Here is a 110,712-nt window from a genome sequence, read left to right as displayed (position 1 = left end):
CGTGATGCGCGGAGGCGGGCCACAGCCGTCAGGGTTAGTGCGCCCTTAATGCACGCTCTCGCGCGTCGACTGCCCGTCCCCGGTCGTCTCCGCCTGCGCGTCCTGCGAGTCCTGCGCGTCCGGCGCCTCACGCAGCCCGAACTTCTTGTGGAAGCGCGCCAGCGGCGCCGGCGCCCACCAGTTGGCGCGCCCCGCCAGCCGCATGAACGCGGGCACCAGCGCGCCCCGTACCAGCGTCGCGTCCATCAGGACCGCGACGGCCAGCCCCAGACCGATGGCCTTGAGGTACGAGATCCCGGACAGGACGAAGCCCAGCCACACGATGGCGATCAGTCCCGCCGCGGCGGTGACCATCGCGCCGGTGCGCTCCAGGCCGCGTGCCACGGCCAGTTGGTTGTCCCCCGACCGGTCCCACTCCTCCTTGATCCGGGAGAGCAGGAACACCTCGTAGTCCATCGACATGCCGAACGCGATGCAGAACAGCAGCACGGGCACGGTCCAGGTGATCGTGTCCGTGACCACGAAGTCGCCGACGACGCCCTCCAGATGACCGTCCTGGAAGCCCCACACCAGCACACCGAACGTGGCGCTGAGACTGAGGCAGTTGAGGACCAGCGCCTTCAGCGGCAGCACCAGCGACCCGGTGAACAGGAACAGCAGGACGAACGTCGTGACACCGATGATCGCGAGCGCCGTCGGCAGCCGGTCGTACATGGAGTCCAGCGAGTCCACCAGCTCCGCCGCCGGACCGCCGACCTGCGCGTCGTACGGCGCCTCGGTCGCCCGGATGTCCTTGACCAGCTTCTCGCCCTCCTCGCTCAGCGACTCGCTCTTGGGGATCACCGAGAGATACGTGCTGTTGTCCGCGCTGAACCGGTCGGAGCCCGGTCCGGGCGGCGCCACCTGCTCACCGGCCGCGAAGGAACCGGCCTCGCTGTCGACCCGCGCCACGTTGCCGAGCGTGGAGAGCTTCGCCACGTACTCCTCGACCGAACGCTCCCCGGTCGGCGGGGTGTCGCTCAGCACCACGTTCAGCGCCTGCGACTCCTGGGCGTCGAAGTCCTCCCGGATGATGTCGCTGATCTGCCGCGACTGGGTGTCGGCGGGCAGGACGCGGTCGTCGGCGAGGCTCATGTGCAGGGACAGGAACGGCGAGCCGAGGAAGAGCAGCAGCCCGATCACGGCGACCGCGACCGGCACCGGGAAGCGCATCACGTTCGTCGCGAGGCGGTACCAGAAACGCTCCGCCTCCGGCTTCGGCGGCTGCTCCGCCTTCCCACGGCCCAGGACGCGGATACGGCCCTTGTCGATCCGTGGGCCCAGCGCCTTCAGCAGCGCGGGCAGGAAGGTGACGGAGACGAGCGCCGCGAGCAGGGCGGTCGGGATGCCCGCGTACGCGAAGGAGCGCAGGAAGTAGAACGGGAAGACCAGCAGGCCCGCGAGCGCCAGCGCGACGGTCACCGCGGAGAACAGGACGGTGCGGCCGGCGGTGCGCAGCGCGGTCGCGATGGCCTCGTCCGTACCGGCGCCGCCGTGCAGCTCCTCCCGGTACCGCTTGAGGAGGATGAGGCCGTAGTCGATCGCCAGGCCGAGTCCGAGTCCGGTCGCGACGTTCGTCGCCAGCACCGAGACATCGGTGAAGAGGGTGAGGATACGGAGCGTCAGCAGGACGGACACGATGGTCAGTCCGGCGACCAGCAGCGGCACCAGCGCGGCCACCACACCGCGGAAGACGAACAGCATCACGACCAGCAGCACCGGGAAGGTGACCATCTCGATCAGGAGGAGGTCGTCCTGGGTGGTGTCCGTGATCTCCTTGTTGGCGACCGCGATGCCGCCCACGCGCGTCTTCAGGCCCTCGATCGTGCCGTCGTACTCCGGCTGGATCCTCTCCAGCGTCTTCTGCACCTGGTCCTCGTCGCCGGTGATCCGCACCAGGACCATGGCGCTGCCGCCGCCCTCGCCGCGCAGGGCCGGGGCCTTGCCCAACGTCCAGTACGACAGGGCCTGTTCGACCCCGTCCTCGGCGCCGATGCGCTCGGTGAGCCGTTCACCGGCCGCGCCGACCGCCGGATCGTCGACACCCCGCTTGTCCGAGACCAGCAGGGTCAGGTTGGGGGCACCGGATTCGAATCGCCCGTCAAGGACCTCGGCCGTCCGCGCGGATTCGGTGGAACTGTCGGTGAATCCACCGGCGGAGAGAGTCGATATCACGCCACCGCCCAGCGCTCCCGCGAGCACCAGGAGCACACCGGAAAGATAGAGGACCAGCTTGCTGCGGTGTGTGGTGAATCTGGCCAGTGAGGCGAACATTCGGCAACCTTTCGAGGGGGAACGCCGATTCTGGGGGCGGCGTGTCGATCCCGTTCACACGATCAAGGTAGGGAGCGCGCGAGCCCACTGGCAATGACAACCCGGTGCGGGGCAGCGGAAGTTGAGCTTCCGGTCGGGCACGGTCGAGCCACCGTACGGGTGCACGGTCGGGCCACCTCAGGGCAGTTGGGCAGCATGCTCCCCGACTACGGTCCCCCGGCGCGTGAATGCGCACAATGACAGGTGTATGCGGGTCATTTCCTGGATGACTGCTATATCTAACGGCCGCTTCCCCCTCCTAAATTGCGGCGACAACAGGCGACAACAGTCGAGGGCAATCCGAGACATTCCCTGGAGGGGAAAGCGAATGAGCCAGCGTGAGAGGACCGCAGTCATCGGCGGAGGGATGGCCGGCTGCGCCGCCGCCAAGGAGTTGGTCAAGGCGGGCCGTGAGGTGGTCATCTTCGAGGCGGCCGCCGGACTCGGTGGCCGGGCCCGTTCGTGGCACCGTCCGGAGATCGAGCCCTCCGTCGGCATCAACCTCTGGTTCACCAGCTTCTACAAGCTGATGTTCGAGCGAATTCGCGAGTACGGGCTTGAGGACCAGCTCGTGGAGATGTCCAACAACGTCATCGTCGTGGACAAGGGCGAGCCCGCCGAGCTGCTCTCCGACTCGCTGCGCAGCCTGCTCACGTACAAGCACGTCGGGCTCCGGGACCGGATCGGGTTTCTCACCGGGACGCTGAAGGAGACGCTCAAGCGCAAGCAGCTCGACATCTTCGACCCGGTCAAGCTCGCGCCGTTCGACGACGGCACGACGGCGGCGGAGTACGCGCTCAAGAGCCTGTCGCAGCGCGGCTTCGACAATCTGCTGCGGCCCGAGATCGAGTCGTTCTGGCTGTGGCGCTGCGAGGACGTGTCCGCCGCGCACGTACGGGCGATGCAGGCGCAGGTCGCCGGCGCGAAGTTTTATGTGTTCCGCAACGGTATGGAGGTCATCGCCGAGCGCAACGCCGAGGGCGCGGACATCCGGCTCGAACACGAGGTCACCGACCTCCAGGTGACGGACGGCCGGGTGCACATCACCGCGCGGTCGGCGGACGGCGAGAGCCACTCCGAGGTCTTCGACGACGTCGTGGTCGCCACGACCGCGCCGGTCGCCGCGAAGCTGACGGCCGCGCTGCCGAACGACATCGTGGGCCGTGACACGCGCGAGTTCCTGGAGACCCAGGTGTACGAGCCCGCGCTGTCGGTCTCGTACCTGGTCGACTTCAGCAGCATGCCGTCCGAGGCGCACATCGTGGCGGCGGGCGCGGAGGACCCGCCGGTGAAGACGATCATCACCTTCCCGCGCAAGGTCAAGGACGCGCAGGGGCGTTCCGTCGACAAGCACCTGGCGTTCGTCTACCCGGGCCGCGCCGAGACGCGCCGGCTGCTCGCGCTGTCGCCGGAGGAGCAGTACGCGGAGACGACCCGGCTGGTCACCAAGTTGTGGCCGGACTTCCCGGCGGACGCGGAACCGTTCGAGATCGCCGTCCGCCCCCACGCGATGCCCCTCCCGGCGCCGGGCCGCTACCGCATGTCGGCACGGGTCATCGGACTCCAGCACGCGCCGGTGGTCTTCGCGGGCGACTACTTCACGGCGCCGATCTCGGAGGCGGCGATGCTCTCGGGTATCCGGGCCGCGGAGAAGCTGACGACGGCCGGCTGAGCGGGGACGAGGGCGGAAGGGAGAGGGGAAGCCATGGATACGGGTTCGCCGTCCGGCGCGGGTTCGCCGTCCCGCGCGGTGGGTGCCGCGACGGCCGGTGCCGCCCCGGCGGGCGCCGGAGGCGCCGCTGCGCGCGGCGCGCGTTCCGGCGTGGCCGCCGCTCCGACGGCGGGGGTGGGCGCCGGTCCGGCGTCCGCCGATGCCGTACGCGACGAGGCCGCGCGTTCCGGCGTCGGCACCGCCTCGCCGTCCGGCGCGGTGGGTGCCGCGACGGCCGGTGCTGCCCCGGCGGGCACGTCCGGTGCGGAAACCGACGGCCGTCGGCGTATCGCGGCCGGTGGCACGCGGGTCGGTACCGCGTCCGTGACGCGTACGTCGGGCGCGGGCGCCGATGCCGTCCGTGACGACGTTGCGCGCGGCGCGCGCTCCGACGCGCCGGCGGGCGCGTCTCGTACCGGCGGTGCGTCCGCCTCCGGCACGGGCGCCCCTGGCGCCGCCCCCGCCGCCGCGGCGCGCGTGACCGGTGCGAGCACCGACGGCACCACGGCCGGGGCCGGCAGCAGCGCCAGGTCCAGCTCCGCCGCCGACGGCGGTACGCGCTCCGGTGCCGGCCCCGCCCCCGGGGCCCGAAGCCGCTTCGTCGCGTACGCGCGGCTCGCCAAGTTCGAGTTCGTCCTCGACTACTACCTCAGCATGCTCGTGCTGTGGACCGCGCTCGCGAGTGGTGTGCGGTTCGCGCCCGACACCCTCACCACACTCGGTCTCTTCCTCCTGGGCGAGATCGGCGTCATCTCCGCCGTCATGGCCCTCGACGACGTCAACGGCATCCGGGACGGCAGCGACCGCGCCAACTACCTGGGCACCGGCGGGACCCCGCTGCGGCCCCTGGAGCGCAAGCCCCTGCTCACCGGGGCGCTGACCGTTCCGCAGGCCACCCGGTTCGGGTATCTGAGTCTGCTCTGGGGCGTGGTCTTCTGGACGGCGTCGGCCGTCGTCGCACCCGAGCGGCCGGGGTGGGCGCTGGTGGTGACCGGGCTGGTGCTGTTCGCCGGCTTCCAGTACTCCTGGGGGCTCAAGCTCAGTTACCGGGGACTCGGTGAAGTCCTCATCATGGGCTGCCCGTTGGTCATCGTCGTCGCGCCGTACGGCTTCGTCACCGGCCACCTGCCCGCCACCGTACTCGTGCAGGCCGTGCTCTTCGGTCTCTGGCAGATCCTCGTCTCCTGCTACTCCAACACCAAGGACATCAGCGGAGACGCGGCCGTCGGCCGCAGCACGGTCGCGGTGCACGCCTCGGCCCGCGGCAATCTGATCTTCATCGGCGCGCTCTCCGCCGCCGACCTGCTGCTGACAGCCGGAGCGTCGGCCGTCGGCTGGGCGCCGTGGTGGTTCTTCGCCGCCCTGCTGCCCGAAATGGCGCTGCGGCTGCGCCAGTTCACCTCCTTCAGCCGTAACGGCGACGCACTGCTGGCACGCAGGCGAGGAGTGGTGGCGTTCCGGACGGGCGTCGCCGGCATCGTCCTGGCCAACCTCATCCACTTCGCGAGCTGAGGGGCGACGGCCGCGGCCCCGTACGCAAACGGAGCCGGCGGCCCGAACTCCGGACAGGACACACCGACATGGGCACCAAGACCAAACCGACCGGACTCGGCCTGCTCTTCGACGAACACGCGCAGGCGGGCCGGGCCACCCGCTTCCAGCTCAGCCGCCCCTTCGACATCGCCCCGGGCGCGGGCACCGACTTCACCGTCGCCGGACTCGCCGAACTGGTCCAGGAGACCGCCGGCCTGCTGTACGAGGCGGGGGCACGCCCCGGCGACCGGGTCGCCATCGCCAAGGACAACCACTGGGACTATCTGATCCTCGCCTGCGCCACCGCCCGCTTCGGCGGCCTCCCCGTGCTGATCGCGGGCAGCCTCCCGGCCCAGACCCTCGGCACCGTACTGAAGCGCGCCGAGGCGCAGTTGCTCGTCACCACCGCCGACATCCTCCGCTCCGCCGACGAACAGGGCGTGGACCTGAAGTCCTTCGTCCCGCGCACGCTGACCGTCGGCGCCGCGCTCCCCGGCACCGTCGCGCTGGACGACCTGCGCGGGGCACGTACCCCGAAGGTGTTCCGCACAGCCGCCTACGAGCCCATGGTCGCCACCCACACCTCCGGCACCACCGGGGTCCCCAAGCTGGTGGTGCACTCCGTCGACACCGTCCTCGGCCACCTCGGCCGTACGGAGTCGCTGCGCTTCCCGATCGTCGCCATGAAGCGCTCCGACACCGTGGCCACCGCCACCCCCTTCAACCACATGCGGATGATCACCTGGAGCACCGGCACGCTGAAGCTGGAGCCGAAGGACGCGCTGCTGCTCGCCGACGCGCAACCGGCCACGGCGGAGCGGATGTTCGCGCGGCGGCGGCCGACCTATCTGGAGGCGCTGCCCGCCACGTACATCGGCTGGCAGGAACTGGCCGAGAAACGACCGGAGTTGTACGCGGACGTACGGCTCTACGTGAGCACCTTCGACGCCATCCACCCGCCCACGGTCCGCCGCTTCCTGCACGCCAGCAAGCGGCGCTTCCCGGCCTGGCTCCAGGGCTGGGGCCAGTCGGAGACCGGCCCCATGACCTTCCGGCTGCTCACCCGCCGGGCGCTGGCGGCCAAGGGCGACCGGCACCCCACGACGCGCGACGTCGGCCGGCCGATCCCCGGCTTCACCGGGATGAAGGTGGTGGACCCGGCGACGATGAAGCCGGTGCCCAACGGCAAGCCCGGTGTGCTGCTCACCCGTACCGACGGGCGCTGCATCGGCTACCTCGGCGAGCAGCGGCGCTGGCACGACAAGGCGCGCGGCAAGTGGTGGAACACCGGCGACTACGGCCTGCGCACCGCCGCGGGGGCCTTCCGGCTGCTGGACCGCGAGGTGGACGTGATCCCCGGAATGAGCTGCATCGAGCTGGAGGACGTACTGGCCGACCGGCTGCCGCAGCTGCTGGAGGCCGCCGTGATCGGTATCCCTGGCCAGCTCCCGCTGCCCGTCGTGTGCACCCGGGACGGCTCGCTGGACGAGGCGGAGTGGCGGCGCGCGACCGCGGACCTGCCGGCGCTGGGCGCGCCGCGGGTGCTGCCGCTGGAGGAGATCCCGCGTACGAGCACGGGCAAGGTGCGCAGGGTCGAGCTGCGCGAGCGGCTGCTGGGCGAGGAGACGTACGGGACGGGGCGCTGGACGTAAGTCCTGTCAGCAGCCCTGTCAGCCCTTGGAGATACGTGGAGAAGGGAGCGCACCAGCCATGGCAGAGACGAACACACAGTCGGGCACACAGTCGGACACACAGCCGGGCACGCACGTCGATGTGGCCGTCGTCGGGGGCGGGATCGCCGGTCTCACCGCCGCGTACCGGCTGAAGGAGGCCGGCCGGGCGCCGGAGGTCTTCGAGGCCGACAGCGACATCGGCGGGCGGATGCGGGCGCGGAAGGAGGACGGCTGGCTGGTGGAGACGGGCACCGAGACCCTGGCCTCGCACGGTTACCCGGCCACCTGGCGGCTGATCAAGGACGTCGGCCTCGACCGGGACGGCGGGGTGCTCAAGGTCGGCAGCCTGGCCGGCGTCTGGCGGGACGGCAAGGCGCACGCGGGCAGCGGGCACTGGGTGGGCACCCTCACCGGCGCCGGGCTGTCGCCCGGCGGCCGGATGGCCATGACCGGGATGCTGGGCGGACTGCTGCCGGCGCTGGGCAAGGTCAGCACGCGGCGGCCGGGGGAGAGCCCGCTCGGTCTGCGTACGGTCGCCGAGTTCGTCGACGGCAGACACCCCGACCTGCACGACTATCTACTTCAGCCGGCGGCGGCCACCGGCTGGGCCTGGGACACCCGGCGCTCCTGCGTCGCGCCGCTGGTCGCGACGATGGTCGCCACCCGGGGGCTGCACGGCTGGCGCACCTACCGGGACGGGATGGACTCCCTCGCGCGGAAGGTCGCGGACCGGCTGACCGTGCACACCGGGAGAGCCGTCCAGGAGGTCACGGGGAGCCCCGAGGGGGGCGTGCGGCTGGTCTTCACCGACGGCAGCGTGGTGACGGCCCGCGAGGCCGTACTCGCGGTGCCGGCGCCGGTCGCCAGAAAGCTGTATCCGTCGGCGCCCGCCGACGAACTCCCCTTCCTGGACGCCACGTCGTACTCCCGGATGATCCGCGTGACCTGTCTGGTCGACCGCCCCCTGACGGTCCGTCAGTCACGCGGCACGAAGAAGGTCTACGCGCTGCTCATCCCGGAGAAGGAGGACGGCTATCTGGCCGGCCTGACCTTCGAGCACTTCAAGGCCGCCAACCGGGCGCCGCGCGGTCAGGGACTGGTCAGCATGCTGACGGCGGCCCGCGCCACCGACGAGCTGATGGACCGGCCCGGCGAGGAGGTCGTCGAGGCGCTGCTCGGGCGCGCCACCAGGTACGTGCCCGAGCTGCGTACGGCGCTGCGCAGGTCGTACGTGCACCGCTTCCCGTACGCGGCCCCCGAGGCCACCCCGGACGCGCTGCGGCTGCAGGGTGCCTTCCTGGACCGGCCCACGCGGGCGGTCGAGTTCGCCGGGGACTGGGTCTTCCAGCGCCCGACGAGCGAAGCCGCCGTGCAGGCGGGGGAGTTGGCGGCGGAGCGGATCCTGTCGCGGCGGAGCCCCGCTGTCGCGGAGGGACCGGTGCGGACCGCCTAGGACTTGTCCGGCCGATCATGTGACTACTCCGTGCCCGAGTCGTTCCTGTGGGCATGGGGCGGGGTGATCTGACGGATGCCGAGTGGGAACAGCTTCGGCCGTTCCTGCCGGTCAGCAATGGGCGTTGTGGCAGGTGGCGGGATCACCGGCAGGTGATCGATGGGATTTTGCACTGGGCGCGGACCGGGGTGCAGTGGCGTGATTTGCCCGAACGTTTCGGGCCGTGGAAGACCGTCTACGAACGCCATCGCCTGTGGTCGGCCGACGGCACCTGGGAGCGTCTGCTTGAGCAGGTCCAGGCTGCGGCCGATGCAGCAGGCGAGATCGACTGGGACATCTCGGTCGACTCCACCATCGTCCGCGCGCATTAGCATGCGGCCGGCGCCCGCACTGACCCGTCTCCGGCCCCGGGGGCAAAAGGGGCCGAAGGGATGGAACACCAGGACGAGACGCCGTGGCGGAGTCTCGTCGCCCGCTTGGTGGAGGTGGTGCGGGAGGTGAGGGCCTGGGCCGCTCGCGGGGCGGGTTCACCAGCAAGCTCCACCTGAGCGCGGACGGCCGCTGCCGCCCGCTGTCCCTGATCGTCACTCCAGGTCAGCGGGCGGACTGCACCCAGTTCAAGCGGGTCCTGGAGAAGATCCGGGTGCCCAGACATGGCCCGGGACGGCCACGCAAGAAACCCGACAGCCTCGCGGCCGACAAGGCTTACAGCAATGGCCCCATCCGCGAGTATCTGCGACGGCGAGGAATCCGCCACACCATCCCGGAGAAATCCGACAGTCAGGGGGCTCGCCTGCGCAAGGGCGCACGCGGTGGACGACCGCCCGGCTTCGATGAGGACCGCCACAAGAAGCGCAACACCATCGAACGGGCGATCAACCGCTTGAAGCAGTTCCGGGCGGTCGCGACTCGCTACGACAAGCGCGGTTACGTCTTCCTCGGCACCGCCACAGCGGCGTCCGTCGCCATCTGGCTCCGAACATGAACTCCTACGCGACCCAGCAGTAGACGCTCTGGTTCTGGCGCCGGGCGCTGCTGACGAGAGCAGCCTGATCACTCACGATCGCGTCGGCGATCTCCGTGTCGATGACCTCACCGTCCTCCGCACGCAGCCGAGGCCACGAGGCAGAGACGTCATGCAACCAGGAGTGCCCGGCGTCCCCGAGTGCAGTGGACAGGCGAGGCGAGATCGCGAAGACGACGCACCCGTCATTGCCCTGGCCGGCGACGATGCGAGGCTCACCGGCCTCGACGAGTTCCTCGAAACTGCCGCCGACCAGAAGGCATTCCCACTCGACCACGGCCTCTTCGGGATCGAAGTTAACGAAGGAGAGCGACTCGAATGCCCCTCCCGGCCCGGTCCGGAGGGCCAGACCCGCTGAACGCGTCGTCCGGCGCCACGAAGAACTTCACGATGATGCTCACCTACGCGTCATGCCGACCACTGCAGCTAATGGCACCGGCCGAGTGAGGTCAGGGCGCGAAGTACCAGCAGTACAGGCTCATGCCTTTTTCCGCACGACTCCTGGCTAGGGCTGACAACCCCTCAAGGAGGTGCACCGCGCTGTCCAGCGAGATCTCGTCGTCCGGCTCGGAGACGAACTCAGCCCACGCAACGGCTGCGGCTCGGAGTTGATCTGTGCGTGCACTGACCAAAGCTGTGACCAGCGGCTCCGGGACAGCGAAAACGGTGAAACCGTCGTTGGCCATGGGCACCACGTCTCGGACTGGGCTCTCCGCGCCCGTCAGCAGGGTCTCCCACCTCGGAATCGCGTCATCTGGATAGATACCGTCGCATGGCACGGCAGCAAAATCGTGACTCTTACACGGGCCCACCCGCACCGCGGACTCATCGTCTCCGGCAAGGAAGAACTCACCCACACGCACCATTCACCGATCTTTGCACGCCCCGGTACACGGGAGTCCGTTCAAGTAACTGCTCCGCTCCCGGGGCGTCAGTGCGGGCATGGGGCTGGGCGACCTGACAGATGCCGACTGGAACCGCCTGCGGCCGATCCTGTGCCACTCGCCACGACAGACGCGGCTACGTCTTCGTCGGCACCGCCACAGCAGCAAGCCTTGCCATCTGGCCGCGAACTTGATCGGCCGGACAAGTCCTCGATGCGTACGAAACTGTTCAACTGGGATCCCCATCTTGTGGCATACGGGCGCAGCTATCGGAACAACCGTGCAATGACACTTGAGGCACGGGAGGAACGGTCTGACAGAATGCCGATCTCGAAGACTGGCACGATCATCGAGAGAAGCGCTCGCTCGGCTTGCCGACTAGGTCGGACGAGCTTGTCGCCGAGGCTTTTCGCTCGCAACTGTCGCCTCAACGGCGACGGAGTGCACCACGCCATGCTGAGCGTCGCACAGATACACAAACTTGGTCCCCGCCGGATAAATCAGTGGGCGCCACGGTGGCCGACCACGCCCGAGACGACCTAAAGATCATTCACGGGACAGCCCTGAGGGGAGAGATATTTCCTGTACAGACATACCAAGTTCAGCTTCGATACACCTTCAGTCGCCATCGCTCATTTGGCCGAAAATCTTCCCTCTTGGCCTCTGCGCTCCGGCGGACAATCGCATTCATGGTGCTGCTACGACCCAACGATTCGCCACGGTCGCGCCCACTTCATCCCACCTGAGCTGCAAAAAGAACCTTCACCGCTTCGGGTCCGCACACTTCGCAGACGTTGGGGAGATATGGGCTATATGCCTGCAAAATTCCTCTATCATCTGCGTCATTTATCAGCCGTGGGATTCGCAAGTGAGGGGGCGTACCACAGGGCAAAGAATGGCAAAACGGATCATTGATTGCATGACGCCTAATGGTGAAGCTCTTGCGGTGACTTTATGATCACCGAGCGTTTCACAATGGATCGTGAAACACCCAAGACGACTGGATCTGAAAGGGAGAGCCATGCAAAAAATGCGCAAGGTTTCCATGGCAGTTGCTTGTTCCGTTGTGCTGCTCGGAATGAGCGCCCTTCCCGCCCACGCGGAGGGTTCCAGGAATAGCTACATATCGAGTTGGGGGGTCGGGAGCGAGTCGAATAGATGGACCGACAACCAGAACGACGGGGTCGTGACATCCGTCGGGCTTTCAGGCTGTCATACGGACGCCATTTTCAACGTGGCATCCATCAACCTGCACCGTGTGATCTCCCTCCAGCCCGACGCTAAATACGGAGTCAAGCGCAATGAGTGCTGGACCTCAACGTGGGGCAATGCGACCGCGTCCGGTAGCTACTACTTCAGATTGGACGCCGTCTCCGGCGGTGCTGTTCTTAGCGTAGACAGCGTAGTCATCAAATGGTAAAGGCTCGCTGATGCGGGGCCCGGAGCCGTAAAGGCTCCGGGCCCCGTCTCCGCCTACGGACACCAAATTACCCGCTGGCGGTGATCCGCCGAGAGATTGCGTCTTACGAATGGTACTGAAACTTTCCGGAATCAATTTCGGCTACAATCGCAAAAGATGGGTGTTTTCTGATTTCTCTTTGACCATCACTGAGCGGGCGACCGTGCTGCTCGGGCCCAATGGAGCAGGCAAGTCAACCTTGATGGCGCTCGCCGCCACCCACCATCGACCCCGGCAGGGGCGGATCACATGGCGTGACATCGCGTCGGACCGACGTAGTGGCCGGGCCCGATACGTACGGGCGGTGGCCTGGCTGCCTCAGAACATCGTCGCGATACCGGGGCTGACCGTGCGCGAGCAGGTGGCGTACTCGGGTTGGCTCAAGGGCATGTCCCGCCGGGCCGCATGGGATGCTTCGTCGGACGCACTGGCCCGCACGCAGCTCGCCGCATTGGGGGATCGCAAGAGCCACCAACTGTCCGGCGGCCAGATGCGGCGTATGGGGATTGCCGGAGCCCTCACGCACCACAGCGAACTGATCCTTCTGGACGAGCCGACGGCCGGCCTCGACCCGGCTCAGCGCGGTGTCTTCCGCGACCTGCTGGAAAGACTCAGCGCGGACGTCCACGTCCTGGTGTCCACGCATCAGACCGAGGACCTCTCCGATTCCTACACGCAGGTCGTCGTGCTTGACCACGGCGCGGTGCGCTTTCAGGGCGCCCCTGAAGCGTTCTACGCGCTGGCAGGTAATCACGGCGCCCTGCCAAGGGAACGTGCTGAAGCCGCCTACGCCCAAGTTGTGCGACAGGATGTCTAGAAGATGCTACTGCGTACCCTCGTGCGATCATCCCTCGCTACTTACGTCGTGCCCCTCCTGATCGTCTTCGTTGTGGTGGCTGTCAACCAGGACCTGACGGAGTGGACCACATCCCACTACTGGCCCTCGGTGATGGGGAGTTCCATGTCCCCGCTCCCATTTATTGCTACCATCTGCGCCGGTTTGGGGGCATGGGAGGGGGCGCGCCTCACGCGTGGTGCGGTCTTCCAACAGCCAAGCGTTCGAGGACCTTTGCATATCACCGGAGCCGTGCTGGTTCCGGTGATATTGGGAGGGTTGCTCACCTGCCTGGCAGGCGTCGCCGTTTCCGCCACCGCAGCCGGTGTCTCCTGGGGATTTCCTGACTGGCGGATTCTTACCGTGGAGTTCCTCCTTATCCTCGCAAGCACCCTGGCCGGATACTGCGTTGGTCGGCAGTTCAACCCCGCCATCTCGGTGCCCGTGAGCCTGATCGGCGCTTTCGTGGCAAACTCCTACCCTCGGTCCTGGGACACTCTGTGGGTCCGCCACCTTGTGGGTTCAGCCTTCGTGGACTGTTGCACCCCCAGCGAGATATTCAACGTCCGAGCGATCTGGAGCGCCGTGGCCTTCACGGCAGGCATCATCCTTGCCTGCGCGGTCATCATCGACCGTCGTGCAACACGTGCCGCTATCGCGGCAGGTCTGGCGCTCCTGGTTCTCGGAACAGCCACCGGCGTATCGCTGGCACGTCCGCTGTCCTCCTCTGCCGTTACGGCTCGCCCCGACAATCAACTCCGCTGCACCCAGAAGCAGGACGTGACGGTGTGCCTATGGCCTGAAGTCGTTCACCCTGGTGCGGTCCGTGCGCAAGCAGCAAGCATCGTGAAGAGCCTGCGGTCCGCCGGTGTACCGGTCCCGCCTGAATTGACCATGTCGGCCCGCCCTGCACACGGGGCCACCCGCCTCGGTAACTTCACCGAAGCCAACGCCGATCAGGTCCGCTCCGCAGTCATCTCCGGGCTGATGCCCGCCACTCCGCGCTGTGCTTTGCACGGCCCCTACCCTGCCCAGGTCGCAGCTGCTCCGGTGGCTGCCTGGATGTTCCTGAGCGCCGGCGCCACACAGGCCCAGACGGCCGCCCACACCGATAACAACACCACGGCTCTCGCACAGAAGGTCAGGACGCTGTCGCCGGCCCGGCAGAAGGCCTGGTACGACCGCAACACCGCTGCGATGCGTACCTGCACGGGCAAGCCTCAGTTGTCCCCCGAGGCGGGCACCGCATGATCTGGTGGCTCAAGATCCGCGCAGCATGGGTCCTGGTGGGAACGGTTCTGGCCACGGTCGGATTGGGTCTGCTGATGGGCACTGCGAAACTGCCCCTGCCCGTGCTCACCGGAGGCTCGGGCAGCTTCCTGATCGGGCAACTCATCCCCGTGCTACCGGCAGCCATTTTCCTCTACGGAACGGGACGTACGGACGGACGCCTCGAATCCATCGCCGCGCACCCGATGCGCGCCCTGGACGCGGGATGGGGCCTGTGCATCGCCATCTTCATTGCGGGCACAGCTGGATGCGCCTATCTCCTGGCGCGCCAGGAAATCGCCATCGTCATCGGCCGCGACGGGCTTGGCTACATCGGTATGGCCCTATTCTTTGCCGCACTCTTCGGACCGCGGGCCGCGGCTGGCTTGACCACGCTGGTCCCAATCGTGCTGGCGGCGATCGGATGGCAAGCCGACGGCCGACCGCACCCCTGGGCGTGGCCACTTCTGCCGGGCACCTCGGTGCTCGGGTTGCTAGCAGCAATGTCTGTATTGACGTTGGGTATGTGCTTCACGCTGGTGTGGCGCGCCCCGATCCAATTCCGGCGATAGTTCCTTCTGGCATCCCTCCTGGACTTGTCCGGCCGACCATGTTGCTGGTGAGGGTGCGAGCGTGTCCAGGACGAGCCTGAGCAACGAGACCAGCAGCATGGTCTGCCTGTGGGGCGAGCCGTGGGGAACTGATCACTGCATGCGCCCGGGTGAGGGTTTCACGGTGATGACCGAGGCGGAGCCGGAGGAGTCGCCGTTCAACGTGGTCGTGCATGACCCAGGGGTCACGGTGTGGGGGAACGCGGGTCATGACGCCGAGGTCTCCGTACCCGGTGCAGGATCCCGTTGACCACCTGCCGGCGATCCCGCCAGCGGTCACCACGACCGTTGCTGACCGGCAGGAACGGCCGCAGCCGTTCCCACTCGGCATCACTCAGATCACCCCGCCCCATACTCACATCAATGACTCGGGCTCGAGGCAGTCACATGATCGGCCGGACAAGTCCTGACCCACGAGATACGCGGCATGTCGCCGCCCGCCCGCCGGACTCCCGGTGGGCGGGCGGCTTTCGTGTGTTTGTGAGCGTTCACTGACCGAGCCTTGACCGATCGTTGGACGGGGCCTGTGAGGTTCCCGGGGAGAGAGAAACAAAGAGTGAGTCGTGCGACCTATGTGAGCCACGGGGGCCGAGATGCGCGCACAGAGCAACGAAGGAACAAAAGGACCGATACGGATCGTCGAAACGGTGCGGCAGACGGGCGGCGACCCGGTGCGGGACGCCACGAGTCCCGCGACCGCGACCGCGACCGTGTCCACATCCCCATCCACGTCCACGTCCGCGAGCCCGCCCACCACGCACCAGCGGGCGCGCTACGCGCTCACCTCCCGGGTCGGCAGGGACGCGGAACTGGCCGACCTCAAGGCCCGCGCCGCCGCCCCGAACGGACAGATCCTCACGCTCACCGGCCCGGTGGGCGTGGGCAAGAGCCGGCTGGCCAGCGCGCTCTTCGAGCAGATCTCCGGCGACTTCGCCGACGGCGGGCGCTATGTGGAGCTGGACACGCTCCGGCTCGCGGACACGGACCCCGACGGCGGGCTCGCCCGCGCGGTCGCGGAGGCGCTGGAGCTGGCGCCGGCGCCGGATCGCGCGGACGGCGCTCCGCTCGATCTACTGCGGGAGTACCTCGGCGGGCGGGACTTCCTGCTCGTACTCGACTGCGGCAACCGGCCCCCGCGCGGCGTCGCCGAGCTGTGGGAGGCGGTCGCGGCGGCGGCCCGGCGGCTGTGTCTGCTGACCGTCGGGACCCAGGTGCTCGGGATGTACGGCGAACACCGCGTCCCGCTCTTCCCGCTGGCGGTGCCCACACCGCACGACACGGCCGACCTGGGTCGGCTGGGGCAGGTCGACTCCGTACGGCTGCTGGTCGACCGTACGAAGGCGGTACGGCCCGGATTCCGGCTCACGCACGAGAACCGCGAGACCGTTGCCAAGCTCTGCCAGGTGCTCGACGGGCTGCCGCTCTCGATCGAACTGGCCGCGTCACGGCTGAAGGTCAGCTCGCCGCGCGCGCTGCTGGACGAGCTGAGCGCGGACACGGGAACGGGTGCGGGAACGGCTACGAGAACGGATCCGGGCGCCGGGGTGGACACGCTGGGACTTCCGCCGGAGGCGGTCGAACTCCTCGTACGGCTCGGGGTGTTCACCGAGAGCTTCGGTGTCGCCGAGGCCGCCGGGGTCTTCGAACTCCCGCTGGACGTCACCCGGCAGGCGCTGGAGGAGATGGTCGACCACAGCGCGCTGCTCACCGAGGAGCAGCGGGACGGCAGCATTCGGTTCTGGATGCTGCGCAGTTCCCGGGCGCAGGCCCTGGCACACCTCGGGCGGCAGGACGCCCTGGGGCCCGTCCGGGCCGACCACGCCGTCTTCTTCGTCCGCCAACTGCACGGCATCCGCAAGCAGTTGGAGGGGCCGGGGCAGGCGGCGGCGCTGGAGCAGTTCGGTCACTGGCACCAGGACGTGCTCGCCGCGCTGGAGTTCCTGGTCGAGACGGGCAACGGCGAGGCGGTGGCGACGCTGGCGACGGCGGCCCAGCCGTACTGGCTGCTGCGCGGCGAGGTGGAGAGCGCCACGCACTGGCTGTCCGCCGCGGTGCGCCTCGGTACGGAACGGCTCCGGGTACGGCTCGCCACGCTGGAGGCGCTCGGTGAGGCGCTGCTCCTGACGGACGACCCGGCGGGCGCCAAGCCCTGGCTGGACGAGGCGCTGGCGGCGTACACCGAGCTGGCCGACGGCCCGGGGATCGCGACCGTACGCCGGCACCTGGCCAGGCTCGCCCAGATCCAGCGGAACCTCCCCGCCGCCGAGAACCTGCTGACCCTGGTGCTGGCGGACCTGGACCCGCGGGGCGGTGATCAGTGCTGCCGGGGGGCAGTACTGGCCCGCCTCGCGGAGGTCCGCCGGGACCGGGGTGACGCGGCGTCGGCGGTGCGGCACGCGACAGAGGCGGTACGGCTCTTCGAGCGGGCGGAGGACGCCCGCTCGGCGGCCCGCGTCAAGCTCACGCTCGCGGGACTGACGGGGGCTCAGGGCGACTACGACCGGGCCGAGCAACTGGCCTGCCGGGCGCTGCTGTCGCTGCACGACCGGGGCGATCTGCCGGAAGTGGCACGGGGCTTGGCGGTCCTGGCCGAACTCCTCACCCACAAGTACGGCCGCACGGCGGCCGTGTGGGAGCGTGCGGCACGACTGCTCGGCGCGGCGGACGCGCTCCGCCGCCGGGTCGGCGACACCCTGGCGGGCCAGCCGGGGGCCGTCGGCCGGACCCTGCTCGGCCAGGTCGGCGAACGGATGGGCCGCAGCGCCTTCGACACGGCCTGGCAGGAGGGCGGCCGGTGCACCCCGGGGGAGGCGGTCGCCCTGGCCCTCGCCCTGATCGAACCGCCCGAACACCGGCCACGCCACACCGACCTCGTCGGCTCGCTGACCCGGCGCGAACACGAGGTGGCGATGCTGGTCACGGAGGGCCTGACCAACCGGGAGGTGGCGCGCAGGCTGGGGATCGCGGAGTGGACGGCGGTGAACCACATGCGCAAGGTGATGCAGAAACTGGGCTGCACGTCCCGGGTCCAGGTGGCGGGCCGCATGCTGCGCCCCCTCGACCAGGGCACGGCCGCTCCGGCGGCGGCGGGGGGCCGGGGCTAGGGCCGGGGCTAGGGCTAGGGGGTGTCCTGTCGGGGGGACGGGATCCGGCCCCGCTGCGGCATCCCCTTGACCCACGTACGTACCCCACGTGCCAGCCGGCGCGTCAGGGAGCGGCGTTGGCGGGTGAGGCGGGGCGGCTCGATGGACTTGCCGCCCGGCTTGCCCACCCAGTCGGGGGTCGTCACCTCGTACGCCGCGTCGGAGATACCGGCGCGGCGGTCGCCGAAGTGGGGGTAGGCGAGGTGCAGGGTGCGGCCCCGGCCGCGCATGATCACTTCCGGCTCCGTGCCGGCCTTGATGTAGGCCAGGATGTCGTCGAGCAGGTCGAGCCGGCCGAGCGCGACGCACTCCAGCCGCAGCCGTTCGGCGACCTTGATCCGCCGTGCGACCTGCGGTGACCAGTACTTCTCCATCAGCGGCTGCGCCAGCTCCAGCTTGTGCCGGCGGACCTCCGGGGACTCCTTCACGATCCCCGGGCCGAACTGCTGGATGAGCCCGATCGTGAAGGGCCTGACCAGCAGGCGGTCGCGCTTCGGACCGGCCGGGACCAGGTCGTGGATGAGCGCCATCATCGCGCGCGCGGAGTCGAAGCGGTGCGTGTAGACGCCGCTCTTGGTGACGTGCTTGCCGTCGTCGCGGCCGACCAGGTAGTAGCAGGTCCGGTCGGCGAACACGGAGACCCCGTTGCCCCGGAGGTACGCCTCCATGGTGAAGAGGGCGTCCTCGCCGGTCCGCAGTCCTTCGTCGAACCGCAGCCCCAGCCGCTCGATCAGCTCGCGCCGGAACAGCTTCTGCGCGCTCAGCGTGAAGATGATCTGCGAGTCGTAGACGTCCATGCGGTCGGCGGTCCGCTTCCACATGGACTTGGGGGCGCCTCTGTTGACCCCCTCCACCTTGCCGAGCACGACATCCGTGCCGGCCCGGTCGGCCATGGCCATCATGTTCTCGAGCGCGTCGTCGGCGAAGTAGTCGTCCGCGTCGAGGAAGAAGACATACCGGCCCCTGGCCATGCCCAGGCCCACATTGCGCGGGCCGCTGGGCCCGCCCGAATTGGCCTGACGCACCACACGGGTCGGGACGGAGCTGCGGGCCGCGAACTCCTCCAGGTATTCCCCTGTGCCGTCGGTGGACCCGTCGTCGACGGCTATCAGTTCGATGCGCTGGGCGCCCAGCGTCTGAGCCTCAACCGATTCCAGGCAGCGGATCAGGTAGGGCATCGCTTCATAGGCCCCGACGATCACGCTGACGTCAGGAGCAGGCATGTTGTTCATCGGAATTCAAGACAAGAGTCGGAGAACGTTGGTTGTCTTGTTGCTCCGATCATCGCGTGTGATAGTCCTCACAGTCCGATGTTGTCGCCTATATGGGGACTCTTTGGCTCCGCTTACCGCGGGGCGAGGCGTGCCCGATGATCAACGCCCCGCCCGGCCTTCGTCGGACGTCACACCCCCGCCACCACCGAGGGCTCACCTGACGGGACCCCGTCGCGTTCCATCTGTTCGGCGATCTTCATGGCTTCTTCGATGAGGGTCTCGACGATCTTCGATTCGGGGACCGTCTTGATGACCTCGCCCTTCACGAAGATCTGACCCTTGCCGTTGCCCGACGCCACACCCAGATCCGCCTCACGGGCCTCACCCGGACCGTTCACCACACAGCCCATCACCGCCACCCGCAACGGCACCTCCAGACCGTCCAGCCCCGCACTCACCTGGTCCGCCAGCTTGTACACATCCACCTGCGCCCGCCCGCACGACGGACACGACACGATCTCCAGCCGCCGCTGCTTCAGATTCAACGACTCCAGAATCTGGATACCGACCTTGACCTCCTCCGCCGGAGGGGCGGAGAGTGACACCCGGATCGTGTCCCCGATGCCCTCACTCAGCAGCGCACCGAACGCGACGGCGGACTTGATCGTGCCCTGGAACGCCGGACCCGCCTCCGTCACACCCAGATGCAGCGGATAGTCGCTCTGCGCGGCGAGCTGCCGGTAGGCGTTGACCATCACCACCGGATCGTTGTGCTTCACCGAGATCTTGATGTCCCGGAACCCGTGCTCCTCGAACAGCGACGCCTCCCACAACGCCGACTCCACCAACGCCTCCGGAGTCGCCCTGCCGTACTTCTTCAGCAGCCGCGCATCGAGCGAACCCGCGTTCACCCCGATACGGATCGGCGTCCCCGACGCCGAGGCCGCCCTCGCGATCTCCTTCACCTTGTCGTCGAACTGCTTGATGTTCCCCGGATTCACCCGCACCGCCGCACACCCCGCGTCGATCGCCGCGAACACATACTTCGGCTGGAAATGAATATCCGCGATCACCGGGATCTGCGACTTCCGCGCGATCGTCGCCAGCGCGTCCGCGTCGTCCTGCGTCGGACACGCCACCCGCACGATCTGGCACCCCGACGCCGTCAGCTCAGCGATCTGCTGCAACGTCGCCCCGATGTCCGACGTACGCGTCGTCGTCATCGACTGCACCGACACCGGCGCATCCCCACCGACAGCCACCGAACCGACCTGGATCTTACGACTGACCCTCCGGTCGGCGAGCTTCGTCGGGATGTCGGGCATGCCCAAAGCGATGGTGGTCATGGAGTGAGTGTCCTTTCCGGGGTCAGCCGGGCCAGCACCTCGGTGGTGACGGCGTCGGCGGTCAGGCCGCAGTGGGCGAGGACCTGGGCCCGCGACCCGTGGTCGAGGAATTCGCGCGGCAGGCCGAAGTTCTGTACGGGGGTGTCGATCCCGGCGTCCCCCAGGGCCTGCGCGAACGCGCTGCCCACGCCGCCGACGCGTCCGCTGTCCTCGACGGTGATCACCTGCTTGAAGTACGCGGCGGCTTCCACCAGCGTGGGGTTGACCGGCGCGACCCAGCGCGGGTCGACCACCGTCGCCCCGACGCCCGCGTCCGCGAGCCGCCCGGCGACGTCCAGCGCGAGCCGGGCCATCGGGCCCACGGCGACGATCAGCAGGTCGCGGCCGGGCGCGTTGTGGAGCACGTCGAAGCCGTCCGTCGTGCTGAGGGCGGGGATGTCCGCGCCGGGCGTGCCCTTGGGGAAGCGCAGCACCGTCGGCCCCCGGTCCCAGGCGACCGCCTCGCGGAGCAGTTCACGCAGCCGCGTACCGTCGCGTGGCGCGGCGATACGGATGCCGGGTACGGCCTGGAAGAGCGTCAGGTCCCACATGCCGTTGTGGCTGGCGCCGTCGTCGCCGGTCACGCCCGCGCGGTCCAGGACCAGCGTGACCGGGGCGGAGTGCAGGGCGATGTCGGTGACCATCTGGTCGATCATGCGGTTGCCGAACGTCGCGTAGATGGCCAGCACCGGGTGCAGCCCGCCGAGCGCCAGGCCGGCGGCCGCGGCCGCCGCGTGCTGTTCGGCGATCCCCACGTCGATCGTGCGCGCGGGGAACTCCCGCTGGAACTCCAGCAGTCCGACCGGCTCCGCCATCGCCGCCGTGATCGCCACGACGTCGGAGCGGGCCTCACCGATTCGTACCATCTCGTCCGAGAACACCGACGTCCAGGCCGGGGTGGCCGACGGCGCCGAAGCGGAGGACGGGGTCGCTCGGACCACATGGCAGCGGTCCAGCTCGTTCGTCTCGGCCGTCTCCCAGCCCCGCCCCTTCTCCGTCACCACATGCACGACGACCGGACCGCCCAGGGCCCGCGCCCGGCCCAGCGCCTCCTCCACGGCGGCGATGTCATGCCCGTCGACCGGGCCGAGATAGCCGAACCCGAACTCCTCGAAGACGTTCCCGGGCCCCGTTCCCGCGCGCAGCCGCGCCAGGTGCGCCGCCAGGCCGCCCACCGTGGGCGCGTACGAGCGCTCGTTGTCGTTCAGGACCACGATCACCGGCCGCTGCCGCGCACCGCCCAGATTGTTCAGCGCCTCCCAGGCCAGGCCGCCGGTGAGCGCCCCGTCCCCGATGACGGCCACCACCGCGCGGTCCGTGTCGCCGCTCAACTCGCGGGCGCGCGCCAGCCCGTCCGCGTAACTGAGGGCCGTCGACGCGTGGGAGTTCTCGATCACGTCGTGCTCGGACTCGGCGCGCGAGGCGTACCCGGACAGCCCGCCGCGCGTACGCAGCCCGCCGAACGCGGCGTGCCGGCCGGTCAACAGCTTCTGCACGTACGTCTGGTGGCCGATGTCCCAGAGCAGCGTGTCCCTGGGCGAGTCGAAGACCCGGTGCAGCGCGATCGTCAGCTCCACCACGCCCAGGTTGGGCCCGAGGTGTCCGCCGGAGCGGCACACCGCGTCGATCATCAACTCACGTATCTCGCCGGACAGTTGGTCCAGTTGTGGCGGAGTGAGGGCGCGGAGGTCGCGAGGGGCCGCGATCTCGTCGAGTAGGGGCATGACCGAATCCTCCATGTCGTACGGGGCCGTCACGACCGGCCCGGACCCGTGTCGCCGTCCGTGGACGGCGGCGGACGGAAGCTGACCTGCGAGCCCGGCCGCAGCCCGGCCTCGGGACCGGTGAGCGTCCAGGCGGTGTGGATCAGTACGTTGTAGTGGTTGGGGAAGTGGCAGGCGTCGAAGCCCAGGAGGGTGCCGATGGGCTCCCCGTCGACGAGGACGATGTCGCCCCGGTCCAGCACCCCGGCGACCGAGATCTCCACGAATCCGAGGAAGCCGACCCGGTCGATACGGGAGCCCTCCTCGGTCTCCAGATGGTCGGTGGTGACCAGTTCGTGCAACTCGCCCTGGCGTACGCAGCGGGAGGCGAACTCCTCCAGACGCATCCCCCGGTCCGTACGGCGGTGGCGCAGCACCTTGACCACCTCGGACCTGACCGTGCGCTTGTCGCCGTTCTCCGGGCTGGGCGCGAGCAGCGCGGGTGCCGGGGGACCGTACGCCGTCCTGTTCAGCACGGGACCGCCCCCTCCCGCTCGGTCCGGTACGTCGCGTCGACCAGCTCCAGCATCGCGAGCCCGGCGCGGGAGGCGTCCGTACCGGCGCGGACCGCCCGCTCGAACTCGCCCAGCACACCCACGTATTCGTGCTTCAGCGAGCTTTTGAACGCGTGGTGTCCGGCCAGCATGTCGGCGTGGTGCTCGGTGCCGTCCTTCAGCCGGACGGTGACGTCCTTCGCCTCGCCGTGCGGATACGACCAGTCCAGCTCCACGGTGGCGGGCACCCCGCCGGCGGAGCGCAGCTCCACCCGCGCCTGCCGGTCGACGCCCTCCTCGTCGCGTACGACGTCGGCGGACTCGACCGTCAGCTCGCCGAGGAACAGCCGCACCGTGTCGAAGGCGTTGGGGCCGTTGTCGGCGACGCAGCCGCCGCCGCAGCGCGCCGGGTCGAGATACCAGCGGTCCTTGCCGACGTGCTCCTCGATCTTCTCCAGATAGCGGACCGTCACCGACTCCACGGCCGCCGCGTCGGGGAGCGAACGCAGCAGGCCCAGCACGTTGTCGTTGTAGCGCCGGTGGAACGCGGTGAACAGCACCGACCCGCCGCGCACGGCCAGTTGGGTCAGCGCGCGGCCGTCGGCGAGGTCCAGCGCGAGCGGCTTCTCGACGCAGACCGCGACGCCCGCCTCCAGCGCGTCCCGGCAGACCGCCGCGTGCGCGTCGTTGGGGACGTTGACGACGATCGCGTCGAGTCCGGCCTCGGCCAGCATCCGCCGGTGGTCCCGGTAGCAGGGCCGACCGGCCGCGCGGTGCGGGGCCAGGGCCTCCTCGCGCAGGTCGCACACCGCTACCAGGTCGAGCGTGGGCAGGCCGGGGAAGGCGTCGAGGTAGAACCGGGAGATGACCCCGAGCCCCACCACGCCTATCCGCAGGGGTTTCATTGTCTGTGTCCTCCTTGGGTGAGCTTGGTGGTGTGTGTGGGGGGCTCCGGGGCTCCGGGGCTACGGCCTGTCGGTCGGCCCGGGCAGCGCGGTCGGCTCGGGCAGCACGGTCGGCGCGTTCAGGCCCCGTTCCGCCGCCACCGCGACCAACTCCTCGAACAGGGACGCCGACAGCGGGACCCCGCTCCTGCCGTGCTCCGTGGCGCGTTCGGCCTCGAACCAGCCGGGGTAGCGGACGGGGCGGTCCTCGGCCACCGCCGGGGAGCCGACCAGCGCGTCGAACATCCCCGCCGTCTGCGCCTCGAAGTCCTCGCGCGGACGCAGCTCCGCAGGCGCGACGACCAGCACCGTGAAGCCGATGTCGTCGTCCTGGCCGCTGGGGCTGCCGCTGCCGGACCAGGCCTCCTTCGCCGGGCCGAGCCCGGCGCCCGGCAGGAGCGCGCCGAGGACTTCCACGAGCAGGCCGAGCCCGTACCCCTTGAAAGCCCCCGTCGCCGGATCGCCGCCCAGCCACTTCAGATAGCCGTCGCCCCGGTCCAGCGCGTGCGGATCGGTCACCGGTCGGCCGTCCTTGTCCTCCAACCACCCCTCCGGGATGGGCTGTCCGGCCCGCGCCGCGCCCCGGACGCGCCCGGTCGGGACCACGGTGGTGCTCATGTCGAGTACGAGCGGGGGCCGCGGACCTGCGGGCGCCGCGAACGCGAGCGGATTGGTGCCGAGCAGCGCCGCCTGTCCGCCGGGGGGCCGGATGATGCGCTGCTGACCGCAGTTGGAGACCAGCAGGCAGATCATTCCCCGGTCCGCCGCCCGCTTGGCGTGCGCGCCCGCGCAGCCCAGGTGGGTCGCGTCGCGTACGGAGACGAGCCCGACGCCGTACGTCAGGGCACGCTCGGCGGCCAGGTCGACGGCCTCGCTCGCCGACCAGAGGCCGAGGGCGCGGTGCGCGTCGAGCAGTACGGCGGCGCCCCGGTCGGCCAGCACCTCGGGTTCGGCGGCCGGGTCGCAGCGGCCGTCCTCGAACAGCTTGAGATAGAGGCGGGTGAGGTTGGTCAGGCCGTGCGAGGTGATGCCGGTCAGGTCGCCGTGGACCAGGGCGTGCGCGGCGGTCAGCGCCCGCTCGGCGGGCAGGCCGTGGTGCCGGAACACGGCGGCCGTGAACGCCACCAGCTCGGTCGCGCCGACCCGTACCGAAGTGCCGGTGGTGGTGGTGGAAGTGCTCGTCGTCATAGGTCAGTTCCCCTGGTCAAGCCGGTCAAGCCGGTCGAACCGGTTGCGTGCGAAGGAGATGAGCAGGCGCCCGATGTGCCGCGCGTACCGGTCGAGATCGGCCAGATCGGCGAACTCCCCTTCCGCGTGGGCCTGGTTGGCGCCGAGGTCGCCGGGGCCGAAGACCACCGTCGAGGTGTCGGGTACGCCGGCCAGCCAGATGGCGTCACAGGTGAACGCGGGCAGTCCGGCGGGCCACGGGGCGAGCCCCGCCCGGTCGAGCAGCAGCTCGCCGACCCACGCGTCGTCGGCGCACAGCGCGGGCAACCCCCGCTTCAGCCAGTCCAGATGGGTCACCCGCGCGGCGTCGCGGGCGGTGGTGGCGAAGGTCGGAATGCCGGCGAAGCGTTCGCGGAAACGCTCCACACCGGTCCGCAGTACATCCTCCAGCGCGGCCTCCAGCTTGCGCCCGGTGTCCTGGGAGCCGTACGACAGATTGATCAGCAACTGCCCTGTGCCGTAGACCTTGTTGTGCATGGAGCCGGTGTTCATGCCGGCGACGCAGACCTGTCCGTCGACCGCGTACGGAGGCAGTTCGGTGGCGAGGTGCTGGGCGAGATAGCCGAGCAGCACCGTCGCGTTGTGGCCGGCGCCCGGCTCGTCGTCGATGCCGTCGCGGCCGTCGACGCGCAGGCGCGCGGTCATGGAGGCGGTGGCCCTGCTCAGTACGCGAAGGCCGGTCGGCTCGCAGAACACGTTGAGCCGCCCCACGTACCCCTGCTCGACCAGCGGCTTGGTGCCGAACACGCCCATGGCGCCGCCCTCTTCGCCCGAGACGAGCTGGATCAGCACGCCCACCTCGGTACCGAGCGCGGGGGAGGCGGCGAGGGCCGCCCGCACACCGGCGAGCAGTCCGACGGCGGGGCCCTTGGCGTCGATGGAGCCGCGGCCGTGGAAGCGCGATCCGCCGAACGAGACAGGGCCGCCGCCCGCGACGGTGTCCAGGTGCACGTTGAACATCACCGTTGCCGCGCGCGGCAGTTCGGGTCCGAGCCGCAGCACCATGTTCGGCTGGCAGTCCAGGAATCCGGGCAGGGTGTCGGCGGCCTGGCGCACCGCCCGGGGTACGTCGGGGCCGGTGAGGGCGTCGGGTCCGGCGGGGGCGTGGTGGACGACCCGGAAGCCGAGTTCGGCCGCCGCCTCCGCGTACGCGCTCTGCGCCTCCCAGAGTTCCACCGGCTGACCGCCGCCGGTCTCCAGCGGTCCGGCGGTATGGAGGGCGAGGAGGTGTAGCAGCAGTTCACGGTCGGACCCGGTCAGTCCGACGGCGGCGGACGGGCTGATCCGGCGGGGGCGTTGGGCGGCGTGGGTCATGGGCGGCCCGCCGCCGGACCCAGCCCGTTCACGAGCTTTTCGAGTCGCTTCCCGTACGCCACGAACTCGTCCACGTAGTCCCCGGACGGGTCCGACCACCCCTCGTGCGGACGGATGTTGATGTGCGGCTCGATCGAGACGGCGCCGGAGTAGCCCCGGTCGAACAGCAGCCGCAGCGAGTCCGCGACCCGGCAGTCGCCGTCGCCGGGGAGCGAGTAGAACTGCGCGGTCGTGTCGCCCGTGCCGTCCTTCACATGCACATGGGCGACGTACGGCGCGATGTCCGCGAGCAGGTCGTACGCCTCGTAGCCGTACGCGATGCCGTTGCCGACGTCGAAGAGCAGCCGCAGCGCGGGGCTGTCGGCGGCGTCGAGCAGCCGGAGCATGCGCGCCGGGTCGGTCGCGGCCCAGCCCGCGCAGTTCTCGTGCACCAGCACCAGCCCCGCGCCCTCGGCGCGGGCCGCGAGCCGCCGCACCCGGTGGAGTACCTCACGCTCCCAATCACCCTCGGAGAGACCGGCGTTGGGGTACGACATGATCCGTACGTAGCGGGTGCCGAGGTGATCGCACCGATCGGCGAGCCGGTCCAGTTCGGCCAGGTCGTCGGCGAACGGGGAGCCGACCGTACGGGCCCAGTTGCCGATCCGGGAGTCGACGCAGGAGACCCCGAGCCCGGCGTCGGCGATCCGGCCGGCCACCCGGTCGAAGGCCGGGTCGTCGAGGTCGGCGAGGGGGACGCCGTCGACCGAGCGCAGCTCCACGCTGTCCCAGCCGAGCCGCCGCACCGCCTCGATCTGGCGGTCGAGTCCCGGGGCGGCCTCGTCGCCGATGCCACTCAGCCGGATGTCAGCTCTCATGGTCGGCTCCGCTCCGGAGAGCGGGGGAGACCCCGGTCAGCGGTGGGCGGCGCGGCGCGGACTCCCCTTCGTGCTGCGCGGAGGCCAACAGGCGTGCTTCTTGCAGGAGTTGGACCACTCGCCGGGCGATCGCGTAGTCGGACCGGTCGTCGGAACCGCCCGACCGGTCCGTGCCCGCCTCGTAGTCCCGGTAGGCGCCGTCGATGTAGCTGGTCAGCGCGTCGTCGAAGAGGATCCGCGGGGACGCCGTACCGCCGCCGGTGCCGGTGCCGGTGCCCGTGCCCGTGCCGTCGTGGACCGTCAGGGTGGCGTGGTGGTCGACGTCGCTGATCGGGTAGTGGCCGACGACATGACCGGTGTCGAACCGCAGCCCGATCCGGCGTTCGCGGATGGGCGAGGTGAGGTCGGAGGCTATCTCCGTGGTGACGCCGTTGTGGTGCTGGAGCGTCAGCCGGGCGCCGCCCATGCGGGGGATGACGGTGTCGCCGATCCGCATGTCCGTCAGCGCGGCGTCGACGATCCGGGCGTCGCCCGCGAGCCGCAGGGCGACACCGAGCGAATGCGGCAGCTCCACGTCGAACGCGGTGGTGTGGTTGTCGGAGCGCAGGGTGCGCGTCCAGCGCGGCTTGAACTGGGTGAAGGACATCGAACGCAGCGCGCCCAGCTCACGCGGCGCGCCGCCCGACGTGCCGTACCGCACCAGCTCCGCCAGCTCCTCGGTCAGCGAGCTGGCCAGCCACGGCGAGACGACCCGCAGCCGCAGACCGCGCACCCGCGCCAGCATGTCGACGGCCTCCAGACCGGCGACGCCGACGGCCAACGGCTTCTCGACCACGATGCGCGTGTAGCCGAGGTCGGCCAGCTCCTGGAGCGTGGCGAACCGGTCGGCCGGCGGCGTGCACAGATGGACGACCGTGGTGGCGGGGTCCGCGAGCGTGGCGGCGTGGGCCAGTGAGTCGGCGGGCAACAGGCCCTCGGCCAGGGCCTGTTCGCGGATGTCCTGGACGTCCCAGACCACGGGCGGGTCCGGTGACCAGAGGCCGGATTGGTCCGGCAGGGCGCGCAGCTTACGCAGCACCGGCCAGTGCAGCCCGAGGCCGGCTCGCCCGCCGCCGACGATGAACGTGTTCAGCATGACGTGACCTTCGCTCTTGAGGAGACCTGGCGACTCCGAGAGGGGACGGACGGACTGTCGGATCAGTGGTCGCGGTAGGCCACGGACACGGCCATGTCGGCGAGTTCGCGCTTCCACTCCTCGCTGATGGGGGCCGCCGACAGCGCCTCGTGCGCCTGGACCACCAACTCGTCGATGCGGTGCTCCACTTCGGCGCGCACACCGCTGCTGTTCAGCGCCTCCGCCAGGGCGGCGCCGTCCCAGTCGGCGGCCCGGACCAGCTCGCCGACGCGGGCGTCGCGCAGCGCGGCGAGGCTCACCAGGAGCGTCATCTTGTGCTGTTCGGCGTCGGCGCCGACCGGCTTGCCGACGGCCTCGGCGTCGCCGTACGTGTCGATGAGGTCGTCGCGCAGCTGGAACGCCTCGCCCAGCGCGGTGCCGTACGCCTCGAAGGCGGCGGCCGACGAGGAGTCGCCCGCGATGGCCGCGCCGAGTTCCAGCGGGCGGTGGACGCTGTAGTGGCCGGACTTGGCGTTGGCGATGTACCGGGCCAGCTTCGGGTCCGGGAGGGATTCCGCGGCGACCGTGACATCCAGGTGCTGGCCGATGATCATCTCGCTGACGAGCCGGCCCCAGATCAGCCGGGCCTCGGCGGGCAGGTCCTGGATGAGCTGCCCGGCGTACGAGAAGGCCAGGTCACCGGCGAGCACGGCGACGCCCTCGCCGTAACGGCGGGCCTCACCCTGCCAGCCGCGCTCACGGTGCTCGTCGATGTGCCGGACATGGACCGTGGGCTTGCCGCGGCGCAGGTCGGAGTCGTCGATGACGTCGTCGTGGATGAGCGCGAACGCGTGCAGCATCTCGATGGCCGCCGCCGCGTCCACCACGCGGGAGTCGGACAACTCGCCGCCCGCCGCGAGGAATCCGGCGGCGCAGAACGAGGGGCGCAGCCGTTTCCCGCCCGCCCGGATCAGCTCGCCGATGGCCTCCACGGGGACCGCGGCGCGCGCGTCGACCGCCGCCCAGCGGGAGTGCTCCGCGGCGAGCATGGCGTCGAGCCGCTCCTCGGTACGGTCCAGGACGGCCGCGCGTGACCGGGCGGCGAGGCCCCCGAGGCGTTCGACGGCCGGTGCGGGCGGTGAGACGGTCATGAGCGTTCTCCTGTCGAGTCGGCGATCTGGTCCTTGGGGCGGCGGGTCGGTGCCCTTCGGGCGTACGGCTCCGAGCGGCGTACGGCTCCGGTCAGGCGCAGGGCCCGGGCGGCCGAGGTTCCGGGCGGAGTACGGCTCCGTGCGCCGTCAGGTCCTGTCCGGCGGATCTTCGGGGATCAGCCCGGGGCGTCTGGTGCGGTGCATCGCAAGGCGGAGGATCGTGCTCGTACTGGACGTACTTGGACGACTCCGACAACGCAGTGAGGTGCCGTGCCAGGCGTCCCGGGCCCCCGAAGATCCGCCGGACAGGGCCTAGAGCTCCGGGCCGGCCCTGGCGCAACGGCTCCGGTCAGGCGGACGGCCGCGCCTGGGTGAGGCCCGGCGGCAGCTGGAAGACGATGTCCTCCTTGGTCGTGACGGACAGCTCCACGTCGTGGTAGCCCAACTGGTCCAGCCGCTCCAGCAGTTGGTCGACCAGCAGCTCGGGCGCGCTGGCACCGGCGCTCACGCCGACCGTCCGCACCCCGTCCAGCCAGCTCACGTCCAGCTCCGTGACGTCCGGCACCAGATACGCGGCGGTCCCTTCGAGGAGGGCCACCTCCACCATCCGTACCGAGTTGCTGGAGTTGCGCGACCCGACGACCAGCACGAGATCGCTGCGCGCCGCGATCTCCTTCACCGCGACCTGCCGGTTGGTGCTGGCGTAGCAGATGTCGCCGTCGGCGGGGCTGCGCAGGTCGTCGAAGCGTTCGCCGAGCGCGGCGACGATGCCGGCGGTCTCGTCCATCGAGAGCGTGGTCTGGGTGAGCACCGCGACCGGGGTGTCGCGCGGCAGGTCGAGCGCGTGCGCGTCCTCGACGCTCTCCACGATCACCGTACGGTCGGGCGCCTCGCCGTACGTGCCCTCGACCTCCTCGTGGTCGGCGTGGCCCACCAGCAGCAGGGTGCGGCCGTCGCGGGCGTAGCGCCGCGCCTCCTGGTGGACCTTCGACACCAGCGGGCAGGTCGCGTCGATGGTGTCGAGCCGGCGGGCGGTCGCGTTCTCACGTACCTCCGGGGAGACGCCGTGCGCGGAGAACACACAGACCGCTCCGGGAGGTACGTCCGCCTCGGAGTTCACGAAGATCGCGCCGCGTCGTTTCAGCACCCCCACCACGTAGTGGTTGTGGACGATTTCTTTTCGCACATAGACGGGGGCTCCGTGGACCTCCAATGCCTTCTCGACGATTTCTATCGCCCGGCGTACCCCCGCACAGAATCCGCGTGGCTCGGCGAGGATCACTTTCTTGTCGGTCACGACTGGAAACTCCTGTCGGTCCGTGGAATTGGGTTTCACCGTCCGTCACAACGAAGAGGCAAGTCAAGGTTTTTCGGACCGGCAATAAGTAACGACCCAGGTAATAGGCAGAGTTCTGCACACGCTTGCCTGCGCCGTCCTCGGCAATTGCCAACGGATTGCCGGGTGATTGCTATCGAAGGCGTGTCGGCGTGCCGTCTACGTTCGAACCGCTGAGAGATCCGACCGACCGCTTTACCGCCGAGACGGCCGAGACGAGTGGAGTGAAATGAACAGCAAGGCGATGCCGGCTCCGGCGAGCACCGTCCCGTTCTTCACACAGGCGGAATCCTTCGAGCGGCTGTGGCCCCGACTGAGCGCGTATCTCGACGAGGTGTGCGAATCGGGGACGTACTCCAACGGGCCCAGGACCGCCGAGCTGGAAGCCGCCCTGCGCGCCTACACCGGTGCCCGGCACGCGATCGCCGTCGGCAACGGCACCGACGCGCTCGTCCTGCTGCTGCGCGCGGCGGGGATCGGGTCCGGCGACGAGGTGATCGTGCCGGCCTTCAGCTTCTTCGCGTCGGCCAGTTCGGTGGCGCTCGTCGGGGCGGTCCCGGTCTTCGTCGACGTCGATCCGCTCACCTACAACCTCGACCCGGCCGCGCTCGAAGCGGCGGTCACGGAGCGCACCAAGGCCGTCATGCCGGTGCATCTGTTCTGCCAGCCCGCCGACATGACCGCGGTGCTCACGGTGGCCGAACAGCATGGACTGCTCGTCCTGGAGGACAGCGCCGAGGGCATCGGGATGCGGCTGAACGGCCGTCACACCGGTCTGATCGGGGCGGGCGGGGTGCTGTCGTTCTTCCCCACCAAGACGCTGGGCGCGCTCGGCGACGCGGGCATGGTGCTGACCGACGACGACGCGCTCGCCGGCGCCGTACAGCGGCTGCGCGACCACGGCCGGCCGGCCCTGGCACCTTCTGCCGCGCCGTCGGCGCCGACCGCCCGCGCCGAGTACGCGCGGCAGGGTGAACTGGCGGGCACCAACAGCAAGATGGACGAGATCCAGGCCGCGGCCCTGCTCACCAAGCTGACGACGCTGGACGACGACATCCGCCGCCGCGCCGTGCTCGCCGACGCGTACACCCGCCGGCTGCGCGGCATCCCCGGCGTCCGCCGGCTGCCCACGGTGGTGGAGCGCGGTGAGCCGGTGGATCCCGTCTTCTACGTCTATCTCGTCGAGACCGACCGGCGCGACGCCCTCGTCTCGCACCTCGCCGCCGCGGGCATCGGCACCGAGACGTACTACCCGCTGCCGCTGCACCTCCAGCCGTGCTTCGCCCATCTCGGCCACCAGGAAGGCGACTTCCCGCACGCCGAGGCGGCGAGCCACCGCACCGTCGCGCTGCCGCTCTACCCCGAGCTGACGCTCGCGCAGCTCGGCCGGGTGTGCGACGCCGTCCGCTCCTTCTTCACCGGGAGTACGTCATGACCACCGAGACATCGCCCGCCCAGGCCCAGGCGCAGGCCCGGACAGCGCCCTCCGCCCCGGTCCCGGCGTCCGGCGTCGTCCCCTACGCCCACACCCGGCTCCCCGACACCGAGCGTGAACTGCTGCGCGAGGTGCTGTACGAGGTCGGCACCGACCCCGAGCAGAAGTTCATCCTCGGCCGCCGCACCGCCGAGCTGGAGCGGCGGCTGGCCGAGCGCACGGGCGTACGCGACGTCGTCGCCTGCGCCAGCGGGACCGGCGCGCTCACGCTCGCTCTGCGGGCCGTCGGGGTAGTTCCCGGCGACGAGGTGATCGTGCCCGCCTTCGGTGCGGAGCCGCTGGCCGCGACGGTGCTGGGCGTCGGCGCGGTGCCGGTCTTCGCCGACGTCGACCCGGTGACGATGGTCCTGGACCCGGTCGACGCGGAGAGCCGGGTGAACGGCCGCACCCGCGCGGTCGTCCCCGCCCACACGTTCACGACGATGGCCGACATGCCCGCGATCCGGTCCTTCGCGCGGCGCCGGGGGATCGCGGTCGTCGAGGACGCGGCGGTGGCCCAGGGCGCGACCCTGGGCGGCCGGGCGGCCGGTACGTGGGGGGACATCGGGCTCTACTCGTTCTTCCCGGTCAAGCCGTTCGGGATGCCGGGCGAAGGCGCGGTCGTCCTCTCCGACGACGCCGAACTCGCCACGCTCGTAAGGAGGTTGCGCAACCACGGCCAGGACGGCGTACAGCGCTTCGTGCACCACGAGGTCGGCTTCAACAGCCGCTTCGACGAGGTGCAGGCCGGCTTCCAGCTCGCCCGGCTGGAGCGCGCCGACGACATGGTCACCCGGCGCGCCGCCGTCGCCGAGCACTACAACGCGCGCTTCGCGGCGCTGCGCGGGCGCGGCCTGCTCGCCCCGACCACCGGCGCCGACGGCCAGTGCCACTACGTCTACGCCGTACAGACCATCTGCCGGGACTCGCTGGCCGCCCACCTCGCCGCGCACGGCGTCGGCAGCCGCGTCTACTACCCGGTGCCGCTGCCCCGGCTGGCCGCCTTCGCGGCGTACGCGGGAGCGGGCGCGGACGGGCGGCGGCCCGGCGCGGAGCTGGCGAGCGCGCGGCATCTCGCGCTGCCGCTGAACCTGAGTCTGACGGACAGTCAGGTCGAGCGTACGGCCGACGTGGTCTGCGCGTTCTTCGACTGACCCGGGCCATGTCTCCCGGAGTCCGATCCCGCTCGACTCCAACCCCGCCCGCCCGAACGGCCCATCGCCCGACCGACGGACCAACTGACCTGACCAACTGACCCACTTCCTCCGACGGGAGCAACCGTGAAAAGCAAGGTCGTCGTAGTCGGGCAGGGGTACGTGGGCCTGCCGCTGGCAGTCCGGGCCGCGCTGGCCGGCCACCAAGTGGTCGGCTACGACGTGGACACCGACCGCGTCAAACGGCTCATCAGCGGTGAGTCCTACGTCGAGGACATCCCCGACGCACAGCTCGCCGTCCTGCTCGACCAGGGCTCCTACCTGCCCAGCACCGACCCGTCCGACCTCGACGGCTTCGACGTCGCGGTCGTCACCGTGCCCACCCCGCTGCGGGACGGCGCGCCCGACCTCTCGTACATCGAGTCGGCCGCCCACACCCTCGCCGCCCGGCTGCGCCCCGGCGCGACCGTGGTCCTGGAGTCCACCACGTACCCCGGCACCACCGTCGAACTGCTCGTCCCGCTGCTGGAGGAGGGCTCGGGCCTGACCGCGGGCGACGACTTCCACCTCGGCTACAGCCCCGAGCGCATCGACCCCGGCAACCCGACCTGGCGCCTGGAGAACACGCCCAAGGTGGTGTCCGGCATCGACGCGGCGTCGCTCACCGCCGTGCGCGCCTTCTACGACACCATCACCAGCACCACCGTGCCGGTGCGCACGACCGAGGTCGCCGAGCTGTCCAAGCTGATCGAGAACACCTTCAGGCACGTCAACATCGCACTGGTCAACGAGATGGCGATGTACGCGCACGAACTCGGCGTCGACGTCTGGGAGGCGCTCGACGCCGCCGCCTCCAAGCCCTTCGGGTTCATGCGCTTCACACCGGGACCCGGCGTCGGCGGCCACTGTCTGCCGGTCGACCCGGAGTACCTGTCCTGGCGCGTACGGCGCACCCTCGGCCGCCGCTTCGAGTTCGTCGAACTCGCCAACCACATCAACGGGCACATGCCCGACCATGTGGTCCAGCGGCTGCTGCTCGCCTTCAACGCCCGCCGCAGGCCGCTCGCGGGCTCCCGCGTCCTGCTGCTCGGCCTCGCGTACAAGCCGAACACCGGCGACGCGCGCGAGTCGCCCGCGCTGCGCGTGGCGGAGCTGCTGCTCGGTCTGGGCGCCGACGTGCGGGCGGCCGACCCGTACGTGGTCGAGGCGGTGACCGTGGACAGCAAACTGACCCGCTGCGACTTCTCCGAGGCGGAGCTGGCGGCGGCCGACGCGGTGGTGCTGCTGACCGACCACGACGCCTTCGACTACGAACTCGTCAGCCGCGCCTCGGACTTCGTACTGGACTGCCGGCACCGGCTGGAGACCGGCCCCACCGTCGAAGTCCTCTGACAGGCCGCGGGGATGCCCAACGGGAGACGGAGACAGAGACGGAGACGGAGAGACACGTGAGTGACGGACATCTGGAGGTCTGCGTCGTCGGCGGCGGACCCCGGGGCCTCTCGGTCCTGGAACGGCTCTGCGCCAACGCGCGCCGCCGCCTCCCGCCCGGCTCCACCCTCGTGGCGCACATCGTGGACCCGTACCGCCCCGGCGCCGGAAGCGTGTGGCGCACCGACCAGTCCCACCACCTGCTGATGAACACCGTCGCCTCGCAGGTCACGCTGTTCACCGACGAGAGCGTGGAGATCGAGGGCGAACTCGCCCCCGGCCCCAGCCTGTTCGACTGGGCGGCCCGGCTCGGCACGGAGCCGGGGGAGGCGTACGACGACCAGGTCCGCGCCGAGGCCCGCGACCTCACCCCGGACTCCTACCCGACCCGCGCCTTCTACGGCCACTACCTGGAGTGGGTCTTCGGCCATGTCGTCCGCACCGCGCCCGGGCACGTCCGCGTCGTCGTCCACCCGGGACGGGCCGTCCGGCTGGCCGGGGGCCCGGACGGCCCGCAGGGCGTGCTGCTCGCCGACGGCTCCCGTATCGAGGACCTGGACGCGGTCGTCCTCGCCCAGGGCCATCTCCCGGTCGTCGGCGGCCCCGGCGAGCGTGAACTGGCCGGCTTCGCGCGGGAGCACGCGCTGACGTACGTCCCGCCCGCCAACCCCGCCGACACCGACCTGTCCGCCGTCCGGCCCGGCGAGGCCGTCGCGCTGCGCGGACTCGGGCTGAACTTCTTCGACCATCTGACGCTGTTCACGCTCGGCCGCGGCGGCACGTACACCCGCCGGGGCGGGCGGCTCGTGTACGGCCCCTCAGGACGCGAACCGCGCCTGTACGCCGCCTCCCGGCGCGGCATCCCGTACCACTCGCGCGGCCGCAACCAGAAGGGCGCCCACGGCAGGCACATCCCGCGGGTCCTCACCCCGGCGGAGCTGGAGCGGCTGCGCACCGCCGCCCGGCTCGGCGGCGGAGTCGACTTCGGCCGCGACCTGTGGCCGCTGATCGCCAAGGAGGTCGAGACCGTCCACTACACGGCGCTGCTCGCCCGGCGCGTCGGCGAGCACGAGGCCGGCCGGTTCGCCGACCGGTATCTGAAACCGGCCTGGGGGTCGGCCGAGGAGTCCGACCTGCTCGACGCGCACGGCATCGGCCCCGACGACCACTGGGACTGGAAGTACCTCTCCGCACCCCACGCCGACCGGGGCTTCCGGGGCCCGGCGGACCACCGCGACTGGCTGCTGGACATCCTGCGCCGGGATCTCGCCGAGTCCGACGCGGGCAACGTCGACGGCCCCCTCAAGGCCGCGCTCGACGTGCTGCGCGACCTGCGCAACGAGATCCGGCTGGTGGTGGACCACGGCGGGCTCACCGGCGGCTCGCACCGCGACGACCTGGAGCGCTGGTACACCCCGCTCAACGCCTTCCTGTCCATCGGCCCGCCCGCGATACGGATCGAGCAGATGATCGCGCTCATCGAGGCCGGGGTGCTGACCGTCCTCGGCCCCGGCCTGCGCGTCGGCACCGACCCCGGCCGGGGCGCCTTCACCGTCGAGGCGCCCGCCGTGCCCGGCTCCCTGACGCGCGTCACCACCCTGGTCGAGGCCCGGCTGCCCGAGCCCGACCTGCGCCGGACGGCCGACCCGCTGCTGACGGACCTGCTGGCCACCGGGCAGTGCCGGCCGTACGCGATAGCCGACCCGCGACTCGGCGCGTACGAGACCGGCGGCCTCGCCGTCACCCCCCGGCCGTACCGGCTCATAGACGCAGAGGGCCACGCGCATCCCCGGCGCTTCGCCTACGGTGTGCCGACCGAAGCGGTGCACTGGGCGACCGCCGCCGGGGTCCGCCCCGGCGTCAACTCCGTGACACTGGGAGACTCCGACGCCATCGCGCTCGCGGTGCTGGCCCTGCCCACGGGCCCGCCACGGCCGCCGGTGCCGGACCATCAGAAGTCCAAAGCAACGTGAAATCGCCTTTTTTCAGCAGGTGTTGACGGGGGATCAGATATGACGACCGACCAGTTCGCCGCCGACACGGGGCTGTTCTCCCCGGTCCGGGCCGGCACCCCGGCCGAGGCCGCCACCACCGACGCCGCGTGCCTCCAGGCCATGCTCGACACCGAGGCGGCCCTGGCCCGCGTGCAGGCCCGGCTCGGCGCCGTACCCGAGTCCGCCGCCCGCGCCATCGGCGAGGCCGCGCGGGCCGAGCACTTCGACCTGTACGACCTGGCGGTGCGCTCACGCGGCGCCGCCAACCCGGTCGTGCCGCTCGTACGGCAGCTCACCGCGCTGGTCGCCGCCCAGGACGCCGACGCCGCGCACAGCGTCCACCAGGGCTCCACCAGTCAGGACATCCTCGACACCGGCCTCATGCTGGTCGCCGCGCGCACCCTGGACCTCGTCCTGGCCGACCTGGACCGCACCGCCGACGCGCTGGCCCGCCTCGCCGCCCGGCACCGCGACACCCCCATGGCCGCCCGCACCCTCGGCCAGCACGCCGTGCCGACCACCTTCGGCCTCAAGGCGGCCGGCTGGCTGCAAGGCGTACTCGACGCGCGCGACCGGCTGCGCCGGGTGCGCGGCGAGGGGCTGCCGGTCCAACTCGGCGGCGCCGCGGGCACGATGGCCGGATATCTGGAGTACGCCCTCGTGCATGTACCGGACGCCACCGCCGACGGCGGCGAGCGGTACATCCAGGAGCTGCCCGCCGCGCTCGCCGGCGAGCTGGGCCTCACCGAACCCCTCGTGCCCTGGCACACCGTCCGTACCCCCCTCGCCGACCTCGGGGCGGCGCTCGCCCTGCTGACCGGCGCCCTCGGTTCCATCGCGGCGGACGTCCAGCTGCTGTCCCGCACCGAGTCGGGCGAGGTCGCGGAACCGGCCGCCGAGGGCCGGGGCACCTCCTCCGCCATGCCGCACAAACGCAACCCCGCCCTCTCGGCGCTGATCCGCTCCGCCGCCTACCAGGTGCCCTCCCTCGTCGGCACCCTCATGCAGGTGTCCGTCCACGACGACGAGCGGCCCGCCGGTGCCTGGCACGCCGAATGGCTGCCGCTGCGCGACTGCCTGCGCCTGGCGGGCGGCGCGGCGCACACCGCCGCCGAGCTGACCGAGGGCCTGACCGTCCACGAGGACCGGATGCGGGCCAACCTCGACCTCACCGGCGGCCTGGTCGTCTCCGAACGGCTCGCGGCCCTGCTCTCCGTGGAACTCGGCAGGGCCGAGGCGAAGACCCTGCTCGCCCAGGTCTCGGCCGAGGCGGCCACCACCGGCCGCCACCTCGCGGACGTCCTGGCCGAGGCCCCGGCCCTCACCGGCCGCCGATCGGCCGACGACCTCAGGAAACTGTCCGACCCGGCGCACTACACCGGGGCGGCGGGCCAGTTGGTGGACCGGGTCCTGGGGCGCTTCCACCTCGATCGGCCGACGGGCTGAGCCCGTCCCGGCACTCAACTCGCTTGTCAAGATCGAGCCCTATGTAAGGATGAGCCAGTCGCCCGGCAATGGGCCGCGCGGCCCGTACGACTCCCTTCCCTGGATGGTCTTGGATGCAGAGCTCTCAGCGTCGTATCGTCCGAACCGCGCCTCTTCCCGCCGCAGATGAGTCCGTTTCGCGTCCGCAGCACAGCGACCTCTTCCTGGAGGCGCACTACACCATCGACCTTCCCCCCCTCGACGACGAGGCGGACTTCGACGGCACCACCGTCCCCGACCCCGGCGCCTACCGGGGAGGGCGCCCGCATGCCGGCGGGTGAGAAGGGCCAGGACGACGGGCCGGACGTCCTACTGGACGGGCTGACCGTCGACGACCGGAACCCCGAGCAGCCCGTCCTGCTCGACAAGTCCGGCCGCCCTGTACAGACATGGCGGCAGAACTACCCGTACGACAAGAAGATGCGCCGCCGCGAGTACGAGCGGACGAAGCGCACGCTCCAGATCGAACTGCTCAAGTTCCAGCGCTGGGTGAAGGACACCGGCCGGCGGGTGGTGGTGGTCTGCGAGGGCCGGGACGCCGCGGGCAAGGGCGGCACCATCCAGCGGTTCACCGAGCGGCTCAACCCGCGTGGTGCCCGCGTGGTGGCCCTGGAGAAGCCCACCGAGCGAGAAGCGGGGCAGTGGTACTTCCAGCGGTACGTGGCGCATCTGCCGTCCGCCGGGGAGATCGTCTTCTTCGACCGCTCCTGGTACAACCGGGCCGGCGTCGAGCGGGTGATGGACTTCTGTACGCCGGAGCAGTACGAGCACTTCCTGCGCCAGGCGCCCCAGTTCGAGCGGATGCTCACCGACGACGGCGTCCTGCTCGTGAAGTTCTGGTTCTCGGTCTCGCACGACGAGCAGCGCACGCGCTTCGCGATCCGCCAGATCGACCCCGTACGGCAGTGGAAGCTCTCGCCCACCGACCTCGCGTCGCTGGACCTCTGGGACGCGTACACCGCCGCGAAGGTCGACATGTTCCGGGCCACCGACACGGCGCACGCGCCCTGGAGCGTGGTCAAGAACAACGACAAGAAGCGGGGGCGGCTGGAGGCCATGCGCAGCCTGCTGTGGCGGATGGACTACGACCGGAAGGACGAGGCGCTCCTCGGCGTACCCGACCCGCTCATCGTCGGCCCGGCCGACACCCTGCTCGAAGAGGGCGAGGAGAGCACCGACCTGTCCCCGACACCGCTCGCCGGCCACACCCACGGCCCCGGCGACCACCCGGCGGAGCCCACGAGCTGAACGGGGGGTTCCGCGGAGCTGTCTCTCAGAGATAGCGGCGGATCGGGACCACGGACGCCTCCCGGGCCCGCTGGACCAGCGAGCGCCGCTTCCAGCGGCCCGGCGCGATCGGCTCGCTCACCGTCAGATCCTCCTCGAAGTGCCCGTCCAGCGTGGCCGTGAAGGCGGTGTCCAGTACGGCGAGCATGACCTCCTCGTCGTGGTCCATCGAACGCCGGTTGAAGTTCGTCGACCCGATCAGCGAGGCGATCGAGTCGACGGTGATGACCTTCGCGTGCATCATCGTCGGCCGGTACTGGTAGATCTTCACGCCGCACGCCGTCAGATCCTCGTAGTACCGCTGTCCGGCCAGCAGACAGACCCGCTTGTCCGTGTGCGGCCCCGGCAGCAGGATCTCCACCGAGACCCCGCGCCGGGCCGTCGCGCACAGCAGCTCCACGAAGTAGTCGTCCGGCGCGAAATACGCCGTCGCCAGCCGTACGCGCTCCTCCGCCGACTCCAGCATCACCCGGATCAGGGTCTGCATGTCCTGCCAGCCGAAGCTGGCCGACCCGCGCACCACCTGCACGATCGCGTCGCCGTGCGCGTCCTGGGCGACGAACCGGTCGTGTTCGTCGAACATCTCGTCCTGGCACTCCGCCCAGTTCTGGGTGAACGCGGCGGCGATCCCGTCCACCGCGGCCCCCTGGACGCGCACGTGCGTGTCGCGCCACTCGCTCTCGTTCCGCGCGTCGCCGCACCACTCCTCGGCGATGCCCACACCACCGGTGAACGCGGTCGTCTCGTCCACGACGAGCACCTTGCGGTGGCAGCGGTGGTTCTGCTTGAGGGGCGACAGGTACAGCGGCTTGCGGAACCAGGCCACCCGCACCCCGGCCCGCTCCATCGCCTCCAACTGGTCCTTCTCGATCAGCCGGCTGCCGAAGCCGTCGAGCAGCAGCCGCACCCGCACCCCGGCGCGCGCCCGCTCGCCGAGCGCCTGCGCGAACTCGTGGGCGATGTCGCCGCGCCAGTAGACGAACGTCATCATGTCGACGGTGTGCTCGGCGCCGCGGATGCTCTCCAGCATCGACGCGAAGATCGCGTCGCCGTTCCGCAGCGGGACGAGCGCGTTGCCCTCGGTCATGGCGATGCCGATCAGCCGCTCCAGGCGCCGCCGTATGCGCCGGATCTTCTCGGTGGTCATCGGGTCACCGTCACCGATCTGACCGGCCGGGAGAACGGCGGCGGGGAGAACAGACGTGTGCAGAGCAAGGGAGGAACCCCTTTCGGGTCGGATCCGGTCCTGGGCGTGTCCGCACGCCCTACGACCGGGTGCCCCTCTCCCGACCCGCCACGCTCGCTGTGTTCAGTAACGCATTCCGCCCACGGCGGTGAGGAACTTCTCGATGAGCCGGACGTCCTTCACACCCCGGCTGCTCTCCACCCCGCTCGACACGTCGACGCCCCACGGCCGCAGCGCCGTCGCGGCGTCCACGACGTTGTCCGGCGAGAGACCGCCCGACAGCACCCACGACCCCGTCGGCCGCTCGGGCAGCGACTCCGGGGACCAGCGCTCGCCGGAGCCCGGCACCGGTGAGTCGATGATGAGCATGTCCTCGCCGTACGCGCCCGCCGTCAGCGGAGCGCCCGACGCGGGCGAGGTGGCGCGGATCAGCCGGAATCCGTCGGCGCGCAGCGCGGCGAAGGCCTCGGGCGGTTCCCCGCCGTGCAGTTGGACGGTGTCCGCGCCCGCCTCGGCCGCCGCCCGGCGCACCTCCTCCAGCGGCTCACCGCGGAAGACCGCGACCTTGGCGACACCGGGCGGCACGAGCGCGGCGAGCGGACGGGCCTCGGCGGGGGACAGCCGCCGGGGGCTCGTCGTCAGGATGAACCCGACGGCGGAGGCCCCGGCGGCCACGGCGGCCTCGACCTCGGCGGGCTTCCGCAGACCGCAGACCTTGACGTACAAGTGGTGCAACTGGAGCTCCTCGCTCGACGGACTTAACGCGAGGGTACGAAGAAAGCGAGCCGTACGTTGCCGCACACCGCCGCCCTGACCGCCCCCGGGGCGCCCTTCGAGGTCGTACGCGCCGAGAACGGCTCGCTCATGTACGCGGACGGGCCGCGCACCCTGCGGGAGTTCGTGGAGACGACCTGGGCGTACGGGCAGCGGCCCTTCCTCGTCGGCGGCGACGGGGCCCACCTCCTTACGTACGGTGATTTCTTCGCCGCCGCGACCATGCTGGCCAACCGCTTCGTGGACACCTACGGCCTGCGGCCGGGCGACCGGGCCGCCGTCGTGATGGGCGACCGCCCCGACTGGCCGACCGCCTTCTGGGCCACGCAGCTCGCCGGGCTGGTCGCCGTACCGCTCGACGCGGCGTGGACCGGGGACGAACTGGGCCGCGTACTGGACCACTGCGCGCCCCGCGTGCTGCTCGTGGACGACGAGCGGCTGCCGGTCGTCGCGGGGTGGGCGGAGCGCGAGCGGGCACGCGTCGTGGTCCTCGGCTCGCGGGACCTGCCCGACCCCGATCCGTACGCGGCCCCGCCCGACATCGAGATCCGGGCCGAGGACGACGCCACCCTCGTCTACGCGTCACCGGCGGACCCCCTGCGGGGCGCCGTCACCACCCAGCTCGCGCAGGCGGGCGCCGCGATGGACGCCCGCTTCCGGGCCGCCGCCGAGGCGCTCGAACGCGGCGAACTGCCGGGTCTCGGCCCGGCCCCCGTCACGCGGCTGCCACGCCCCTTCTCCGGCCCCGAGGCGCTCGCCGAGGTGTACGGCGCGATGGCGGCGGGCGGCGCGCTGGTCCTGGACGGCACGGCGGAACGGCCGGCGGAGCAGTCCGAAGCGACGCTCCGGGCCACGCCCACCGTCGAGTCGCCCACCGTCGAGTCACGCGTCGTGGCGGAGACCGGTGAACGCTGGCTGCGCGGTCAGTCGCTCCCGTACGCCTACTGGCGCGACGCGCGGGCCACCGCCGAGGCGTTCACCCCCGACGGCTGGTTCAGGACCGGCTGATCCGGACCCGGTAGCCGCCGTCCCCGCTCTTGCCGAGCACCGCGACGCTGACGCCGCTGTCCCGGTCCCGGAACGTCTCCCCGGGCCCGTACGGCGCGTCCGACAGCTCCGCGTGGACGTTGGGCCGCCGCGTACACCCGCCGCTGCGCTCCTCGCTGTCGGAGACGGTCACCGGACCGCGCCCGGTGTCGACGTCGGACTCGACCCGGTAGACCAGCACGCCGGGCTTGCAGACGGCCTCGTCGTTGCCCGCGCGGGTGCGGACCTCGACGGCGAAGCCGGAGTCCTCGGAGAGCGGTACGAACGCCAGCTTGTGACCGCCCCCGGTGGCCAGCGGGGTGAGGTCGTGCTCGCTGTCGCCGGGGGCCGACGCGCAGCTGATCTGGTCGTTGTCGAGCCAGCCGAGCTTCCACTTGTGCCAGCCCAGCAGGTCGTTGTTGGCCCCCCAGTCCTCGGACATGATGTCCCAGTGCCCGACCGTGCCGCCGCCGTCCATCGTGTAGAGGTCGGGGAGGCCGAAGACGTGGCCGTTCTCGTGCGGCAGGACGCGGTAGCCGGTCCGCGCGTACGACCCCGAGCCGTCGTCCTGTCTGCTGTAGACGAAGGACGTGTTGGAGAGCGGGACGCCGTCCGCCTTCGGGGCCTCGCCGTTGCCGGAGAACGTCACGGACAGGACGGTGTCGAGGGCCGAGGGGCCGGCGTTGGGGGTGACGAGGATGTTGACCAGGTCGTACTCGCCGAAGTCCACCTCGGGGTCGGCCGCCGTCACGATGTCCTGGACGAGGCGCCGGTAGCCGGGCTCGTACGGCGCGCCGCGCTCTATCCCGTACTCCTCGAACGGCAGCGGCATCCGGAGCCAGTCCTTCAGGGGGGCCTCGGGCCGGTAGTCGAGCCGCCCGTACGAGCTGGTGCGGAACCACTGCGAGGTCTGCGGGAAGAACTCGCCGAGCCGGTCGGCGGCGCTGCCGGGACCCGGCGCGTCGGAGAAGTCGACCATCAGGTTGAGCGCGCGGACCGTGCCGGTCGAGCGGGAGTAGCCGGCGGGGGTGGGCACGCCCTCGGACATCTGCACGCCGGTGGCGGTGGCGATACGGCACGGGGCGAGCGTCGCGTCGTGCGCGGTGGAGACCGGCCCGGCTGAGGCGCGGGTGGGCAGCGGGAGGGTCGCGCTGGCGGTGGTGAGGGCGGCGAGGGTCAGGGCGGCGAGTGCGGCGAGCGCGCCGAGCCGGCGGGGTCTGGCGTGGCGGCCGTGACCTGCGGTTCCGCGTATCCGACGGGTGTGCTTCATCGGCCGCCTTCGGGTCAGCGGCAGTCGTCCGTGCTGACTGCTCTCCGTTCGATCACCCTGCGACGGGCGGCGTGTCGGCGCTCGCTGGGTGCGCCGATCGTGGGGTTTTCCGCGTGGGTGACCCAGCTCACACGTCCCGGTGAAATAACCGGGGACGACTTCCCCGTTTGCACCCGTGTCAAGGAAAGCGGGGACACCTTCCCCACTTCCGTGAACAGAGCGAACCGAGTGACCCGAGTTGACCGAGGGAAGGGCCCGTCGTGACGACCGTTGCCGAATCCGATACGCGTCGCGTTCCGCGTCCGCGAGCGGACGCTCTGCGCAACAGGGAGCGCATCGTGGCGGCGGCCCGCGAGATCCTCGTGGAGTCGGGCCCCGACGTGCCGCTCGACGAGATCGCTCGTCGCGCGGGCGTCGGCAACGCGACGCTCTACCGCCACTTCCCCGACCGTTCCACTCTTATCCTGGAGGTGGTGCATTCCGTCATGGCGCGCACCGCCGACCAGGCCGAGCGGATGGCGGCCGAGGAGGCCGACGCGTTCGTGGCGCTCAGCCGCTTCGTCCACGCGGCGGCCGACGAGAGGATCGGCGCGCTGTGCCCGCTCCTCTCCGGCAGTTTCAACGGAGACCTCCCTCACCTGCACGCGGCGCGCGAACGCCTCGAAGGGGCCGTCGAAGGCCTCATGGAGAAGGCGCGCGCGACAGGCAGGCTGCGCACCGACGTCGCGGTCGGTGACCTGATGGTCGCGCTCTCCCAGCTCACCCGTCCGCTGCCCGGTATCGGCTGTCTGAACATCGACCGCTTCACGCACCGGCATCTACAGCTGTTCCTCGACGGCCTGGAGGCGCCCGCGCGCTCCGAGCTGCCGGGTGCGGCGGCGACTCTGGAGGACCTGCGCCACGGTCGATGACGACGTGTGACGCGCCCCCGGACCAAGAACTTCTGTCGACCACGTCACACCAGGACGTAACACCAGTACGTGACACCGCCGGGTGTCACCGGCACCTAGGACCACTACGTCACGCCGCCGGCCTCGACCAAGCCGGGCGGCTACTCCCGAACCAGTAACGCGTAACCCGCGCGTAGGGCCGACCAGTGCGTCCCCGCGCCCGTTATGAACTCTTCGTACACATAGGCGGCCTCACCCATGTCAAAAACAGCCGAGACCCGGCTCCCGGACCCCCAGGTCCCCGATTCGGTCCCTGATCCCAATCGCTGGAAAGCCCTGGTGTTCATCGCCCTGGCCCAGCTGATGGTCGTGCTCGACGCGACGATCGTGAACATCGCGCTGCCCTCCGCCCAGCAGGACCTGGGCATATCGGACGGCAACCGCCAGTGGGTCATCACCGCCTACGCGCTCGCCTTCGGCGGTCTGCTGCTCTTCGGCGGACGCATCGCCGACCTGTGGGGACGTAAGCGCACCTTCACCGTCGGTCTGCTCGGCTTCGCCGCCGCGTCCGCCATCGGCGGCGCCGCGACCAGCGAGGCCATGCTGCTCGGCTCGCGCGCCCTCCAGGGTGCGTTCGGCGCGCTTCTCGCGCCCGCCGCGCTCTCCCTGCTCGCCGTGACGTTCGGTGATCCCAAGGAGCGCGCCAAGGCGTTCGGCATCTTCGGTGCGATCGCCGGTGGCGGTGGCGCGGTCGGTCTGATCCTCGGCGGATTCCTCACCGAGTACCTGGACTGGCGCTGGACCTTCTTCGTCAACATCCCGTTCGCGATCGTGGCCGCCGTCGGCGCCTACTTCGTGATCCGGGAGCCCGCGGGCGGCCGTAACCGCAACCCGCTCGACATCCCCGGTGTCTTCCTGTCCACGCTGGGCCTGGTGGCGCTGGTGTACGGCTTCACGCGCGCCGAGTCCGAGGGCTGGTCCGACCCGACGACGATCGGCATGTTCGTCGCCTCCGCCGTACTGCTGGCCACGTTCGTCGCGGTGGAGGCACGGGTGAAGTCCCCGCTGCTGCCGCTGCGCGTCCTGATGGAGCGCAACCGCGGTGGTGTCTACCTCTCGCTGGGCCTGGCCATCATCGGCATGTTCGGTCTGTTCCTCTTCCTGACCTACTACCTCCAGGTCGTGAAGGGCTACTCGCCGGTCCAGACCGGCTTCGCGTTCCTGCCGATGATCGTGGGCATGATCACGGGCTCCACCCAGATCGGCGCCCGGCTGATGACCCGCGTGCCGCCGAGGCTGCTGATGGGCCCCGGCTTCCTGGTCGGCGCGACCGGCATGCTGCTGCTGACGCAGCTTTCGCTCGACACCTCGTACGCCGGGCTGATCCTGCCGGCGCTGCTGCTGCTCGGTCTCGGCATGGGTACGGCGTTCATGCCGGCCATGTCCCTCGCGACGCACGGCATCGAGCCGCGTGACGCGGGCGTCGCCTCGGCGATGGTCAACACCTCGCAGCAGGTCGGCGGCGCCATCGGTACGGCGCTGCTGAACACCGTGGCCGCCTCCGCCACCACCGCGTACGTCGCGGCGAACGCGGCGGGCGCCAACAACCCGAAGCTCCTGGAGCTGCAGGCGATGGTGCACGGCTACGCGAGCGCCATCTGGTGGGCGGTCGGCATCCTGGTCGTCGCCGCCGGAATCGCCTTCACGTTCATCAACACCGGCCGTCCGGGGAGCACCCAGGTCGCCAAGGGCGAGGGTGCCGACGCCTCGGCGGAGGACGTCCAGGTCCCGGTGGTCATGCACTGACGGTCCGGGCGGTGACGCACCGGCCCTCGCCGGTCGTCACCCACCGACCCCCTCGCCGGTGGTCATGCACTGACCCTCGGCAGCACGACGAGAACTGCCCTGGTGCCGCTGTTCCTCAGCGGCGCCAGGGCAGATCCGCGTCCGTACCGTCCGGCTGAAGCCCCTCCGCGAGCACCCGCATGATCTCCCCGAGCTGGGTCACCTGCTCGGGGCCGAGCCGGTCGAAGATCGCCTGCCGTACGGCGGAGACATGGCCGGGCGCCGAGCGCTTCAGTACGGCGTCGCCCTCGTCCGTCAGGATCGCGTTCTGCCCGCGCTTGTCGGAGGGGCAGTCCTCGCGGCGCACCCAGCCGTTCTTCTCCAGCCGGGCTATCGCGTGCGAGAGCCGGGACCGGGTGATCTTGGCGTTCTTGGCCAGCTGGGTCATCCGCAGCTGGCGGTGCGGGGCGCGGGCCAGATGCACGAGCAGCGCGTAGTAGATGTGCGGCATGCCGGCGTCACGTTGCAACTGGCGGTCGAGATGATCCTCCAGCAACGTGGTGGCCTGCAGATACGCCTGCCAGACGCCCTGCTCCTCGGCGCTGAGCCAGCGTGGCTGCCCGTCGCTCTCCATGCTCCCCACTCTACGTGCTCCTTGAAAGTTGAACTAGATGGAAGTAAGGTCCGGCTCAGTAAGTGCTTTAAGGTTCAAGTAGATCGTGACCGGCAGGGAGACGCCATGACCAGCACAGCGGAGCGCATGCCCGCCCTCTACCTCTCCCACGGCGCCCCGCCCCTCGCCGACGACCCCCTCTGGCCCGGACAACTCGCCGCGTGGTCCGCCGACCTGCCGCGCCCCCGGGCGATCCTGATCGTCTCAGCCCACTGGGAGGAGGCGCCGCTCGCCCTCGGTGCCACCGAGACCCTGCCGCTGGTGTACGACTTCTGGGGCTTCCCCGAGCACTACTACCAGGTGCGGTACGCCGCCCCCGGCGCCCCCGGCCTCGCCGACTCCGTCGAGAAGCTGCTGCGCGGCCCGGGCACCCCCGTACAGCGCGTCCCCGACCGCGGGCTCGACCACGGGGCGTACGTCCCGCTCGTCGAGATGTTCCCCGGCGCCGACATCCCGGTCCTCCAGATCTCCATGCCGACGCTCGACCCGCGCCAACTCCTCGCGATCGGCCGCAAGCTGGCCCCGCTGCGGGACGAGGGCGTCCTCGTCGTCGGCAGCGGCTTCTTCACCCACAACCTGGCCGCGCTGCGCCACCAGGGACCCGGAGTCCCGGGCTGGTCGGCCGAGTTCGACGCCTGGGGCCGGGAGGCGCTGCTCGCGCGCGACGTCGACGCGCTGCTCGACTTCGCCCACAAGTCCCCGGCAGGGCCGCTCGCCCACCCGCGTACCGAGCACTTCGCGCCGCTGTTCGTGACGCTCGGCGCGGCGGAGGACGAGCTGGACACCGTACGTAACGTCATCGACGGCTTCTGGATGGGTCTGGCCAAGCGGTCGGTCCAGTTCGGCTGATCCCTCTGATCCCTCGTCGGCCGATCCACCGGCCGATCCGTCAGTGGTCGGTCCAATGGCAGACGGGTTCAGATAGGCAACGGTTCGACATCCCCTGGCCGACGGCACTTGACCGGGCAATCCGGGCTCCGTACGTTCCTGTGGTCTAGACATCCTGTTAGGGAGCGGCCATGCGGAAACATGTCATCGGGGCCCTTGTCGTCACCATGGCGCTCGGACTCTCTGCCTGCGGCAGCGGGGACTCGGGCGGGGACGGCGGCGAAACGTCGGGCAAGGGCAAGACCCTGACCGTATGGATCATGGAGGGGACCAACCCGGACCCCAAGCCCTTCTTCAACGAGGTCGCCGCGGCCTTCAAGAAGAAGACGGGCGCCACGGTCAAGGTCGAGTACCAGCAGTGGGCCACCGCGCAGAAGAAGTTCACCACCGCGATCGAGGGCGGACCGAGCCAGGTCCCCGACGTCGCCGAGGTCGGCACCACCTGGATCCCGCAGTTCGCCGAGACCGGCGGCCTCGTGGACGTGACCGACAAGGTGAAGGAATCCGGGCTGGGCGACGACCTGGTCGAGGGCCTGGCCGACGCGGGCACGCTGGACGGCAAGCAGTACGGCATGCCCTGGTACGCCGGTGTCCGCGGCCTCCTCTACCGCAAGGACATCTTCGAGAAGCACAACCTCAAGGCCCCGACCACCTGGAAGGAACTGCGCGACACCGCGCTGGTCCTGAAGGAGAAGGAGCCGGGCATGATCCCGTTCCCGGTCGCGGGCGGCGCGGAGATGTTCGCGACCCCGTTCATCTGGGGCGCCGGCGGCGAACTGGCCGTCGACGAGGGCGGCAAGTGGAAGTCCGGCATCAACTCCCCGGAGTCGGTCAAGGGCATCACGTACTACACCGACCTCGCGAAGAAGGACAAGCTGTCCCCGGCGAAGGTCACCACCTGGACCGAGAAGGAGGTGGCGACCGACTTCCAGAAGGGGAAGGTGGCCATGACCCTCTCCGGCAACTGGACGCCCAAGGCGTTCGTCCAGGCAGCCCCCGACCTGGAGGGCAAGCTCGCAGCGGCGCCCATCCCGGGTGAGACCGGCGGCATGAGCAAGTCCTTCCTGGGCGGCTCGTACCTCTCCACCTTCAAGGGCGAGAACCAGGACCTGGCCTGGGAGTACGTCAAGCTCGTCACCACCGGCGAGTTCGCCACCAAGTGGGCCGAGCAGACGAACTACTTCCCCGGTCAGAACTCCCTCCTCAAGGAGGTCCAGGCGAAGGCAGACCCGCTCGTCGCGCCGTTCGCCAAGCAGATGACCGAGGCCGGCGCGACCGTGCCCAAGACCCCCGCGTACGGCCAGATCCAGGCCACGCAGGTCGTCACGAAGATGATCCAGTCGATCCTGACGGACAAGCAGACCGTGCAGGAGGCCGCGGACCAGGCCGCCGAGGAGATGGACAAGATCTTTGCCTCCTGAGTCAGTCATCGAAGACTCGGCGCACGACGACGTGGCCGCGACGACCTCCCCTGTGAAGTCGTCGCGGCCGCGCGGCCCGCGTCCGGGCCCGACGCTGCGCCGCAAGCAGCTCGGTCGCACCACCCGCCCCTGGCTGCTGCTCCTGCCGTCCCTCGTGGTGCTGGCGGGTCTGCTCCTGTGGCCGCTGGTCAAGGTCGGCATCCTGTCCGTCCAGGACTACGAGGTGAAGTTCGGCGGCGGAGTCGGCACGTACACCGGCTTCGACCACTACAAGGACCTGCTCACCGACGGCGATCTGTGGCGCACGGTCCTGCCCAACACCGTGTTCTTCGCGGTCGCCTGCGTGGCGCTCACCGTCGCGCTCGGCACCCTCGCGGCCCTGCTGCTCCAGCGGCTCGGCACGACCTGGCGGGTCATCTGCTCCACCGCGATCATGGCGGCCTGGGCGATGCCCGCCGTCACCGGCACCTACGTCTGGGTGTGGCTGTTCTCGGCCGGCGACGGAATGATGAGCCAGCTCGCCGGCTCGCTCGGGCTCATCGACCCCGAGACCACGAACTGGTTCACCGAGCGGCTGTCCTTCTACGCCATCGCCACCCTCAACGTGGTGCACCACGGCTTCCCGTTCGTCGCCATCACCGTGCTCGCGGGGCTGATGACCATCCCCAAGGAGCTGTACGAGGCGGGGATGATCGACGGCGCCAACGCCTGGCAGCGGTTCTGGAAGATCACAGTGCCCACCATCAAGCCGATCTTCCTCGTCGTCACCATCCTGTCGACCATCTGGGACTTCAAGGTCTTCACCCAGATCTATCTGATGCCGGGCGGCGCGGGCAGCAACGAAGAGGTCCTCAACCTGGGCGTGTGGTCCTACCAGCAGGCGTTCGCCCTGAACGACTACGGCGCGGGAGCGGCCACCGCCGTACTCCTCACCCTGCTCCTGCTGCTGATCACGATCGTCTACATCCGAACCCTCTTCAAGGAGAGTGACGACCTGTGACCCGCACGACGACCGCCGGGCGGATCGGGCTCGCTGTCGCGGTGTTCGCGCTGCTGGTCTTCACGCTGTTCCCGGTGTACTGGATGGTCAGCACCGCGCTCGACCCCAACGCGATCACCCGTGGCGCCGACGTCCTGCCGAGCGGGATCAGCTTCGAGCACTTCAGCTACATCTTCGACCGGGGCAACTTCGGTCAGTTCCTGACCAATTCGATGATCGTCGGGCTCGGCACCATCCTGGTCTCCGGGCTGCTGGCGCTGTTCGCCGCCGTGGCCGTCGCCCGCTTCCGGTTCCGGTTCCGCACCTCGGTGCTGATCATGGTGCTGATCGTGCAGATGGTCCCGCTGGAGGCGCTCGTCATCCCGCTCTTCCTACAGATGCGGGACTACGAACTCCTCAACAGCCTCATCGGACTGACCGTCGTCTACATCGCGCTGTCACTGCCGTTCGCGATCTGGACGCTGCGCGGCTTCGTCGCGACGGTGCCCAAGGAGGTCGAGGAGGCCGCGTATCTGGACGGCTGCTCGTGGCCGCGGATGTTCTGGTCCGTCCTGCTGCCGCTGGTCGCGCCGGGACTCGTCGCCACCAGCGTGTTCGCCTTCATCACCGCGTGGAACGAGTTCGTCTTCGCGTACACCTTCATGAAGGACGGCTCCAAGTACACGGCGGCCGTGGGCCTGTTCCAGTTCTTCGGCGAGAACTCCACGTCCTGGGGCCCGGTCATGGCCGGCTCCACCCTCATCACCCTGCCGGTGCTGATCTTCTTCATCATCGTGCAGCGGCGGCTGGCCTCCGGACTGGCGGCCGGGGCGGTCAAGGGATGACCGCCCGGGATTCCGCCGGCGGGGTCCTGCGCCTGGTCAACTCCGTCCTGCTGCCCGGCTTCCACGGCACCGAGCCGCCCGCGTGGCTGCTCGGCGCCGTGGACGACGGGCTGGCGGGCGTCGTGTACTTCGCGCACAACGTGCCCGACCCCAAGACCGCCGCCGCCCTCTCGGCCACCCTGTACGCCCGCCGCGCCGACCTGATCGTCGCGAGCGACGAGGAGGGCGGCGACGTCACCCGCCTGGAGGCCGCGACCGGCTCCTCGTACCCCGGCAACGGCGCCCTCGGCGAGGTCGACGACACCGACGTCACCGAACGGGTCGCCCGCGCCATCGGCCACGACCTGCGCGCGGCGGGCATCGGCCTGAACCTCGCGCCCGACGTGGACGTCAACGCCGACCCGGACAACCCGGTCATCGGCATACGCGCCTTCGGCTCGGACGCCGCCCTGGTGGCCCGGCACTCCGCCGCGTACGTCACCGGCCTCCAGTCCGCCGGTGTCGCGGCCTGCGCAAAGCACTTCCCGGGCCACGGCGACACGGCGGTCGACTCGCATCTGCGCGTGCCCCAGCTGACCGCCGACCTCGACCTGCTCCGGCGGCGCGATCTGGTGCCGTTCACCGCCGCGATCCGGGCCGGCAGCCGCTGTCTGATGACCGGGCACATCAAGGCCCTCCCCTTCGGCGATGCCCCGGCCTCACTCAACCCGGAGGCTGCCCGGCTGGCCCGGGAAGAGCTGGGCTTCACCGGCGCCATCGTCACGGACGCCCTCGACATGGGCGCCGTCCTCGCCGACCCCGGCTTCGGCCCCGCCTGCGTCCAGGCCGTGCTCGGCGGCGCCGACCTGCTGTGCCTGGGGAACCCGGAGAGCGCGGAGGCCGCCGAGACCGCCTACACGTCGGCGCGCGACGCGCTCCTCGACGCCGTGGCGACCGGCGCGCTTCCCACGGAGCGTCTCGTGGAGGCCGGCCGCCGGGCCCGCGAACTGGCCCGGTGGATCGCCGAGGCCCGCGCCACGCCGCCGCCTCCCAAGGAGGACGCGCTGCCGCTCGCCGTGGCGCGTACCGCCCTGCGGGTACGCGGCAACGTGGCCCTCAGCTCGGCGCCGTACGTGATCGACCTGCGACAGCGCGTCAACCACGCGTCCGGCAGCCGCGCGCGGCACCTGAACCGGCTGCTGGCCGAGGCCATGCCCGGCCTGACCACCACCGGCGTACCGCCCGAAGGCCCGACCGCCGCCCGCGCGGACACCGCGCTCCAGGACTCCGCCGGCCACCCCCTGGTCGTCATCGCCAGGGAACCGCACCGGGACGCCGCGGAGATCGCGCTGCTGCGCGAACTGGTCGCACGCCGCCCGGACGCGGTCGTCGTCCTCACCGGCTGGCCGCACGCCGTGGACGCGCTGGCGGCCAACACGGTGGTGACGTACGGCTCGGCCCGCGTGAACGCCCAGGCGGCCGTGGAGCGCCTCCTGGGCGGCACCCCGCACGGGGGCTGACCCGGCTTCCGAACTGCCCGACTTCCCGACCGCACGACGCCTGCAGCAGGCCCCGGACCGCACCGGTCCGGGGCCTGCTGCACGTATGCAGGGCCCGCGCAACCCCGTAATGAGGTCAGAACGGACATCCTGAGCAACCTTTATGCGATGTGCGCCGTCTTCCGGGTAAGAGCGCAGCTACGGGCGGCGTTGTTGGGGAGTGAAGGTGGCGGTGTCGAAGGTGATCGGCGTCTCACGGGTGAAGCGGTGGTAAATGTCCGTGAGCGCCGTCGGATCGTCCTCGATTCCGGTTCTGACCAGCACTTTCGCCCAGCTTGGCACCATGCGTCCCCCCTCGGTGGCGGGACAGGGTACTGCATGATCACAAAAATGAGTGCACGCCTTGGGAATTCTGTCCGGATTCCAGTCGTTGTTTCCAACGGATGCAGGGCACCCGGGAGGGTGTCGCGACCGACTTAGTAAGGGAGCTCGCATGGCAACCCGTGCCGTCGCCCGTCGCACCGCCACCGGTGGTTCGAAAGCGGCAAGCAGTGTTCGCGCCGTAGGCGGGGAGATCGCCGACCGCGACCTGGTCGGCATGTACCTCGACGAGATCGCGCGTACGCCGCTGCTCGACGCCGCCAAGGAGGTCGAGCTGTCCCAGACCATCGAAGCGGGTGTGTACGCACAGCAGATTCTTGACGGAGGCGTGGAGAGCGAGGGTGCCGGTGCGCAGCACGAGGAGCTCGAAGCCCTCGTCGCCGCCGGTGAGCGCGCGAAGGACGTCTTCATACGCTCGAATCTCCGTCTCGTCGTCGCCGTGGCCCGCCGCTACCCGCGCAGTGGACTGCCTCTGCTCGACCTCATCCAGGAAGGCAACGCCGGCTTGGTCCGCGCGGTCGAGAAGTTCGACTACGCCAAGGGATTCAAGTTCTCCACCTACGCGACCTGGTGGATCCGCCAGGCCATCACCCGGTCCATCGCGGACCAGTCACGCACGATCAGGCTGCCCGTCCACCTCGTCGAGGAGCTCGGCCGTATCCGCAGGGTGCAGCGCGAGTTCAACCGTGAGAACGGGCGCGACCCCGACCCCACCGAGGTCGCCGCGGAGCTGGGCTCCAACGCCGCGCGTGTCACCGACGTCCTGGACTGGGCCCGTGACCCGGTCAGTCTGAACATGTCGGTGGACGACGACGGCGACACCCAGTTCGGCGATCTGCTGGAGGACACCTCGGCGATCTCGCCAGAGCAGTCCGTCCTCACGCTGCTGCGCAGCGAGGAGCTGGAAGACCTGATCGGCAGGCTCGACCACCGCACGGCCTCCATCATCAAGATGCGTTACGGCATCGAGGACGGCCGGGAGCGGACGCTCACCGAGGTGGGCAAGCAGCACGGCCTGACCCGCGAGCGGATCAGGCAGATCGAGAAGCACGCCCTTCTCGAACTGAAGAAGATGGCACACGACGTGGGCTTCGAATCCGCGGCGTGAGGCCCTGAGCCAGGGGGACCTACTTCCCCCCGCTGAACGGAGTCCCGGTACCCACCCCCCCGGTGCCGGGACTCCTCACGTACTCACGCGTCCCCGGCCCCCGCCGCACGCGTCAGCCGGCCCCCCAGCTCACCGATGTGCTCGATCAGCCGCGCCGGCTGACGGACTGTGAACTCGCAGTCCACCAGCGCCAGTCGGAGCGCCAGCCACTCCAGCGAATCGGCCGCGCTTCCCCGCAGCCGGCAGCTGTCCGGACCGGTCGGCTCCGGCACACCGAGCGAGGCCGGCAGCCGCGCCGCCACGAACTCGGCGGGCGCCGCGAAGCTCACGTCCAATTCCATCTGCGGCTGCGCCCGCGACATGGAGCTGCTCAGAAACTCCGCCGCGTCCCCCGTCGGCAGCTCACGAGGCGTGAAGCGGGCCCCCGTCGGATACGGCTCGCTGACCCGGTCGAGCCGGAACGTACGCCAGTCCTCCCGCCCCAGGTCGTACGCGACGAGATACCAGCGCCGGGCCGTCGACACCAGGCGGTACGGCTCGACCTGTCGCTTGGTCTCCGCGCCGTCCCCGGCGCGGTAGCCGAACCGCAGCCGCTCCGTACCGGTGATCGCGGCGGCGATGACCGTCAGCGTCCGCGGGTCCACACTCGCGGCGTCGCCCCGGACGAGCAGCGGTACCGTCGCGGCCTGCAGCGTGGAGACCCGGTGCCGCAGCCGCGACGGCAACACCTGCTCCAGCTTCGCCAACGCCCGTACGGACGCCTCCTCGACGCCCTCGATGGCATGCCCCGCACCGGCCCGCAGCCCCACCGCGATGGCCACGGCCTCCTCGTCGTCCAGCAGCAGCGGCGGCATGGCGGCGCCCGCGACCAGCCGGTACCCGCCGACCGCGCCCCTGCTGGCCTCGACCGGATAGCCGAGATCGCGCAGCCGGTCGATGTCCCGGCGAATCGTGCGCGGGCTGACGTCGAGACGCTCGGCCAGCTCGCTGCCCGGCCACTCGCGCGGGGTCTGGAGAAGCGACAGCAGATTCAGGAGTCGTGCCGGGGTGTCCGTCATACGTTCCAGAGTGGCAGCCATCTAGGACATGATCTGGCCTACATGGTGACTAGCTTTCTCGTATGACTTCTCCAGCGACTTCCCCGGTCGCCATACCCGACACCACCCCCGCCCCCGCGAAAGACGTGGGGCCCGCGACACCCCCGGGAGCCGCCGACCGCCGACGCTGGCTGGCGCTGGCGGTGGTCATGACCGCGGCCTTCATGGACCTGGTCGACGTCACCATCGTCAACATCGCCATTCCCAGCATCGAGCGGGACCTGTCGGCGACCTTCGGCTCGATCCAGTGGATCACCGCCGGATACGCGCTGGCCTTCGCCGCCGGACTGATCACGGGCGGCAGGCTCGGCGACATCTACGGCCGCAAGCGCCTCTTCCTCCTGGGCATCACCGGCTTCACCCTCGCCTCCGCGCTCTGCGGCTTCGCGGTGAACCCTGAGATGCTCGTCGCCTCCCGGCTCCTCCAAGGCGCGATGGCCGCGCTGATGGTGCCTCAGGTGCTCGCGATCATCCATGTCACCTTCCCCGCGCACGAACGCGGCAAGGTCTTCGGGATGTTCGGCGCGATTGTCGGCCTCGGCGCGGTCTCGGGGCCCCTGCTCGGCGCGCTGCTCACCCAGTGGAACCTCTTCGGCCTCGAATGGCGCCCGATCTTCCTGATCAACCTGCCCGTCGGCATCGCCGGCGTGATCCTGGGCCGCAAGTTCATCACCGAGTCCAAGGCCCCGAAGGCCCTGCGGCTCGACGTGGTCGGCGTCGTCCTGGTGACCGGTGCGCTGCTGATGCTGATCTACCCGCTCACCCGCGGCCGCGAGCTGGGCTGGCCGCTCTGGGGATACCTGTGCATGGCGGGCAGCCTCTTGGTGTTCGCGGCGTTCGTGGCGTACGAGAAGGTGAAGACCCGCAAGGACGGGTCGCCGCTGGTGGAACTGTCCCTGTTCAAGGTCAAGAGCTTCGCCGCGGGCATCGCCGTACAGCTCACCTTCGGCGTCACCCTCGGCATCTTCTTCCTGGTCTGGACGCTCTACATGCAGATCGGCCTCGGCTGGAGCCCGCTGCACGCCGGACTGACGGGGCTGCCGTTCTCGCTCGCGGTGTCGACAGCCGCGGGACTCTCCGTACAGAAGCTGGTCCCGCGCTTCGGCCGCAAGGTCCTCCAGACCGGCGCGCTGACGATGGCGGCGGGCGTACTGATCTACCTCTGGGAGGCGGGACGGTACGGCGCGGACATCAGCACCTGGCAGATGGTGCCGCCGCTGGTCGTGATGGGCCTCGGGATGGGCCTGATCGTGGCGCCCCTGACGGACGCGGTGCTCTCTGACGTCCCGCGCGAGCACTCGGGTTCGGCGTCCGGCCTGATCAACACGGTGCAGCAGATGGGGACCGCGCTGGGTCTCGGGCTGGTGTCGGTGGTCTTCTTCGGGGTGGTCGACGACCGCCGGGCGACGACGCCGGACGCGGTGGCGACGGCGTTCACGGACGGGTTCCAGAACGCGCTGTGGTGGGTGGCGGGGGTACTGGTGGGGATCTTCCTGCTGATGTTCGCGCTGCCGAGGCGACGGGTTGCGGTGGTGGGTTGACCGGTGCCGCCCGGTGGTCGGGTTGTCCTCAAGCGCCGGACGGGCTGGGTGGTTGCGGTGGTGGCCGGGTGCCGCTCCGGGGTCATGCCCGGACGGCATGATTTACGCCGCGTGCACGGCTCGTTGGCCCCGAGGGAACCGGGTGGTCCACGCGCCACAAATCAGCCTGAGTGTCCGGCCACGACCCCTGCGCGTCCCCCTTCCTCCGCGCAGACCGGCGGTAGGTGTGAACAGCGCCACGTGACGGCGTGAGGGGGCGGGGGCGCAGGAGGGGTGTGTTCGGACACTCAGGCTGACTTGTGCCGCGTGAACAAGAAGGCCACATCGGGTCCAACGAGCGTTGCACGCGGCGTAAGTCACGCCGTCCGGACATACCCCTCCGGAGACCCCGCACCCCGCCCGTCAGCCAACAACCGCACCCCGGAGGGCCCCCGCCCACGGCAACCGGACGCCCACATGTGTTTACTTCCGCGACCTCTCGCCGTAACGTGACCCCAAAACCACAGACTCGGGCACCGAACGGACTCAAACCCACATGTACGCACCAGAGCGGCAGCAAGAGATCCTGCGCCTCGCCCGCGAGGGCGGCCGCGTCGACGTGCTGTCGCTCGCCGAGGAGTTCCAGGTCACCGCCGAGACGGTACGCCGCGACCTCAAGGCGCTCGACCGCGCCGGTCTCGTACGCCGCGTGCACGGCGGCGCCATCCCCGCCGGCCGCCTCGACTTCGAGCCCGACCTCGCCGAGCGCGAGTCCACCGCCGCGCACGAGAAGGACCGCATCGCGCACGCCGCGCTCGCCGAACTGCCCCGCACCGGCAGCGTGATCCTCGACGCGGGCTCCACCGTCGCCCGGCTCGCCGCGGAGCTGCCGCTGGACAGCGAACTCACCGTCGTCACCCACGCGTTGCCCGTCGCCGCGCGCCTCGCCGACCACCCCGGCATCGACCTCCACCTCGTCGGCGGCAGGGTCCGGCACCGTACGCGCGCCGCCGTCGACGCGTGGGCCCTGCGCGCGTACGGCGAGATCCGCGCCGACGTCGTGTTCCTCGGCACCAACGGCTTCTCGCCGGACGGCGGCCTCACCACCCCCGACCTCGCCGAGGCGGCCGTCAAGGCCGCACTGGTCGTGGCGGCACGCCGAGTCGTCCTGCTGGCGGACTCGGCCAAGCACGGCCAGGAACACTTCGCCCGTTTCGCCCGCCTCGCCGACGTCGACCTGCTGATCACGGACAAGGAGCTGTCCCCCGCCGCGCGGTTGGCGATCGAGGCGACCGGCACGGAGGTCCTCAGTGTCTAGTCCGGGTCCCACGATCCTCACCGTCACCCCGAACCCCAGCCTGGACCGTACGTACGAGATACCCGCCCTGGACCGCGGCGAGGTCCTGCGTGCGACCGTCGAGCGGATGGACCCCGGCGGCAAGGGCGTCAACGTCTCGCGGGCGGTCGCGGCGGCCGGGCACCGTACCGTCGCCGTGCTGCCCCTCGGCGGCGCCCCCGGCGCGCTCGTCGCCCAACTCCTCGCCGGCCAGGGCATCGACGTCGCCTCCGTGCCCATCACCGGCGCGACCCGCTCGAACATCGCCCTCGCCGAACCGGACGGCACGCTGACGAAGATCAACGCGCCGGGCCCCGAACTCACCCCGGCCGAGTCGGAGGCGCTGCTGTCCGCCCTCAACGACCATGCCGTGGCGGCCGGCGACTGGATCGCCTGCTGCGGCAGCCTGCCGCGCGGGCTCGACCCCCGCTGGTACGCCCAACTCGTCGCCCGCGCCCACGCCGCCGGCGCCCGCATCGCGCTCGACACCTCCGGCGCCTCGCTGCTGGCGGCGCTCAAGGAGCGCCCGGACGTCGTGAAGCCCAACGCCGAGGAACTGGCCACCGCCGTCGGCCGCCCGCTGGCCACCGTCGGCGACGCGCTGAAGGCGGCGGAGGAACTGCTCGCGTACGGTGCCGGATCCGTCCTCGCCAGCCTCGGCGCCGACGGCCAGCTACTGGTCTCCGGCGCGGGCGCCCACTTCGCGAGCGCCCCCGTCGCCACCGTCCGCAGCAACGTCGGCGCCGGTGACGCCTCCCTCGCGGGCTTCCTCGCGGCGGGCGGCACCGGCCCGGACGCGCTGGCCTCGGCCGTCGCCCACGGCGCGGCCGCTGTCCAACTGCCGGGCAGCGTGATGCCGTCGCCCGCGGACCTCGACCCGGGGGCGGTCACCGTGTCCGCCGACATCCCCCTGAACCGTCCCCTCTCGGAGCCCGCCTCATGACCTCTCCCCGTACGTCCCCACGAAGGAGCCCGCGATGAGCGACATGATCACCGCGGACCTGGTCGACCTCGACCTGGCCGCAGAGACGAAGGAAGCCGCGGCCCGCTCGCTGGCCGAACGCATGGTGGCCCTGGGCCGGGTCACCGACCTGAACGGCTTCCTCGCCGATGTGGCCGCCCGCGAGGCGCAGATGCCGACCGGGCTCGACGGCGGGATCGGCATCCCGCACTGCCGCAGCGAACATGTCACCGAGCCGACCCTGGCGTTCGGCCGCCCGGCCGAGGGGATCGACTTCGGGGCGCCCGACGGCCCGGCGGACCTGATCTTCCTGATCGCGGCCCCGGCGGGCGCCGACGACGCGCACCTGTCGATCCTCTCGGCCCTGGCCCGCCGGCTGATGGACCCCGACTTCACGGCGGCGCTGCGCGCGGCGACGGACCCGGCGGCGACCGCGAGCCTGATCGGCGGCGGCACACCGCCGGAGGCGCCCGCCCCGGCGGTGGAGCCGGAACCGCCCGCCGAGGAAACCCCGCCCGCCGCCTTCCGTATCGTCGCCGTCACCTCCTGCCCCACCGGCATCGCGCACACCTACATGGCCGCCGAGGCCCTGGAACAGGCCGGCCAGGCCGAGGGCGTCGAGGTCGTCGTCGAACCGCAGGGTTCCGCCGGGTTCACCCGGATCGACCCCGCCGTCATCGCCGCCGCCGACGGCGTGATCTTCGCGCACGATGTACCGGTACGGGAGAAGGAACGCTTCGCCGGCAAGCCGACCGTCGACGTCGGCGTCAAGGCGGGCATCAACCGCCCCGCCGAACTGATAGCCGAGGTCCGCGGCAAGGCGGCCCGTGGCGAGACCACGGCCCCCGCCGGCACCGGCTCACCCGTCGACGAGGCGGGCGACCCCGGCGAGGGCTACGGCACCAAGCTGCGCAAGTGGCTGATGTCCGGCGTCAGTTACATGGTCCCCTTCGTCGCGGCCGGCGGACTCCTCATCGCCCTCGGCTTCGCCATCGGCGGCTACACCATCGACAAGGCGCCCTCCGTCGCCGAGCACTTCGTCTGGACGGACTCCACGAGCTGGGCGGCTCTGCTGTTCCAGGTCGGCGGTCTCGCGTTCAGCTTCCTGGTGCCGGTGCTGGCGGGCTACATCGCGTACGGGATGGCCGACCGCCCCGGTCTGGTCCCCGGCTTCGTCGGTGGCTCCATCGCGCTCACCATCAACGCGGGCTTCCTGGGCGGTCTGGCCGCCGGTCTGATCGCGGGTGGCACGGTCATGGCGATCCAGCGGGTCAAGGTGCCCGCCGCGCTGCGCGGCATCATGCCGGTGGTCGTCATCCCACTGATCTCCTCCGCGGTCGTCGGTTTCCTGATGTTCCTGGTGGTCGGCAAGCCGATAGCCGAGCTGCAGAAGGCCCTCACGGACTGGCTGTCGGGACTCTCCGGCACCAACGCGATCATCCTCGGCGTCGTCCTCGGCCTGATGATGTGCTTCGACCTGGGCGGACCGCTCAACAAGGTCGCCTACGCCTTCGCGGTCGGCGGCCTGGCCAACCCCAACGACGGCAGCCTGAAGGTGATGGCGGCCGTGATGGCGGCCGGCATGGTCCCGCCGCTCGCCATGGCGCTGGCCACCGTCGTACGCGGCGGCCTCTTCACCCGCACCGAACGCGAGAACGGCAAGGCCGCGTGGGTGCTCGGCGCCTCGTTCATCACCGAGGGCGCCATCCCGTTCGCCGCGGCCGACCCGCTGCGCGTCATCCCGTCGGCCATGGCGGGCGGCGCGGTCACAGGCGCGCTGTCGATGCTCTTCGAGTGCACCCTGCGGGCCCCGCACGGCGGGATCTTCGTGCTCCCGCTGATCGGCAATCCGGTGCTCTATCTGATCGCGATCCTGGCCGGTACGGCGGTCAGTGCCGCTCTGGTCATCCTGCTGAAGGGCATGGGCGGCCGCGGCGACGGCAAGAACCTGGACGGCGCCGCCGCCGCGGAGTCCGGGGCGGCGCCCAAGGTCCCGGCCACCGTCTGAGCGGCCGCCTCACCCGGTCATCTGACCCGCGCGCGGAGCTCCATCGCTTCGCGCGCGGCGCTCTGCGCGGCGTACACCTCACACATATGACGGCCGTCGGGCGTCGCCGTGTGCTCGACCTCCCACAGGCTCGTCTCCGTGCCGTCCAGCAGCAGGAACGCGTGTTCGTACAGCGTGAACCCCGCGTCCTTGCCCTCGACATGGCCGTGTCTGCCGAAGACCTGGGTGATCTGGTGGGCGAAGGCGGCCCGCAGCGGTCCCGCGACCTCCTCGCCCGGCCGGTCCACGTTCTCCGCGCGGCGCAGCACGCGGCGCGCGTGGTCGGCGGAGTTGTCCGGGAGGTACACCCGGGGCAGCGGTGTCTGGGGCGCCGTCAGCAGGTCGCTGAGCAGGTCGAGATCGGCCGCGAGGTCGGACTCGAAGCTCGGATCGAGACTGACACCGAGCCCCGACTCGAAACGGGACCCGAAGAGCGCATCGGAATCGGTGGCGGGATCGAGGGTTTTGGGGTCGATGGTGTGAGGGGAGGGGCGGCGCAGCCGGGAGGCGGCCAGCCGTACCTCGTACTCGTCGGTGTAGAGCTCGTGCTGTTCGGCGCCGTCGCGCCCGGTGTTGTGGACCAGCTCCCAGAGGGTGAGGGCGGTGCTGTCGGCAAGCAGGTATGTATGCCGGTAGGTCTCGCGATGCAGTCCCGCACTGTGGTGCGAGGATCGCAATGAACTGGCGTGTGCCAGAGCGGAGTCGAGCCGCTCGATCACGGCGTCGGGCAGATCGAAGGAGTTGAGTGCCCGACCCAGGAGACGCTCTAGATGCGTCTCGCTTGTCTCATACGGATCGTTCAAGGTGGGTCTCCAGGCCGTCGCCACATGTCACTTGGTGATTGCATAACGTAGCCCCTGGGACTGACATTGCGTCCCAAGTTTGGTAAAACGATTGGGGGCGCGCGAGAAGTTCCCTCAAGCCCCCCTCAACTCCCTTGCGCCGCCGGTCAGTCCGTGCCGTACAGATCGCGGTACGCGGGGAACGTACCGCCCGGCCCGTCGACACCCTCGGCCACCACCATCGCCCGCACGATCGCCCTGGTCACGGCGTCGGCCCCGGCCGCGAGCAGCTCGTTGAGCGCCAGCGGATCCGCGGTGTCGAGCGTGCGTTCCCCGGTGGCGAGCGTGAACACCGTGTCGCCGTCGTTGAGCAGATGTACAGGACGGACGGCGCGCGCGATGCCGTCGTGCGCCGTCCCCGCGAGCTTCTGCGCCTGTGCCTTGGAAAGGTCGGCGTCGGTCGCCACGACGGCCAGCGTGGTGTTCAGCGGAGGCCGTCCGTCGCGCTCGCGCGTCTCGGCGAGACGCGCGAGGGCCGCCTCGTGCACACCGGCCGCCGGATAGGCGGGACGGCCCTGGAAGTACCGCCCGTACAGCACGCCCGTCAGCGGATCGACCGCGGAGCCCGCCGCGTTCGCGACAACCAGCGCCGCGACGGTGATTCCGGACGCCAGCAGCACGCTCGCCGTACCGACGCCGCCCTTCAGCTGCCCCACCACGGCCCCGGTCCCGGCGCCCACCGCCCCCTCGGCGACCGGCGCCCCCGATTCGGTACGGTCCGCCGCCTCCACCGCCGCGCGGCCCGTGGAGGCGTCCGGGCGGGCCCGCCAGTCGCCGCCGCGCCCGAGGTCGAAGACGCAGGCGGCCGGGACGACCGGCACCACCTGGGACGGATCGGGCCCGACCCGGACACCCCGCCCCCGCTCCTCCAGCCACGCCATCACGCCGGCGGCGGAGTCGAGCCCGTACGCGCTGCCGCCGGTCAGCACGACCGCCTCGACGCGTTGCACCAGATTGCGGGGATCCAGCGCGTCCGTCTCGCGGGTGCCGGGACCCCCGCCCCGTACGTCCACGGCGGCGACCGCGCCGCCCTCCGGCGCGAGGACGACCGTCGTACCGGTGAGCGCCCGGTCCCCGCCCACCCGCGCGTGGCCGACCCGGATCCCCGCCACATCCGTCACTGCGTCATTGGTTGCCATGGGCCCCATGCGTACCACGAGGTCGGACCCCGCCACGGCGGATCACCCCGTCCGCCACGCCCACCCCCGTACTCTGGACACATGAGTACCGCCCGCACCCCCGGACCGCGTGACACCGTCACGGACCCGCCGCGACCGGCCCCGCCCAAGCCGGCGCCCCCGAAGCCGGGCCCGCCCAAGCCGCCGCTCGTTTTCGACGACCCGCTGGACCGGCAGTCCTCCGACGACACGGACTCCGGCTGGGGAGAACGGCCGGCCGCGAGCGGCAACAGCGCCGCCGACCTGGCCCGCTTCCTCGACGAGAAGCCGCCCCACCACATCTGAGCGCCCGGAGCCCGACCGCACCGGCCGGGGTCTGTCCCGCGATGATCCGCCGGACAGGCCCTACGGGGTGCCGCTCCGCTCCGGCCCACGCCGCTGAGCCACCAGGGCGTCCCTGATCTCCTTCAGCACCTCCAGCTCGCTCACCTCCATGACCTCCTCCACCTGCTCCTTGGCGGCCAGCAGCCTGGCACGCCTGGCCAGATACTTCGCCATCGGCAGGACCATCAGGAAGTACACGACGGCGGCGGTGATCAGGAAGCTGAGCGTCGAGCTGAGCACCGTCCCCCACATGATCGGGATGCCCGACACGACGTCGCCCGCGGCGTTCGTCTCGCACGGTTCCTGGAGGCATGAGGTGTAGCGGTCCAGGTCCTTGGTGCCGAACGCGCCGACGACCGGATTGATAACGCCCTTCACCAGGGAGTTCACCACGTTGGTGAACGCGGCGCCGATGACCACCGCGACCGCGAGGTCGATCACGTTGCCACGCGTCAGGAAGGCTTTGAAGCCCTCCAGCAAGCTGTCCTTCTTGTCGCTCACGAGTGAGCCCTTCGTCGTGTGTGCCATGGGGGTAGCGATCGGGACCGCCAATCGCCTTGACACCATGGGCAACTCGCGCCCCGGCTGTCCAATCCGCCCATGCTTTCGTGTGACCAGTCTGCTCATCAGTACGACGGCTAAAAGCCCGGACCGGCACAGGGCGGCTCAGCACAGCGTCACCGCCAGCCGGGAGTTCGTGCTCGCCCCCGCCAACTCGGCGGCCACGTCCCGCGCGACAGTCAGCAGGACCAGCGCCCCACCGTCGGCGGCGCTCTCCAGCGCCCGCGGGACGGATTTCACCAGCACCTCCGTGGCGAGCACCCGGGCGTCCGACTCCCCGCCGCCGGGGGAGTGGGCGGCGGCGATCACATCGACCCGGTCGCCCGGACGCAGCAGCCGGACCGTCGCCACATCCGCGATCCGCACCGGCGCCGTCACCAACTCCACCTTCTGCGCGCCCGGTCGAGCGCCCGCGCCCGCACGGGACGCGCCACCCGCCGCCGCGCGTGCCGCCGCCTCGGCGCGGTCCTCGGCCCCGGCCCCGGCCGCGACACCGGGACCGCCCGCGCCCGACGCCGCCAACGCGGCCGCCGTCACGGCCAGTCCGGCCGCCACCGCGCGCCGCCGCCGGAGCAGGGCCCTGCGCAGCCGGTGCCCGCCGCCGCGCACCCGCAGCGGATCGAACGCCGGCACCCCGCACGGGGCGGGCGCCGCGACCACCGGCGCGGGCACCGGCACGGGCGGAAGGAACGGAGGATCCGAGGGACGGGTGACGAGAGAACGGGCGACGGGAGAGCGGGTGACGAGAGAACGGGGAAGGGAACGCGAAGAGGAACGGGACATGGCAACCACCACCTGCCGTGAGGAGTTTCTGCTGGCCGCTCCTCACGATCCACGACCGGCCGAAATCCCGCCGAAGCCTGTGGATAACTCCCCCGATGTGAATATCTCGCTCACCCGAACGAGGCCCACTCCAGGCGTTTACGGCAGCTCAAGCCCCGTATCGATGCCATCCAGCGCGTGCGAGCACAGACAGTCCCGCGTCTCGCCGTCCTGCAGCCCGCCCACCGTGTCGAACAGCACCGTGCGCAGCCGGTCCACGTTGGAGGCGAAGACCTTCAGCACCTCCTCGTGCGAGACACCCTCACCCGTCTCGGCCCCGGCGTCCAGGTCGGTCACGAGCGTCAACGACGTGTAGCAGAGCCCCAGTTCACGGGCGAGCACGGCCTCGGGGTGACCCGTCATACCGACCACCGACCAGCCCATCGACGCGTGCCACCGTGATTCGGCGCGGGTCGAGAAGCGCGGTCCCTCGACGACTACCAGCGTCCCGCCGTCCACCGGCTCCCACTCGCGCCCGCGCGCCGCGGCGAGCGCCGTCCTGCGCCCCTCGGGGCAGTAGGGATCGGCGAGCGAGATGTGGACGACCTTCGAAGCCCCGCCGCCGGGCAGCGGCACACCGTCGTAGTACGTCTGCGTGCGCGTCTTCGTACGGTCCACCAGCTGGTCCGGTACGAGCAGCGTCCCCGGACCGAACTCCTGCCGCAGCCCGCCCACCGCGCACGGGCCGAGCACCTGCCGCACGCCGACGGACCGCAGCGCCCACAGATTGGCGCGGTAGTTGATGCGGTGCGGTGCGATGTCGTGCGCGCGCCCGTGGCGCGGCAGGAACGCGACGCGCCTGCCTTCGACGTCGCCGAGGAACAGCGAGTCGCTGGGCGGTCCGTAGGGGGTGTCGACGGTGACCTCGGTCACGTCGTCGAGGAATGAGTACAGACCCGAGCCGCCGATGACGCCGATCTCCGCGGTCTCCGAGCCCTCTGCGTTCGCCTTGGTCGCCATGACGATCACCCTAACCGGGGCCCGAGGGCTCGCGCGTGCGCGGCCGTGCGGGAACGCCGAGGACCCCGCCGTACCGAACGGCGGGGTCCCGGAGAGGAGGAATCAGGTGATCAGGCGGCGGAGGAACCGCTGGAGCCGGAGCTGCCGCTCGAAGCGCTCGACTTCGAGCCGGAGCCGGAGGAACCCGAACCCGACGAGGACGACGAGGATCCGTTCGACGACGACGACGAAGACGACGAAGACGTCGACTTGGAGTCCGACGACGACGAGCCCGACGCGGAGGACGACTTGTCGCCCGAACCGCCCGAGTCACCCGAGCCGTTCGAAGCGCCCGCCTTGGCCGGCGTGCTGCTCGTCGACGAGCCGCGGCTGTCGTTCCGGTAGAAGCCGGAGCCCTTGAAAACGATGCCGACCGCCGAGAACACCTTCTTCAGGCGTCCTTCGCACGCGGGGCACACGGTGAGGGAATCGTCGGTGAATTTCTGCACCGCCTCGAGGCCCTCGCCACAGTCGGTGCACTGGTACTGATAGGTCGGCACTTGTTCCTCCTGGCACTCTCACTCAATGAGTGCTAACGACGCTCCATAGTGACGTATTCCGCTGGATCAGTCCACTGCCACCGGCACGCGGTGACCCATTCCACGCGCGGCGACGAGGCCGGACGCCTTCGGCGTGAGCCGCGAGCGCAGGACGACGAGCGTGGCCAGAGCCAGCGCGGTGCCCACCAGAGGCACCACGAATCCGGCGCTCGCGCCGTGCGCGTCCGCCAGCTGACCGGCCACCGACACCGCCCCGGCCTGGCCCAGCGCGACCGCGCCCGTGAGCCAGGTGAAGGCCTCCGTACGGGCCCCGGCGGGGACCAGCGCCTCGATCAGGGTGTAGCCACTGATCAGCGCGGGGGCGATGAACAGCCCGACCAGCAGGCCGAGTCCGGCGAGCAGTGGCACCGAGTGCACGGCCCACAGCCCGGAGGCGGCCAGCGTCAGGCCCACGTAGCCGGTGATCAGCCGGCGGCGGGGGCCGATCTTCCAGGCGATGGCACCGCACGCGATACCGGCGAGCATGTTGCCGGCGGCGAAGACTCCGTACAGAAGGCCGTTCGCGCCGGGGTTGCCGATCTCCTCGGCGAAGGCCGTGAGCGAGACCTGCATGCCGCCGAAGACCGAGCCGATACCGAGGAAGACCACGGCCAGCACGCGTACGCCGGGCACGGACAGCGCCGAGACACGCGCGCCGCCCGACCCGGCCGCACCAGTGGCGATCTTCGAACCGGCCGCACCCCGCTGCCGTGCCGGCTTCGGCTGCGTACCCCGCTGCGCGGCGAACAGCAGACCGCCCGCCAGAGTCAGCGCCGCCTCGGCGACCAGCCCGGCCGCCGGGTGTACGCCGGTGCACAGCGCGGTCGCGAGGACGGGGCCGATGACGAAGGTGAACTCATCCGTGACGGATTCGAAGGCGGCGGCCGTCGGCAGCAGCCGCGCGCGCTCGTCGGAGGCGCCGAGGACAGCCGCCCAGCGGGCCCGCACCATGGGCCCCACCTGCGGGATCGAGGCGCCGGTCGGTACGGCGGCGATGAACAGCGCCCACAGGGGCGCGCCCGCCAGCGCGAGCACGGTCAGGGCGGTGACGGACGCCGCGTGCACCAGCACCCCGGGCACCAGCACCGCGCGCTGCCCGAACCGGTCGGCCAGCTTGCCGTTCTGCGGCGCGAAGAGCGCCATGGAGACACCGGTGACGGCGGCGACGATGCCCGCGCTGCCGTACGAACCGGAGGTGTGCTCGACGAGCAGCACGATGCCGATCGTCAGCATCGCGAAGGGCTGCCGCGCGGCGAAACCGGGCAGCAGGAACGTCCAGGCGCCGGGTGTACGCAGCAACTGCCCGTAACCCGGACGGCGGGCCGGGCTCGTTCCCTCGGAGGCGCCGGCGGTGGTGTCGACCGTGTCGGACACGGTCCTTGCCTTTCTGCCGCCTGGTGGCGCCCCCGGACGTGCGGGAGCTGCCGAGAGCTGTCCTCTTGCGCGGAACTGCGGTAGATACCCGGGTCCACTGAAGGGGACACCACGGCCGCCATACGGTCGCGCCAGCTCTGCGTCAGGCAGAGTTGGTCGATCAAGTCGGTGCGTCACGTCTTCTCGACGCGACAGGCACGGGCCTTATCCTACCCGGGAAATACCAGGAAGATCCCGGCCCGTACCTGTGATTGACGCCTCCGGACGGCGCAGCCTTCGATTCCTCGGCGGCCCCCGTCAAGCTCCCCGTCAGCCGGGCCCTCGGCCGATCCCGCCGACCCCGCTGCCCGGCTTCCTGATCGGCCCGCCAAGGCCCCCCGCGCCACCCGCGCCCCCCGCACCGCCGGTGCCACCCGGCCCACCCGTCCCGTTCGTCCCCAGCCAGTCGGCCAGCTTTCCGCCCTGCCCGACGGCCCGTAGCCGCCGCTCGGCCGCGTCCCGTACCGGATCCGTCGCCACCACCAGCAGCTCGTCCCCCCGCCGCAGCACGGTGGACGGCCCCGGCACGAAGCTCTTGTCCTCCCGTACGACCAGCGTGACCGCCGACCCCGGGGGCAGCCGCAGCTCGCCGACCTCCACGCCGTGCATCTTGGACCGCTCCGGGATGGCCACGGACAGCAGATGACCGCGCAGCCGCTCCAGCGGCGCCGACTCGACCCCGAGGTCGGCCGCCTCGGCGGGGTCGCCGAGGTGCAGCATCCTGGCGACCCAGGGCAGCGTCGGCCCCTGCACGAGCGTGTAGACGACGACCAGCACGAAGACGATGTTGAAGATCCGGTGGCTGCCCTCGATCCCCGAGACCATCGGGATGGTCGCCATGACGATGGGCACGGCGCCGCGCAGCCCCGCCCACGACATCAGCGCCTTCTCCTGCCAGGGGATGCGGAACGGCGCGAGGCTGACCAGCACGGACAGGGGCCGCGCCACCGCGGTCAGCACCAGGCCCACTATCACCGCGGGCCAGAAGTCGTCGCCCAGTTCGTGCGGCGTCACCAGCAGCCCGAGCAGGACGAACATGCCGATCTGCGCCAGCCAGCCGAGCCCCTCCGCGAAACCACGGGTCGCGGGCGCGTGCGGCAGCTTGGAGTTCCCCAGCAGCATGGAGGCCAGGTACACGGCGAGGAATCCGCTGCCGTGGGCCATGGCCCCGGCCGCGTACGCGACGACGGCGATGGCCATCACGGCGATCGGATACAGACCGGAGGCCGGCAGCGCCACATGCCGGAGCCCGAAGGCGCCCAGCCAGCCGACCGCGATCCCGATGGCGGCGCCGATGGCCAGTTCCAGGATGATCTCGCCGACCAGTACGTACCAGTGCTCCACCGGTCCGACGGTCGACAGCGCCACGACCATGATCACCACGGGGGCGTCGTTGAAGCCCGACTCCGCCTCCAGCGCGCCCGTCACCCTCGACGGCAGCGGAATCTTCCTCAGTACGGAGAAGACGGCGGCGGCGTCCGTGGACGAGACGACCGCGCCGATGATCAGCGCCTGCCGCCAGTCCAGACCGACGAGATAGTGCGCGGCGGTCGCGGTGACGCCCACGCTCACCGCGACACCGGCGGTCGACAGGGCGACGGCGGCCGGCAACGCGGGTTTGGCCTCTTTCCACTTGGCGGCGAGACCGCCCTCGGCGAGGATCACGACCAGGGCGGCGTAGCCGATCACCTGGGTCAGCTCGGCGTTGTCGAACTTGACGTTGAAGATGCCGTCCTGGCCGATGACGACGCCGATCCCGAGGTAGAGCAGCAGGCTGGGCAGCCCGCTCCGGGACGAGATCCGTACCGCGGCGACTGCGATCAGCAGCACGAGCGAGCAGATGAGCAGGAGTTCATTGAGCTGGTGGACAGTCAGCGGCCGATCCTTCCCCTCGCGCACACCGGATCGTTTCTCCGGCAGTAGGCACTTCGTTACCTTACCTAATCTTTAACGTTTTCTTGACGCGATCGATCGCCCGTGCGATCGATCACGTGATTTCCTGTGTGATCGTCCGAGGAGTCCCGCCGGGTCGTACTACGGGTCGTACTAGTGACACCGCGTCGGGACGGGTGAACCGCTGCGCCTATGGTTGCTGCAGCATTCCAGGACCACCCTGCCCCTCGAAGGACAGCGATGCCCGCCAACTCAACGCCCCCTGCCACCAAAAAGAAGGGGCGACGCGCCCGCTTTGTCGTGATCGTCCTGGTGCTGGCGCTGGTAGCAGGCGTTGGTTACGGCGCCTACTGGGGCGTGAGCACCGTGCGTGCCTCGCTCCCGCAGACCACCGGCACGATCAAGCTGCCGGGACTCGACGGCCAGGTCGAGGTCAAGCGCGACAGTTACGGCGTCCCGCAGATCTACGCGAACACCGACAAGGACCTGTTCCGCGCGCAGGGCTACGTCCAGGCGCAGGACCGCTTCTGGGAGATGGACGTCCGGCGCCACATGACCTCGGGACGGCTCTCCGAGATGTTCGGCAAGGGGCAGGTCGAGACGGACGAGTTCCTGCGCACGCTGGGCTGGCGGCAGGTGGCCCAGGAGGAGTACGACACCAAGCTCTCGGACGAGACGAAGAAGAACCTCCAGTCGTACGCGGACGGCGTCAACGACTACCTCAAGGGCCGCGACGGCAAGGACATCTCCGTCGAGTACGCCGCGCTGAACTTCACCAACGACTACAAGCCCGCGAAGTGGACCCCCGTCGACTCCGTGGCCTGGCTCAAGGCGATGGCGTGGGACCTGCGCGCCAACATGCAGGACGAGATCGACCGTTCGCTGCTCACGAGCAGGATGGACGAGAAGCAGATCGAGGACCTGTATCCGTCGTATCCGTACGACAGGAACCAGCCGATCGTCTCCGAGGGCGCGGTCGACCCGCTCGCGGAGAAGTTCGACCCCAAGGCCGAACCGGGCGACGCGACAGGCGACGGTACGGGAACAGGGACCGGTACGGGCACGGGCACCGGCACCGGCACCGGTACGGGAACAGACACCGGCACCGGAACCGGCGTGGGCGGCGCCGTCGAGGGCCTGGAGTCCCAGCTCGACGCCCTCTCCGGCACCCTCGACGAGATCCCCGCCCTCCTCGGCCCCAGCGGCAGCGGCATCGGCTCCAACTCGTGGGTCGTCTCCGGCAAGTACACGACGACCGGCAACCCGCTGCTCGCGAACGACCCGCACCTCGCCCCCCAACTGCCCTCCGTCTGGTACCAGATGGGCTTGCACTGCCGCAGTTTCACCAAGGACTGCCAGTACGACGTGGCCGGCTACACCTTCGCCGGAATGCCGGGCGTCATCATCGGCCACAACAAGGACATCGCCTGGGGCATGACCAACCTCGGCGCCGACGTGACCGACCTGTATCTGGAGAAGGTCAACGGCGACACCTACCAGTACGGGAACAAGCAGAAGAAGTTCAAGACCCGTCAGGAAACGATCAAGGTCGCCGGGGGCAAGAGCCGGACCATCACGGTCCGCTCCACCGAGGACGACCGCCCGGTCGTCTCCGACCGCGACTCCGAACTGCGCAAAGTCGGCGACAAGGCCCCCGTCAACAACGCGGCCCCCGACCGCGGCGAGGGTTACGCGGTCTCCCTCCAGTGGACCGCCCTCGAACCCGGCAAGTCCATGGACGCGGTCTTCGCGCTCAACAAGGCCAAGAACTTCCCGGAGTTCCGCAAGGCGGCCGAGAACTTCGAGGTCCCCTCGCAGAATCTGATCTACGCGGACACGAAGGGCAAGATCGGCTACCAGGCGCCCGGCCGGATCCCGGTCCGCGCCAAGGGCGACGGCTCGATGCCGGCCCTCGGCTGGGACCCGGAGTACCGCTGGGAGCGTTACATCCCCTTCGACGAGCTTCCTTACGAGGAGGACCCGGAGCGCGGCTACATCGTCACCGCCAACCAGGCCGTCATCGACTCGGGCGACTACCCGTACCCGCTGACCGAGGACTGGGGCTACGGCGCCCGCAGTCAGCGGATCAACGAGCTGATCAAGTCGAAGATCAAGGACGGCGGCAAGATCTCCACCGACGACATGCGCACCATGCAGACCGACAACCACAGCGAGATCGCCCAGCTGCTGATGCCGTACCTGGTGAAGATCGATGTCTCGGACCCCTCCATCCGCGAGGCCCAGAAACTCCTCGAAGGCTGGGACTACTCCCAGGAGCCGGACTCGGCGGCGGCCGCGTACTTCAACGCGGTCTGGAGCAACGTCCTCAAGCTCGCCTTCGGGAACAAGCTTCCCAAGGAGTTGCGCGCCAAGGGCGATTGCCTGAACGTGCGCCCCGCCGACAGCACGGGCCCCGCCGACGACCTCGAAGAGCTGGTACGGGAGTGCGGCCAGCGCTCCGCGGACTCGGCGCAGCCCGACGGCGGCGACCGCTGGTTCGAGATCGTCCGCAAGATCCTCAAGGATGAGGACAACACCTGGTGGCAGGCCCCGAAGACCCGTACGGAGAAGGCCGCCACGACCCGTGACGAACTGCTGCTGCGCGCCCTGACGGACGCCCGCTGGGAGCTGACCGCCAAGCTCGGCAAGGACGTCTCCACCTGGAGCTGGGGCCGGCTGCACCAGCTGACCCTGGAGAACCAGACCCTCGGTACGGAGGGGCCCGACATCGTGAAGTCCCTGCTCAACCGCGGCCCCTGGAACCTGGGCGGCGGCGAGGCCGCGGTCAACGCCACGGGCTGGAACGCGGCCGGCGGCTACGAGGTCATGTGGGTGCCGTCGATGCGGATGGTGGTCAACGTCGGCGACTGGGACAAGTCCCGCTGGATCAACCTGACGGGTGCCTCGGGGCACGCGTACAGCGCGAACTACACCGACCAGACGGAGAAGTGGGCCAAGGGCGAGCTGCTCGACTGGTCGTTCACCAGCAGAGCCGTGGAGGAGAGCACGGGGGACACCCTGACGCTCGCGCCGTAGGCGCCCCGCGGTGGGCCTCCCGGCCCGCCGCGGGGGTTCACACGCTCCTGAAGCGCCTTGTCCCGCCCGGAGTCACCACCACGTGCACGGGACGGTCGTGCGGCTCCTCCGGGACCCGCGCGACCACCTCGTGGTCGTACAGCAGCACCGCGAGGACAGCCCCTGCCCCCGCGCCCTCCAGCCGGGCCAGGACCCGGTCGTACGACCCCCCGCCCCGCCCCAGCCGCATCCCGCGCCCGTCCACGGCCAGCCCGGGAAGCAGCACCACCCGCGCCTCAAGCACCGCGCCCACGCCCAGCCGCGCACCGTCCGGCTCCAGCAGCCCCCGCCCCGCGGGCACCAGCCGCTCCGCCCCCTCGTACGCCGCCCAGTCCAGATCGTCGTCCGGCAGCAGCACCGGCAGGAGGACCCGCACCCCCCGCTCCCGCAGCGCGTCGAGCAGCGCGCGCGTGCCGGGCTCGCTTCCTACGGAGACGTACGCGGCGACGGTCCCGGCCCCCGCGATCTCCGGCAGCTCCAGCGCCCGCCGGGCGAGAACCGCGGAGGCGTTCCGCGCGTCCTCTTCAGACAGCAGGCGCCGCGCGGCAAGGAGTTCCCGCCGAAGGGCGGGCTTTCCTGACATGTCGTAATTCACTGGACTTCGCAAATCTCTCGTATGCGTATGTATGGAGAGAAAGTTAACCGGAGCCACATCTTCCCCTCATGCGGGGCGGATATGGTTCTCGGCATGACTCAGTCGCCCCCCAGGATCAGCAAGGCCGTCATCCCCGCCGCCGGCCTCGGAACACGATTCCTGCCTGTCACCAAGGCCACTCCCAAAGAGATGCTGCCTGTCGTGGACAAGCCCGCGATCCAGTACGTGGTCGAGGAAGCCGTGATGGCAGGGCTCTCCGACGTTCTCATGGTCACCGGACGCAACAAGCGTCCCCTGGAAGACCACTTCGACCGAAATTACGAACTGGAGGAGGCGCTCACCCGCAAGGGAGACACCGAACGCCTCGCCAAGGTGCAGGAGTCCAGCGACCTGGCGACGATGCACTACGTCCGGCAGGGCGATCCCAAGGGCCTCGGCCACGCCGTCCTGTGCGCCGCTCCGCACGTCGGCGACCAGCCCTTCGCGGTTCTCCTCGGTGACGACCTGATCGACCCCCGCGACCCGCTGCTGTCCCGCATGGTCGAGATCCAGGAGCGCGAGGGCGGCAGCGTCATCGCGCTGATGGAGGTCGAGCCCGACCAGATCCACCTCTACGGATGCGCCGCCGTCGAGCCCACCCCCTACGGGGACGTGGTCAAGGTGCACGATCTGGTCGAGAAGCCCGACGCGGCGGACGCCCCGAGCAACTACGCCATCATCGGCCGTTACGTCCTGGACCCCGCCGTCTTCGAGATACTGCGCCAGACCGAGCCGGGCCGCGGTGGTGAGATCCAGCTCACCGACGCGCTCCAGCAGCTGTCCGCCGACGAGAAGGTCGGCGGCCCGGTCCACGGCGTCGTCTTCAAGGGACGCCGCTATGACACGGGTGACCGCGGCGACTATCTGCGTGCCATTGTCAGACTCGCGTGCGAACGTGAAGACCTGGGACCGGACTTCCGGGCCTGGCTCCGCAGTTACGTCAACGAGGAGATGTAGCACCTTGAGCAGTACGGCGACACCGGCACCGGCATCCGTCTCGGGCCAAGGACGGCTCTGGACGGTGGACGAGCACCTGGCGGACATCCTCGCCACGGTCCGCCCGCTCGACCCGATCGAGCTGCAACTGCCCGACGCCCAGGGCTGCGTCCTCGTCGAGGACGTCACGGTGCCGGTGGCCCTGCCGCCGTTCGACAACAGCTCCATGGACGGCTACGCGGTCCGTACGGCCGACGTGGCCGGCGCCGACGAGGAGTTCCCGGCCGTCCTGACCGTCATCGGCGACGTCGCGGCGGGCGGTGACTCCCTGCCCCGTGTAGGCCCCGGCCAGGCCGCCCGGATCATGACCGGCGCACCGCTCCCGCCGGGCGCCGAGGCCGTCATCCCCGTCGAGTGGACCGACGGCGGCACGGGCGGCGGAGCCGCCACCTCCATGCGGCCGGCCGGCTCCGACCCCGGGGGCGCCGACGGCGAGGTCCGGGTGTACCGCCCCGTCGAGCCCCGCGCCCATGTCCGCGCGCGCGGCAGCGACGTCCAGGCCGGGGACCTCGCCCTGGAGGCCGGCACGATCCTGGGACCGCCGCAGATCGGCCTGCTGTCCGCCATCGGCCGCGCCACGGTGCGGGTCCACCCGCGCCCGCGCGTGGTCGTCCTGTCGACCGGCAGCGAACTGGTCCAGCCGGGCGAGCCGTTGGGCCAGGGCCAGATCTACGACTCCAACAGCTTCGCGCTCACCGCCGCCGCGCGGGACGCGGGCGCCATCGCCTACCGGGTCGGCGCGGTCACCGACGACGCGGAGATCCTCCGGTCCACCATCGAGGACCAGCTGATCCGCGCGGACATGATCGTGACGACCGGCGGGGTCAGCGTCGGGGCGTACGACGTGGTCAAGGAGGCGCTGTCCTCCGTAGGAGACGAGGACGAGCCGGGCAGCGGCATCGACTTCCGCACGCTCGCGATGCAGCCGGGCAAGCCCCAGGGCTTCGGCTCGATCGGCCCCGAGCACACCCCGCTGCTCGCACTCCCCGGCAATCCCGTCTCCAGTTACGTCTCCTTCGAGCTGTTCGTACGCCCCGCGATCCGCGCGCTCATGGGCCGCCAGGATGTCCACCGCCCGACGGTCCGCGCGACCCTGAAGGCCGACAAGGCGCTGACGTCCCCGGCCGGCCGGCGCCAGTTCCTGCGGGGTACGTACGACGCCGAGGCGGGCTCGGCCGTCCCCGTCGGCGGCGCCGGTTCCCATCTCGTCGCCGCCCTCGCCCACGCCGACGCGCTGATCGTGGTCCCCGAGGAGGCCACGTCGGTGGAGCCCGGAAGCGACGTCGACGTGGTGCTGCTCGGCTGACGGCCGCCCGGTGGCGGTAGCGTGTCCTGCCTAACAGGCCCCGCCGGGCCCGGACCGGGAGCGCCACAGCGATGACTGCGTTTTCCCGGGGGGAGACCCCCGGACCTTCTCGACAAGGCCGCCTGACGCATATCGACGAGGCGGGCGCGGCCCGCATGGTCGACGTCTCCGCCAAGGAGGTCACCGCGCGCACCGCCAGCGCGAGCGGCCGGGTGCTGGTGTCGCCGCGCGTGGTCGAACTGCTGCGGGGCGAGGGGGTGCCCAAGGGCGACGCCCTGGCCACCGCCCGTATCGCGGGCATCATGGGCGCGAAACGGACCCCGGACCTGATCCCGCTCTGCCATCCGCTGGCGGTCTCGGGAGTCACGCTCGACCTCGCCGTCGCGGACGACGCGGTGGAGATCCTGGCGACGGTGAGGACGACGGACCGCACGGGCGTCGAGATGGAGGCCCTGACCGCCGTCTCGGTCGCGGCGCTGACGGTGGTCGACATGGTGAAGGCCGTCGACAAGGGCGCTGTCATCACGGACGTACGGGTCGAGGAGAAGACCGGCGGCAAGTCCGGCCACTGGTCCCGCCGGGCAGCGGGCGGACCTGAGCATCCGAACGGGACACCGGAGAGGGGCACGGCATGACCGATCCCGCCGAGAGCGGCCCCGCGGCCCCCGCGCCGCGGGCAAGGAAGCCGTACCGCGCGCTGGTCGTCACCGCGTCCAACCGCGCGGCGGCCGGCGTGTACGCGGACACCGGAGGCCCGGTCATCGCGAACGCCCTCGCGGAGCTGGGCTTCTCGGTCCAGGGACCGCTGGTCGTGCCCGACGGCGACCCGGTCGAGCAGGCCCTGCGGGACGGGGTGGCCGCCTCGTACGCCGTCATCCTGACCACCGGCGGCACCGGCGTCTCGCCCACCGACCGCACCCCCGAGGCGACCCGCCGCGTCCTTGACCAGGAGATCCCCGGCATCCCCGAGGCGATCCGCGCCGAAGGCGCCCGTAAGGTCCCCACCGCCGCGCTCTCGCGGGGCCTCGCGGGCGTCGCGGGCCGGACCCTGATCGTGAATCTGCCGGGGTCCTCCGGCGGTGTACGGGACGGGCTCGCCGTGCTCGACCGGCTGCTCGTCCACGCCGTCGACCAGATCCACGGCGGCGATCACCCCCGTACCGACGGATGAACCCCTTCTGGCCCGTGGCGCTGGTGGACGGCGATGTCGTCCTGCGCCCCATAAAGTCGCGCGACCAACGGGCCTGGCGCGAGGTGAACCGGCGCAACCGCGAGTGGCTCCGTCCTTGGGAGGCGACGATCCCGCCGCCGCCCCCCGGCGCCCCGGTCGCCCAGCGCCCGACGTACCGGCAGATGGTCCGTCACCTGCGCGCCGAGGCGAACGCGGGGCGGATGCTGCCGTTCGTCATCGAGTACCAGGGGCGCCTGGTCGGCCAGTTGACGGTGGCCGGGATCACCTGGGGCTCGATGTGCTCGGGGCATGTCGGCTACTGGGTGGACCGCGACGTCGCGGGGCGCGGCGTCATGCCGACGGCCGTGGCCCTCGCTGTCGACCACTGTTTCCGCATGGTGGGGATGCACCGGATCGAGGTCTGCATTCGCCCCGAGAACGGGCCGAGCCGCCGTGTCGTGGAGAAACTCGGATTCCGCGAGGAAGGCACGCGCCCCCGCTATCTGCACATCGACGGGGCCTGGCGGGACCATCTGGTTTTCGCGCTCACGGCGGAGGAAGTGCCGGAGGGGCTTCTGTACCGCTGGCACCAGGCGCGACCTGGTACGCCACATAAATAAAACAAGCGTTCGAAATTGATCCCTGTCCGACCATCAAGTGATCCGAACAATCACAAAAAAAGTCCGTGATATCAGCCAGATCGTGCGACACACCGGCTCAATTGGCGGATGCCCTCGCGCGAACACCTCTACGGTGTGAACCGTGAGCAGCAGCGGCCTCATCTACGCAGTCATCGTCGGGGCCTGGGCCGCCTACTTGGTACCGATGTGGCTCCGCAGGCAGGACGAGCTCAACGAAGCCCGTCCGACGGAACGCTTCAGCACCGCCATCCGGCTGCTGTCCGGACGGGCGGCGATGGAGCGCCGGTACGCCAAGGAGTTGCAGGACCGCACCACCGAGGAGGCCGGGCCCGACGGTGCACCGGACGTCGCGGCGGAGCCGACGAGCTCTGTCGACGTCCGGTCCTTCTCCGCGCCCGCGGCCCATACGGAAGCCCGCCTGGAGATCCCGGCCCAGGCCCCGTCACCGCCGGAACGGCGCGCGCGCCCTTCCGGCGCCGCGGCCGAACGGGCCCGGCGCGCCCAGCGTTCGCAGGTACTCGCCCGCCGCCGGCGCACCACCGTCGTGCTCTTCCTCGCCTTCACGATCGGCGCGATCGCCGCGGGCGTCCAAGGGCTCGCCTTCCTGTGGGCGCCGGGCGTCCCCGCCGTACTCCTCAGCGCGTACATCGTGCATCTACGCGCCCAGGAACGGCGCCGCTTCGTCTTCACCATGGACCGCCGCAGGGCCGAGATCGCCGCGCAGCGCCTGCGCGAGAACCGCCCCCGCCGCCACCACCACCAGGCCTCGGCCCCGGCCGCCCCCGACGAGGACCCCGAACCCCGCCCCGCCCCGGAACCGGCCGCCTCGGTCTCCCCGCAGGAGGCCGGCCGCCGCGCGCTGGTCGAGCAGACGGACCACGCGGAGTGGGTCGACCAGCAGCGCGAACGCGAGCGCGGCCCGGCCCGCGGCGACAGCTGGGAACCGGTCCCGGTCCCGCTCCCGACGTACGTGACGGCCCCGGTCGCCCCGCGCGCCACGGGCGGCGTGAACGTCAGCGACCCGGAAACCTGGAGCGCGGCCCGCTCCTCCACGGCGGAACCGACCCCCGCGGAACAGACCACCCCCGAACCCCCTGCCCAACGCCGCCCCCGCGACCGCGGCCGCGGCCGGACCCCACTGTTCGACCAGTACGACGAGGACGACCGCCCCCGCGCCGCCAACGAGTGACCAGCACGGAACGGATTTCCAAGCAGCCCGACGGGGGTGCTAAAGTTTCATTCGTCGCAAGGGCCTGTGGCGCAGTCTGGTAGCGCACCTCGTTCGCATCGAGGGGGTCTGGGGTTCAAATCCCCACAGGTCCACCGCGCGACTGTTCTTGAGTTAGCTCAAGAGTGGTGACGAGATCCCGTCTGATCGGAAGATCGGGTGGGATCTTCGTCGTTTCAGGGGCCGTTCGATGCCTGCCAGGGGTGGTGGATGGCGCCCGGTGCCGAGCCGCGCCGAGGCGCACAGCCGGCCGAGGGCGGAGGCGCCGGACAAATGGGCAACGAAATCTGGCAGTTGAGCCATGTCGGCAGGCGAGGCTGATGTCTGACGTCCCTGACCTGCGTGTCTGTGATGCCAGTCGGAGTGCTTTACGTTGTCAACAATTACGGCAGACCATGCTCCCCTGTGATCCCCGGCGGCCTTCTCCGCAACGCTGGGCAACCAGGAGGCCGGCCGGTCCGGCGCAGATACCAAGCCTTCCCGGTCGCCGCTGAGCAGTGCCGCTACGAGCGACACGACGTCGGCGCGCGAGCTGCCTGCCGGAGCTGGGAGCGCGGCCAGCCGAGAGAGCACGTGCTGGTCATGAGCCATCATGAGCGTCGTGAGGGCGGCGAGGGCGAATCGGACGGCATCGCTCTCGTCCTCCCAGGGGACAGCCTCGACCGTGGTGTCGGTGCAGGTGCCCTGGTGGGCTACGGCAGCGGCGAGATCGCCGAGGACTCGCCGGGCGTTCTTCGAGAGTCGCACCGGAAGCTCGACGGAATGAACCGGAAGTGATCGTGGACGCGCACTGCGTCAGACGGTGCCCCATCCCGGAAAGCTCGGCCGCAGCGGCGCGGGCGGCATCCTCACTCGGCAGGCTCACCATGTACCGGACTCCCCAGGCGGGGGTATGGCGGCCATCAGCCGCACTGCCAGGTGAACATCGCCCGTTCGAAGCGCCGCTCGGCCAGGTCCTCCGGGCGGATCAGCCAGTACAGGGCTCCGGCATCGCCCCACATCATGTTCGCGGAGTCCTCGCTGTCGAACTGGGCCAGCAGCACCCAGCCACCTACCTCCTCGGACAGGCGCGGGTCGCCCCAGGACGCCTCGCCGTCCAGGACCGCCTCCGCGATCTCGATCTCCACCGCGTCCTGCACCGAGTGGGCGTGACCTCCGATCTGGTGCCCCACCTCGTCGTCGAACTCCCACAGCGCGTCGAGGAACTCCTGCGAGCAGACAGGGTGGGCGTACTGGTTCCCGAGAGGGGCACCGGGCGCGAAGGCGTCCCGAACGCGCGGATGCCAGGGCTCGGTGGCCGTCATCGCCACCCGGGCGGTCAGCGGTACCACCGGGTAGGGCTCGAGTCCGTCAGGCGTTGCACGCTCCGCCACCTTTTCGTGGGCCGCCACGTACAGCACACGAGCGCCCGCCCAGCTCTCCCGGTCCTCAGCCAGAACGAGAGCTTCACCATCGTCCAACTGCCCGTCGAAGTAGAAGAAGAGCAGTGCTCCCGCTTCGGGGAGATCAATGTCCAGCGCTGCCGTCGGCAGTCGCGCGCAGTCGATCGAGGCGACGAAGGAGAGCGGACCGTACCCCTCCCACACCGGCCACTCCGAGGCGGCCGGCAAAGCCGGGAGGCCACCGAGCCGGCCAAACGCATCGTCAGAGCCGGCCGCCGCTGCCTCAAGACGTACGCCAGGGCGAAGTAGACCGAGCCACTTCTCAGCATCCTCGGGCGACAGATGCTGCAAAGCGAGAGAGCGAAAAGCGTCTTGGGAACCATGTGTCATGCGCCCGATCATCCACGGCACCACTGACAGAGACCCCGGCAGTCCTCCAGCAGCACGCGCAGCCGCTCAGCCCGTGGCCGCGGACTTCCAACTAGCCGTGACGCACCCTTCCTCCCAGTGCCACCAGCCCTCCGCCGCACCGTGTTCCAGGAGCTCGCGGATCCGCGGCAGGTCCGCCTCCGGCGGGACATCCAAGGCCACCATCCGGTACCGCTCGATCCCCTCGCCGGTAGTGCCGAGACGGTGGAAGGCCTCCAGCACGCTCTGCCGGGCAGCGGCTGAGCCGTCGTCCTTCAGCACGATCAGCCGGAGAGTGCAGTTCTGAGACGGCCGGACCGTCTCCCCGGCCCAGAGAACACCGTCGTCATCGGGCCGCATCTTGATGATGTCCCCGCTGGCCACTCCGCGTACGAACCAGGGCGTGTTGTCCAACCGCGCCGTGCCGTCACCGAGGTCCACCGCCCAGAGGCTCTCCACGCTCGCCGGCGGCCAGCCATCCTCGTCGATGTCCATTCGGAAGTGGACCTTCACGTGGTCGTCACTGACGTTCGTCACCGCGCCATCATGGAGGCTGGCGGAACCCGATCCTCAGTGACCCCCGAGGTGGCCGTCGGCTCGATCCGCAGCGTCCAGGCCCCTGCAGCCGTCATGGCGCCCAGCTGTCGGTCCCCCTCCTCCAGGGCGTACCGGGCGAAGGCGGCGTCGAGGACCGCGAAGTGCTCGATGTCGACTGGCAGCAGGAGCGTGTCTGGGCCTCCGCATCGGCGTGTGAGGACCCGACCCTGCGGGCTTTCCTTCTTGGCCTTCGGCGCGGCGCAACACACGAGGGTCGGGTGCGGAGCGTCCACAACTTCGGTGTGTTCGTGAACCTCGACGGCGAACCGGGCTATCAGTGCACCGGGTTCATCAGGGGCCCCGAACTGAGCTGGGTGTGGATCGATCATCGGGCAGCCGCCGTCATAGCAGGCCAGCGGGTCGTGGGCCTGATCCTCGATGTCGACATCCTCCGCGGACAGGTTCAGCTGTCGCTGAAGGCTCTCGAACCAGACCCGTTCAGGCCCTTCGAGAACCAGGAAGGCCGGATCACGACCGGCCGGGTCACCAAGTTGATCTCGTTCGGAGCCTTCGTTCGCATAGCCGACGGCGTCGAGGGCCTCCTGCACAACACCGAATTCGGGGACGAGCCCGTCGAACACCCTGGCCAGATCGTCAACGAGGGCGACGAGATCGCCGTACGGATTGTCGAAGTCGACCTGGTACGCCACCGCATCACGCTGTCCGCCAGAGATCTTCCGCAGGACGAGGAACGAGCTTCCTGAGAATGGGAAGCGATCTCCAGGCTCTCCAGGTGTCGTCCTCCGGCGCAGCGGGTCATCCCGACTCGTCAACAGCCCACGGATGAGGCTCGGAACCGACTACCGTCGGATCCGGTTCGGCAACGCCTCGGCCAACTTGGCCGACGGCGTCACGTTCGTCGCACTGCCGCTGCTGGCGCGGCGACCACGGACGACCCGGTCGCGGTCGCCGGGTTGGCGGTCGTCTACTCGTTGGCGCGCGTTCTCTCGGTGCTCGGTATCGGTGTGCTCATCGATCGCGGTGACCGCCGACGTCTGCTGTACCTCGCGAACTTCTCCCGCGCCGGGATGTTCGCCGTCCTCACGGGCCTCGTGCTCCTGGACGCGGCACCGATCGTCGCGCTGTATCTCGTCTACGCCGTGATGGGCATCGTCGAGACGTTGGCGGACAGCGCGGCGGTCGCCGTTCTGCCGCAGGCGGTACCCCCGGAGGGGCTCGTCAAGGCGAATGCGCAGATCGCCGGGACGCAGCTCGTCATCGACGAGTTCGTCGGCCCGCCGCTCTCGGCTACCGCGCGCCGTTCGCGATCGCCGGTGGGGTCTTCGTCGTCGCGGCGGTGTTGTGCCTCGTCTCGATCGGCACCCTCCGTGAGTGGGAGGACGACGAGGCGCGGGCGGGGACGTCGAGCGAGGGCCGGTAACCTCCGTCCTCTTGCGTTCTCACCGCCCGTCAGGACTCCGCCGGCACCGGTTCGCCAGGCCCGACCCATACCCGGCAGGAGACGGCCACCACCAGCGGCCACACGGCCTGGACGACGGTCACCACCCGCTCCGCGATGCCCGGCGCCTTCCCGTTCTGCAGCTCGAACACGAACCACAACGCGCAGAGGCACATCGCGGCGCTCGCCACGATCGACACCTTGAACCGGAGTCCCCACGGCGCATGTCGCCTCCGGCGGCGCGCGGCCAGTGCGGGCCAGATCGCGAGCAGGACGAAGCCGGTGGCGGCCACCACCCCGTGGCCCAGCGCTCCGCCGCTGAGAGGCGCCGGGACCAGGGTCAGGGCCATCGCCGCGATCCCGCCGCCGGCCAGGGCGAGGCGGCCGGGGAGTGCCGCCTCGCGGAGGCCGTGTGCCGTGGCCATGTAGCAGGCTCCGAGCACGAGCAGTATTCCCGTCATCAGCCAGTAGCCGCGGGCGCCGTAGGACGCGAGGATGCTGAGCGTTTCCACCGCGGGGTTGTAGGTCGGTCCTTGCAGTACCTGCGAAATCGCGGAGGCACCGACCAGGAGCACAGGGGCGCCGCTCGCGGAGAGCAGCACCCACCAGGGGGCACGTCGCATCAGCCCACCGTAAACAGCAGTCGCACTCTCTTCTCGTTGACACACCATCACCTGAACCAACCGGGCCCCGCACCCGTGCCTCCTGTACGAGATCCGCGGCACAGGCCGCCACCCCCACAGGAGAACCCCATGGCCACGGCGCCCCCACAACAGCCGGAACCGCAGGCGGCGACGAGCGGCGGTCCGGAGGGCAAGGACAACTGGCTCGCGCGCCTGGCGCTGCGCTTCACCGCGTTCACCGAGAAGTGGCTGCCCGACGCGCTCGGGTTCGTCCTCGTCGGTACGTTCGCGGTCTTCGCGCTCGGACTCGCCACCGGGGAGGGGCTGTACGGGCGGCCCGACGACCCCGCGGACACCGCCGGGTTCGGGCTGGTGGACGCGTGGGGGCAGGGGTTCTGGTCGCTCATCACCTTCACGCTCCAGATGGCGATGATCATTATCGCCGGGTACGCGGTCGCCGTCTCCCCGCCGATGAGCCGGCTGATCGCCAGGATCGCGCGCGTGCCCCGTACCCCGCGCGGCGCCATCGCGTTCACGGCCGCCGTCGCCATGGCGACCTCGTACCTCAACTGGGCCTTCAGCCTGATCTTCACCGCGATCCTCGCCAAGGAGATAGCCCGGCGTATCCAGGGTGTGGACTACCGGGCGCTCGGCGCGATGGCCTTCCTCGGGCTCGGGACCGTGTGGGCGCAGGGGCTGTCCGGGTCCGCCGCGCTCCAGGTCGCGAGTGAGGCGTCGAGTCCGCCGGCAGTCCAGGAGGTCATCGCGGACGGGCGCGGCGGCAGCGGGATCATCCCGCTCACCGAGACCATCTTCCTGTGGCAGGGCATGGTCGCCACGGCGATCATCTTCGTCATCGCCGTCGTCATGGCCTGGTTCCTCTCCCCGTCCCCCGAGCGCGCGAAGACGGCGGAGCAGCTCGGCATCGAGCTGGGCCCGAGCGTCGCCGAGAAGCGGACGGAGACCCGGCGCGGCCGGCCGGGGGAGTGGATCGAGTACAGCCCCGTCTTCGCGATCCTGCTGTTCGCGCTCGGCGCCTGGTACCTCGTACGGCACTTCGCCCTCGCCGAGGGCGACCCACTGAACGCGCTCGACCTCAACACGGTCAACCTCATCCTGATCCTGCTGGCCCTCATCCTGCACTGGCGCCCCGTCCGTCTCGCCCAGGCCGTCAAGGAGGGCACGCCCGCCGCGTCCGGCGTTCTCCTCCAATTCCCCCTCTACGGCGGCATCTTCGGGATGATCGCCTTCACCGGGCTGAGCAAGACCATCGCCGGCTGGCTGGTCTCGGTGTCGAACGAGTTCTTCTATCCGGCCTTCATCGGCATCTACAGCATGGTGCTCGGCGTCTTCGTGCCCAGCGGCGGCAGCAAGTGGGTCATCGAGGCGCCGTACGTCCTGGAGGCGGCCAACCAGCTGCAGGTGAACCAGGGCTGGATCGTCGTCGTGTACGACCTCGGCGAGGCCAGCGCCAATCTGCTCCAGCCGTTCTGGATGCTGCCCACGCTGACGATCCTCGGTCTCAAGGCGCGCGACATCATGGGCTACACCTTCGCCATGTTCCTCGCCTGTTTCCCCGCGGTGCTGATCCTGGTGACCCTCTTCGCCCGTACGCTTCCCTTCCCGTAGGGAAGAGGACACGCGGAGGAGCGGCGGACGTGCGGCGTATCGACGTGGCGGAGCGACGGGCACGGCTCGGCGTACGGCATCGGCTGGCGGTGGCCGCCCGCGCGGACGGTCCCGTCGAGGTGGCACGCGCCCTCGTGGCGCTGCACAGCACCGACCCGACCTCCGTGTACGTCGCCATCTGGGCGCGGACGAACGGCGGTGCGGTACGGGACGTGGAACGCGCCCTGTACGAGGACCGCTCCCTCATCCGCCTCCTCGGTATGCGCCGTACGGTCTTCGTCACCTCCCTCGACGTGGCCCCCGTGATGCAGGCCGCCTGCTCCCACGCGGTGGCCGCGCGCGAACGCCGCAAGCTCCTCGGGTTCCTGGCCGCGTCGGGGGTCGCGGACGACGAGGCGGGCGTACGGGAGTGGCTGGCCGAGACGGAGGACATCGCCGTGCGCGCGCTCGCCGCACGCGGTGAGTCCACGGCCGCCGAACTCGCGGGCGACGACGCCCGCCTCAGTACGAAGGTCGTGCTGTCGGCCGGCAAGGACTACGAGGGCACCCAGAAGGTCGCGAGCCGGCTGCTGCTCCTGCTCGCCGCCGAGGGCCGCGTCGTACGCGGCCGGCCACGCGGCTCGTGGGCCTCGCACCAGTACCGCTGGGCGCCGCTGACCGACTGGTTCCCCGGCGGCCTCGCGCCGTGGGACACCCACCGCGCGGAGGAGGAACTGGCCAGGCGCTGGCTGCGGGCGTTCGGACCGGCGACGGCCGACGATCTGCGCTGGTGGGCGGGGTGGACGAAGACGCAGGTCAAACGGGTGCTGACGGAACTGAAGCCGGTCGAGGTCGATCTCGGCGGCGGTACGACGGGACTGCTCCTGCCCGACGACCTGGCGGAGACCGCGCCGCCGGAGCCGTGGGCCGCGCTGCTGCCGGCGCTCGACTCCACGCCGATGGGCTGGCACGAACGGGGCTGGTTCCTCGGCGACCACGGCCCCCGCCTCTTCGACAAGGTCGGGAACATCGGCCCCTCGCTCTGGTGGGACGGCCGCGTCGTCGGCGGCTGGGCGCAGGACAGGAGCGGCGAGATCGTGTGCCGCTTCCTGGAGGACGTCGGCGCGGACGCCGAGGCGGCGGTACGACGCGAGGCTGAGCGCCTCGCCGTACCCCTGGGCGAGGTCAGGCTCAGCGCCCGCACCCGGGGCCGCACCTGGCTGGAGGACGAACTGGCGGGCTAGGCAGCCTCCTTGGACCGGGCCGCCTCCTTGGACCGCGCCGCCTCCTTAGGAGGCCGGCCCAGTGCCAGGCTCAGCGCCGCGCTGACGAGCAGCGCCGCCGTCGCCGTCAGGACGCTTGCCGTGAACGCCGTCGCGTACGCGTCACCGCCCCCGCCCCCGTCCACCACGGTGAAGAAGATCGTGCCCATCCCGGCCACCCCCACAGCCGCCCCGAACTGCTGGCTCGTGCTGTAGATGCCCGACGCCGAACCCGCGTGCTCGGGCGGCACGGTCGAGAAGAACAGCGTGCTGAGCGTCGGCATGACGAGGTTCATGCCGACGCCGATCGCGGCCAGACCCGGCACCAGCGCCCAACTGTCCACGCTCCCCTGCGCCGCGGACCCGGACGGCGCCGCGTACAGCACGCCCAGCGTGCCCGCGACGGCCAGCAGGCACCCGGCCACCACCACGGAGCGGCCGAACCGGACGACGAGGCGCCCGACGAAGGGGGACATGGCCAGACCGCCCGCGGAGAAGCCGATGGTCAGCACGCCCGCGTCCAGCGCCGAGTAGTGGTGCCCGTTCTGCAGCCACAGCACGAACACCAGCAGGAACCCGGTGAACGCGGCGAAGGCCACCAACTGCACGGTCAGCGCCGTGACGACCAGCCGGTTGCGGAACAGCGCCATCGGCAGCAGCGCCCCCGCCCGCCACGCCGGCCTCCGGTGCTCGGCGACCGCGAGCCCCAGCACCGCCAGGACGCCCGCGGCCAGGCAGCTCCAGATCCACCAGGGCCAGCCGAACGTACGGCCCTCCATCAGCGGGAACACCATCGCGACCAGCCCCGCGGTGAGCACCCCGGTCGACAGCCAGCGCGGCCGGGCGCTGCCCGGCACCCGGCTCTCCGGCACCAGCCAGGCCCCGAGCGCCCCGAGCGCGGCGGCGGCCGGGACGGTGATCAGGAAGACCGCGCGCCAGCCGAGCCCGGCGACGTCCGCGCCGATCAGGACACCGCCGAGCAGCAGGCCCCCGGCCTGGGCGAGCCCGGCGACGATGCCGAACGTACCGAAGACCGTGGCGCGTTCGCGGCCCTGGAAGAGGGTGAACAGGATGCTCATCACCTGCGGAGCGAGCGCCGCCGCGGCCAGCCCCTGCGCGGCGCGGGCGGCGATCAGCTCCGCCGGACCGTTCGCGAAGCCGCTCCACAGCCCGGTGAGGCCGAAGGCGACGATCCCCAGCAGGAAGACCCGTTTGCGGCCCCACAGGTCACCGGCCCGCGCGAAGGTGATCAGCGCGGCGGCGAAGGCCAGCAGATACGACGCGGAGATCCACTCCAGCTGGGTGGAGCTCGCGTCGAGGTCGCGCTGGATGGCGGGCAGCCCGACGTTGACGATCGTGACGTTCAGCAGGTCCAGCATGAAGGCCAGGATCAGTACGACCATGGCCACCCAGCGTCGCGGGTAGGGCGATTGCCCGGTGCCGCCCGCGCCCCTGCTCTTGTCCCCGCCTTCCCCCTCGGGCCCTACGGCCAGCTTCTCAGCAGTCATGACTGTCCCCCTGGTTGTCCGGTCCGGCGGCGTAAAATGGCAGCGGCGAGAGACTCGCCGAAGCGACTGTGTCGCCTGGACGACTAAGTCGTGGTGACGACAGATTAGGCAAGGAGGCCGTCGATGACAAACCCGTCAGCCGCGCTGTGCGACCGCATGCAGACCGCGGCGCTCCGGCACGCGGCGGCGTCCGCCCGGTTCGACCACGAGGTCGGGGCCCAGGCGGGCGTGACTCTCAGCACGTGGGAGGCGAACTTCGTCAACCTGCTGCGCCTGCACGGCCCGCTCAGCCCCGGACAACTGGGCCGGCTCGCCGGGGTCAGCTCGTCGGGGACCATCACCGGCGTGATCGACCGCCTGGAGCAGGTCGGTTACGTCACCAGGACCCGCAGCCGGGACGACCGCCGCAGGGTGACCGTGTCGCTGAACACCGCATGGCTGGAGCAGGAGGACGCCCCCCGGCTCAAGCGGCTGCGCGCGCTGCTCGCCGACTACGACGAGGCGCAGCTCACCACGATCGCGGAGTTCCTCACGCGTCTCGCGGATGTCGAGACCGAGGCGGCGGGCGCCGTCGCGTAGCGACGCGCACCCGCCCGCCCGAAGGGCTCAGCGGCCGCCCGCGAACGCGCACGGCATCGAGCGGACCCGGTTGTCGAAGTTCGACGGCACCAGCACCGGTGCGCCCACGGTGCGCAGTTCGGGCGATCTGGTCAGCAGCTCCCGGAACAGCGCCTTCATCTCCTGCTTCGCCAGGAACGTGCCCAGGCAGTAGTGCGGCCCGCCGCCCCCGTACCCCACATGCGGGTTGGGGCTGCGGGTGATGTCGAAGCGGTCCGGGTCGGTGAAGACCGACTCGTCACGGTTGGCGGAGGCGTAGAACAGCACCACCCGGTCGCCCCGCCGGAAGTCGTGGCCGTTCATCCGGTGGTCCTGGGTGAGTCTGCGCCGGAACTGGATGATCGGCGTCGAATGGCGCACGATCTCCTCGACGGCGCCGTCCGCGTATCGGTCGAAGTCACCCAGCAGCAAGGCCCGTTGGTCCGGATGGTCGGTCAACAGGGACATGCCGTGCGCGATCGCGTTACGCGTGGTCTCCACGCCGGCGACCATCAGCAGCGAGAAGAACGAGCCGAGTTGGCGGCCGTTCAGCGACTGCCCGTCGATATCGGCGTTCACGAGCGCGGAGATGAGATCCCCCGTCGGATTCCTGCGCCGTTGCCGCCCGAGGTCCGCGACCATTCCCTGCATGGACGCCAGGGCGCGAAGGCCCTTTCCGGGTACGCGAATTCGCTGCCGCACCGTGCGCGCGACGCCCGTTTCGACGGATGCCCGATTCACCTGCGCGAGGATCGACGGGCGCTCCTTCTCGGGGATGCCCATCAGATTGCAGATGATTTCGAACGGCATACGTGACGCGACCGCCGTGACGAAATCCGCCGGACGCTCCCTGAGCATGTCGTCCACAATGCGCTTCGCCACCGAGCGGACATCTTCCTCCGTCGCGGCGAGAATGCGGGGAGTGAAGGCACGGGAGACGATCCGCCGCAGTTGAGTGTGCTGCGGCTCGTCCATATTGACCAGGGACTCCCCGAACAGCGCCCGCACCCAGCGGGCCGGCTCGGGAGTGGTGACGCCGGGCGCGCTGCCGAACACCTGCGCGTTGCGGCTGGCCTCCACCACGTCAGCGTGCCCGACCAGCGCGTAGAAGCCCCGCTCCGGCCGCAGCCGACCCCCTGGCCGCTCCACGAAGTACCGCGGCGCCCCGGCGGCGCGGAGCCGCGCGAAACCCGCCAGCCTTTCGGAATGCGGCAGTTGCCAGAACGAGGGATCGGCGAGATTCGGCGTCATTGTTCATTCCTTCCGTGGCTTCGAGCTTCCCACGGCCGACAAGACATCAGCGTGCGCCGAACACACGGCAGATGGGGGTATCGAACGGGCGCTGTCGCACAGAGGGGCGAATGCTCCGCCACTCGGGTGACGCGAACTCACTCATGGCGCCCACGGGCCGCTACTGTGCCGAAGCATGACCTCTACCAACACCGCGCAGGGAAGCCTGCAATACGCCCCTCTGCTGGGCACCCTCACGGTAATTCCCTGGACCAGCGAGCCTTCCGACGACGAGCGCAACCCGCCTTTCCTGCTGGCCTATTCACTCGGCGACGGCCGTGACGGCGCGGAGGCCGGGGAAGAGGCGATGCACGCCGTCATCAAGGAGGTCGGTCTCAGGACCGGCGCCGGTCTGATCGACGTGGCCAAGTCGCCCAACGTCCCGATCACGCTGCTCGTACAGGCCGGGCGGGCCGTACTGACCATGCCGTATCTCAAGGCACAGTGCGCCGTTCCGCCGGAGTGGGAAGAGGACGCGCGCGAGACCGGTGCGGTGTACTTCATCATCGCCACCCAGCCGTGGCCCGAGGGCACGCCCGGCAAGCCGGTGAGCGAGGAGACGCTGCGCGCCTTCGTCGGCGACGAGGCCGTGCTGACCGGAGCCGCGCACTGCCTGGTGCCGGTGAGCAGCCTGCGCGGCTGAGCGCGAACCCCCGCAGGCCCCCGCGGGCTCGCGCCCCGGTTCACCCGCCGTTCGCGGGCACCGTACGTCCCGCCGCGCCCCACTCCCGTACCAGAGCGCTGTAGATGGGAGTGGGGATCGGCGCGGCGGTGGGCGGAGGTGGGGTCGGCGGAGTGGGCGGGGGAACCGCTTCGGCACGGAGCTCGGGCACCGCTGAGAGGCGCTGCCATCGGGGTGCTCGGACGGAGTTCATGCTCTGGCAACGCCGTACTTGACCCCGGAGTCACTGTGTCCGGCGTGTCGAGGGGGACAGCTGAAACGCTACTTCGAATGCGTGACCGAACCGGTGGAGTGGACACCATGGCAACAGCATTGATCGACAACGCGTCGTCGTCAGACGCGGACAGGTACGAGGACGACCCCGCGCGGGACGGGACGCGCCGCTTCGGGGCGGGGCGGGTGCTGGCGTGGTTGTTGGTGGTGACGGGCGCGGCGGGTGTGCTGGCGTCGTGGGTGATCACGATCGACAAGTTCAAGCTGCTGGAGGACCCGGGCTTCACGCCGGGGTGCAGCCTGAACCCGGTGGTGTCGTGCGGGAACATCATGACGAGCGACCAGGCGTCGGCCTTCGGGTTCCCGAATCCGATGCTGGGGCTGGTGACGTACGCGGTCGTGATGTGCGTCGGCGCGGGGCTGCTCGCGGGGGCGCGGTACCGGCGGTGGTTCTGGCTGGGGCTCAACGCCGGGATGCTGTTCGGCGTCGGCTTCTGCACCTGGCTGCAGTACCAGTCGCTCTACCACATCGGCTCGCTCTGCCTCTGGTGCTCGCTGGCGTGGGTCGCCACGATCGTCATGTTCTCCTACGTCACCACGCACAACATCACGCACCGGATCCTTCCCGCGCCGGCCGGACTGCGCGCCGCGGCGGGGGAGTTCCACTGGGTGGTGCCGGTGCTGTGGATCGGGACCATCGGGATGCTCGTCCTGACCCGCTGGTGGGACTTCTGGACCAGCTGACCCGGCCCGGCCCGATCTCGTACGAAAGACGAAGCGGCCGCACGGAGCCCGCACTCGCGTGCGATGACTCCGTGCGGCCGCCGTCGTACGGAAGCGGTGACCGTCCCGGACTACTGACCGAGCGGGATCCCCCCGAGCATCGCGCCGCCCTTGCCGCTCTTGGCGCCGCCCTTGCCCTTGCCGCCCTTGCCGGTGCCCTTGCCCTTGCCGTCCTTGGCGCCGCCGTTCAGCCCCTTCGCCACGTCGCCCAGGCTGTTGACGAGCGAGCCCTCGTTCTTCGGGTCCAGCGCGTTCGTGTTCACCACGGAGGGGTCCAGCCTCTCCTGGTTGGTCACCGTCTCGGCGGCCTGGCCCAGTCCGCCGTTCAGGCTCATCGGGAGATTCTCGCCGGCGAACGCCGGGGCGGCGGCGCCCAGCGCCAGCACGGAACCGGCGACGACAGCGGCGGCCTTCATGGGCTTCATGGTGAATCCTTCTCTCAACGGTTGTTCTCGCTTACTGACCTCGTCCTCAGTAACGATCTCCGAGCGTGCCGGACACGACGAACGGCCGTACAGGCCCCATGTTGACGGGGTCGGTACGGCCGCTGCGGCGTACGCGGTGTTACGGGAGCTTCGGCGTCGACGGCACGCCCGGAAGCTCCGGGGCCGGCGCGGGAGCCTCGGCGCCCGGCAGCTTCGGCAGCTCGGGCAGACCCGGCAGGTTCGGGGCCGGCAGGCTGCCGTTCATGACGAGCGCCGTGGTCAGGTTGACCAGCGACGTCACGACGGCCTTCGACTGGGTGGCGACGGCGGTCGCGTCCTTGGCGGTCGTCGCCTTGAGCAGCGCGTCCGTCGCCTTCTGTACGGAGGCGACGGCCTGGGCCGTCACGTCGGCCGCGGCCGGGGCCTTGTGGTCGGCGCCCACGGCGTTCACCGGGTTGGCGTTGCCAGCGTTACCCGCGGGGTTGGCGGGCTTTGCCGGGTTGGCCGGCGCGGCGTTCTTCACGGCGTCCAGCGCCTTCTTGATGGCGGCCTGGTGCTTCTGGACGTCCGCGGCGGCGATCTGGCCGTTGTCCGCCTTGAGGACGGCCGTGAGCAGGTCGGTGACCGGCGTGATGGCGTTGGAGAGCGAAGCCAGCGTCTGCGTCTGCTGCTTGATGGCCTCGGCGTCGGCGATCGGGGCGCGGGCCACGTCGGCACCGACACCGGCCGGGGTCTCGTGGGCGGTGGTGGCGACGGCGGTGCCGGCGGTGCCGAGGACGAGTGCGGCGCAGACGGCGGCGGCTGCGGCGCGGGAAGAGACGAGGGAACGCATGAAAAGGTCCTTTCAGGACACGTCGGGGGGTTTCGTCTTCACCGTGGGTCGCGGGGCCGTGGCCCGCAACCGTTCGGGAGCGCCGCCCGGTGTCCGCCAATCGGCCGCTTCGACCCCGCTGACCTGGACCGGGCCGCCGGGGATTCTCACCCGTCCGGGACGCGTGTCGCCGCCGAAAGGGTGGCCGGACCCGCCTTCGTACAGCGGAGGCCTTCGTACGGCGGAGTACAACGGAGCGCAACGGAAGAGCCGCCCTCCCCCGGAGTACCCGGGTGCGGAGAGCGGCTCTTGCCGTGGGTGACGGCAGGACTGACTGCTGTCAGATTCAGGCGTTGACGCAGGTGTTGCCGAAGGCCGGGTTGAGCAGGCCGATGACGTCGATGGTGTTGCCGCAGAGGTTCACGGGCACGTGCACGGGGACCTGGACGGCGTTGCCGGAGATGACACCCGGGGAACCGACAGCCGCGCCCTGGGCGCCGCTGTCGGCAATGGCGGCACCGGAGGCGCCGACGACGGCGGCGGCAGCCGCGGAGGACAGAACAACAGCCTTGGCGATACGCGACATGGGGATGAGCTCCTCGGTCTTAAGGGAATGGCGTTACGGGCGCAGTTGCCCGACTTACCGATCAACGCGGGGCGTGCTGATCGGTTGCGGTCCGAATGAGTGAAGAAACGGTTCCGGGTCCGACAGCGCTGCTGCCGGACCCGGCCGTGCCTGAAGCAGCGCTCGGGGGAGCCTCTTCAGAGGTCAGGCGTTGACGCAGGTGTTGCCGAAGGCCGGGTTGAGCAGGCCGACGACGTTCACCGTGTTGCCGCAGAGGTTGATCGGGATGTGGACCGGGATCTGGACCACATTGCCGGAGAGGACGCCCGGGGAGTTGACCGCGGCACCCTCGGCACCGGCGCTGGCGGAAGCCATGCCGGCACCGGCGAGGAGAAGGGCGGCACTCGACGATGCCAGGACGACGGACTTAGCGACTCGCTTCATCACCATATCCTTTCGATTTACCAATGGTGCGACAGGCTCAACGACCGGCGGCCGTTCGGGAAACGCCGGATCCCCCGAAGAGTTCGAAAGGCCGTGAAACGAGGTTTGGGAACGGCCCGATTCCGGGAAAGCGACGGTGCTTTGGTACGGTCCGCGCGTCTCACGTGATTTTCAGTCCGCGCTCTGTAAGGGTGCACTGTCGATTCATTCTTCGGGTCGGAGAGTCTCCATGCGCGATAGCGCGGTTCATGCTGTAAGGCGCGGTCTGCTGTTCGCCGTGACGGCGACGGCGACGGTGTCCGCGGTGGCGATGGCTCCGACCTCGGTCTCGTCGGCCGCACCCGCCGAAGAGGGCACCCGAATTCCGTTCGGTGAGCGCTATCACGCCGTCCAGCACGGCGGGATCGTCCGGGCGGCCAATTCGGCCATCACCTGCCGTACCACGGGCGAGTTCACCCCCGTCAGCCCCGCCGATGCCGACGCCTGCCGGGCCGCGCGGAGCAGTGCCACGGCGTCCAACGATCAGTACGACATGTTCTACACGGACCTCGACAAGGACCCGAACACCTACAACTCGACCCGGGGCGAACTGCGCGTACCGGCCGGCGCCAAGGTGAATTACGCCCGGCTCTACTGGGGCGGCAACCTCCGCGTCGGTGAGCAGAAGCCGCCGGCGGACAACGGCCGCGTACTGATCGCCGAGCCCGGCGGCGCGTACAAGGAAGTCCTGTCCGACACGCTGGTCGGCCACCGTACGGCCGGTGGCGCCGATGCCTACCAGGCGTCGGCCGACATCACGCCGCTGGTCCGGTCGGCGGGTTCGGGCATGTACACGGTGGCGCAGATCAACGTCGCGATGGGCAGGACGGCTGCGGGCGCGTGGGGCGGCTGGACGATGGTCGTCGCGTACGAGCGGCCCGAGGACCCGCTGCGTCATCTGACGGTCTGGGACGGCTTCGAGGCGCTCGACGACCGGCACCGGGAGTTGCGGGTCGACCTCGGGAAGCTGCCGACGCCGGCTCGCGGTACGGGCTCCATCGGGATCGTCTCCTACGACGGGGACCCCGGGACGGGCGGCGATTCGCTGACCGTCGGGACGGGGCGCGGGAAGGCGCGTTCTGTCGGCGACAGTGCGAATCCGGCCTCCGATGTGATGAATTCAAGTATTGCTGATGACGGATCCAATCAGATTAAACGACAACCCGCTTACAAGAACACTCTTGGATATGACTCCGATGTCTTCGAGTTGCGTGAAGCGCTCGTCCCGGGAGGCGACACTATGAACGTAAGTTTCCGGACCGGGCGCGACTCGATCTGGCTCGGCGCGTTTTTCGTAGCGGTGGACGCGCGGCGCTGAGCCGGCTCACTCGGCGGCGCTTCAGCAGCGCTTCCGGGTTTAACGGATTGTCCGATCCACGACACCAGAGACCATGAGTGGAGTGAGTTGCGCGTGCGGTCACCAAGGCACAGTCCCGGTCCTGGCTTCACCGTTCTCCATCTCGTCCAGCCGGTCGACGGAGGAGTGGGCCGGGTCGTCGCCGATCTCGTACACGCGCAAGTCGCCGCCGGAATGCGGGTCGTCGTCGCCTGCCCCGACCACGGGCCGCTCACGGCCGACGTGGCCGCGCTGGGCGCCGAGACCGAGGTCTGGCACGCGACCCGCGACCCCGGGTTCGGACTGCCCGCCGAGATCCGGCGGGTCGCCGAACTGGTCGGGCGGATCCGGCCCGACGTGGTGCACGCGCACAGCGCGAAGGCCGGCTTCGCCGGACGCCTGGCCGTACGGGGACGGACCCCGACCGTGTTCCAGCCGCACGCCTGGTCGTTCGAGGCGGTCAGCGGTACGACGGCGGCCCTCGCCCGGGGCTGGGAACGACTGGCCGCCCGCTGGACCGCGCGCGTCGTCTGCGTGAGCGAGGCCGAGCGCGACCGGGGCGAGCGCGCCGGCGTACGGGCGCCCTGGTCCGTCGTCCACAACGGTGTCGACGCCGACCGCTTCCGCCCGGCGGACACCGCCGACGGGCTCGCCTCGACCGCCCCCGCCCGCGCCGCGCTTCCCCGGCTGGCCGAACTCCCGCCGGACACGCCCCTCGTCGTGTGCGTGGGCCGGCTCTGCCGGCAGAAGGGCCAGGACATCCTGCTCCGGGCCTGGCCGCTGGTCCTCCAGGAGGTGCCCCGGGCCCGTCTCGTACTCGTCGGCGACGGCCCCGACGCCGAGCGGCTGCGCGAGAGCGCCCCGCCGTCGGTGCTCTTCACCGGAGCCGTACGCGACACCGCGCCCTGGTACCGGGCCGCGGACCTCGTCGTACTGCCGTCCCGCTGGGAGGGCATGGCGGTCTCGCCGCTCGAAGCCATGGCCAGCGGGCGCGCCGTACTGCTCAGCGACGTGGACGGGGCGCGCGAGAGCCTGCCGCCCGCCCAGCGGGCGCACTGTCTGACCCCGCCCGAGGACCACGCCGCGACGGCGACCGCGATCAGCGCGCTGCTGCGCGACCGGCCCCTGCGCGAGACCTTCGGCCGCCAGGGCCACGAGCACGTACTCAGCACCTATGACGTGCGGCAGACCGCGAGGGCCGTCGCGGACGTGTACCGCGACGTGGCCGCCGTGCCGCGCTCCGAGCGCAGGGAGCCGATTCCCCAGTGACCACGGAAAGCACCAGCGTCCCCGCACCGTCGGGGCGCGGACCGACAGGGCACCCGGCCGCGGGTGCCGGGCCGCGAGGCCGGGGTTCGGGAAGCCACGGATCCCACGGATCCCACGGATCCCACGGCCCCGGCGGCCCCCACGGCCCCGGCGGCCCCCACGGCCCCGGCGGACTCGGCGCGCTCGGACCGGCGACCGTCACCGCCACCGGACAGCCGTCCCTCGGGTTCGCCTCGATCGCACCCCAGCGCGAGGCGACCGACCGTCTCGCGCTGCCGCCCCGCCGCCGTACGGCCGCGCCCCTGCGCTTCGCGCTGCCGCTCCTCGCCGCCGACTGGGCGGCCGCCCTGCTCAGCACCGTCGTCCTCGGCTCCGAACAGCGCCACACGGTGCTGATCGCGCAGCTCGTGGTGTGCGTCACCGTCCTCAACGCGTACGCCGGTCTCTACCGCCCGTCGGGACCGCGCACCGCCCTGGACGAACTCCCCGCGCTGGCCGCGCGCGTCCTCGTCGCGTGGTGTGCCGCCGGTGCGCTGTACGCCGCGCTCCTTCCCGCGCACGCGCTGGACCTCACCGCCCTGCTGGCCGGGAGCGGCACGCAGTTACTGGCCGCCTGCTGCTGCCGGGCCGTCGTCCACGGACACCGGCGGCGCACGGCGCGGAACCGGCTGAGTTCCGCGCTGGTCGTCGGCACGGGGCCGGCGGGCCGACGGCTCGCCGCGCTGTTGGCCCGGCACCCCGAGTACGGCCTGCGGCCCGTCGGGATCGTCGCCCCCGTACGCGGTGACGGGCATCCCTCCGACGCGGACTCCGACGCGGACGCGGACCACCTCGCTCCGGCGCTCCCCGTGCTGACCACCATCGAGGAGATCCACCGCGCCGTCATCCAGAACGGCGTCCAGCAGGCGGTGTTCATCGACGGTACGAGAGGTACGGCAGGTGCCGGGGCCGACGCCGACAGGTCCGGGCTCGTCGCGCTCTTCCACGAGTACGGCTGCGCCACCTGGTTCGTCGGCGGCGGCGACGGTGCCGGCGGTCGCGGCGGAATGTCGCAGCACGTCTGGGGCTTCACCTGCCGCCGTGTCGCCCCGCCCACCGTACGCCGCGGCACCCTCGCCAAGCGCGTGCTCGACGTCGCCGTCGCGGCCCCCGTCCTGCTCGCGATCTCACCGGTGCTGCTGACCTGCGCGCTCGCCGTACGACTCTTCGACGGCCCCGGGGTGCTGTTCCGTCAGGAACGCGTCGGTCAGCACGGCCGCCCCTTCACCCTGCTGAAGTTCCGCACCCTGCGCCCGGCCGACGACCACGAGGCGGCCACCCGCTGGTCGGTCGCCAACGACCGGCGGATGAGCCTGGTGGGCCATCTCCTGCGCCGTACGTCGATGGACGAGCTGCCCCAGATCTGGAACGTCCTGCGCGGCGACATGAGCCTCGTCGGGCCCCGCCCCGAACGCCCCTTCTTCGTCGCCAACTTCAGCAAGACGCACCCCGGTTACGCGGCACGCCACCGGATGCCCGTCGGTATCACCGGACTCGCGCAGGTCCACGGGCTGCGCGGGGACACCTCCATCGAGGACCGCTCCCGATTCGACAACCACTACATCGACCACTGGTCGTTGTGGCAGGACGTGTGCATCATCATCCGAACCGCACTCTCGCTCGTCCGCCCGGCGGGGAGCTGACGTGGCCGACGCCCGAGGCGCGCTGCTCCTGGCCCCCCGCACCGAGTCCGACCCCCTACCGGCCGCCGCGTCCGCCCCACGGGACTGGCGCGACGCGCTGCGCCGGGACGCGCCGCTGCTGCCCGTCCTGGCGGTCGTGGCGCTCCTCGCCGTCCCGGTGACGGGCCCCTCCGGGGACGGGTCGGCCGGTTCCGGGACGGTGGCCGACGCCGCGTCCGCGCTGCTGGTCGTCTTCTGTCTCGTACGGGTGCTGCGCGACCGCGCCCGGCCGCTGACCCGAACGGCCGCGCTGGTCCTGGGACTTCCGGTGTTCGGGGTGTGCGCCGCCGCGATCACGTCGTACGACCCCGCGTCCAGCCTGCCGGGAGTGGCGCGCTACCTCCAGATCTTCGTGCTGGTGCCCGGCGCGCTGCTGCTGCTCATCAGGAACCGCCGGGACTTCCGGCTCGTCGCCTGGTCGATGGTGGCCCTCGCGCTGGTGCAGGGGCTCATCGGCGTCGTCCAGTACCTGACCGGCACCGGCGCCTCGTACATGGGTGAAGACGTCCGCGCGGTCGGGACGTTCGGCCCCACCGACGTCATGGGCATGGCCACCGTCGTCTCGTACGGCCTGGTCGCCGCCGTCGGCCTGGCCCTGGGCGCGGGGACGGGACCGGTGGGCCGGCGGGACGTGCCGCGCGGCCAGCGCGCCGCCGCCCTCGGCTGCGCCGCACTGCTGTTCCTGCCGCTCGTGCTCTCCTTCAGCCGGGGCGCGTGGATCGCGACGGTCGTGGCCGTCACACTGCAACTCGCGCTCTCCGGGCTGCGCCGCGCGGCCCGCGTCGCCCTCGTGGCGGCGGCGCTCGGCGTCGTACTCGTCGGCGGACTCGGTATCGGCTCCCAACTGGTGTCCGACCGGCTCGGCAGCATCACCGAAGTCACCGAGGCGCCCGACCGGTCGGTCACCGACCGGTACACGATGTGGGCGGCGGCGGCCGGGATGTGGCGCACCGACCCGGTCACGGGCGTGGGGCTGAAGGGCTTCCCCGCCTACCGCGACAGCCACTCCTCGATCGCGCTGTCGTCGGGCAGCGACACGGCCGGCGCGGGGATGGGCTTCCAGCGCCAGCCGCTGCTCTCGCCGCACAACATGTATCTGCTGATCCTCAGCGAACAGGGGCTCGTCGGCCTGCTCGCACTGGCCGGGAGCTGGGCGGCGCTGCTCGTCCTCGCACTGCGGCGACTGCCGGGCGCGCGGCGCGGACGTACGGGCGTCGACTGCGCGCTCGTCGGCGCCGGACTGCTGATCTGGCAGCTGGTGGACTTCGGTTACGCGGACATCGGCGGGCCCTCCACGGTGCTGACCGCCGTCGTGCTCGGCCTGGCCGCGTGGTGGGCACTCGACCGGCGGGCCGACGTCGGAGGTGCCTCCGGCCAGGCTGTCGGTCGAGTCGCGCGCGGAGGCGTCGACTCGGGGGCCGGTGCGGCATGACCGATCTGACCGGTGCGACCCAGTCGCCGCCCGCCGAGCCCGGCAGGGCGGCGGAGCCCGCCGTCCCCGGCCGCCGCCCACCGCCCTCGCCTACGCCTACGCCCGCCCCCGCGTCACCGCCCGCCGGGCCGCCGCCGCCCGACATGGAGGCCGCTGCCCCGACGGCCGACCCGGACGGCGGTCGCGGTGCCTACTTCTCCAACCGCTTCCTCGCCCGCGCGGCTCTGGTGACCGCCCTCCTCACCGCGGCCGGCGCGGTGCTCGGTCTCGTACGCGACCAGACCATCGCCCATCTCTACGGCGCAGGCCCCGGCACCGACGCGTTCCTCGTCGCCTGGACCGTTCCCGAAGTCGCCTCGACGCTGCTCATCGAGGACGCGATGGCGCTCATCCTCGTACCCGCCTTCAGCCTCGCGCTCGCGCGCCGGGCCGCGCGGGGACCACTCCTCGACGACCTGCCGCCCGACGGCCCGTCGGTGCGCGACCGCGACCCCGTGCACGCCCTGCTGCGTACGACCCTGCCGAGTCTGCTGCTCGCGCTCAGCGCGGGCGCCGTCCTGCTGATGCTGGCGGCGCCCTGGGTGGTCGCCCTGCTGGCCCCCGGCCTCCCCGACACCCAACTGGCCGTCGACTGCACGCGGTTGACGGCCACCTGTGCCTTCAGCTTCGGCATCGCCGGGTACTGCAGCGCCGCGTTGCGGGCGCACGGCAGCTTCGTACCGCCCGCGATGATCTACGTCGCGTACAACATCGGCATCATCGCCACGATGCTGATCCTCAGCGACCGGCTCGGGGTGCGGGCCGCGGCCGCCGGGGTCGCCGTCGGCGGCGTGCTGATGGTCCTCGTCCAGGCGCCGGTCGTCCTGCGCCGGCTGCGCGAGCGCCGCGCGACGGCGGAGCACGAACTGGAGCAGCAGCGGGAACAGACCCCGGCACACGAACCGCCCGGCGGCGCCGCCCGGCCGCTCGTCGCCCTCGGGCTTCTCGCCCCCGTCATCGTCTTCGCCCTCACCCGCCAGTCCCAGGTCCTCATCGAACGCTTCCTCGCCGCGCCCCTGCCCGCCGGAGCCATCTCGCATCTCAACTACGCGCAGAAGGTCGCGCAGATGCCGATGGTCCTGTCCCTGATGCTCTGCACGGTCACCTTCCCGGTCGTCGCGCGCGCCATGGCGGCCGGGGACACCGACCGGGCCAGGCGGCGCGTCGAGCGTGACCTCGCCCTCGCCGGTGTCATCGTGCTGGTGGGCGCCGCGACCGTCATCGCGTGCGCCCCGCAGATCATCGAAATCCTCTTCCAGCGCGGTGCTTTCGACCGGGCGGACACGGCGGCCACCGCCGCCGTGATGCGTGTGTACGCACTGGGGCTGCTCGGCCACACCCTCGTCGGTGCCCTTGTCCGCTGCTACTTCTCCGCCGCCCGCCCCCTGTGGTTCCCGGCGCTCGCCATGCTCGTCGGCCTCGCCCTCACCACCGCGGGCGGCGCACTGCTCGTCGGTGACTGGGGCGTCCTCGGCATCGCGGCGGGCAACGCGCTGGGCATCACCGTCACGGCCGTACTGCTGCTGCACGGCGTCGCCCGGCACAGCGTCCCCGTGCGGGTCCGCCACATGACCGGAGGGCTCGTCAAACTCAGCGCCGCCGCCGCTGCCGCCACCGGCGCCGGATGGCTCTGCGGCGCCCTCATCCCGGCACCCGTGCCGGCGGCGGCCGTCGCCTGCCTGGTGGTCGCCGCCGTGTTCCTCGTCATCGCCCGCGCCCTGCAGGCACCCGAGATCAACTCCCTTGTCCGCTCCGCCACAAGAAAGCTCATCGATGTCCGCTGACACGGTCTCCGCAGGCCCCCTGTGGGCAGCCATGTACCACTCGATCACCGACCCGACCGACGACCCCTACCGCGTGACGGTCTCGCCCGACCGGCTCGACCGCCAGCTGCGCTGGATGCGCCGCCGCGGGCTCACCGGCGTCAGCATGGAGCGCCTGCTGGTCGCCCGCGCGGAGGGCCGCGGCGCCGGACTCGTCGGGCTGACGTTCGACGACGGTTACGCCGACTTCCTGACGAACGCGGTGCCGCTGCTGCACCGGTACGAGTTCACCGCCACCGTCTACGTGCTCCCCGGCCGCCTCGGCGGCACCAACGCGTGGGACAGCCTCGGCCCGCGCAAGCCCCTCCTCGACGAGGACGGCATCCGCGAGGCAGCGGCGGCGGGCATGGAGGTCGGCTCGCACGGGCTGCGCCACACCGATCTCACCGAGGCCGACGAAGCACTGCTGAGCGACGAGACGCGCGGCAGCCGGGAGGCGCTGTGCGCGATCACGGGCGGCGAGGTGACCGGGTTCTGCTATCCGTACGGCACGGTCGACGAGCGCGCCATGTCCGCCGTACGGGACGCCGGTTACCGGTACGCGGTCGGCATCAGCCCCGGCCCGCTCACCGGTCTGTTCGCCCTGCCGCGCGTTCACATCGGCCAGGAGGACACCGCGCCCCGGCTGTTCCTGAAGCGCGCGCTGCACGGCCGGCGCCGCGAGCCGGTCCCGCACGCCGCGTACGCTCCGTACGCCGACGCCCAGGCCGTGCGGACCACCGCGCGCGAGGGCGGCGCCTCGTGAAGGTCCTGCACGTCATCACCGGCCTCGGCATCGGCGGCGCCGAACAGCAACTGCGCCTCCTGCTGCGCCAGTTGCCCACCGACAGCGCCGTCGTCACGCTCACCAACCCGGGCGCCGTCGCACGGGGCATCACCGCCGACGGCTTCCCCGTCACGGACCTCGGCATAAGAGGCAACCGGGACCTCGGCGCGCTGCCCCGGCTCACACGGCTGATCAGGGACGGCCGGTACGACCTGGTCCACACGCACCTCTACCGGGCCTGCGTGTACGGACGCCTCGCCGCGCGCCTCGCGGGCGTCCGCACCGTCGTCGCCACCGAGCACTCGCTCGGCGCCCACCAGATCGAGGGCCGCCCGCTGACCGCCGGCGCCCGCGCCCTCTACCTCGGCAGCGAACGCCTCGGCACGGCGACCGTCGCCGTCTCGACGACCGTCGCGCACCGGCTGCGCCGCTGGGGCGTACGCCGCGACCGTATCCACGTCGTGCCCAACGGCATCGACGTGCCGCGCTTCGCCTACGACGAGACGGCCCGGCAGAAGGCGCGGGCCGAACTCGGCCTGCCCGCAGACGCGTTCGTCGTCGGCGGCGTCGGCAGGCTCAGTACGGGCAAGCGTTTCGACACCCTCGTCAGGGCCGTCGCCGCACTGCCCGCCGCCCGCCTCCTGCTGGTGGGCGAAGGCCCGGAGCGCGATCGACTGCGTTCCCTGGCAACGGAGTTGGGCGCCGCCGACCGCGTACTGCTGCACGGCGCCTGCGAGGACCCGCCACCGAATCCCGGCAGCGACAACGGACCTGACCTGCCGTCACTCCTCGCCGCCATGGACCTCTTCGTGTCCACCTCCGAGGACGAGGCCTTCGGGCTCGCCGTGGTCGAGGGCCTGGCCGCCGGGCTGCCCGTCCTGCACGTCACCTGCCCCGCCCTCACGGACCTGCCCGCCGACGCGGCACCCGGAGCGCGCCAGATCAGCGGGGCGGTCACGGAGCTGGTCGCCGAACTGACCACGTTTCAGGAGCGGTTCACGGCCGCCGACGGCTCCCACCGGCTGGTGGTACCGCCCGCCGCGCGCCACTACGACATCTCCCGCAGCGCCGAACAGCTGATGTCCGTCTACGACCACGCCCTGCGCCGGAACGGCGGCTCCTCCGGGCGCCCCGTCCGCCGCCCGGCCACCCCCGAGGAGTGAGTTCGACGATGACCGAGAACGAGAGCGGCGGGCGCCGCGCGGGCGCATGGCCCGGCCGCGTCCTGTCGAGGATCAGGGCCCTGCCCGTCTGGTGGATCGTGCCGGTCGGCGTCCTGATCGGGGCGCTCGCGGGCGGCGGGTACGGCATGCTCCGTACGCCGCAGTACTCCGCCACCAGCTACGTACTGGTCGTACCGACCGACAAGGCCGACCCGGCCGCCGCGCTCGGCTTCGCGCAGGCGTACGGGCGGGTCGCCTCACAGGTCGCCGCCGTCGGCGACGCCCAGGTGTGGGCCGGGGTCTCCTCGAAGGTGCTCAAGGAGAACGTCACCACCGTCACCTCGCCGGACGCCCCGATGATCTCGGTGACCGCCACGTCGAGCGGCCCGCAGGCGGCCGTCAGCATGGCCGACGGTGTCGCGCGCTCGCTGGTCCTCAACGGCACGCAGATGCAGGGCAGTACGAACGTACGGGTGGTCCAGTTCTCCCGCGCGGTCAAGCCCACCAGCCCCGTGTCACCGTCGGCGCCGCTGGCCGCGCTCGTCGGCGCCGCCGCCGGCGGACTGCTCGGCGGGCTCGGACTGCTGGTCCGCCCGAAGCGCCGGCGGGCCGCCGAGGCGCACGCGTCGGTTCCCGGTCCATCGACGGCACCCGTGCCGCAGACAGAAAGCGTGTGATGGCAACGGAATCGACCACCAAGCGTCTTGTGCGTACGGGCACGGCCCCGGTCGCGCCCGTCGGCAGAGGCACCTTCACCGCACTGACCTCCGAGATCTGCCGGGACCCCGACCGGTTCGGCGCGCTCGCGGCCGAGTGGACGGCGCTCCACCGCCGCTGCGCCACGGCCACCCCGTTCCAGAGCCACGCGTGGCTGCACTCCTGGTGGCTGTCGTACGGCGCCCCCGGCCGGCTCCGCGTCGTCCTCGTACGCCGTGGTGGCACCCTCGTCGCCGCGGCCCCGCTGATGCTGGTCCACCGGCCGTTCCCCGTGCTGGTCCAACTCGGCGGCTCCATCTCCGACTTCTCCGACGTCCTGCTCGACGACGACTGCGCCGACAGCGCGGCCCAGGCCCTCGCGAAGGCACTCGCCACCGCCGCGCGTACCGCCGTCATCGACCTCCGCGAGGTACGGCCCGGTGCCGCCGCCGAACGCGTCTACGACTGCTGGGACGGCGCCCGCGACCGGCTGGTGGACTCGCTCTGCCTCGAACTGCCCGCCGTCCCCATGGACGAACTGCTCGGCCGTCTGCCGTCGTCCCGCGCCCAGCGCGCCAGGGCCAAGATCCGCAAGATCGACTCGCTCGGCATCGAGGAACGCGTCGTACCCGTGGACGAGGTCCCGACCGCCGTCGAACGGCTCCTCCAACTGCACCGGCTCCAGTGGCAGGGGCGCGGCGTCACTCCCGAGCACCTCAGCGCGCGCTTCGCGGAGCATCTGACACGCTCGGCGCGGTCCATGGTCGAGTGCGGCGACGCGATGGTCACCGAATTCCGGCTCGCGGGCGAGGTGGTGGCCGCCGACCTCACGCTGATGTCACCGCGGCTCGCGGGCGGTTATCTGTACGGCGCCGACCCGATGCTGCGCGACCGCAAGGTCGACGTCGCGACCATGCTGCTGCGGGAGAGCGCCCGGCGGATCAGCGGCGGCGGGGCCGGTGGGGTCGGTGGGGTCGGTGGGGGTACGACGCTGAGCATGCTGCGCGGCAACGAGCCGTACAAGCACCACTGGCGCCCCGAGACCGTCTGCAACCAACGGCTGCTGCTGGCACGCGGTCTGCTGGCCCCGTCGCTGCGGCTGGTCGCCGCCCGCGCCGCCGCGCGCGGCCGGGCCGCCGTCCTGGTCAACGAGCGGCTGCCGGCGATGAAGGCGGGCCTGGCGAGGCGGACGCGCCGCGGCGACGGCAAGGGACGACCCGGAACATGACCCGGGACAGGCCCTCGCCGCCGCCGCGATGACGACCGGTCAGGAAAGCCAGCGCTCCCAGCCGCCGAAGCGGAGGCAGACCTTCTTCCCGAGCAGGGTCTCGATCCACGAACTCAAGGTCAGCGCCTTGCAGTTCGAGGGCGCCTCGGGCTTCGTCGGGGTGCTGGGCTCGGGCACCGGCGGGACCGGCGGCGTGCTCGGCTCCGTGACCGGCGGGACCGGCGGCGTGGTCGGCTCCGTGACCGGCGGGACGCTCGGCTCGGGTTCGGGCCGCGGCTCGGGCTTCAGCCCGTACAGCGCCGTACGGAACACCTTCGAGGACCGCGGATTCTCGGCGCACTGCCAGACGCCGTGCGGGCAGTAATCCGTGAGCGTGTGATACATCGGCCGGTGCTCTTCGATCCACTTGAGCATGCCGCGCATGTATTCGGGGTTGTCGCCGTTGCGGAAGAGGCCCCACTCCGGATAGGAGATAACCTTTCCATGTTCAGCGGCGAACTCCACATGCTTACGGAGTCCGAACGGCTCGTTCACCTGCTCGTCGAACGTCCGTCCCGGCGGCTGGTCGTAGGAGTCCATTCCCACGATGTCCACGACGTCGTCGCCCGGATAGCACTCGGTCCAGGCAATGGCGTCCTTTCCGCGGTTCGGAGCGAAATCGAAACGGAATTCCTGGCCGGGCACGGCCCGCATGGCGCCGACGATCCGCTTCCAGTACGCCTTCCACGCCTGCGGGTCGGGGCCGCAGCGGTGGGTGTACGTGGTGCCGTTCATCTCCCAGCCCAGGACGACGACCGTGTCCGGCACCCCGAGCGAGACCAGCCGCTGCGCCAGGACCTCGAAGTGCCGGTCGTAGTCGCCCCGCGCGCCCCGGCGCAGCTCCTTGCGTACGACCTGGTCGTGGACCCGGCCCTCGTTGCGTTCGAGCATGGGGACGTTGAGTACGAAGATGCGGTCGGCACGGGCCTTCCTCCACTCGGCCCAGTCCCGCACGAAGCTCGGGCTGCCCTCGATGTTGGACCACACGTCGCCCGGGAGGTACGTGTGCCCGACCCGGAGTTCCGTACCGCCGAGCCACTTCTGCATACCGGCGATACGGCGGACGCCCTCGGGACCGTAGTCGAGGTACGCGCCGACCGCCGGTGACGCCACTTCCGGTGGTTCGGGACTTCCGGGGGCGTCGGGACCGGCGGCGTAACTCGCCATCGGCAGCACGGAACCTGAAGCAAGGAGGCCGGCCGTGATGACACCCAGCCAGGTGCTGATCAGCCGTCGACGTCGATAGGACATGTGTGCTCCTCATGGAGGGGACGCGTTCCGTGTCGCACTGCCGCAAAAGTATTGCTAATGAGCCGATCGGGAACCCGGTCCGCCCTTTCACTAGACCGTTCGGGAATTTCACCCCTCGCATGGGTCATCGAAAATGAAGGACACAACCGTGGCGAGCTTTGACATCAGCGTCCCCGCTGTGCTTGTGCGGCTCGACCCGAATCCGTTTCATCACGGAACCCTTGGCGCCGTCAGATCCCTCGGCCGGGCCGGAATCACGGTGCACGCGGTGATCGAGTCGCCGCGCAGCCCGGTCGCCAGGTCCCGCTATCTGCGGAGCGTGACGGTGGCCGAGAAGGGGGAGGAACTGCACGGTCTGCTGGTGCGGCTCTCGGAGCGGCTCGGCGCCCCCGCCGTCCTCGTCCCCCTGGACGATCTGAGCGCGATCACGGTCGCCCGGCTCAGGCCCCGGCTGGCCGGCCGCTATCTCCTGCCTGAACAACCGTCAGGCCTGCCCGAGCGGGTAGCCGACAAGGGGGAGCTGGCCGCCATCTGCGGTGCGCTCGGGCTGCCGCACCCCCGCACGATCGTTCCCGGTGACCGCGAGGAGGCCGCGCGAGCGGCGTGGGCGCTCGGGCTGCCGGTGGTCGCGAAGTGGAGCAGGCCGTGGCTGCTGCCCGAGGACTCCGGGCTGCGCAGCACCGTCGTGGTGCGCTCGCCGCGGGAGGCCGGGGAACTGTTCGGGCGGAGCGCGGAGGCGGGCAGCCGGCTGCTGCTCCAGGAACTGCTGCCGGTGGGGCGCGATCTCGACTGGTTCTTCCACGGCTACAGCGGCCGTGACGGCACGCTCCTGATGGGCGCGACCGGCCGCAAGGAACGGTCGTGGCCGGTCGGGGCCGGGATGACGGCCGTCGGCCGGTGGCTGCCCAACCCCGCCGTGGAGCGGCTGGCCGGCGAGGTGGTCGCCGCGCTCGGGTACCGGGGCATCGTCGATCTCGACTTCCGGCTCGACGCCGCCACCGGCGCGTACCACCTGCTCGACTTCAACCCGCGGCCCGGCGCCCAGTTCCGTCTCTTCACCGACCCGTCGGGCACGGACGTCGTACGGGCGCTGCATCTGGACCTCACCGGGCGGCCCGTGCCGGCCCCGGTGCCCGCGTACGACAGGACCTTCGTCGTCGAGAACTACGCGCTGCTGTCCGTGCTGTCCTCGGCGGGGCGCCGGCACCGGCCTCCGGCGCGGCGGCCCCGGCGGGTCCGGGCGGTGAGCACGGAGACGGCGTGGTTCGCGCGGGACGACCCGTGGCCCGCGTACGCCATGACCGGGGCCTGGCTCCTGCACGCGGCGCGCGGCGGCGTACGCCGGCTGAGGCGCCGGCCCCGTACCGCGCCACCCCGGTCGCTCCTGTCCGGCGTACGACAGCGCCGGCGCACCCCGGACGGCACCACGCCTCCCGTCCCGCGCTGATCCACGCCGATCCGCGCGTCCACCAGACCCCGAGAGAACAGAGAGAGCGGCGAACTCCTATGCAGGACTTGGTAGTTGTGGGTGCCGGCCCGTACGGCCTGTCGATCGCCTCGCACGCGGCGGCGGCCGGCCTCCAGCCCCGGGTGTTCGGGCGGCCGATGGCCGCCTGGCGGGACGGCATGCCGCCCGGCATGTTCCTGAAGTCGGAGCCGTGGGCGTCGAACCTGTCCGACCCCAAGGGGGCGTACGGGCTGGCGGCCTACGCGGCCGCCCAGGGGGTGGATGCCCGGCACGGGGTCCCGCTGCCGGTCGGCTTCTTCGCCTCGTACGGCCTCTGGTTCGCCGCCAACGCGGCGCCGCCGGTGGAGGAACGGACCGTCACCGCCGTACGTCCCCGTGCCGGGGGCGGGTTCGAGGTCACCGTCGACGACGGGGGTGCGGGCGGCGGTGAGACGTTCCTCGCCCGCACGGTGGTGCTGGCCGTCGGCGTCCGGCCCTTCACCGATGTCCCCGGCCCGCTGCGGGCCCTCCCGCCCGAGCGGGTGTCGCACAGCGTCGACCACGCGGATCTGACGCGCTTCAAGGGCCTGGACGTGACGGTCGTCGGGGCGGGCCAGGCCGCGCTGGAGACCGCGACGCTCCTCGCGGAGCAGGGGACGACCGTACGGGTGGTCGCCCGGTCCCACCGGCTGAACTGGAACACCCTCCCGCCGCCCCTGGACCGCCCCTTCGGCGAGGCCGCCCGTGCCCCGCACACGGGCCTGGGCTGCGGCTGGAAGAACTGGCTCTACTCGCAGACCCCCGGCGTCTTCCGCCGGCTGCCCGCGTCGACCCGGGCCCGTGTCTTCACCTCGGCGCTCGGCCCGGCCGGTGCCTGGTGGCTGCGGGAGCGGTTCGAGCGGTCGGTGGAGGTCCGGTTCGGCGAGAGCGTCGCCGCCGCCGTCCCGGCCGACGGCCGCGTACGGCTCGACCTGGTCTCCGCGCGCGGCTCGGTGGACGCCGTCACGACCGACCACGTCATCGCCGCCACCGGCTTCACCCCGGGCCTGGGCCGGCTCGGACTGCTCGACGAGCGGCTGCGCCGGAGCCTGCGCACGGTGGGCACGGGCGATGCCCCCGAGACGGACGGCGTCTTCGAGACCTCACACCCCGGTCTGTTCGTGACCGGTCTGCTGAGCGCGCCGTCGTTCGGCCCGTCGATGCGCTTCGTGTTCGGCGCGACGTACACGGCGGGCCGGGTGGTACGCGGGGTGCGCCGGCGGCTGGGAACGGGCTCCCGGCACGAGCGGCCGGGAGAACCGCGCGAGACACTGCCGGCCGGTGCGGCGCAGACGAACTGGATGGAGCGCTTCTGAGGCCCGGCCGACGGTGTCTCCGATCGCCGGACGGGCTGCCGGGCGGCCCGTCCGGCGGTCGGGGACGTACAGGTCACGCACCGGACAGGTCCCCGGACACGGTCTAGCGGTGCGAGGCGGTCCGGCTGCGGCGGTAGAGGATGCCGCCGCTGATCAGCAGGCCGGCGCTCATGGCCGCGGCGGCGAGCAGGTTGGCGTCCGAGCCGGTCTCGGCCAACTGGTCGATGACGTCGCCCTCTTCGACGGCCTGCGGGGGCTCCGGCAGCATCGGGTCGTGGGCGACCGGCACGGCCGGGGGCTCGACGGTGCGGTCCACGGGCGGCGTCGACGGGGCCGGCGGGTCGACCGGGGCGTGCGGGCCGGGCGGCACCGGGGCTTCCGGCGTCGCGTCGTCGGAGTCGTTGGCGCAGCCGTTGCCGAAGGCGGGGTTCAGCAGACCGACCAGGTCGACGCTGTTGCCGCAGGCGTTCAGCGGGACGTCCAGCGGGGCCTGGACGAGATTGCCCCCGAGCAGACCCGGCGAGTTGGTCGCGGCGCCGGAGGCCGACGAGCCGCCGTCGTCCGCGTGGTCGGAGTGGTGGCCGTCCTTCGCGGGTGCGGAACCGCCGCCGTGCTCACGGGGGTTGGCGCCGTGCGTCGAGCTGGCGTCCGTGTCGTGGCCGGTCCGCGAGGGGCCGGCGGGCGGCGCCTGGGCGGGGGCCACGTGGGTCGCGGGCTCGGCGCGGGGCGCGACGGGCTGCGCGTGGTGGGCCGGCCGGTGCCTGGGCGGCGCCGCGTGCGCACCGGACGAGTTGCCGCAGCCGTTGCCCATGGTGGGGTTGCCCACGCCGACGGGGTTCACCGTGTTGCCGCAGACGTTGACCGGGACCTCGACGGGGGCCTGGACGCTGTTGCCCGACAGCAGCCCCGGCGACCCGGCGGCGGTGGCGGCGCCGCCGGTGGCCTGGGCGTAACCGCTGGTCATGGTCAGCACGCTCGACGCCGCCGCGGCGGTGAGCAGTCCTTTGCCGATGAGTTCTCGCATCTGGTTCTCCTGATATCGCCGGTGTGTCGCCGGTGCGTCGGTGTGTCGGTGTCGACTGAGGCCGGTCCCGAGACGTGTATCGCCGTACGTCTCGGGACCGGCCCCGGGGGCGCCCCTCAGGGCGCTTCAGTGCGTGTCAGTGCCTGTTCTGACGTCTGGCGTCAGGCGTTGACGCAGGTGTTGCCGAAGGCGGGGTTCAGCAGACCGATCACGTTGATGCTGTTGCCGCACACGTTGAGGGGAATGTGCACGGGGATCTGGACGACATTGCCGGACAGGACGCCCGGGGAGCCCACGGCGGCACCGGCCGCGCCCGCGTCGGCCATGGCCGGCGCCGCGGCACCGACAGACAGGAGAACGCCCGCGACGACGGTGGCTGCCTTCTTGGCATTCATGATTGAGCCCTTTCCGCAGCGGGGTCGCGCGCGCGGCTCTCGTGCCACGCGAACACGGCTCTCTCAGCCCGCACCGCCGCTGCTGGAACTCCAACGAGTACGCGCTTATGAGGAAACTGCCCTGATTTATGGCCTTTGTTGGTTCACTCGATCGCCACGGGAATTGACGTTTCTTCAGGTGAAAGAGGCACGGGAGCCGTTCATATGACACTGAGACCGGCCGGGGCGAATTCG

Annotated in this window: 97 protein-coding genes, 1 tRNA gene and 1 pseudogene; 57 read left to right on the top strand and 42 right to left on the bottom strand. The window is 70.9% G+C overall.

Going from position 1 to position 110,712, the window contains the following annotated elements:
• Positions 1-45: 45 nt before the first annotated feature.
• Positions 46-2,313 (bottom strand): MMPL family transporter, encoded by a 2,268-nt coding sequence (locus ACFT9I_RS21120; RefSeq protein ID WP_382566307.1) that lies wholly within the window; start codon positions 2,311-2,313, stop codon positions 46-48.
• Between the two features lie 367 nt (positions 2,314-2,680).
• Here ACFT9I_RS21120 and ACFT9I_RS21115 point away from each other — a divergent pair, with 367 nt between their 5' ends.
• The 5 genes and pseudogenes from ACFT9I_RS21115 (at position 2,681) to ACFT9I_RS21095 (ending at position 9,707) form a co-directional block, all read left to right on the top strand.
• A complete protein-coding gene (locus ACFT9I_RS21115; RefSeq protein WP_382566305.1) occupies positions 2,681-4,024 on the top strand; it encodes an FAD-dependent oxidoreductase in 1,344 nt (447 codons plus the stop codon).
• A 33-nt stretch (positions 4,025-4,057) separates the two neighbouring features.
• The gene (locus ACFT9I_RS21110) at positions 4,058-5,575 is read left to right on the top strand and encodes a UbiA family prenyltransferase (protein ID WP_382566303.1); all 1,518 of its coding nucleotides are present in this window, start codon (positions 4,058-4,060) and stop codon (positions 5,573-5,575) included.
• A 68-nt stretch (positions 5,576-5,643) separates the two neighbouring features.
• Complete coding sequence (locus ACFT9I_RS21105; protein ID WP_382566301.1) at positions 5,644-7,248, top strand: class I adenylate-forming enzyme family protein; 1,605 nt, start codon at positions 5,644-5,646, stop codon at positions 7,246-7,248.
• Positions 7,249-7,306: 58 nt separating this feature from the next.
• Complete coding sequence (locus ACFT9I_RS21100; RefSeq protein ID WP_382566300.1) at positions 7,307-8,722, top strand: protoporphyrinogen/coproporphyrinogen oxidase; 1,416 nt, start codon at positions 7,307-7,309, stop codon at positions 8,720-8,722.
• 53 nt (positions 8,723-8,775) lie between these two features.
• Positions 8,776-9,707: pseudogene (locus tag ACFT9I_RS21095) on the top strand (IS5 family transposase).
• 4 nt (positions 9,708-9,711) lie between these two features.
• On the opposite strand, the gene ACFT9I_RS21090 reads toward ACFT9I_RS21095, so the two are convergent.
• Together ACFT9I_RS21090 and ACFT9I_RS21085 are read right to left on the bottom strand one after the other, a co-directional pair.
• A complete protein-coding gene (locus ACFT9I_RS21090; RefSeq protein WP_382566299.1) occupies positions 9,712-10,023 on the bottom strand; it encodes a hypothetical protein in 312 nt (103 codons plus the stop codon).
• Positions 10,024-10,195: 172 nt separating this feature from the next.
• Complete coding sequence (locus tag ACFT9I_RS21085; RefSeq protein WP_382566297.1) at positions 10,196-10,603, bottom strand: hypothetical protein; 408 nt, start codon at positions 10,601-10,603, stop codon at positions 10,196-10,198.
• 1,556 nt (positions 10,604-12,159) lie between these two features.
• Between ACFT9I_RS21085 and ACFT9I_RS21080 the strand changes: the two genes are divergently transcribed.
• From ACFT9I_RS21080 to ACFT9I_RS21065, 4 genes are all read left to right on the top strand, one after another.
• The gene (locus ACFT9I_RS21080) at positions 12,160-12,906 is read left to right on the top strand and encodes an ATP-binding cassette domain-containing protein (protein WP_382566296.1); all 747 of its coding nucleotides are present in this window, start codon (positions 12,160-12,162) and stop codon (positions 12,904-12,906) included.
• 270 nt (positions 12,907-13,176) lie between these two features.
• Entirely contained in the window at positions 13,177-14,175 is a 999-nt protein-coding gene (locus tag ACFT9I_RS21075) for a hypothetical protein (RefSeq protein ID WP_382566294.1), read from the top strand.
• A complete protein-coding gene (locus ACFT9I_RS21070) occupies positions 14,172-14,765 on the top strand; it encodes a hypothetical protein (protein WP_382566293.1) in 594 nt (197 codons plus the stop codon). Before ACFT9I_RS21075 ends, ACFT9I_RS21070 begins: the two co-directional genes overlap by 4 nt.
• A gap of 61 nt (positions 14,766-14,826) precedes the next feature.
• Entirely contained in the window at positions 14,827-15,054 is a 228-nt protein-coding gene (locus ACFT9I_RS21065; protein ID WP_382566291.1) for a hypothetical protein, read from the top strand.
• On the opposite strand, the gene ACFT9I_RS21060 is transcribed toward ACFT9I_RS21065, so the two are convergent.
• On the bottom strand, positions 14,990-15,157 hold the full coding sequence (locus ACFT9I_RS21060; protein WP_382566289.1) for a transposase: 168 nt from the start codon (positions 15,155-15,157) through the stop codon (positions 14,990-14,992). The genes ACFT9I_RS21065 and ACFT9I_RS21060 overlap by 65 nt on opposite strands.
• A 240-nt stretch (positions 15,158-15,397) precedes the next feature.
• Here ACFT9I_RS21060 and ACFT9I_RS21055 point away from each other — a divergent pair, with 240 nt between their 5' ends.
• Positions 15,398-17,908 (top strand): ATP-binding protein, encoded by a 2,511-nt coding sequence (locus tag ACFT9I_RS21055; RefSeq protein ID WP_382566288.1) that lies wholly within the window; start codon positions 15,398-15,400, stop codon positions 17,906-17,908.
• Positions 17,909-17,922: 14 nt separating this feature from the next.
• On the opposite strand, the gene ACFT9I_RS21050 is transcribed toward ACFT9I_RS21055, so the two are convergent.
• From ACFT9I_RS21050 to ACFT9I_RS21000, 11 genes are all read right to left on the bottom strand, one after another.
• On the bottom strand, positions 17,923-19,179 hold the full coding sequence (locus tag ACFT9I_RS21050; RefSeq protein ID WP_382566287.1) for a glycosyltransferase family 2 protein: 1,257 nt from the start codon (positions 19,177-19,179) through the stop codon (positions 17,923-17,925).
• Positions 19,180-19,349: 170 nt separating this feature from the next.
• Positions 19,350-20,507: a flavodoxin-dependent (E)-4-hydroxy-3-methylbut-2-enyl-diphosphate synthase gene (ispG, locus tag ACFT9I_RS21045; RefSeq protein WP_382566286.1), complete on the bottom strand. Its 1,158-nt coding sequence runs from the start codon at positions 20,505-20,507 to the stop codon at positions 19,350-19,352.
• Entirely contained in the window at positions 20,504-22,270 is a 1,767-nt protein-coding gene (locus ACFT9I_RS21040) for a 1-deoxy-D-xylulose-5-phosphate synthase (protein ID WP_382566285.1), read from the bottom strand. The genes ispG and ACFT9I_RS21040 overlap by 4 nt, the downstream gene beginning before the upstream one ends.
• A 29-nt stretch (positions 22,271-22,299) precedes the next feature.
• A complete protein-coding gene (locus tag ACFT9I_RS21035) occupies positions 22,300-22,785 on the bottom strand; it encodes a DUF6917 domain-containing protein (protein ID WP_382566284.1) in 486 nt (161 codons plus the stop codon).
• A complete protein-coding gene (locus tag ACFT9I_RS21030) occupies positions 22,779-23,708 on the bottom strand; it encodes a Gfo/Idh/MocA family protein (protein WP_382566281.1) in 930 nt (309 codons plus the stop codon). Before ACFT9I_RS21030 ends, ACFT9I_RS21035 begins: the two co-directional genes overlap by 7 nt.
• A 60-nt stretch (positions 23,709-23,768) precedes the next feature.
• Positions 23,769-24,935: an Ldh family oxidoreductase gene (locus ACFT9I_RS21025; protein WP_382566280.1), complete on the bottom strand. Its 1,167-nt coding sequence runs from the start codon at positions 24,933-24,935 to the stop codon at positions 23,769-23,771.
• Between the two features lie 3 nt (positions 24,936-24,938).
• Positions 24,939-26,288, bottom strand: a complete 1,350-nt coding sequence (locus ACFT9I_RS21020) for a M20/M25/M40 family metallo-hydrolase (RefSeq protein WP_382566278.1) — start codon at positions 26,286-26,288, stop codon at positions 24,939-24,941.
• The gene (locus tag ACFT9I_RS21015; protein ID WP_382566276.1) at positions 26,285-27,145 is read right to left on the bottom strand and encodes a sugar phosphate isomerase/epimerase family protein; all 861 of its coding nucleotides are present in this window, start codon (positions 27,143-27,145) and stop codon (positions 26,285-26,287) included. The genes ACFT9I_RS21020 and ACFT9I_RS21015 overlap by 4 nt, the downstream gene beginning before the upstream one ends.
• A complete protein-coding gene (locus ACFT9I_RS21010) occupies positions 27,135-28,280 on the bottom strand; it encodes a Gfo/Idh/MocA family oxidoreductase (RefSeq protein ID WP_382566275.1) in 1,146 nt (381 codons plus the stop codon). Before ACFT9I_RS21010 ends, ACFT9I_RS21015 begins: the two co-directional genes overlap by 11 nt.
• Positions 28,281-28,342: 62 nt before the next feature.
• Positions 28,343-29,410, bottom strand: a complete 1,068-nt coding sequence (locus ACFT9I_RS21005; RefSeq protein ID WP_382566273.1) for a polyprenyl synthetase family protein — start codon at positions 29,408-29,410, stop codon at positions 28,343-28,345.
• Between the two features lie 349 nt (positions 29,411-29,759).
• Positions 29,760-30,707, bottom strand: a complete 948-nt coding sequence (locus ACFT9I_RS21000; RefSeq protein ID WP_382566271.1) for a 4-hydroxy-3-methylbut-2-enyl diphosphate reductase — start codon at positions 30,705-30,707, stop codon at positions 29,760-29,762.
• 268 nt (positions 30,708-30,975) lie between these two features.
• Here ACFT9I_RS21000 and ACFT9I_RS20995 point away from each other — a divergent pair, with 268 nt between their 5' ends.
• The 7 genes from ACFT9I_RS20995 (at position 30,976) to ppk2 (ending at position 39,532) form a co-directional block, all read left to right on the top strand.
• Entirely contained in the window at positions 30,976-32,181 is a 1,206-nt protein-coding gene (locus ACFT9I_RS20995) for a DegT/DnrJ/EryC1/StrS family aminotransferase (RefSeq protein WP_382566270.1), read from the top strand.
• A complete protein-coding gene (locus ACFT9I_RS20990) occupies positions 32,178-33,374 on the top strand; it encodes a DegT/DnrJ/EryC1/StrS family aminotransferase (RefSeq protein WP_382566268.1) in 1,197 nt (398 codons plus the stop codon). The genes ACFT9I_RS20995 and ACFT9I_RS20990 overlap by 4 nt, the downstream gene beginning before the upstream one ends.
• Positions 33,375-33,500: 126 nt before the next feature.
• The gene (locus tag ACFT9I_RS20985) at positions 33,501-34,766 is read left to right on the top strand and encodes a nucleotide sugar dehydrogenase (RefSeq protein ID WP_382566267.1); all 1,266 of its coding nucleotides are present in this window, start codon (positions 33,501-33,503) and stop codon (positions 34,764-34,766) included.
• A gap of 56 nt (positions 34,767-34,822) precedes the next feature.
• Positions 34,823-36,778 carry an FAD/NAD(P)-binding protein gene (locus ACFT9I_RS20980; RefSeq protein WP_382566265.1) on the top strand — a complete coding sequence of 652 codons (1,956 nt, stop codon included), beginning with the start codon at positions 34,823-34,825 and terminating at the stop codon, positions 36,776-36,778.
• A 39-nt stretch (positions 36,779-36,817) separates the two neighbouring features.
• The gene (pcaB, locus tag ACFT9I_RS20975; protein ID WP_382566264.1) at positions 36,818-38,245 is read left to right on the top strand and encodes a 3-carboxy-cis,cis-muconate cycloisomerase; all 1,428 of its coding nucleotides are present in this window, start codon (positions 36,818-36,820) and stop codon (positions 38,243-38,245) included.
• 113 nt (positions 38,246-38,358) lie between these two features.
• Positions 38,359-38,565, top strand: a complete 207-nt coding sequence (locus tag ACFT9I_RS20970; RefSeq protein WP_382566262.1) for a hypothetical protein — start codon at positions 38,359-38,361, stop codon at positions 38,563-38,565.
• Complete coding sequence (ppk2, locus tag ACFT9I_RS20965; RefSeq protein ID WP_382566261.1) at positions 38,552-39,532, top strand: polyphosphate kinase 2; 981 nt, start codon at positions 38,552-38,554, stop codon at positions 39,530-39,532. The genes ACFT9I_RS20970 and ppk2 overlap by 14 nt, the downstream gene beginning before the upstream one ends.
• A 25-nt stretch (positions 39,533-39,557) precedes the next feature.
• On the opposite strand, the gene ACFT9I_RS20960 is transcribed toward ppk2, so the two are convergent.
• Both ACFT9I_RS20960 and ACFT9I_RS20955 read right to left on the bottom strand, forming a co-directional pair.
• Positions 39,558-40,718 carry a phosphatidylserine/phosphatidylglycerophosphate/cardiolipin synthase family protein gene (locus ACFT9I_RS20960; RefSeq protein WP_382566260.1) on the bottom strand — a complete coding sequence of 387 codons (1,161 nt, stop codon included), beginning with the start codon at positions 40,716-40,718 and terminating at the stop codon, positions 39,558-39,560.
• Positions 40,719-40,880: 162 nt separating this feature from the next.
• The gene (locus ACFT9I_RS20955) at positions 40,881-41,492 is read right to left on the bottom strand and encodes a phosphoribosylanthranilate isomerase (protein ID WP_382566259.1); all 612 of its coding nucleotides are present in this window, start codon (positions 41,490-41,492) and stop codon (positions 40,881-40,883) included.
• Positions 41,493-41,549: 57 nt separating this feature from the next.
• Between ACFT9I_RS20955 and ACFT9I_RS20950 the strand changes: the two genes are divergently transcribed.
• Positions 41,550-42,539, top strand: a complete 990-nt coding sequence (locus ACFT9I_RS20950; protein WP_382566257.1) for an AMP-binding protein — start codon at positions 41,550-41,552, stop codon at positions 42,537-42,539.
• On the opposite strand, the gene ACFT9I_RS20945 is transcribed toward ACFT9I_RS20950, so the two are convergent.
• Positions 42,526-43,827 carry a M6 family metalloprotease domain-containing protein gene (locus tag ACFT9I_RS20945; RefSeq protein ID WP_382566255.1) on the bottom strand — a complete coding sequence of 434 codons (1,302 nt, stop codon included), beginning with the start codon at positions 43,825-43,827 and terminating at the stop codon, positions 42,526-42,528. The two genes, ACFT9I_RS20950 and ACFT9I_RS20945, sit on opposite strands and share 14 nt — an antisense overlap.
• A gap of 260 nt (positions 43,828-44,087) precedes the next feature.
• On the opposite strand from ACFT9I_RS20945, the gene ACFT9I_RS20940 reads away from it, so the two are divergent.
• Both ACFT9I_RS20940 and ACFT9I_RS20935 read left to right on the top strand, forming a co-directional pair.
• Positions 44,088-44,738 (top strand): TetR/AcrR family transcriptional regulator, encoded by a 651-nt coding sequence (locus ACFT9I_RS20940; RefSeq protein WP_382566252.1) that lies wholly within the window; start codon positions 44,088-44,090, stop codon positions 44,736-44,738.
• Between the two features lie 237 nt (positions 44,739-44,975).
• Positions 44,976-46,523, top strand: a complete 1,548-nt coding sequence (locus ACFT9I_RS20935) for an MFS transporter (protein ID WP_382566250.1) — start codon at positions 44,976-44,978, stop codon at positions 46,521-46,523.
• 115 nt (positions 46,524-46,638) lie between these two features.
• Here the strand turns inward: ACFT9I_RS20935 and ACFT9I_RS20930 are convergent, their stop codons facing one another.
• Positions 46,639-47,136, bottom strand: coding sequence for a MarR family winged helix-turn-helix transcriptional regulator (locus ACFT9I_RS20930; protein WP_382566248.1), 498 nt, complete (start codon positions 47,134-47,136; stop codon positions 46,639-46,641).
• Positions 47,137-47,241: 105 nt separating this feature from the next.
• Between ACFT9I_RS20930 and ACFT9I_RS20925 the strand changes: the two genes are divergently transcribed.
• From ACFT9I_RS20925 to ACFT9I_RS20905, 5 genes are all read left to right on the top strand, one after another.
• Positions 47,242-48,024 carry a dioxygenase gene (locus tag ACFT9I_RS20925; protein ID WP_382566246.1) on the top strand — a complete coding sequence of 261 codons (783 nt, stop codon included), beginning with the start codon at positions 47,242-47,244 and terminating at the stop codon, positions 48,022-48,024.
• A gap of 170 nt (positions 48,025-48,194) precedes the next feature.
• Positions 48,195-49,484: a sugar ABC transporter substrate-binding protein gene (locus ACFT9I_RS20920; protein WP_382566244.1), complete on the top strand. Its 1,290-nt coding sequence runs from the start codon at positions 48,195-48,197 to the stop codon at positions 49,482-49,484.
• Between the two features lie 52 nt (positions 49,485-49,536).
• Entirely contained in the window at positions 49,537-50,484 is a 948-nt protein-coding gene (locus ACFT9I_RS20915; protein WP_382566319.1) for a carbohydrate ABC transporter permease, read from the top strand.
• Entirely contained in the window at positions 50,481-51,308 is an 828-nt protein-coding gene (locus tag ACFT9I_RS20910; protein ID WP_382566242.1) for a carbohydrate ABC transporter permease, read from the top strand. Before ACFT9I_RS20915 ends, ACFT9I_RS20910 begins: the two co-directional genes overlap by 4 nt.
• Entirely contained in the window at positions 51,305-52,807 is a 1,503-nt protein-coding gene (locus ACFT9I_RS20905; RefSeq protein WP_382566240.1) for a glycoside hydrolase family 3 N-terminal domain-containing protein, read from the top strand. Before ACFT9I_RS20910 ends, ACFT9I_RS20905 begins: the two co-directional genes overlap by 4 nt.
• 177 nt (positions 52,808-52,984) lie before the next feature.
• Here ACFT9I_RS20905 and ACFT9I_RS20900 read toward each other — a convergent pair whose 3' ends face one another.
• Entirely contained in the window at positions 52,985-53,131 is a 147-nt protein-coding gene (locus ACFT9I_RS20900; protein WP_382566238.1) for a hypothetical protein, read from the bottom strand.
• A gap of 148 nt (positions 53,132-53,279) precedes the next feature.
• On the opposite strand from ACFT9I_RS20900, the gene ACFT9I_RS20895 reads away from it, so the two are divergent.
• A complete protein-coding gene (locus ACFT9I_RS20895; protein WP_382566237.1) occupies positions 53,280-54,275 on the top strand; it encodes an RNA polymerase sigma factor RpoD/SigA in 996 nt (331 codons plus the stop codon).
• A gap of 83 nt (positions 54,276-54,358) precedes the next feature.
• Here ACFT9I_RS20895 and ACFT9I_RS20890 read toward each other — a convergent pair whose 3' ends face one another.
• Positions 54,359-55,333, bottom strand: coding sequence for a helix-turn-helix transcriptional regulator (locus tag ACFT9I_RS20890; RefSeq protein WP_382566317.1), 975 nt, complete (start codon positions 55,331-55,333; stop codon positions 54,359-54,361).
• Positions 55,334-55,395: 62 nt separating this feature from the next.
• Between ACFT9I_RS20890 and ACFT9I_RS20885 the strand changes: the two genes are divergently transcribed.
• The 4 genes from ACFT9I_RS20885 (at position 55,396) to ACFT9I_RS20870 (ending at position 61,197) form a co-directional block, all read left to right on the top strand.
• A complete protein-coding gene (locus tag ACFT9I_RS20885) occupies positions 55,396-56,913 on the top strand; it encodes an MFS transporter (protein WP_382566235.1) in 1,518 nt (505 codons plus the stop codon).
• A 535-nt stretch (positions 56,914-57,448) separates the two neighbouring features.
• Complete coding sequence (locus ACFT9I_RS20880; protein WP_382566233.1) at positions 57,449-58,210, top strand: DeoR/GlpR family DNA-binding transcription regulator; 762 nt, start codon at positions 57,449-57,451, stop codon at positions 58,208-58,210.
• Positions 58,203-59,171 carry a 1-phosphofructokinase gene (gene pfkB, locus ACFT9I_RS20875; protein ID WP_382566231.1) on the top strand — a complete coding sequence of 323 codons (969 nt, stop codon included), beginning with the start codon at positions 58,203-58,205 and terminating at the stop codon, positions 59,169-59,171. Before ACFT9I_RS20880 ends, pfkB begins: the two co-directional genes overlap by 8 nt.
• Before the next feature lie 34 nt (positions 59,172-59,205).
• Positions 59,206-61,197, top strand: a complete 1,992-nt coding sequence (locus tag ACFT9I_RS20870; protein ID WP_382566230.1) for a fructose-specific PTS transporter subunit EIIC — start codon at positions 59,206-59,208, stop codon at positions 61,195-61,197.
• Between the two features lie 17 nt (positions 61,198-61,214).
• Here ACFT9I_RS20870 and ACFT9I_RS20865 read toward each other — a convergent pair whose 3' ends face one another.
• Both ACFT9I_RS20865 and ACFT9I_RS20860 read right to left on the bottom strand, forming a co-directional pair.
• Entirely contained in the window at positions 61,215-62,039 is an 825-nt protein-coding gene (locus tag ACFT9I_RS20865; RefSeq protein ID WP_382566228.1) for a DUF6227 family protein, read from the bottom strand.
• Between the two features lie 146 nt (positions 62,040-62,185).
• Positions 62,186-63,217 (bottom strand): P1 family peptidase, encoded by a 1,032-nt coding sequence (locus ACFT9I_RS20860; RefSeq protein ID WP_382566226.1) that lies wholly within the window; start codon positions 63,215-63,217, stop codon positions 62,186-62,188.
• Between the two features lie 81 nt (positions 63,218-63,298).
• On the opposite strand from ACFT9I_RS20860, the gene ACFT9I_RS20855 reads away from it, so the two are divergent.
• Complete coding sequence (locus tag ACFT9I_RS20855; RefSeq protein ID WP_382566224.1) at positions 63,299-63,541, top strand: hypothetical protein; 243 nt, start codon at positions 63,299-63,301, stop codon at positions 63,539-63,541.
• Between the two features lie 60 nt (positions 63,542-63,601).
• On the opposite strand, the gene ACFT9I_RS20850 is transcribed toward ACFT9I_RS20855, so the two are convergent.
• The 6 genes from ACFT9I_RS20850 to ACFT9I_RS20825 all read right to left on the bottom strand — a co-directional run bounded on the left by ACFT9I_RS20850 (position 63,602) and on the right by ACFT9I_RS20825 (position 69,789).
• Positions 63,602-64,108 (bottom strand): MscL family protein, encoded by a 507-nt coding sequence (locus ACFT9I_RS20850; protein WP_382566222.1) that lies wholly within the window; start codon positions 64,106-64,108, stop codon positions 63,602-63,604.
• 138 nt (positions 64,109-64,246) lie between these two features.
• Positions 64,247-64,819, bottom strand: coding sequence for a hypothetical protein (locus ACFT9I_RS20845; protein ID WP_382566220.1), 573 nt, complete (start codon positions 64,817-64,819; stop codon positions 64,247-64,249).
• A 243-nt stretch (positions 64,820-65,062) separates the two neighbouring features.
• Positions 65,063-65,923 carry an S-methyl-5'-thioadenosine phosphorylase gene (locus ACFT9I_RS20840; RefSeq protein WP_382566219.1) on the bottom strand — a complete coding sequence of 287 codons (861 nt, stop codon included), beginning with the start codon at positions 65,921-65,923 and terminating at the stop codon, positions 65,063-65,065.
• A gap of 110 nt (positions 65,924-66,033) precedes the next feature.
• Positions 66,034-66,462, bottom strand: coding sequence for an FmdB family zinc ribbon protein (locus ACFT9I_RS20835; RefSeq protein ID WP_382566217.1), 429 nt, complete (start codon positions 66,460-66,462; stop codon positions 66,034-66,036).
• 66 nt (positions 66,463-66,528) lie between these two features.
• A complete protein-coding gene (locus ACFT9I_RS20830; RefSeq protein WP_382566215.1) occupies positions 66,529-67,875 on the bottom strand; it encodes an MFS transporter in 1,347 nt (448 codons plus the stop codon).
• 309 nt (positions 67,876-68,184) lie between these two features.
• On the bottom strand, positions 68,185-69,789 hold the full coding sequence (locus tag ACFT9I_RS20825; RefSeq protein ID WP_382566315.1) for a potassium/proton antiporter: 1,605 nt from the start codon (positions 69,787-69,789) through the stop codon (positions 68,185-68,187).
• A gap of 258 nt (positions 69,790-70,047) precedes the next feature.
• On the opposite strand from ACFT9I_RS20825, the gene ACFT9I_RS20820 reads away from it, so the two are divergent.
• A complete protein-coding gene (locus ACFT9I_RS20820) occupies positions 70,048-72,843 on the top strand; it encodes a penicillin acylase family protein (RefSeq protein WP_382566213.1) in 2,796 nt (931 codons plus the stop codon).
• Positions 72,844-72,880: 37 nt separating this feature from the next.
• Here the strand turns inward: ACFT9I_RS20820 and ACFT9I_RS20815 are convergent, their stop codons facing one another.
• A complete protein-coding gene (locus ACFT9I_RS20815) occupies positions 72,881-73,465 on the bottom strand; it encodes a 5-formyltetrahydrofolate cyclo-ligase (RefSeq protein ID WP_382566212.1) in 585 nt (194 codons plus the stop codon).
• 105 nt (positions 73,466-73,570) lie between these two features.
• Here ACFT9I_RS20815 and galU point away from each other — a divergent pair, with 105 nt between their 5' ends.
• From galU to ACFT9I_RS20775, 8 genes are all read left to right on the top strand, one after another.
• On the top strand, positions 73,571-74,473 hold the full coding sequence (galU, locus tag ACFT9I_RS20810; RefSeq protein ID WP_382566211.1) for a UTP--glucose-1-phosphate uridylyltransferase GalU: 903 nt from the start codon (positions 73,571-73,573) through the stop codon (positions 74,471-74,473).
• A gap of 4 nt (positions 74,474-74,477) precedes the next feature.
• On the top strand, positions 74,478-75,818 hold the full coding sequence (gene glp, locus ACFT9I_RS20805; protein ID WP_382566210.1) for a gephyrin-like molybdotransferase Glp: 1,341 nt from the start codon (positions 74,478-74,480) through the stop codon (positions 75,816-75,818).
• A gap of 71 nt (positions 75,819-75,889) precedes the next feature.
• Positions 75,890-76,453, top strand: a complete 564-nt coding sequence (gene moaC, locus ACFT9I_RS20800; RefSeq protein ID WP_382566208.1) for a cyclic pyranopterin monophosphate synthase MoaC — start codon at positions 75,890-75,892, stop codon at positions 76,451-76,453.
• On the top strand, positions 76,450-76,989 hold the full coding sequence (locus ACFT9I_RS20795; protein ID WP_382566206.1) for a molybdenum cofactor biosynthesis protein B: 540 nt from the start codon (positions 76,450-76,452) through the stop codon (positions 76,987-76,989). The genes moaC and ACFT9I_RS20795 overlap by 4 nt, the downstream gene beginning before the upstream one ends.
• Positions 76,986-77,609, top strand: a complete 624-nt coding sequence (locus tag ACFT9I_RS20790; RefSeq protein ID WP_382566204.1) for a GNAT family N-acetyltransferase — start codon at positions 76,986-76,988, stop codon at positions 77,607-77,609. Before ACFT9I_RS20795 ends, ACFT9I_RS20790 begins: the two co-directional genes overlap by 4 nt.
• Positions 77,610-77,751: 142 nt before the next feature.
• On the top strand, positions 77,752-78,819 hold the full coding sequence (glpR, locus tag ACFT9I_RS20785) for a gephyrin-like molybdotransferase receptor GlpR (RefSeq protein WP_382566203.1): 1,068 nt from the start codon (positions 77,752-77,754) through the stop codon (positions 78,817-78,819).
• A gap of 60 nt (positions 78,820-78,879) precedes the next feature.
• Positions 78,880-78,953: transfer RNA gene (locus tag ACFT9I_RS20780), tRNA-Ala, on the top strand.
• A gap of 487 nt (positions 78,954-79,440) precedes the next feature.
• Entirely contained in the window at positions 79,441-79,635 is a 195-nt protein-coding gene (locus tag ACFT9I_RS20775) for a hypothetical protein (RefSeq protein WP_382566201.1), read from the top strand.
• Positions 79,636-79,760: 125 nt separating this feature from the next.
• Here the strand turns inward: ACFT9I_RS20775 and ACFT9I_RS20770 are convergent, their stop codons facing one another.
• Both ACFT9I_RS20770 and ACFT9I_RS20765 read right to left on the bottom strand, forming a co-directional pair.
• Positions 79,761-80,630 (bottom strand): YwqG family protein, encoded by an 870-nt coding sequence (locus ACFT9I_RS20770; protein ID WP_382566313.1) that lies wholly within the window; start codon positions 80,628-80,630, stop codon positions 79,761-79,763.
• A 66-nt stretch (positions 80,631-80,696) separates the two neighbouring features.
• A complete protein-coding gene (locus ACFT9I_RS20765) occupies positions 80,697-81,185 on the bottom strand; it encodes a DUF4265 domain-containing protein (protein WP_382566199.1) in 489 nt (162 codons plus the stop codon).
• 161 nt (positions 81,186-81,346) lie between these two features.
• Here ACFT9I_RS20765 and ACFT9I_RS20760 point away from each other — a divergent pair, with 161 nt between their 5' ends.
• Entirely contained in the window at positions 81,347-81,949 is a 603-nt protein-coding gene (locus ACFT9I_RS20760) for a S1 RNA-binding domain-containing protein (RefSeq protein ID WP_382566197.1), read from the top strand.
• A 706-nt stretch (positions 81,950-82,655) separates the two neighbouring features.
• Here ACFT9I_RS20760 and ACFT9I_RS20755 read toward each other — a convergent pair.
• On the bottom strand, positions 82,656-83,267 hold the full coding sequence (locus tag ACFT9I_RS20755; protein ID WP_382566196.1) for a DUF998 domain-containing protein: 612 nt from the start codon (positions 83,265-83,267) through the stop codon (positions 82,656-82,658).
• Between the two features lie 129 nt (positions 83,268-83,396).
• Between ACFT9I_RS20755 and ACFT9I_RS20750 the strand changes: the two genes are divergently transcribed.
• Positions 83,397-84,896 carry a short-chain fatty acid transporter gene (locus ACFT9I_RS20750; RefSeq protein WP_382566195.1) on the top strand — a complete coding sequence of 500 codons (1,500 nt, stop codon included), beginning with the start codon at positions 83,397-83,399 and terminating at the stop codon, positions 84,894-84,896.
• Positions 84,897-84,934: 38 nt separating this feature from the next.
• Positions 84,935-86,119 carry a winged helix DNA-binding domain-containing protein gene (locus ACFT9I_RS20745; protein WP_382566311.1) on the top strand — a complete coding sequence of 395 codons (1,185 nt, stop codon included), beginning with the start codon at positions 84,935-84,937 and terminating at the stop codon, positions 86,117-86,119.
• On the opposite strand, the gene ACFT9I_RS20740 is transcribed toward ACFT9I_RS20745, so the two are convergent.
• Positions 86,116-87,645, bottom strand: coding sequence for an MFS transporter (locus ACFT9I_RS20740; RefSeq protein ID WP_382566193.1), 1,530 nt, complete (start codon positions 87,643-87,645; stop codon positions 86,116-86,118). The genes ACFT9I_RS20745 and ACFT9I_RS20740 overlap by 4 nt on opposite strands.
• A gap of 123 nt (positions 87,646-87,768) precedes the next feature.
• Between ACFT9I_RS20740 and ACFT9I_RS20735 the strand changes: the two genes are divergently transcribed.
• On the top strand, positions 87,769-88,224 hold the full coding sequence (locus ACFT9I_RS20735) for a MarR family winged helix-turn-helix transcriptional regulator (RefSeq protein WP_382566192.1): 456 nt from the start codon (positions 87,769-87,771) through the stop codon (positions 88,222-88,224).
• A gap of 27 nt (positions 88,225-88,251) precedes the next feature.
• Here ACFT9I_RS20735 and ACFT9I_RS20730 read toward each other — a convergent pair whose 3' ends face one another.
• The gene (locus ACFT9I_RS20730; RefSeq protein ID WP_382566191.1) at positions 88,252-89,493 is read right to left on the bottom strand and encodes a cytochrome P450; all 1,242 of its coding nucleotides are present in this window, start codon (positions 89,491-89,493) and stop codon (positions 88,252-88,254) included.
• Between the two features lie 175 nt (positions 89,494-89,668).
• Between ACFT9I_RS20730 and ACFT9I_RS20725 the strand changes: the two genes are divergently transcribed.
• Together ACFT9I_RS20725 and ACFT9I_RS20720 are read left to right on the top strand one after the other, a co-directional pair.
• Positions 89,669-90,175 (top strand): DUF5949 family protein, encoded by a 507-nt coding sequence (locus ACFT9I_RS20725; protein ID WP_382566190.1) that lies wholly within the window; start codon positions 89,669-89,671, stop codon positions 90,173-90,175.
• 339 nt (positions 90,176-90,514) lie between these two features.
• Positions 90,515-91,171: a vitamin K epoxide reductase family protein gene (locus tag ACFT9I_RS20720; RefSeq protein WP_382566188.1), complete on the top strand. Its 657-nt coding sequence runs from the start codon at positions 90,515-90,517 to the stop codon at positions 91,169-91,171.
• 110 nt (positions 91,172-91,281) lie between these two features.
• Here the strand turns inward: ACFT9I_RS20720 and ACFT9I_RS20715 are convergent, their stop codons facing one another.
• The 4 genes from ACFT9I_RS20715 to ACFT9I_RS20700 all read right to left on the bottom strand — a co-directional run bounded on the left by ACFT9I_RS20715 (position 91,282) and on the right by ACFT9I_RS20700 (position 93,455).
• Complete coding sequence (locus tag ACFT9I_RS20715; RefSeq protein WP_382566185.1) at positions 91,282-91,635, bottom strand: hypothetical protein; 354 nt, start codon at positions 91,633-91,635, stop codon at positions 91,282-91,284.
• Positions 91,636-91,774: 139 nt separating this feature from the next.
• Positions 91,775-92,467 (bottom strand): hypothetical protein, encoded by a 693-nt coding sequence (locus ACFT9I_RS20710; protein WP_382566183.1) that lies wholly within the window; start codon positions 92,465-92,467, stop codon positions 91,775-91,777.
• A gap of 325 nt (positions 92,468-92,792) precedes the next feature.
• Positions 92,793-93,032: a chaplin gene (locus tag ACFT9I_RS20705; RefSeq protein WP_382566181.1), complete on the bottom strand. Its 240-nt coding sequence runs from the start codon at positions 93,030-93,032 to the stop codon at positions 92,793-92,795.
• A 183-nt stretch (positions 93,033-93,215) separates the two neighbouring features.
• Positions 93,216-93,455, bottom strand: coding sequence for a chaplin (locus ACFT9I_RS20700; protein ID WP_382566179.1), 240 nt, complete (start codon positions 93,453-93,455; stop codon positions 93,216-93,218).
• A gap of 229 nt (positions 93,456-93,684) precedes the next feature.
• Here ACFT9I_RS20700 and ACFT9I_RS20695 point away from each other — a divergent pair, with 229 nt between their 5' ends.
• From ACFT9I_RS20695 to ACFT9I_RS20655, 9 genes are all read left to right on the top strand, one after another.
• Positions 93,685-94,812 carry a DUF3344 domain-containing protein gene (locus ACFT9I_RS20695; protein WP_382566177.1) on the top strand — a complete coding sequence of 376 codons (1,128 nt, stop codon included), beginning with the start codon at positions 93,685-93,687 and terminating at the stop codon, positions 94,810-94,812.
• 93 nt (positions 94,813-94,905) lie between these two features.
• A complete protein-coding gene (locus tag ACFT9I_RS20690; protein WP_382566175.1) occupies positions 94,906-96,099 on the top strand; it encodes a glycosyltransferase in 1,194 nt (397 codons plus the stop codon).
• Entirely contained in the window at positions 96,096-97,781 is a 1,686-nt protein-coding gene (locus ACFT9I_RS20685; RefSeq protein WP_382566174.1) for a sugar transferase, read from the top strand. Before ACFT9I_RS20690 ends, ACFT9I_RS20685 begins: the two co-directional genes overlap by 4 nt.
• Positions 97,782-97,878: 97 nt before the next feature.
• Positions 97,879-99,252, top strand: coding sequence for an O-antigen ligase family protein (locus tag ACFT9I_RS20680; protein ID WP_382566310.1), 1,374 nt, complete (start codon positions 97,879-97,881; stop codon positions 99,250-99,252).
• A complete protein-coding gene (gene murJ, locus ACFT9I_RS20675) occupies positions 99,249-101,075 on the top strand; it encodes a murein biosynthesis integral membrane protein MurJ (RefSeq protein ID WP_382566173.1) in 1,827 nt (608 codons plus the stop codon). The genes ACFT9I_RS20680 and murJ overlap by 4 nt, the downstream gene beginning before the upstream one ends.
• A complete protein-coding gene (locus tag ACFT9I_RS20670; protein WP_382566171.1) occupies positions 101,065-101,859 on the top strand; it encodes a polysaccharide deacetylase family protein in 795 nt (264 codons plus the stop codon). Before murJ ends, ACFT9I_RS20670 begins: the two co-directional genes overlap by 11 nt.
• Positions 101,856-103,043 (top strand): glycosyltransferase, encoded by a 1,188-nt coding sequence (locus ACFT9I_RS20665; RefSeq protein WP_382566170.1) that lies wholly within the window; start codon positions 101,856-101,858, stop codon positions 103,041-103,043. The genes ACFT9I_RS20670 and ACFT9I_RS20665 overlap by 4 nt, the downstream gene beginning before the upstream one ends.
• 8 nt (positions 103,044-103,051) lie before the next feature.
• Entirely contained in the window at positions 103,052-103,720 is a 669-nt protein-coding gene (locus ACFT9I_RS20660; RefSeq protein ID WP_382566168.1) for a lipopolysaccharide biosynthesis protein, read from the top strand.
• The gene (locus ACFT9I_RS20655) at positions 103,720-104,967 is read left to right on the top strand and encodes a GNAT family N-acetyltransferase (RefSeq protein WP_382566167.1); all 1,248 of its coding nucleotides are present in this window, start codon (positions 103,720-103,722) and stop codon (positions 104,965-104,967) included. The genes ACFT9I_RS20660 and ACFT9I_RS20655 overlap by 1 nt, the downstream gene beginning before the upstream one ends.
• Positions 104,968-105,006: 39 nt before the next feature.
• Here ACFT9I_RS20655 and ACFT9I_RS20650 read toward each other — a convergent pair whose 3' ends face one another.
• Positions 105,007-106,257, bottom strand: coding sequence for a glycoside hydrolase family 26 protein (locus ACFT9I_RS20650; protein WP_382566165.1), 1,251 nt, complete (start codon positions 106,255-106,257; stop codon positions 105,007-105,009).
• Between the two features lie 148 nt (positions 106,258-106,405).
• Here ACFT9I_RS20650 and ACFT9I_RS20645 point away from each other — a divergent pair, with 148 nt between their 5' ends.
• Positions 106,406-107,704: an ATP-grasp domain-containing protein gene (locus tag ACFT9I_RS20645; protein ID WP_382566163.1), complete on the top strand. Its 1,299-nt coding sequence runs from the start codon at positions 106,406-106,408 to the stop codon at positions 107,702-107,704.
• A 59-nt stretch (positions 107,705-107,763) separates the two neighbouring features.
• A complete protein-coding gene (locus tag ACFT9I_RS20640) occupies positions 107,764-109,059 on the top strand; it encodes an FAD-dependent oxidoreductase (RefSeq protein ID WP_382566161.1) in 1,296 nt (431 codons plus the stop codon).
• Positions 109,060-109,162: 103 nt separating this feature from the next.
• Here ACFT9I_RS20640 and ACFT9I_RS20635 read toward each other — a convergent pair whose 3' ends face one another.
• Positions 109,163-110,083, bottom strand: a complete 921-nt coding sequence (locus ACFT9I_RS20635) for a chaplin family protein (protein ID WP_382566159.1) — start codon at positions 110,081-110,083, stop codon at positions 109,163-109,165.
• Between the two features lie 161 nt (positions 110,084-110,244).
• Positions 110,245-110,478 carry a chaplin gene (locus ACFT9I_RS20630; RefSeq protein WP_382566156.1) on the bottom strand — a complete coding sequence of 78 codons (234 nt, stop codon included), beginning with the start codon at positions 110,476-110,478 and terminating at the stop codon, positions 110,245-110,247.
• Positions 110,479-110,712 lie beyond the last annotated feature (234 nt).

Source organism: Streptomyces sp. NPDC057137, from assembly GCF_042670825.1.
In the GTDB taxonomy this organism is placed as follows: Bacteria; Actinomycetota; Actinomycetes; order Streptomycetales; family Streptomycetaceae; genus Streptomyces.
Note: the sequence above shows the minus strand (reverse complement) of the source record. Positions and strands in the feature narration are given on the sequence as shown.

What these genes read in the sequence shown, in the direction of transcription:
- ACFT9I_RS21120 (WP_382566307.1), bottom strand. Translation starts at nt 2,313, where the DNA reads ATGTTCGCCTCACTGGCCAGATTCACCACACACCGCAGCAAGCTGGTC.
- ACFT9I_RS21115 (WP_382566305.1), top strand. Translation starts at nt 2,681, where the DNA reads ATGAGCCAGCGTGAGAGGACCGCAGTCATCGGCGGAGGGATGGCCGGC.
- ACFT9I_RS21110 (WP_382566303.1), top strand. Translation starts at nt 4,058, where the DNA reads ATGGATACGGGTTCGCCGTCCGGCGCGGGTTCGCCGTCCCGCGCGGTG.
- ACFT9I_RS21105 (WP_382566301.1), top strand. Translation starts at nt 5,644, where the DNA reads ATGGGCACCAAGACCAAACCGACCGGACTCGGCCTGCTCTTCGACGAA.
- ACFT9I_RS21100 (WP_382566300.1), top strand. Translation starts at nt 7,307, where the DNA reads ATGGCAGAGACGAACACACAGTCGGGCACACAGTCGGACACACAGCCG.
- ACFT9I_RS21080 (WP_382566296.1), top strand. Translation starts at nt 12,160, where the DNA reads ATGGTACTGAAACTTTCCGGAATCAATTTCGGCTACAATCGCAAAAGA.
- ACFT9I_RS21070 (WP_382566293.1), top strand. Translation starts at nt 14,172, where the DNA reads ATGATCTGGTGGCTCAAGATCCGCGCAGCATGGGTCCTGGTGGGAACG.
- ACFT9I_RS21060 (WP_382566289.1), bottom strand. Translation starts at nt 15,157, where the DNA reads ATGGGGCGGGGTGATCTGAGTGATGCCGAGTGGGAACGGCTGCGGCCG.
- ACFT9I_RS21055 (WP_382566288.1), top strand. Translation starts at nt 15,398, where the DNA reads ATGCGCGCACAGAGCAACGAAGGAACAAAAGGACCGATACGGATCGTC.
- ACFT9I_RS21050 (WP_382566287.1), bottom strand. Translation starts at nt 19,179, where the DNA reads ATGAACAACATGCCTGCTCCTGACGTCAGCGTGATCGTCGGGGCCTAT.
- ispG (WP_382566286.1), bottom strand. Translation starts at nt 20,507, where the DNA reads ATGACCACCATCGCTTTGGGCATGCCCGACATCCCGACGAAGCTCGCC.
- ACFT9I_RS21040 (WP_382566285.1), bottom strand. Translation starts at nt 22,270, where the DNA reads ATGCCCCTACTCGACGAGATCGCGGCCCCTCGCGACCTCCGCGCCCTC.
- ACFT9I_RS21030 (WP_382566281.1), bottom strand. Translation starts at nt 23,708, where the DNA reads ATGAAACCCCTGCGGATAGGCGTGGTGGGGCTCGGGGTCATCTCCCGG.
- ACFT9I_RS21025 (WP_382566280.1), bottom strand. Translation starts at nt 24,935, where the DNA reads ATGACGACGAGCACTTCCACCACCACCACCGGCACTTCGGTACGGGTC.
- ACFT9I_RS21020 (WP_382566278.1), bottom strand. Translation starts at nt 26,288, where the DNA reads ATGACCCACGCCGCCCAACGCCCCCGCCGGATCAGCCCGTCCGCCGCC.
- ACFT9I_RS21015 (WP_382566276.1), bottom strand. Translation starts at nt 27,145, where the DNA reads ATGAGAGCTGACATCCGGCTGAGTGGCATCGGCGACGAGGCCGCCCCG.
- ACFT9I_RS21010 (WP_382566275.1), bottom strand. Translation starts at nt 28,280, where the DNA reads ATGCTGAACACGTTCATCGTCGGCGGCGGGCGAGCCGGCCTCGGGCTG.
- ACFT9I_RS21005 (WP_382566273.1), bottom strand. Translation starts at nt 29,410, where the DNA reads ATGACCGTCTCACCGCCCGCACCGGCCGTCGAACGCCTCGGGGGCCTC.
- ACFT9I_RS20995 (WP_382566270.1), top strand. Translation starts at nt 30,976, where the DNA reads ATGAACAGCAAGGCGATGCCGGCTCCGGCGAGCACCGTCCCGTTCTTC.
- ACFT9I_RS20990 (WP_382566268.1), top strand. Translation starts at nt 32,178, where the DNA reads ATGACCACCGAGACATCGCCCGCCCAGGCCCAGGCGCAGGCCCGGACA.
- pcaB (WP_382566264.1), top strand. Translation starts at nt 36,818, where the DNA reads ATGACGACCGACCAGTTCGCCGCCGACACGGGGCTGTTCTCCCCGGTC.
- ACFT9I_RS20970 (WP_382566262.1), top strand. Translation starts at nt 38,359, where the DNA reads ATGCAGAGCTCTCAGCGTCGTATCGTCCGAACCGCGCCTCTTCCCGCC.
- ppk2 (WP_382566261.1), top strand. Translation starts at nt 38,552, where the DNA reads ATGCCGGCGGGTGAGAAGGGCCAGGACGACGGGCCGGACGTCCTACTG.
- ACFT9I_RS20960 (WP_382566260.1), bottom strand. Translation starts at nt 40,718, where the DNA reads ATGACCACCGAGAAGATCCGGCGCATACGGCGGCGCCTGGAGCGGCTG.
- ACFT9I_RS20945 (WP_382566255.1), bottom strand. Translation starts at nt 43,827, where the DNA reads ATGAAGCACACCCGTCGGATACGCGGAACCGCAGGTCACGGCCGCCAC.
- ACFT9I_RS20935 (WP_382566250.1), top strand. Translation starts at nt 44,976, where the DNA reads ATGTCAAAAACAGCCGAGACCCGGCTCCCGGACCCCCAGGTCCCCGAT.
- ACFT9I_RS20930 (WP_382566248.1), bottom strand. Translation starts at nt 47,136, where the DNA reads ATGGAGAGCGACGGGCAGCCACGCTGGCTCAGCGCCGAGGAGCAGGGC.
- ACFT9I_RS20925 (WP_382566246.1), top strand. Translation starts at nt 47,242, where the DNA reads ATGACCAGCACAGCGGAGCGCATGCCCGCCCTCTACCTCTCCCACGGC.
- ACFT9I_RS20920 (WP_382566244.1), top strand. Translation starts at nt 48,195, where the DNA reads ATGCGGAAACATGTCATCGGGGCCCTTGTCGTCACCATGGCGCTCGGA.
- ACFT9I_RS20905 (WP_382566240.1), top strand. Translation starts at nt 51,305, where the DNA reads ATGACCGCCCGGGATTCCGCCGGCGGGGTCCTGCGCCTGGTCAACTCC.
- ACFT9I_RS20900 (WP_382566238.1), bottom strand. Translation starts at nt 53,131, where the DNA reads ATGGTGCCAAGCTGGGCGAAAGTGCTGGTCAGAACCGGAATCGAGGAC.
- ACFT9I_RS20895 (WP_382566237.1), top strand. Translation starts at nt 53,280, where the DNA reads ATGGCAACCCGTGCCGTCGCCCGTCGCACCGCCACCGGTGGTTCGAAA.
- ACFT9I_RS20890 (WP_382566317.1), bottom strand. Translation starts at nt 55,333, where the DNA reads ATGACGGACACCCCGGCACGACTCCTGAATCTGCTGTCGCTTCTCCAG.
- ACFT9I_RS20885 (WP_382566235.1), top strand. Translation starts at nt 55,396, where the DNA reads ATGACTTCTCCAGCGACTTCCCCGGTCGCCATACCCGACACCACCCCC.
- ACFT9I_RS20880 (WP_382566233.1), top strand. Translation starts at nt 57,449, where the DNA reads ATGTACGCACCAGAGCGGCAGCAAGAGATCCTGCGCCTCGCCCGCGAG.
- ACFT9I_RS20870 (WP_382566230.1), top strand. Translation starts at nt 59,206, where the DNA reads ATGAGCGACATGATCACCGCGGACCTGGTCGACCTCGACCTGGCCGCA.
- ACFT9I_RS20860 (WP_382566226.1), bottom strand. Translation starts at nt 63,217, where the DNA reads ATGGCAACCAATGACGCAGTGACGGATGTGGCGGGGATCCGGGTCGGC.
- ACFT9I_RS20855 (WP_382566224.1), top strand. Translation starts at nt 63,299, where the DNA reads ATGAGTACCGCCCGCACCCCCGGACCGCGTGACACCGTCACGGACCCG.
- ACFT9I_RS20850 (WP_382566222.1), bottom strand. Translation starts at nt 64,108, where the DNA reads ATGGCACACACGACGAAGGGCTCACTCGTGAGCGACAAGAAGGACAGC.
- ACFT9I_RS20840 (WP_382566219.1), bottom strand. Translation starts at nt 65,923, where the DNA reads ATGGCGACCAAGGCGAACGCAGAGGGCTCGGAGACCGCGGAGATCGGC.
- ACFT9I_RS20820 (WP_382566213.1), top strand. Translation starts at nt 70,048, where the DNA reads ATGCCCGCCAACTCAACGCCCCCTGCCACCAAAAAGAAGGGGCGACGC.
- ACFT9I_RS20815 (WP_382566212.1), bottom strand. Translation starts at nt 73,465, where the DNA reads ATGTCAGGAAAGCCCGCCCTTCGGCGGGAACTCCTTGCCGCGCGGCGC.
- galU (WP_382566211.1), top strand. Translation starts at nt 73,571, where the DNA reads ATGACTCAGTCGCCCCCCAGGATCAGCAAGGCCGTCATCCCCGCCGCC.
- moaC (WP_382566208.1), top strand. Translation starts at nt 75,890, where the DNA reads ATGACTGCGTTTTCCCGGGGGGAGACCCCCGGACCTTCTCGACAAGGC.
- ACFT9I_RS20795 (WP_382566206.1), top strand. Translation starts at nt 76,450, where the DNA reads ATGACCGATCCCGCCGAGAGCGGCCCCGCGGCCCCCGCGCCGCGGGCA.
- ACFT9I_RS20790 (WP_382566204.1), top strand. Translation starts at nt 76,986, where the DNA reads ATGAACCCCTTCTGGCCCGTGGCGCTGGTGGACGGCGATGTCGTCCTG.
- ACFT9I_RS20775 (WP_382566201.1), top strand. Translation starts at nt 79,441, where the DNA reads ATGAGCCATCATGAGCGTCGTGAGGGCGGCGAGGGCGAATCGGACGGC.
- ACFT9I_RS20770 (WP_382566313.1), bottom strand. Translation starts at nt 80,630, where the DNA reads ATGACACATGGTTCCCAAGACGCTTTTCGCTCTCTCGCTTTGCAGCAT.
- ACFT9I_RS20755 (WP_382566196.1), bottom strand. Translation starts at nt 83,267, where the DNA reads ATGCGACGTGCCCCCTGGTGGGTGCTGCTCTCCGCGAGCGGCGCCCCT.
- ACFT9I_RS20750 (WP_382566195.1), top strand. Translation starts at nt 83,397, where the DNA reads ATGGCCACGGCGCCCCCACAACAGCCGGAACCGCAGGCGGCGACGAGC.
- ACFT9I_RS20740 (WP_382566193.1), bottom strand. Translation starts at nt 87,645, where the DNA reads ATGACTGCTGAGAAGCTGGCCGTAGGGCCCGAGGGGGAAGGCGGGGAC.
- ACFT9I_RS20735 (WP_382566192.1), top strand. Translation starts at nt 87,769, where the DNA reads ATGACAAACCCGTCAGCCGCGCTGTGCGACCGCATGCAGACCGCGGCG.
- ACFT9I_RS20730 (WP_382566191.1), bottom strand. Translation starts at nt 89,493, where the DNA reads ATGACGCCGAATCTCGCCGATCCCTCGTTCTGGCAACTGCCGCATTCC.
- ACFT9I_RS20725 (WP_382566190.1), top strand. Translation starts at nt 89,669, where the DNA reads ATGACCTCTACCAACACCGCGCAGGGAAGCCTGCAATACGCCCCTCTG.
- ACFT9I_RS20720 (WP_382566188.1), top strand. Translation starts at nt 90,515, where the DNA reads ATGGCAACAGCATTGATCGACAACGCGTCGTCGTCAGACGCGGACAGG.
- ACFT9I_RS20715 (WP_382566185.1), bottom strand. Translation starts at nt 91,635, where the DNA reads ATGAAGCCCATGAAGGCCGCCGCTGTCGTCGCCGGTTCCGTGCTGGCG.
- ACFT9I_RS20710 (WP_382566183.1), bottom strand. Translation starts at nt 92,467, where the DNA reads ATGCGTTCCCTCGTCTCTTCCCGCGCCGCAGCCGCCGCCGTCTGCGCC.
- ACFT9I_RS20705 (WP_382566181.1), bottom strand. Translation starts at nt 93,032, where the DNA reads ATGTCGCGTATCGCCAAGGCTGTTGTTCTGTCCTCCGCGGCTGCCGCC.
- ACFT9I_RS20700 (WP_382566179.1), bottom strand. Translation starts at nt 93,455, where the DNA reads ATGAAGCGAGTCGCTAAGTCCGTCGTCCTGGCATCGTCGAGTGCCGCC.
- ACFT9I_RS20695 (WP_382566177.1), top strand. Translation starts at nt 93,685, where the DNA reads ATGCGCGATAGCGCGGTTCATGCTGTAAGGCGCGGTCTGCTGTTCGCC.
- murJ (WP_382566173.1), top strand. Translation starts at nt 99,249, where the DNA reads ATGACCGATCTGACCGGTGCGACCCAGTCGCCGCCCGCCGAGCCCGGC.
- ACFT9I_RS20670 (WP_382566171.1), top strand. Translation starts at nt 101,065, where the DNA reads ATGTCCGCTGACACGGTCTCCGCAGGCCCCCTGTGGGCAGCCATGTAC.
- ACFT9I_RS20660 (WP_382566168.1), top strand. Translation starts at nt 103,052, where the DNA reads ATGACCGAGAACGAGAGCGGCGGGCGCCGCGCGGGCGCATGGCCCGGC.
- ACFT9I_RS20655 (WP_382566167.1), top strand. Translation starts at nt 103,720, where the DNA reads ATGGCAACGGAATCGACCACCAAGCGTCTTGTGCGTACGGGCACGGCC.
- ACFT9I_RS20650 (WP_382566165.1), bottom strand. Translation starts at nt 106,257, where the DNA reads ATGTCCTATCGACGTCGACGGCTGATCAGCACCTGGCTGGGTGTCATC.
- ACFT9I_RS20640 (WP_382566161.1), top strand. Translation starts at nt 107,764, where the DNA reads ATGCAGGACTTGGTAGTTGTGGGTGCCGGCCCGTACGGCCTGTCGATC.
- ACFT9I_RS20635 (WP_382566159.1), bottom strand. Translation starts at nt 110,083, where the DNA reads ATGCGAGAACTCATCGGCAAAGGACTGCTCACCGCCGCGGCGGCGTCG.
- ACFT9I_RS20630 (WP_382566156.1), bottom strand. Translation starts at nt 110,478, where the DNA reads ATGAATGCCAAGAAGGCAGCCACCGTCGTCGCGGGCGTTCTCCTGTCT.